This window comes from Olsenella profusa DSM 13989 (assembly GCF_030811115.1).
Taxonomy (GTDB): Bacteria; Actinomycetota; Coriobacteriia; order Coriobacteriales; family Atopobiaceae; genus Olsenella_F; species Olsenella_F profusa.
Map to the genome: position 1 here is coordinate 1,891,085 of NZ_JAUSQK010000001.1, position 114,429 is coordinate 2,005,513.

Annotated in this window: 105 protein-coding genes, 3 tRNA genes and 2 pseudogenes (2 of these 110 only partly in view); 80 read left to right on the forward strand and 30 right to left on the reverse strand. The window is 63.9% G+C overall.

The window, feature by feature from the left end; genetic code table 11:
* Together trpA and J2S71_RS12340 are read left to right on the forward strand one after the other, a co-directional pair.
* Positions 1–760, forward strand: partial view of a tryptophan synthase subunit alpha gene (trpA, locus tag J2S71_RS08730; RefSeq protein WP_307390914.1) — the 3' portion only. Its footprint begins 38 nt before the window's first position; the window shows 760 of its 798 coding nt (coding positions 39–798); the start codon falls outside the window, past its left edge; its stop codon occupies positions 758–760.
* Between the two features lie 510 nt (positions 761–1,270).
* Positions 1,271–1,534: a winged helix-turn-helix domain-containing protein gene (locus J2S71_RS12340; RefSeq protein ID WP_370873238.1), complete on the forward strand. Its 264-nt coding sequence runs from the start codon at positions 1,271–1,273 to the stop codon at positions 1,532–1,534.
* Positions 1,535–1,685: 151 nt separating this feature from the next.
* Here J2S71_RS12340 and J2S71_RS08735 read toward each other — a convergent pair.
* The 3 genes from J2S71_RS08735 to J2S71_RS08745 form a co-directional block, all read right to left on the reverse strand.
* Positions 1,686–1,762 (reverse strand) — tRNA-Glu (locus tag J2S71_RS08735).
* A 10-nt stretch (positions 1,763–1,772) separates the two neighbouring features.
* Positions 1,773–1,849, reverse strand: a tRNA-Glu gene (locus J2S71_RS08740).
* Positions 1,850–1,873: 24 nt separating this feature from the next.
* Positions 1,874–1,947: transfer RNA gene (locus tag J2S71_RS08745), tRNA-Gln, on the reverse strand.
* Positions 1,948–2,156: 209 nt separating this feature from the next.
* On the opposite strand from J2S71_RS08745, the gene J2S71_RS08750 reads away from it, so the two are divergent.
* The gene (locus J2S71_RS08750; protein ID WP_307390916.1) at positions 2,157–3,479 is read left to right on the forward strand and encodes a lysylphosphatidylglycerol synthase transmembrane domain-containing protein; all 1,323 of its coding nucleotides are present in this window, start codon (positions 2,157–2,159) and stop codon (positions 3,477–3,479) included.
* 256 nt (positions 3,480–3,735) lie between these two features.
* On the opposite strand, the gene gltX is transcribed toward J2S71_RS08750, so the two are convergent.
* Positions 3,736–5,226: a glutamate--tRNA ligase gene (gltX, locus tag J2S71_RS08755; protein ID WP_021725900.1), complete on the reverse strand. Its 1,491-nt coding sequence runs from the start codon at positions 5,224–5,226 to the stop codon at positions 3,736–3,738.
* Positions 5,227–5,430: 204 nt separating this feature from the next.
* Here gltX and J2S71_RS08760 point away from each other — a divergent pair, with 204 nt between their 5' ends.
* From J2S71_RS08760 to metK, 4 genes are all read left to right on the forward strand, one after another.
* Positions 5,431–6,174, forward strand: a complete 744-nt coding sequence (locus tag J2S71_RS08760; protein ID WP_307390920.1) for a P-loop NTPase family protein — start codon at positions 5,431–5,433, stop codon at positions 6,172–6,174.
* A 1-nt stretch (position 6,175) separates the two neighbouring features.
* Positions 6,176–9,064, forward strand: a complete 2,889-nt coding sequence (locus tag J2S71_RS08765) for a YhgE/Pip domain-containing protein (RefSeq protein ID WP_307390923.1) — start codon at positions 6,176–6,178, stop codon at positions 9,062–9,064.
* Between the two features lie 30 nt (positions 9,065–9,094).
* On the forward strand, positions 9,095–9,832 hold the full coding sequence (locus tag J2S71_RS08770; protein ID WP_307390926.1) for a TetR/AcrR family transcriptional regulator: 738 nt from the start codon (positions 9,095–9,097) through the stop codon (positions 9,830–9,832).
* Positions 9,833–10,151: 319 nt separating this feature from the next.
* Positions 10,152–11,402, forward strand: coding sequence for a methionine adenosyltransferase (metK, locus tag J2S71_RS08775; protein ID WP_021725927.1), 1,251 nt, complete (start codon positions 10,152–10,154; stop codon positions 11,400–11,402).
* A 101-nt stretch (positions 11,403–11,503) separates the two neighbouring features.
* Here the strand turns inward: metK and J2S71_RS08780 are convergent, their stop codons facing one another.
* Entirely contained in the window at positions 11,504–12,790 is a 1,287-nt protein-coding gene (locus tag J2S71_RS08780) for an alpha-amylase family glycosyl hydrolase (protein ID WP_307390930.1), read from the reverse strand.
* Between the two features lie 353 nt (positions 12,791–13,143).
* Here J2S71_RS08780 and J2S71_RS08785 point away from each other — a divergent pair, with 353 nt between their 5' ends.
* From J2S71_RS08785 to J2S71_RS08835, 11 genes are all read left to right on the forward strand, one after another.
* Positions 13,144–14,175, forward strand: coding sequence for a LacI family DNA-binding transcriptional regulator (locus J2S71_RS08785; protein ID WP_307390933.1), 1,032 nt, complete (start codon positions 13,144–13,146; stop codon positions 14,173–14,175).
* A gap of 52 nt (positions 14,176–14,227) precedes the next feature.
* Entirely contained in the window at positions 14,228–15,556 is a 1,329-nt protein-coding gene (locus tag J2S71_RS08790; RefSeq protein ID WP_307390937.1) for an ABC transporter substrate-binding protein, read from the forward strand.
* A gap of 98 nt (positions 15,557–15,654) precedes the next feature.
* On the forward strand, positions 15,655–16,530 hold the full coding sequence (locus J2S71_RS08795; RefSeq protein WP_307390940.1) for a carbohydrate ABC transporter permease: 876 nt from the start codon (positions 15,655–15,657) through the stop codon (positions 16,528–16,530).
* Positions 16,530–17,396, forward strand: coding sequence for a carbohydrate ABC transporter permease (locus J2S71_RS08800; RefSeq protein WP_021725769.1), 867 nt, complete (start codon positions 16,530–16,532; stop codon positions 17,394–17,396). Before J2S71_RS08795 ends, J2S71_RS08800 begins: the two co-directional genes overlap by 1 nt.
* 3 nt (positions 17,397–17,399) lie before the next feature.
* The gene (gene malQ, locus J2S71_RS08805; RefSeq protein WP_307390943.1) at positions 17,400–18,902 is read left to right on the forward strand and encodes a 4-alpha-glucanotransferase; all 1,503 of its coding nucleotides are present in this window, start codon (positions 17,400–17,402) and stop codon (positions 18,900–18,902) included.
* The gene (locus J2S71_RS08810; RefSeq protein WP_307390946.1) at positions 18,890–20,080 is read left to right on the forward strand and encodes an ABC transporter ATP-binding protein; all 1,191 of its coding nucleotides are present in this window, start codon (positions 18,890–18,892) and stop codon (positions 20,078–20,080) included. Before malQ ends, J2S71_RS08810 begins: the two co-directional genes overlap by 13 nt.
* A 122-nt stretch (positions 20,081–20,202) precedes the next feature.
* Complete coding sequence (locus tag J2S71_RS08815) at positions 20,203–21,651, forward strand: glycoside hydrolase family 32 protein (RefSeq protein WP_307390950.1); 1,449 nt, start codon at positions 20,203–20,205, stop codon at positions 21,649–21,651.
* Positions 21,648–23,981: a replication restart helicase PriA gene (priA, locus tag J2S71_RS08820; protein WP_307390952.1), complete on the forward strand. Its 2,334-nt coding sequence runs from the start codon at positions 21,648–21,650 to the stop codon at positions 23,979–23,981. Before J2S71_RS08815 ends, priA begins: the two co-directional genes overlap by 4 nt.
* Before the next feature lie 376 nt (positions 23,982–24,357).
* Complete coding sequence (def, locus tag J2S71_RS08825; RefSeq protein WP_021725923.1) at positions 24,358–24,906, forward strand: peptide deformylase; 549 nt, start codon at positions 24,358–24,360, stop codon at positions 24,904–24,906.
* Between the two features lie 11 nt (positions 24,907–24,917).
* Positions 24,918–25,829 carry a methionyl-tRNA formyltransferase gene (gene fmt, locus J2S71_RS08830; protein WP_307390955.1) on the forward strand — a complete coding sequence of 304 codons (912 nt, stop codon included), beginning with the start codon at positions 24,918–24,920 and terminating at the stop codon, positions 25,827–25,829.
* A gap of 121 nt (positions 25,830–25,950) precedes the next feature.
* Positions 25,951–26,160: a hypothetical protein gene (locus tag J2S71_RS08835; protein ID WP_307390958.1), complete on the forward strand. Its 210-nt coding sequence runs from the start codon at positions 25,951–25,953 to the stop codon at positions 26,158–26,160.
* A 53-nt stretch (positions 26,161–26,213) separates the two neighbouring features.
* On the opposite strand, the gene J2S71_RS08840 is transcribed toward J2S71_RS08835, so the two are convergent.
* The 4 genes from J2S71_RS08840 to J2S71_RS08855 all read right to left on the reverse strand — a co-directional run bounded on the left by J2S71_RS08840 (position 26,214) and on the right by J2S71_RS08855 (position 31,031).
* The gene (locus J2S71_RS08840) at positions 26,214–27,146 is read right to left on the reverse strand and encodes a LysR family transcriptional regulator (protein WP_307390960.1); all 933 of its coding nucleotides are present in this window, start codon (positions 27,144–27,146) and stop codon (positions 26,214–26,216) included.
* Between the two features lie 238 nt (positions 27,147–27,384).
* The gene (locus J2S71_RS08845) at positions 27,385–29,016 is read right to left on the reverse strand and encodes an NAD-dependent malic enzyme (protein WP_307390963.1); all 1,632 of its coding nucleotides are present in this window, start codon (positions 29,014–29,016) and stop codon (positions 27,385–27,387) included.
* 79 nt (positions 29,017–29,095) lie between these two features.
* On the reverse strand, positions 29,096–30,541 hold the full coding sequence (locus tag J2S71_RS08850; protein WP_307390965.1) for a DASS family sodium-coupled anion symporter: 1,446 nt from the start codon (positions 30,539–30,541) through the stop codon (positions 29,096–29,098).
* A gap of 307 nt (positions 30,542–30,848) precedes the next feature.
* Positions 30,849–31,031, reverse strand: coding sequence for an FmdB family zinc ribbon protein (locus J2S71_RS08855; RefSeq protein WP_021725897.1), 183 nt, complete (start codon positions 31,029–31,031; stop codon positions 30,849–30,851).
* A gap of 144 nt (positions 31,032–31,175) precedes the next feature.
* Here J2S71_RS08855 and J2S71_RS08860 point away from each other — a divergent pair, with 144 nt between their 5' ends.
* The gene (locus J2S71_RS08860; protein ID WP_307390968.1) at positions 31,176–32,528 is read left to right on the forward strand and encodes a thiamine diphosphokinase; all 1,353 of its coding nucleotides are present in this window, start codon (positions 31,176–31,178) and stop codon (positions 32,526–32,528) included.
* Positions 32,529–32,674: 146 nt separating this feature from the next.
* On the opposite strand, the gene rpmB is transcribed toward J2S71_RS08860, so the two are convergent.
* Entirely contained in the window at positions 32,675–32,875 is a 201-nt protein-coding gene (rpmB, locus tag J2S71_RS08865) for a 50S ribosomal protein L28 (RefSeq protein WP_307390971.1), read from the reverse strand.
* Positions 32,876–33,137: 262 nt separating this feature from the next.
* Here rpmB and J2S71_RS08870 point away from each other — a divergent pair, with 262 nt between their 5' ends.
* The 5 genes from J2S71_RS08870 (at position 33,138) to coaD (ending at position 38,487) form a co-directional block, all read left to right on the forward strand.
* Positions 33,138–33,485, forward strand: a complete 348-nt coding sequence (locus tag J2S71_RS08870) for an Asp23/Gls24 family envelope stress response protein (protein WP_307390974.1) — start codon at positions 33,138–33,140, stop codon at positions 33,483–33,485.
* A 77-nt stretch (positions 33,486–33,562) separates the two neighbouring features.
* Positions 33,563–35,224, forward strand: coding sequence for a DAK2 domain-containing protein (locus J2S71_RS08875; protein ID WP_307390977.1), 1,662 nt, complete (start codon positions 33,563–33,565; stop codon positions 35,222–35,224).
* A gap of 17 nt (positions 35,225–35,241) precedes the next feature.
* Complete coding sequence (gene recG / locus J2S71_RS08880) at positions 35,242–37,401, forward strand: ATP-dependent DNA helicase RecG (RefSeq protein WP_307390980.1); 2,160 nt, start codon at positions 35,242–35,244, stop codon at positions 37,399–37,401.
* A 5-nt stretch (positions 37,402–37,406) separates the two neighbouring features.
* Positions 37,407–37,982, forward strand: coding sequence for a 16S rRNA (guanine(966)-N(2))-methyltransferase RsmD (rsmD, locus tag J2S71_RS08885; protein ID WP_307392455.1), 576 nt, complete (start codon positions 37,407–37,409; stop codon positions 37,980–37,982).
* A complete protein-coding gene (coaD, locus tag J2S71_RS08890) occupies positions 37,975–38,487 on the forward strand; it encodes a pantetheine-phosphate adenylyltransferase (RefSeq protein ID WP_307390983.1) in 513 nt (170 codons plus the stop codon). The genes rsmD and coaD overlap by 8 nt, the downstream gene beginning before the upstream one ends.
* Positions 38,488–38,537: 50 nt before the next feature.
* Here the strand turns inward: coaD and J2S71_RS08895 are convergent, their stop codons facing one another.
* Together J2S71_RS08895 and J2S71_RS08900 are read right to left on the reverse strand one after the other, a co-directional pair.
* Positions 38,538–39,527, reverse strand: coding sequence for an inorganic phosphate transporter (locus tag J2S71_RS08895; protein WP_021725795.1), 990 nt, complete (start codon positions 39,525–39,527; stop codon positions 38,538–38,540).
* The gene (locus J2S71_RS08900) at positions 39,520–40,146 is read right to left on the reverse strand and encodes a DUF47 domain-containing protein (protein WP_021725843.1); all 627 of its coding nucleotides are present in this window, start codon (positions 40,144–40,146) and stop codon (positions 39,520–39,522) included. Before J2S71_RS08900 ends, J2S71_RS08895 begins: the two co-directional genes overlap by 8 nt.
* A 241-nt stretch (positions 40,147–40,387) precedes the next feature.
* Here J2S71_RS08900 and J2S71_RS08905 point away from each other — a divergent pair, with 241 nt between their 5' ends.
* The 9 genes from J2S71_RS08905 (at position 40,388) to ffh (ending at position 49,801) form a co-directional block, all read left to right on the forward strand.
* Positions 40,388–40,885, forward strand: a complete 498-nt coding sequence (locus J2S71_RS08905; protein ID WP_021725781.1) for a hypothetical protein — start codon at positions 40,388–40,390, stop codon at positions 40,883–40,885.
* A 5-nt stretch (positions 40,886–40,890) separates the two neighbouring features.
* Positions 40,891–41,466, forward strand: coding sequence for a YceD family protein (locus J2S71_RS08910; RefSeq protein WP_307390990.1), 576 nt, complete (start codon positions 40,891–40,893; stop codon positions 41,464–41,466).
* Between the two features lie 158 nt (positions 41,467–41,624).
* Positions 41,625–41,804 carry a 50S ribosomal protein L32 gene (gene rpmF / locus J2S71_RS08915; RefSeq protein WP_021725761.1) on the forward strand — a complete coding sequence of 60 codons (180 nt, stop codon included), beginning with the start codon at positions 41,625–41,627 and terminating at the stop codon, positions 41,802–41,804.
* 103 nt (positions 41,805–41,907) lie between these two features.
* Positions 41,908–42,906 (forward strand): phosphate acyltransferase PlsX, encoded by a 999-nt coding sequence (gene plsX / locus J2S71_RS08920; RefSeq protein WP_307390997.1) that lies wholly within the window; start codon positions 41,908–41,910, stop codon positions 42,904–42,906.
* Positions 42,907–42,971: 65 nt separating this feature from the next.
* Entirely contained in the window at positions 42,972–43,211 is a 240-nt protein-coding gene (locus J2S71_RS08925; RefSeq protein WP_307390999.1) for an acyl carrier protein, read from the forward strand.
* Between the two features lie 7 nt (positions 43,212–43,218).
* Positions 43,219–43,989: a ribonuclease III gene (gene rnc, locus J2S71_RS08930; RefSeq protein ID WP_307391003.1), complete on the forward strand. Its 771-nt coding sequence runs from the start codon at positions 43,219–43,221 to the stop codon at positions 43,987–43,989.
* Positions 43,971–47,501 (forward strand): chromosome segregation protein SMC, encoded by a 3,531-nt coding sequence (gene smc, locus J2S71_RS08935; protein ID WP_307391006.1) that lies wholly within the window; start codon positions 43,971–43,973, stop codon positions 47,499–47,501. The genes rnc and smc overlap by 19 nt, the downstream gene beginning before the upstream one ends.
* Entirely contained in the window at positions 47,501–48,406 is a 906-nt protein-coding gene (gene ftsY, locus J2S71_RS08940; protein WP_021725804.1) for a signal recognition particle-docking protein FtsY, read from the forward strand. Before smc ends, ftsY begins: the two co-directional genes overlap by 1 nt.
* 3 nt (positions 48,407–48,409) lie before the next feature.
* Positions 48,410–49,801: a signal recognition particle protein gene (ffh, locus tag J2S71_RS08945; RefSeq protein WP_307391009.1), complete on the forward strand. Its 1,392-nt coding sequence runs from the start codon at positions 48,410–48,412 to the stop codon at positions 49,799–49,801.
* 77 nt (positions 49,802–49,878) lie between these two features.
* On the opposite strand, the gene J2S71_RS08950 is transcribed toward ffh, so the two are convergent.
* A complete protein-coding gene (locus J2S71_RS08950) occupies positions 49,879–51,435 on the reverse strand; it encodes a L,D-transpeptidase family protein (RefSeq protein ID WP_307391012.1) in 1,557 nt (518 codons plus the stop codon).
* A gap of 101 nt (positions 51,436–51,536) precedes the next feature.
* Between J2S71_RS08950 and J2S71_RS08955 the strand changes: the two genes are divergently transcribed.
* Positions 51,537–52,367 (forward strand): TrmH family RNA methyltransferase, encoded by an 831-nt coding sequence (locus J2S71_RS08955; RefSeq protein WP_307391017.1) that lies wholly within the window; start codon positions 51,537–51,539, stop codon positions 52,365–52,367.
* 65 nt (positions 52,368–52,432) lie between these two features.
* Here J2S71_RS08955 and ftsH read toward each other — a convergent pair whose 3' ends face one another.
* Positions 52,433–54,331 carry an ATP-dependent zinc metalloprotease FtsH gene (ftsH, locus tag J2S71_RS08960; RefSeq protein WP_307391020.1) on the reverse strand — a complete coding sequence of 633 codons (1,899 nt, stop codon included), beginning with the start codon at positions 54,329–54,331 and terminating at the stop codon, positions 52,433–52,435.
* 207 nt (positions 54,332–54,538) lie between these two features.
* On the opposite strand from ftsH, the gene J2S71_RS08965 reads away from it, so the two are divergent.
* The 7 genes from J2S71_RS08965 (at position 54,539) to J2S71_RS08995 (ending at position 64,718) form a co-directional block, all read left to right on the forward strand.
* On the forward strand, positions 54,539–55,615 hold the full coding sequence (locus tag J2S71_RS08965) for a hypothetical protein (protein WP_156901005.1): 1,077 nt from the start codon (positions 54,539–54,541) through the stop codon (positions 55,613–55,615).
* A 403-nt stretch (positions 55,616–56,018) separates the two neighbouring features.
* Positions 56,019–58,826 carry an isoleucine--tRNA ligase gene (gene ileS, locus J2S71_RS08970; protein ID WP_307391023.1) on the forward strand — a complete coding sequence of 936 codons (2,808 nt, stop codon included), beginning with the start codon at positions 56,019–56,021 and terminating at the stop codon, positions 58,824–58,826.
* Positions 58,827–58,951: 125 nt separating this feature from the next.
* Positions 58,952–59,443 carry a signal peptidase II gene (lspA, locus tag J2S71_RS08975; RefSeq protein ID WP_040651464.1) on the forward strand — a complete coding sequence of 164 codons (492 nt, stop codon included), beginning with the start codon at positions 58,952–58,954 and terminating at the stop codon, positions 59,441–59,443.
* Complete coding sequence (locus J2S71_RS08980) at positions 59,437–60,471, forward strand: RluA family pseudouridine synthase (RefSeq protein ID WP_307392458.1); 1,035 nt, start codon at positions 59,437–59,439, stop codon at positions 60,469–60,471. The genes lspA and J2S71_RS08980 overlap by 7 nt, the downstream gene beginning before the upstream one ends.
* A gap of 20 nt (positions 60,472–60,491) precedes the next feature.
* A complete protein-coding gene (locus J2S71_RS08985; RefSeq protein WP_307391028.1) occupies positions 60,492–61,781 on the forward strand; it encodes a glycosyltransferase family 2 protein in 1,290 nt (429 codons plus the stop codon).
* A gap of 160 nt (positions 61,782–61,941) precedes the next feature.
* Positions 61,942–63,456 carry an IMP dehydrogenase gene (locus tag J2S71_RS08990; protein ID WP_307391032.1) on the forward strand — a complete coding sequence of 505 codons (1,515 nt, stop codon included), beginning with the start codon at positions 61,942–61,944 and terminating at the stop codon, positions 63,454–63,456.
* Between the two features lie 170 nt (positions 63,457–63,626).
* A complete protein-coding gene (locus J2S71_RS08995; RefSeq protein ID WP_307391035.1) occupies positions 63,627–64,718 on the forward strand; it encodes a hypothetical protein in 1,092 nt (363 codons plus the stop codon).
* A gap of 19 nt (positions 64,719–64,737) precedes the next feature.
* Here J2S71_RS08995 and J2S71_RS09000 read toward each other — a convergent pair whose 3' ends face one another.
* The 4 genes from J2S71_RS09000 to J2S71_RS09015 form a co-directional block, all read right to left on the reverse strand.
* Positions 64,738–65,892: a toxic anion resistance protein gene (locus J2S71_RS09000; protein WP_307391037.1), complete on the reverse strand. Its 1,155-nt coding sequence runs from the start codon at positions 65,890–65,892 to the stop codon at positions 64,738–64,740.
* 64 nt (positions 65,893–65,956) lie between these two features.
* On the reverse strand, positions 65,957–66,871 hold the full coding sequence (locus J2S71_RS09005) for an FAD:protein FMN transferase (protein WP_307392461.1): 915 nt from the start codon (positions 66,869–66,871) through the stop codon (positions 65,957–65,959).
* Positions 66,872–66,995: 124 nt separating this feature from the next.
* Entirely contained in the window at positions 66,996–68,216 is a 1,221-nt protein-coding gene (locus J2S71_RS09010) for a Gx transporter family protein (RefSeq protein ID WP_307391040.1), read from the reverse strand.
* Position 68,217: 1 nt separating this feature from the next.
* Complete coding sequence (locus J2S71_RS09015) at positions 68,218–68,682, reverse strand: NusG domain II-containing protein (protein WP_307391043.1); 465 nt, start codon at positions 68,680–68,682, stop codon at positions 68,218–68,220.
* A gap of 331 nt (positions 68,683–69,013) precedes the next feature.
* Here J2S71_RS09015 and J2S71_RS09020 point away from each other — a divergent pair, with 331 nt between their 5' ends.
* From J2S71_RS09020 to yedF, 9 genes are all read left to right on the forward strand, one after another.
* Positions 69,014–70,795 carry an IS1634 family transposase gene (locus J2S71_RS09020; protein ID WP_307391045.1) on the forward strand — a complete coding sequence of 594 codons (1,782 nt, stop codon included), beginning with the start codon at positions 69,014–69,016 and terminating at the stop codon, positions 70,793–70,795.
* A 37-nt stretch (positions 70,796–70,832) separates the two neighbouring features.
* On the forward strand, positions 70,833–72,158 hold the full coding sequence (gene rsxC, locus J2S71_RS09025) for an electron transport complex subunit RsxC (RefSeq protein ID WP_307391048.1): 1,326 nt from the start codon (positions 70,833–70,835) through the stop codon (positions 72,156–72,158).
* A 1-nt stretch (position 72,159) separates the two neighbouring features.
* Complete coding sequence (locus J2S71_RS09030) at positions 72,160–73,143, forward strand: RnfABCDGE type electron transport complex subunit D (RefSeq protein WP_307391051.1); 984 nt, start codon at positions 72,160–72,162, stop codon at positions 73,141–73,143.
* On the forward strand, positions 73,136–73,699 hold the full coding sequence (locus J2S71_RS09035; protein ID WP_307391054.1) for an RnfABCDGE type electron transport complex subunit G: 564 nt from the start codon (positions 73,136–73,138) through the stop codon (positions 73,697–73,699). Before J2S71_RS09030 ends, J2S71_RS09035 begins: the two co-directional genes overlap by 8 nt.
* Positions 73,696–74,496 (forward strand): electron transport complex subunit RsxE, encoded by an 801-nt coding sequence (rsxE, locus tag J2S71_RS09040; protein WP_307391057.1) that lies wholly within the window; start codon positions 73,696–73,698, stop codon positions 74,494–74,496. Before J2S71_RS09035 ends, rsxE begins: the two co-directional genes overlap by 4 nt.
* A complete protein-coding gene (locus J2S71_RS09045) occupies positions 74,496–74,987 on the forward strand; it encodes an electron transport complex protein RnfA (RefSeq protein WP_307391060.1) in 492 nt (163 codons plus the stop codon). Before rsxE ends, J2S71_RS09045 begins: the two co-directional genes overlap by 1 nt.
* Positions 74,965–75,087 carry a hypothetical protein gene (locus tag J2S71_RS09050; protein ID WP_307391063.1) on the forward strand — a complete coding sequence of 41 codons (123 nt, stop codon included), beginning with the start codon at positions 74,965–74,967 and terminating at the stop codon, positions 75,085–75,087. Before J2S71_RS09045 ends, J2S71_RS09050 begins: the two co-directional genes overlap by 23 nt.
* Before the next feature lie 9 nt (positions 75,088–75,096).
* Positions 75,097–75,927 (forward strand): 4Fe-4S binding protein, encoded by an 831-nt coding sequence (locus tag J2S71_RS09055; protein WP_307391066.1) that lies wholly within the window; start codon positions 75,097–75,099, stop codon positions 75,925–75,927.
* 161 nt (positions 75,928–76,088) lie between these two features.
* On the forward strand, positions 76,089–76,694 hold the full coding sequence (yedF, locus tag J2S71_RS09060; protein ID WP_307391069.1) for a sulfurtransferase-like selenium metabolism protein YedF: 606 nt from the start codon (positions 76,089–76,091) through the stop codon (positions 76,692–76,694).
* A gap of 156 nt (positions 76,695–76,850) precedes the next feature.
* Here yedF and J2S71_RS09065 read toward each other — a convergent pair whose 3' ends face one another.
* The 7 genes from J2S71_RS09065 to J2S71_RS09095 all read right to left on the reverse strand — a co-directional run bounded on the left by J2S71_RS09065 (position 76,851) and on the right by J2S71_RS09095 (position 80,888).
* Positions 76,851–77,255, reverse strand: a complete 405-nt coding sequence (locus J2S71_RS09065; RefSeq protein WP_307391072.1) for a hypothetical protein — start codon at positions 77,253–77,255, stop codon at positions 76,851–76,853.
* Positions 77,248–77,517 (reverse strand): hypothetical protein, encoded by a 270-nt coding sequence (locus tag J2S71_RS09070; protein WP_307391075.1) that lies wholly within the window; start codon positions 77,515–77,517, stop codon positions 77,248–77,250. Before J2S71_RS09070 ends, J2S71_RS09065 begins: the two co-directional genes overlap by 8 nt.
* 164 nt (positions 77,518–77,681) lie before the next feature.
* Positions 77,682–78,401: a hypothetical protein gene (locus J2S71_RS09075; protein WP_307391077.1), complete on the reverse strand. Its 720-nt coding sequence runs from the start codon at positions 78,399–78,401 to the stop codon at positions 77,682–77,684.
* Entirely contained in the window at positions 78,385–79,287 is a 903-nt protein-coding gene (locus tag J2S71_RS09080) for a radical SAM protein (RefSeq protein ID WP_307391079.1), read from the reverse strand. The genes J2S71_RS09075 and J2S71_RS09080 overlap by 17 nt, the downstream gene beginning before the upstream one ends.
* Before the next feature lie 10 nt (positions 79,288–79,297).
* Positions 79,298–80,023, reverse strand: a complete 726-nt coding sequence (locus tag J2S71_RS09085; RefSeq protein ID WP_307391083.1) for a hypothetical protein — start codon at positions 80,021–80,023, stop codon at positions 79,298–79,300.
* On the reverse strand, positions 80,017–80,658 hold the full coding sequence (locus J2S71_RS09090) for an energy-coupling factor ABC transporter ATP-binding protein (RefSeq protein WP_021726351.1): 642 nt from the start codon (positions 80,656–80,658) through the stop codon (positions 80,017–80,019). The genes J2S71_RS09085 and J2S71_RS09090 overlap by 7 nt, the downstream gene beginning before the upstream one ends.
* 68 nt (positions 80,659–80,726) lie before the next feature.
* Positions 80,727–80,888 (reverse strand): hypothetical protein, encoded by a 162-nt coding sequence (locus tag J2S71_RS09095; protein ID WP_021726346.1) that lies wholly within the window; start codon positions 80,886–80,888, stop codon positions 80,727–80,729.
* 186 nt (positions 80,889–81,074) lie between these two features.
* On the opposite strand from J2S71_RS09095, the gene J2S71_RS09100 reads away from it, so the two are divergent.
* From J2S71_RS09100 to J2S71_RS09135, 8 genes and pseudogenes are all read left to right on the forward strand, one after another.
* A complete protein-coding gene (locus J2S71_RS09100; protein WP_307391087.1) occupies positions 81,075–81,803 on the forward strand; it encodes a response regulator transcription factor in 729 nt (242 codons plus the stop codon).
* On the forward strand, positions 81,800–82,711 hold the full coding sequence (locus J2S71_RS09105; RefSeq protein ID WP_021726343.1) for an ATP-binding cassette domain-containing protein: 912 nt from the start codon (positions 81,800–81,802) through the stop codon (positions 82,709–82,711). The genes J2S71_RS09100 and J2S71_RS09105 overlap by 4 nt, the downstream gene beginning before the upstream one ends.
* Positions 82,708–83,604 carry an ABC transporter permease gene (locus tag J2S71_RS09110; RefSeq protein ID WP_307391092.1) on the forward strand — a complete coding sequence of 299 codons (897 nt, stop codon included), beginning with the start codon at positions 82,708–82,710 and terminating at the stop codon, positions 83,602–83,604. The genes J2S71_RS09105 and J2S71_RS09110 overlap by 4 nt, the downstream gene beginning before the upstream one ends.
* Entirely contained in the window at positions 83,601–84,503 is a 903-nt protein-coding gene (locus J2S71_RS09115; protein WP_307391094.1) for a sensor histidine kinase, read from the forward strand. The genes J2S71_RS09110 and J2S71_RS09115 overlap by 4 nt, the downstream gene beginning before the upstream one ends.
* A 41-nt stretch (positions 84,504–84,544) precedes the next feature.
* On the forward strand, positions 84,545–87,109 hold the full coding sequence (leuS, locus tag J2S71_RS09120) for a leucine--tRNA ligase (RefSeq protein WP_307391097.1): 2,565 nt from the start codon (positions 84,545–84,547) through the stop codon (positions 87,107–87,109).
* Between the two features lie 9 nt (positions 87,110–87,118).
* The gene (locus tag J2S71_RS09125; protein WP_021726354.1) at positions 87,119–87,307 is read left to right on the forward strand and encodes an ATP-binding protein; all 189 of its coding nucleotides are present in this window, start codon (positions 87,119–87,121) and stop codon (positions 87,305–87,307) included.
* A 375-nt stretch (positions 87,308–87,682) separates the two neighbouring features.
* Positions 87,683–88,963 carry a double-cubane-cluster-containing anaerobic reductase gene (locus tag J2S71_RS09130; RefSeq protein WP_021726353.1) on the forward strand — a complete coding sequence of 427 codons (1,281 nt, stop codon included), beginning with the start codon at positions 87,683–87,685 and terminating at the stop codon, positions 88,961–88,963.
* Positions 88,964–89,224: 261 nt separating this feature from the next.
* Positions 89,225–89,380: pseudogene (locus J2S71_RS09135) on the forward strand (hypothetical protein); the annotation flags it as partial.
* Here J2S71_RS09135 and J2S71_RS09140 read toward each other — a convergent pair.
* The 3 genes and pseudogenes from J2S71_RS09140 to J2S71_RS09145 form a co-directional block, all read right to left on the reverse strand.
* Positions 89,364–89,765 (reverse strand): hypothetical protein, encoded by a 402-nt coding sequence (locus J2S71_RS09140; protein ID WP_040651813.1) that lies wholly within the window; start codon positions 89,763–89,765, stop codon positions 89,364–89,366. The pseudogene J2S71_RS09135 and the gene J2S71_RS09140 sit on opposite strands and share 17 nt — an antisense overlap.
* A gap of 111 nt (positions 89,766–89,876) precedes the next feature.
* Positions 89,877–90,173: pseudogene (locus J2S71_RS12345) on the reverse strand (transposase); the annotation flags it as partial.
* A gap of 394 nt (positions 90,174–90,567) precedes the next feature.
* Positions 90,568–91,497: a radical SAM protein gene (locus tag J2S71_RS09145; RefSeq protein WP_307391104.1), complete on the reverse strand. Its 930-nt coding sequence runs from the start codon at positions 91,495–91,497 to the stop codon at positions 90,568–90,570.
* A 353-nt stretch (positions 91,498–91,850) separates the two neighbouring features.
* Here J2S71_RS09145 and J2S71_RS09150 point away from each other — a divergent pair, with 353 nt between their 5' ends.
* The 13 genes from J2S71_RS09150 to J2S71_RS09205 all read left to right on the forward strand — a co-directional run bounded on the left by J2S71_RS09150 (position 91,851) and on the right by J2S71_RS09205 (position 102,935).
* The gene (locus J2S71_RS09150) at positions 91,851–92,855 is read left to right on the forward strand and encodes an ABC transporter permease (protein ID WP_307391106.1); all 1,005 of its coding nucleotides are present in this window, start codon (positions 91,851–91,853) and stop codon (positions 92,853–92,855) included.
* On the forward strand, positions 92,852–93,610 hold the full coding sequence (locus J2S71_RS09155) for an ABC transporter ATP-binding protein (protein ID WP_307391109.1): 759 nt from the start codon (positions 92,852–92,854) through the stop codon (positions 93,608–93,610). The genes J2S71_RS09150 and J2S71_RS09155 overlap by 4 nt, the downstream gene beginning before the upstream one ends.
* Positions 93,611–93,682: 72 nt before the next feature.
* A complete protein-coding gene (locus J2S71_RS09160; RefSeq protein WP_307391112.1) occupies positions 93,683–94,762 on the forward strand; it encodes an ABC transporter substrate-binding protein in 1,080 nt (359 codons plus the stop codon).
* A gap of 321 nt (positions 94,763–95,083) precedes the next feature.
* The gene (locus J2S71_RS09165) at positions 95,084–95,338 is read left to right on the forward strand and encodes a hypothetical protein (protein WP_307391114.1); all 255 of its coding nucleotides are present in this window, start codon (positions 95,084–95,086) and stop codon (positions 95,336–95,338) included.
* A 46-nt stretch (positions 95,339–95,384) separates the two neighbouring features.
* Complete coding sequence (gene moaC / locus J2S71_RS09170; protein ID WP_307392464.1) at positions 95,385–95,939, forward strand: cyclic pyranopterin monophosphate synthase MoaC; 555 nt, start codon at positions 95,385–95,387, stop codon at positions 95,937–95,939.
* A 134-nt stretch (positions 95,940–96,073) separates the two neighbouring features.
* Positions 96,074–97,231: a double-cubane-cluster-containing anaerobic reductase gene (locus tag J2S71_RS09175; protein WP_307391117.1), complete on the forward strand. Its 1,158-nt coding sequence runs from the start codon at positions 96,074–96,076 to the stop codon at positions 97,229–97,231.
* A 132-nt stretch (positions 97,232–97,363) separates the two neighbouring features.
* Positions 97,364–98,146 (forward strand): ABC transporter ATP-binding protein, encoded by a 783-nt coding sequence (locus J2S71_RS09180; protein ID WP_307391120.1) that lies wholly within the window; start codon positions 97,364–97,366, stop codon positions 98,144–98,146.
* 81 nt (positions 98,147–98,227) lie between these two features.
* Positions 98,228–99,334, forward strand: coding sequence for an ABC transporter substrate-binding protein (locus tag J2S71_RS09185; protein WP_307391122.1), 1,107 nt, complete (start codon positions 98,228–98,230; stop codon positions 99,332–99,334).
* Between the two features lie 36 nt (positions 99,335–99,370).
* The gene (locus J2S71_RS09190; protein ID WP_307391125.1) at positions 99,371–100,132 is read left to right on the forward strand and encodes an ABC transporter permease; all 762 of its coding nucleotides are present in this window, start codon (positions 99,371–99,373) and stop codon (positions 100,130–100,132) included.
* Positions 100,133–100,184: 52 nt separating this feature from the next.
* Positions 100,185–101,345 (forward strand): mandelate racemase/muconate lactonizing enzyme family protein, encoded by a 1,161-nt coding sequence (locus tag J2S71_RS09195; protein ID WP_307391127.1) that lies wholly within the window; start codon positions 100,185–100,187, stop codon positions 101,343–101,345.
* A gap of 265 nt (positions 101,346–101,610) precedes the next feature.
* On the forward strand, positions 101,611–101,736 hold the full coding sequence (locus tag J2S71_RS12350) for a hypothetical protein (RefSeq protein ID WP_370873219.1): 126 nt from the start codon (positions 101,611–101,613) through the stop codon (positions 101,734–101,736).
* Positions 101,737–101,782: 46 nt separating this feature from the next.
* Entirely contained in the window at positions 101,783–102,664 is an 882-nt protein-coding gene (locus J2S71_RS12355; RefSeq protein WP_370873220.1) for a 2Fe-2S iron-sulfur cluster-binding protein, read from the forward strand.
* Complete coding sequence (locus J2S71_RS09205; protein ID WP_307391133.1) at positions 102,546–102,935, forward strand: YdjY domain-containing protein; 390 nt, start codon at positions 102,546–102,548, stop codon at positions 102,933–102,935. The genes J2S71_RS12355 and J2S71_RS09205 overlap by 119 nt, the downstream gene beginning before the upstream one ends.
* A 155-nt stretch (positions 102,936–103,090) precedes the next feature.
* Here the strand turns inward: J2S71_RS09205 and J2S71_RS09210 are convergent, their stop codons facing one another.
* Entirely contained in the window at positions 103,091–103,873 is a 783-nt protein-coding gene (locus J2S71_RS09210) for an acyl-CoA dehydratase activase (protein WP_307391135.1), read from the reverse strand.
* Positions 103,874–104,062: 189 nt separating this feature from the next.
* Between J2S71_RS09210 and J2S71_RS09215 the strand changes: the two genes are divergently transcribed.
* Positions 104,063–104,578: a C-GCAxxG-C-C family protein gene (locus tag J2S71_RS09215; RefSeq protein ID WP_021726560.1), complete on the forward strand. Its 516-nt coding sequence runs from the start codon at positions 104,063–104,065 to the stop codon at positions 104,576–104,578.
* 76 nt (positions 104,579–104,654) lie between these two features.
* On the forward strand, positions 104,655–105,572 hold the full coding sequence (locus J2S71_RS09220; RefSeq protein ID WP_307391139.1) for a TDT family transporter: 918 nt from the start codon (positions 104,655–104,657) through the stop codon (positions 105,570–105,572).
* A 45-nt stretch (positions 105,573–105,617) separates the two neighbouring features.
* On the opposite strand, the gene J2S71_RS09225 is transcribed toward J2S71_RS09220, so the two are convergent.
* Positions 105,618–106,358 carry a DUF5714 domain-containing protein gene (locus tag J2S71_RS09225; protein WP_021726630.1) on the reverse strand — a complete coding sequence of 247 codons (741 nt, stop codon included), beginning with the start codon at positions 106,356–106,358 and terminating at the stop codon, positions 105,618–105,620.
* 436 nt (positions 106,359–106,794) lie between these two features.
* Here J2S71_RS09225 and J2S71_RS09230 point away from each other — a divergent pair, with 436 nt between their 5' ends.
* The 7 genes from J2S71_RS09230 to J2S71_RS09260 all read left to right on the forward strand — a co-directional run.
* On the forward strand, positions 106,795–108,123 hold the full coding sequence (locus J2S71_RS09230) for a glycine/sarcosine/betaine reductase component B subunit (protein ID WP_021726589.1): 1,329 nt from the start codon (positions 106,795–106,797) through the stop codon (positions 108,121–108,123).
* A 30-nt stretch (positions 108,124–108,153) separates the two neighbouring features.
* Positions 108,154–109,482, forward strand: a complete 1,329-nt coding sequence (gene grdH, locus J2S71_RS09235; RefSeq protein WP_084620915.1) for a betaine reductase selenoprotein B — start codon at positions 108,154–108,156, stop codon at positions 109,480–109,482.
* A 28-nt stretch (positions 109,483–109,510) separates the two neighbouring features.
* Positions 109,511–110,455, forward strand: coding sequence for a thioredoxin-disulfide reductase (gene trxB, locus J2S71_RS09240; protein ID WP_021726585.1), 945 nt, complete (start codon positions 109,511–109,513; stop codon positions 110,453–110,455).
* An 11-nt stretch (positions 110,456–110,466) separates the two neighbouring features.
* Entirely contained in the window at positions 110,467–110,787 is a 321-nt protein-coding gene (gene trxA, locus J2S71_RS09245; RefSeq protein WP_307391143.1) for a thioredoxin TrxA, read from the forward strand.
* A gap of 145 nt (positions 110,788–110,932) precedes the next feature.
* Positions 110,933–112,558: a BCCT family transporter gene (locus tag J2S71_RS09250; protein ID WP_307391147.1), complete on the forward strand. Its 1,626-nt coding sequence runs from the start codon at positions 110,933–110,935 to the stop codon at positions 112,556–112,558.
* A 116-nt stretch (positions 112,559–112,674) separates the two neighbouring features.
* Positions 112,675–112,986: a hypothetical protein gene (locus tag J2S71_RS09255; RefSeq protein WP_307391149.1), complete on the forward strand. Its 312-nt coding sequence runs from the start codon at positions 112,675–112,677 to the stop codon at positions 112,984–112,986.
* A 51-nt stretch (positions 112,987–113,037) separates the two neighbouring features.
* Positions 113,038–114,429: the 5' portion of a V-type ATP synthase subunit I gene (locus tag J2S71_RS09260; RefSeq protein WP_307391152.1), read on the forward strand. Its footprint extends 627 nt past the window's final position; 1,392 of the gene's 2,019 nt are visible here — the first part of the coding sequence; its start codon is at positions 113,038–113,040; its stop codon lies off the right edge, out of view.

The window sequence follows — 114,429 nt, forward strand, 5'->3', positions numbered from 1 at the left end:
CAGCCGCGCCAAGGCCTTCATACCGTTCATCACCTGCGGTGACCCCACCATCGGGGTCACCGAGGAGCTCGTGGTTGCCCTGGAGCGTGCCGGGGCCGACCTCATCGAGCTGGGCATCCCCTTCTCCGACCCCACGGCGGAGGGCTCCACCATCCAGGAGGCCAACATCCGTGCGCTCAGGGGTGCCGTGACCACCGATGACGTGTTTGAGCTGGTGGCGCGCCTGCGCGCGCGGGGCGTGCGGGTGCCCCTGGCGTTCATGACCTATGCCAACGTGCTCTTCTCCTACGGTCTCGAGCGCTTTGCCGCCCGCGCGGCCGGGGCGGGTGTGGATGGCGTCATCCTGCCCGACGTCCCCCACGAGGAGAAGCCCGAGTTCGCGGAGCCCCTAGCGGCTGCGGGCCTGGAGCTGGTCTCGCTCATCGCGCCCACCTCGCACGACCGCATCCGCGAGATCGCGGTTGATGCCCAGGGCTTCGTCTACATCGTGAGCTCGCTGGGCGTGACGGGTGTGCGCTCCCGGATCACCACGGACATCGATGCCATGGTCGCCCTCATCCGCGAGGCAAACCCGAGCGTCCCCTGCGCCGTGGGCTTTGGCATCTCGACGCCCGAGCAGGTGGCCATGATGGCCGCATCGTCGGACGGTGCCATCGTGGGCTCCGCCATCGTGCGGCTCGTCGCCGAGCACGGCGAGGGCAGCGTGCCGGTGGTGGAGGAGTACGTGCGACGGATGGCCGAGGCCACCCATCAGGCATAGCGGGGGCACTTGCGGTGCCGTGTGCCGGCCCGTGGTGCCCGCTGGCGCAGGCTGCCTTGTGGCGGGCACCCGTGCCAGGGCGGGGACCCTGCCGGAACCGTCCCTCCGCCAGCGCCCCGCTGCCATCGGATACGCCTGTGGAACCCGTTCGTCCGACCCGATGGCACGCTTAGGCCCCAAGTGCGTGCTGGGTCGGACGGTCTCCCGTCCTTCGACCCGTGTTCCTCCCGTAAAAGAGGCGTCTTATCCCCTCCGCGGGCACGCTATGGTGCCATACGAGGCGACCCAGAGCTACCCATCCGGACGGCGCCGTGCAGAGCATCGCGCACTTGGGGCCTAAGCGTGCACCTCCGCGCGATTTCCGGTGCCACAAGGATCAGTGCGAGGCAAATTATTCGTTCCGGCGAATATGCGTTTCCGTCTCAAGGAGAGGGTGCTGTACAATCGTCACGCCCATCAGCGGTGAGAGCGGAAGAAGCGGTTGTCATGGCGCTACCAACCCAGACGGACATGTTCGGCATTGTCCTCAAATATATGGGGAACGGAGAGAAGCGCAGTCGCAAGCAGGTAAGGAACCTAGCGGCGGAAAGGTTAGGCCTCACCTCAGACGAGCTTGCGGAGGCCACGTCGAGCGGCGTACCTGTCTACGAAAGCCGCGTTGGCTGGGCAATCTCCTATCTCAACCGCGCGAAGCTTTTGGATCGTGTGTCCCGCGGGGTCTATCGCATATGTGGGCGTCTCGACCGAGTTTTCCTTCGAGGTCAAGCGCCTTGACATTGACTACTTTGAGAATGAATGGCTAAATTTGGCTGTTACGCTATAGATATCAGAATTGCTGCCTTGTTCGTAACTGACAGAGATCGGAGGATGACGGCCACTGCAAAAAGGCAGGCTATCGGGCTGTGCCGATAGCCTGCCTACCTTGTGGTAGCCCGTACCAGATTCGAACTGGTGATCTCCGCCTTGAGAGGGCGGCGTCCTAAACCGCTAGACGAACGGGCCGAGCAACAGATGGTAGCCCGTACCAGATTCGAACTGGTGATCTCCGCCTTGAGAGGGCGGCGTCCTAAACCGCTAGACGAACGGGCCATATCTGCCTGTCACAGGAGCACATGGCTGAGCCGGAGAGAGTCGAACTCCCACTGACGGAACCAGAATCCGCTGTCCTACCATTAGACGACGGCTCAATGCTGTGTCCAGGCGCGTGAGCGCAAGATGGAACTATACGGGAAACGTGCCTTGTACGCAAGAGTTGTGGGTGAATATCTTTTGTCCATAACTCCTGCGTGACTCTTGCCGCCCGGTCGCCCCAGGCACCGCGAGAGGGTACACTTCTACTGTCAATTCATTGCAACTCTTGCGCCGCTCTGCCGGCAGATTGGGGACGCTGGGACGCATGTCCACGGAAACGCCCAAAGCACAGGACGTCAAGGCTGCCGTCTCAGAGAACCCCACGGCAAGGCCCCAGATGAAGGCGGCGCATCCCAAGGTCGCCGTCAAGGTCGCGGCACCGCATGTCGCCCCCGAGAACATTCCCGAGGGGGTCTCTGACGATCGCGAGCGTGACGCCAAGGCGCGCAAGGGGGCGCTCTTCCTCGCGGTCGTCGTGGGCATCTACATCGTCTACCTCATCTTCTCCGGCCAGATGGCCACCTTCTTGGACGCGCTCTCATCGGTTGCCCTGCCGTGGGTCGTCGCCGCATGCGGGTGCTACCTGCTCTACTTCATCTTCGGCGTGCTCGCCTATGTGATCGCCGTCTACCTCGACCACGATTCGCCGGTGGGCGTGCGCGACCTCATGAGCGTCGAGAGCTCGGGCGTGTTCTTTGGCAACCTGACGCCCATGATGGCCGGCGCCGTGCCGTCACAGATCTATCGCCTCACGCGCACGGGGCTCGATGTGGGCGAGGCCGGTGCCACGGAGTTCACGCGCTTCATCATGTTCCAGTTTGGCGTGGTGCTCTTTGCCGCCATCATGCTCGTCGCCAAGCTCGAGTACTTCTTCGAGACGTTCGGGGACATCATCATCCTCAACCTCGTGGTGTTTGGCGTGCACTTCGTCGAGCTGGCGGGCCTCTTCGTGATATGCCTGTGTCCCCGCTTCGTCATGCGCGTGGGCAACGCCCTGCTGCGCGTCGCCACCCGTCATAGGTGGCTCAAGGACCCCGAGCACTGGAACGACATGGTCAACGTGCAGGTGCGGGAGTTCTCCGAGACCTTCCGCCACGCCGCGCGCGACCTTCCCAACATGGGGCTGACCCTTGTGGTGACCATGCTGCAGCTGGCGTGCCTCTACATGATCCCCTGGTTCGTGCTGCGTGCGTTTGACGTTGAGGCGGACTTCCTGGACTGCCTGGCGGCAGGCTCCATGGTGCAGATGGTGGCGTCCGCCGTGCCGCTGCCCGGTGGCACGGGTGGTGCCGAGGGCGGCTTCCTCATGTTCTTTGGTGGCCTGTTCGGGGAGGCGGCATCCGCGGGCTTCCTCGTATGGCGCATCGTCACGTTCTTTGGCCCCACGCTTCTGGCCGCCCCCATCCTGGGCCTGCGCTCCACTGGGGGGGAGAGCATCTACCATCGCGTGCGCAAGCTGCGCATGCGTCTGCGCGCCCGTCGTCGTGGCAGGAGTAGGCCCGGTAGGCCCTCGGGCGGCTCTGCCTCCGGAGGCGTCACGCTGAGCGGGGCCGCCGTGCGCAAGCGCATCTCCCGACACCGTCCCTAGCCTCATCGAGTCGTTCGCAAAAGTACCCCACCCGTTTGGGAGTCGTTCGCAGACTATCACTCGGTATCTGCAGATAATGATGTGACCACACTACGGCTACCTGGCCTTTAACATCCTGAGAGCCATCAGCATTGCGAACGACTCAGGCGATGGGGGCGAGAGACTGCATACGACTCGTCAGGCACGCCTGGTGCAGAGAGAACAGTGGGCCTAGGCCGCTCGCCAGTCGGCGCCCGTCCGCCGCATCCACCGCTCCCTAGCGTGCGAGCGGCAGCGCCTTCTCCAGGCGCGCGAGCGCAAGGCCGCGGCCCAAAAGCTCCAGCGACTCGCCAAGGGGCGGCGACACCTGGTTGCCGCAGACGGCGACGCGCACGGCCCCGTAGAACTTACGCTTGGTGGTGCCCAGGCGCTCGGGCAGCGGCTCCAGGGCGGCGTCGATGGCGGCGGCGTGCCAGCCGTCCGCCGCAACGTCAAGGAGCGCCTCACGCGCGGCCTCGAGGGCGGCGTGCGCTCCGTCCCTGGAGAGGTTCCTGCTCACGGACTTCTCGTCGAACGTCACGTCCTCGCCCTCGTAGAGGAAGCGGGACTTCTCCACCACGTCGGGCGCGAGGGTGGTGCGGGGCTTGAGGATGCTGGCGAGCAGCAGGTACCAGGCCTTGGGATGCGCCGGATCCGCCTCGCGCTCCAGGCCGGCCCCCACGAGCTCGGGCATGAGCAGCTGGAACACGAACTCCTCGTCGCTCATGGCCTGCACGTACTGCTGCTGGATCCAGTCGAGCTTCTTGAAGTCGAAGGTGGCGGGGTTCTTGGACACATGCTCCAGGGAGAACTCGCGGGCGAGCATGTCGCGCGGCACGATGGTGGTCTCGCCGTCGGGCGCCCATCCCAGAAGGGCCAGGTAGTTCACCAGCGCGTCGGCATCATAGCCGCGGTCGCGGTACTCCTCCACGGAGGTGGCCCCATGGCGCTTGGAGAGCTTCTTGCCATCAGGCCCCAGGATCATGGAGATGTGTGCGAACGCGGGCGTGGGGGCTCCGAGCGCCTCATAGACCATCACCTGGCGCGGCGTGTTGGAGAGGTGGTCATCGCCGCGGATGACGTGGGTGATCCTCATCAGGGTGTCATCGACCACGGTCGTGAAGTTGTAGGTGGGAGTGCCGTCGGTGCGCACGATGATGAAGTCGTCCAGCTCACGGGCATTGAAGGTCACGGTGCCGTGCACGGCGTCATGGATGGCCACGTCACCACGATCCTCGGGCACCTTGATGCGGATGGTGTGTGGCTCACCGGCATCCACGCGACGCCGTGCCTCGACGGGATCGATGGAGCGACAGGTGCGCTGGTACCCCTGGAAGGGATCATGGCGCTCTTCGGCCGTCTTCCGGTCCGCGGCGAGCCTCTCGGGCGTGCAGAAGCAGTAATAGGCCCTGTCTTTTGCCACCAGACGCTCGGCTGCCTCGTGATAGAGGGCGAGGCGCTGCGTCTGCCAGTAGGGGCCATAGTCGCCTCCTACCGCGGGCCCCTCGTCCCAGTCCAGCCCCAGCCAGCGCATGGCGCGCAAGATCACCTGCGTGTTCTCCTCGGTGGAGCGGGTGGGGTCGGTATCGTCGATACGCAGGATGAAGGTACCGTGGTTGGCACGGGCGAAGGCCCAGTTGTATATGGCCGTCCGTGCGCCGCCTACGTGCAGCTTGCCGGTGGGGGAGGGTGCGAAGCGCACGCGCACGGGAGTGTTCTGGTCGCTCAAGACAATGCCTCTCGCCGAGATTGCAAATCACTTGAGTATAGCTTGCTCCCTTGACGAGAGGGCACGAGCCGCGTTGGGGATTGTCGCGTGTTCCCCTCTGTCTTTTTTTGAATCGACGTTGAAAAATTTTCGACTTCGATTTAAAATTCTTGGGCATTCGTCACGATACCGTTGCGGAGCCCCTGTGAAGGCGGAGGGGCTCGCATGTACGAGGAGGAGAACGTGGAAGCCAGCAGACCACAAGGGGCTTTGGCTGCAAGGCCCTTCATTCGGGCACGGGGGCTGTCGCAGCTGAGTGCGCGCGTGAAGTCGTACGAGAACGTTGACATCGACGTTGCCGCCGGTACGGCACATGCCGTGTGCGCCGCCGACAACAGCGGCAAGACCGAGCTTCTGCTCACGCTCGCAGGGCGCATGCGACCCACTCGCGGCACGCTCACGGTGGGTGGCGTCACGGCGGACACGCTCGTCGGGCTGTCGCACGTGCGACCCTTTGCAAGCCTGGGCTTCTTCGAGAACGTCAACGACGTGGAGATGGTTCTGCGCGTGCATGTGGTGGCCTCTGCGGAGCTGGGGCTTGCGGGCAAGCGCTCCGGTCACGCGGCGACGCAGGCGTTCCTGGAGGCCTGGGACCTCGCCGACGTGGCCGACACCAGCATCGAGGAGCTCGATCGCTACACCTTCGACCGGCTGGGCATCGCGCTGGGCATGGCCCACGACCCGCGTCTCCTGGTGGTCGATGACATCGAATCCTCGCTCACGGAGCACCAGTCGCACAAGCTCATCGGCGAGCTGCGCGGCATTGCCCACACGATGGGTACCACCATCTGCTGCGGTGTGACCGATTACGACCTCGCCGTCCTCTTCGACGGCGCGACGTGCATCAACGACGATGCCCGCGCCCAGGCGGCCGCCTGGGCGCGCAAGCACGACAAGGAGGTTGCCTAACATGGAAAACCCATTCAGGGGACTGCGCTTCTCCCTCCTCGACTTCCACTCCGCCCGCGCCAACGTTGGCATGAAGCTGGCCATGGCTGCCATCGCCATCATCCCGCTGGTCTATGGCGTGCTCTATCTCATGGCGTTCTACGATCCCTATGGCAAGCTCGACACGCTGCCCGTGGCTGTCGTCAACGAGGACCAAGGCGCCACGCTCTCGGATGGCAGCACCATCCATGCAGGGGAGGACCTGGTGGCCCGCCTGCGTGACAGCAAGTCGCTCGACTACAGCTTCGTGGATGACGGCACGGCACAGCGCGGCATCGAGGATGGCACCTACTACCTCAAGGTGGTCATCCCCCAGGACTTCTCGCAGAACATCGCCTCGGCGGACGGCAGCGAGCCCACGCAGGCCAAGCTCGTGTTCGTGGCGAACGAAGCCAACAACTACCTCTCGTCCATCCTGGGCAAGTCGGTGTTTCGCGAGGTGACGGCCCAGACCAACTATGCCGTGGGTGACAACTACTACGTGCAGATATTCGACAAGATCAACGCGTCGGGTCGCGATATCCGTCGTGCGGCGGATGGGGCCTTCGACCTCGAGGACGGGCTGGGCCAAATCTCTGATGGTGCCGCCACGCTCGCCCAGGGCGCGGGCACGGCACGGGACGGTGCGAGTGCGCTTGCCGCCGGCGTGGGCTCCGCCCAGGCCGGCTCCCAGAGGATAACGACCAACTTGAACACCGCCGCCCAAGGCGCCCGTGCCCTTGCGGACGGTACGGATGCCGCGGCCGCCGGCGCGCAGACGCTTGCCAGCGGCACTGCAGCGGCAGCGAATGGCGCCACCCAGCTCTCCGGTGGCATGACCACGCTCATGGACGGCCTGGGTCGCGAATTTCAGGGCTCCAAGGAGCTTGCGAGCAAGCTGAGCCTGCTGCAGAGACAGGGCACCGGACAGGTGGCTCAGGGCGCCCAGGCGCTGCAGGCGCAGCTCATGGCCCAGCGCGACACCATCTCCAAGCTTGGGCCCGGTGCCCAGCAGGTGTCTGATGGCGTGAGCGAGCTCTCGGACACCCTCGGTGGCCTCCAGGATCAGGTCAGCAGCCTCGACAGTACCACCACCGACCTGCAGCATCAGATGGGGGAGCTCGAGGAGGGGCCGGGGAAGTCCCTCACGCAATCGGGGAAGTCCCTCCAGAGCCATGCGCAGGCGGCCCACGACGATGCCGCCGCGCTCACCAAGGGCATGGCTGGTGCCTCGAGCGACCTGAGCAGCGCGGGCACGCAGGCCGGAGATGCCGCGAAGTCCGCCGGCGCGGCCGCCCAGGCCCTGTCGCAGATCTCACCTCAGCAGAGCAAGGACGGCACGAACACCTACACCATCACCGCCACGGAGTATCAGGCGCTCCAGAGTGCCCAGAAGAGTGCCGCCAGCGCGTCGGACAGTGCAAAGAGGTCCGCGGCGTCCGTGCGGTCCGCGGGGGACAAGATGAAGGCGTTGAGTTCATCCTCCCTGAGCCAAGATCTCGAAAGCCTCAAGAAGGACCTCGAAGGCATCCAGCAGAGCTCCACGTCGCTGGTTGACGGTGCGAGCAAGCTGCTCAAAAGCTCGAAGCAGGCCATTTCCGGTGCGCAGAAGCTCGTCAGTGGCCTTTCGGACAAGAAGGACGACCTCAAGAAGCTGACCGATGGCGCACAGGAGGTGGCCAAGGGTGCCACCACGGTGACCCAGCAGCTTACCCAGGCCACCGACGGCACGGGCGCACCCACCATCTACGGTGGCATCGTACGTCTCTCGCAGGGGGCCACGCAGGTGGACAACAACATGAGGGCCGCCGTGGGTGGGGCGGAGGAGCTCTCGATGGGCGCGCGCCAGCTCTCCGATGGCGCGCAGTCCGCGAAAGGGGGCGCGACCACCCTCGCCGAGGCATTGGGCCTGCTGAACAGGGGCTCGAACACGCTCGCCGCGGGCCTGGGCTCCGTTCGCCCGGGCGCCCACACCCTCGCCGACGGCCTTGGCCTGCTGTCCCGGGGCTCCGCCACGCTCACGAGTGGGCTGGGCACGGCGGCGGATGGCGCTACCTCTCTCGCGAAGGGTGCCGCGGCACTCTCCGATGGCGCAACCACGCTCGCAGGGGCGACCGACACGGCATATGACGGATCCAAGACCCTTGCCGACGGCCTGGAGAGTGGTGCGGCCACGGTGGCCGACCAGACGGCCCACGCTGACGAGCGGGCCAGCATGATGAGCCAGCCGGTGGCCCTTGCCACCGACAACTACACCACGGTCGCCAACTACGGCACGGGCTTCGCCCCCTACTTCATTGCCTTGGGGCTCTGGGTCGGCGCCCTCGTGATGACGTTCATCCTGAAGCCGCTCAATCGCAGGCTCATCTGCTCGGGCGCCAACCCCGTCGTCGCCGCGTTCTCGGGCCTCGTGCCCTGGCTCATCGTGGGCATCATCCAATCCATCATCCTCGGTCTCGTCGTTCAGTTCCCGCTCCAGCTTGACATCATCCACGTCGCCGCCTTCTACCTGCTCATCATCCTTGCGAGCGCCGTGTTCTGCGCGATGATTCAGATGATCACGGCCGTTCTGGGCTTCCCCGGAAAGTTCGTCGCCGTCATCCTGCTCATGCTGCAGCTTACGAGCGCGGCAGGAACGTTCCCCATCCAGACGGAGCCCTCCGTCTTCCAGGCGATCAGTCCCTACATGCCCATGACATACGTCGTTCACGCGCTCAGAATCGCTACTCGCGGCATTGACCTCTCCCTTGTGACGGGGGATGTGGCTATCCTGTTACTGTTTGGTGGCATATCGTTCCTCATCACCTGCCTTGCGGCGCGCCGTCGCCGTCTCGTGACCATGAACGACCTGCACCCGCTGGTTGATCTGTAGGACGACGAGGCTACGCGAGGGGGTTGCGGTATGAGTTCCCTGTCACAGAACCTCCTCTTGGACGCCACCGGTGGCACCCTGCTCGATGGGGTGCACGACGTCCGAGAGGCCACGCACCAGGCAATCGAGAGGCACATCGAGAGTATCGGCAAGCACCATAGCCCGCGCTTTTCGTCAAAGACCAAGAAGAGCGCCGCCACGCGCGAGCGCATCATCAAGGCCGCCTCGAAGCTGATCATGCGGCGGGTGGGCACCAACTTCCAGATGAGCGAGATCTCCGAGATGTGCCACATGTCCAAGGGTGCCCTGTACTATTACTTCCGCAACAGGGATGACCTCGTGGAGGCCGTGTTCTCGCAGGCGCTCGAGGACTTCTCGCAGCGTCTGCGCGAGGTGGGGGATGGCGCAGAAAGTGCGTGCGATGCCCTCTGCGACATGTGCGATGCGTTCGAGCAGTCCCTCATCGGGGAGGGCACGCTCGTGCTCGCGGTCATCCGCGAGCTGCTGCAGGCGCGTGACAACATGCTGCCTCAGATCGAGGAGCGCTTCGGGGGCCTGACGTCCATCATCTGCGACCAGGTCGAGCGTGGCAAGCGCGAGGGTCTCATCAGCGAGAGCGTGGACAGCGAGCTTGCTGCCAGCATGCTCTGCGGATGCATGAGCTTCGCGACCATCAGTGTCTCGTTGCGGGAGGGCCGTGCTGCGGGCTCCGAGAGCCTGGGAACGACGCTCTTTCGGCAGCTCATGGAAGGCATCGGCGTCAGATAGGCAGCCCTGTCCTGGGCGGCGCGTGCGACTTCCTGCCTTTGACCAAGGTTCGAAATTCTTGCCCCTGCCTATTTACAAGGACAGGCAGGTTGCCGTAGGCTTAGCCCTGCTCGTCGAGAGGCGCATGCCCTGGTGCAGCGCATAGAGCCGAGGGACCGAGCCCGTTGACGCTCCGACAACCAGCATCCGCATGGTGCCACATCTCGGCAGCGCACGGGCGTGCGCTGGAAGACGGGGGAGCGGTGCCAGTGACACGGTATCCCCTCATATAGGTGGGGCTCTGCCCCCAAGAGGCGCGTCGCGCCGGAAGGGAACGTTCATGGCACACCAGAACTACCTCTTTACCTCGGAATCCGTTACCGAGGGCCATCCCGACAAGATCTGCGACCAGATATCGGATGCCGTGCTCGATGCCATCCTCGAGAAGGAGGCGCGGCTGGAGAAGAGGGGGTACGTCTCCCCCACGGGCATTCCCGCTCGCCTCGATGACGTGCGCTGCGCCGTGGAGACCTTCACGACCACGGGCACCATCGCCGTGATGGGCGAGGTGCGTACCCAGGCCTACGTGGACGTGCAGCAGGTCGTCCGCGAGACGCTGCGCCGCATTGGCTACGACCGCGCCAAGTACGGCTTCGACTGCGACACCTGCGGCGTCATCAACATGATCCACGAGCAGTCTCCCGACATCGCGCAGGGCGTGGACGGCACGTTCGCGCGTGCGGACGACGAGGACGCCATCGACAGGATCGGTGCCGGGGATCAGGGGATGATGTTCGGCTATGCCACCGACGAGACCGACGTGCTCATGCCCATGCCCATCTACCTCGCGCAGCGCCTGGCCCAGCGCCTGGCCGAGGTGCGCAAGAACGGCTCGCTCTCCTACCTGCGCCCCGACGGCAAGACCCAGGTGACGGTGCGCTACGAGCACGACCGTCCCAAGGAGGTCATGGCCATCGTGGTCTCCACGCAGCATGCCGCCGATGTGGAGCTGGGCCAGATCCGCGAGGACATCATCGCGCATGTCATCCGGCCCATCTTGGATGGGGTCGGCATCGCCTGGGAGGACGCCGCCATCTACGTGAACCCCACCGGGCGCTTCGTCGTCGGCGGTCCCATGGGTGACACCGGTCTCACCGGCCGCAAGATCGTCGTCGACACCTACGGTGGCATGGGCCGTCACGGCGGCGGTGCCTTCTCGGGCAAGGATCCCACCAAGGTCGACCGCTCCGCCGCCTATGCGGCCCGTTGGGTTGCCAAGAACATCGTCGCCGCAGGCCTTGCCCGCAAGTGCGAGGTGGAGCTCGCCTATGCCATCGGCATCAGCCAGCCGCTCTCCATCATGGTGGACAGCCTCGGCACCGCGACGGTCGATGACTCCGTGCTCGACAGAGCCGTGAGCGAGGTCTTCGACCTGCGTCCCGGCGCCATCATCCGCGACCTCAGGCTGTGCCGCCCCATCTATGGGAAGACGGCTGCCTATGGCCACTTCGGCCGCACCGATCCCGACTTCACCTGGGAGGCCGTCAACCGAACGGACGAGCTCAAGGCTGCGGTGGCCGCGCTCTCGTAGCATGGCTCGTGGCATGCGGGGTGCTTGGCGCGCGGGTTCCGCCATGCACCCACGGCATGAACGGCATCCCGTGGGACGGGACGTGGGTCGTTGCGCCTTCCTCAGGGTGCATGGAGAACCAGGGGGTCGCCCGTGCAGGCGAGCGAGCCGTCGGCAACGGTGACGATGCCGCCGTCGATGAGGTTGCGGTAGCGTCCGTCGGGCATGTCCACCTCGACCTTGGCCGCCTCCCCCTTGAGCGAGCAGATGCCCACGAGCCGCCCGTCCTCGCTGCGATGATCCACGATCGCCATGTCATGCGCGTCATCCGCGCGATAGCACACCTGGTCCTGTGCGCCCAGGTATCCATGCTTGATGTCCGCGAGGGCACGCATGAGGCCTGACAGATCGCTGCCAGCCGTCCAGTCCACGGGGTCTCGGTCGAAGAGGCTGGGCAGATGCGAGAGGGCACGTTCCTGTCCGGCATAGACGAGGGTCGTTCCCTTGGTCAGGTAGAGCAGGGTCGTGAGGTTGCGGAGCGCGCGTGGGTCAGGAACCCGCGCCGCGATGCGCTCCACATCATGGTTCTCCAGGAAGCGCAGCTTGTCATAGGTACGTGGGTAGGCGTTCTCCTGGAAGTCCAACAGGTCGAGGTAGCAGCTCAGGGGTATCGCCCCCGCAAGGTGGCGCTCGAAGGCCTCCTGCACGTCATAGGCATACTCCATGTCGAAGGCCCCGAAGGCCTCGCCATCCGTGGCGCAGTACCTGCCTGCCCTGCGACAGGCCGAGCCAAACGAGCGGTGCACCGTCTCTGCCAACCACACGAGTCCCGGATGCACGCGCTCCACGGCCCTGCGGGCGCGCTCCCAGAACGCCATGGGCACGAAGGAGGCAACGTCGCAGCGGAAGCCATCCACCAGCCGCGCCCACTGGCAGAGGGTCTCGATCTGGTAGTCCCAGAGATCCTCATGGGCATAGTCGAGATCGATGACGTCCGACCAGTCCCCCACGCGGTTTGCCGGCCTGCCGTTCGCGCGATGATAGAACCACTCCGGATGCGCGGCGAAGAGCACGGAGTCGGGCGAGGTGTGGTTGTAGACCACGTCGATCATGACCTTCATCCCCCGGGCATGGATGGCGCCCACGAGCGCCTCGAAGTCCCCAAGCGTGCCATGTTCCGGGTTGATGGCGCGATAGTTCCTGATGGCATAGGGGCTGCCGAGGGAGCCCTTGCGCGCCCGCCTGCCGATGGGATGGATGGGCAGCAGCCAGATGAAGTCGCACCCCAGCGCGCGGATGCGGGGAAGGTCGTCGATGACGGCCGCAAAGGTGCCCTCGGTCGTGTGGTTGCGCACGAAGAGGGAATAGATGACCTGCCTCTGGAGGATGGGGTCGGTGTCACAGGCCATGGGCGTCCGTTTCGTGGGGGTTGGGAACGTAGGTGCCCACGAGCTTACTCCGGTCTTGCCCCAGATGGCCCTCACGAGCGCGTCATCCGCTCCCGTCACTACCGTCTGACGGCGAAATCGTGACGCTCGACGGAGCGAGCGCTCATCCTGGCGTGACACCGAAGTGAACTCCGTAAAATGCGAACTACGGACTGGAAACGTTACCAGTAACGTTTCCAGGAGACGTTGGGGGATGGCCCGTGTTGGCCGCGTCGTCGCGCCATGCGGCTCCATGCCCTATGATAGGGATGTGCCCTATGTGCGTGTCCGCATACGGCCCCGCGCATGGCGTCGAGGCGAAAGGGGTGACAGGCATGGTGACCATCAGGGATGTCGCGCAGCAGTGCGGCGTGTCCGTGAGCACGGTGTCACGTGTCATCAACGATCACCCCGACGTGAGCGAGCGGGTGCGCAGGAGGGTGCATGTTGCCATCGATGAACTCAGCTACGTGCCCAACAAGGCCGCCCAGGATCTCGTGCACCCTCAGGGGGATTCCATCGGCGTCATCGTCCGCGGTGCCGACAACCCCTTCTACGTGCCTATCGTTCGTGCCATCGAGGAGGTGTGCGAGCTCGCCGGCTATGCGATGGTCATGTGCCAGCTGTCCGACGACGCCGACGAGGTGGGGCAGGCAGCTGCGCTCGTCAAGTCAAAGCGTCTCAAGGGCGTCATCCTGCTGGGCGGCCACTTCGACTACGACGCGTCGACGGGGGCCGTCATCGGCGTGCCCTTTGCCTGCTGCACCTTCACCAACTGTTTCGGGAGTCTCGACCGCGGCACCTACTCGTCCGTATCCATCGATGACGTGGCGGAGGCCGAGCGCGCCACGCAGCTGCTGCTGGATACGGGTCATCGTACGATAGCCCTGCTGACGCCGGCCACGGACGACCAGTCCATCAGCGAGTTGCGCTACAAGGGCTTCAGGAGCGCCTTGGGGAAGGCCAAGGTCCCACTGGACGAGGGACTCGTGCTCGAGACGGGGAGCTTCTCCATGGCCTCCGCCTACGAGGCGACGGCCGGCCTCGTGGGCCGTCGCCGCGATGTGACGGCCATCTTTGCCATATCCGACGCCATGGCCCTGGCCGCGATGAAGGCCCTGGCCGAGGCTGGGCGCCGCGTTCCCGAAGACGTGTCGCTCGTGGCCATCGATGGCCTCGAGGTCTCGCTCTACAGCGTCCCGACGCTCACCACGCTCGTGCAGCCCACCCAGACGATGGGCGAGCGCGCGGCACAGATCCTCATCGACCAGATCGAGGGACGCGGCCAGGCGCGGCACGTGCGCCTGGCCACCGACCTTCGCACGGGGGGCACCCTCGTGCGCCCCCCTGGCACATCCACGCCCTGATGGCGTGTGTATGCGAGCAGAAAGACATAAGGAACCGTGGAAGGAGAAGGACATGGACATCAGCGCAGGGCGGGTAACGAGGAGGACGTTTCTGGGCGGTGCCGGCTTGGTGGCCGCGGCGGGCCTGGCGGCGTGCGGCAATGGGGGCGGTGGCGGCTCGTCCTCTGACGACTCCAATCGTTCGGGCAACGTGTACTGGCTCAACTTCAAGCCCGAGATGGACGGGGCAATCCAGGACCTGGCGAAGAAGTACATGGACAAGTACCCCAACGTCAAGGTGAAGATCACCACGGCGGCCTCGGGCACCTACGAGCAGACGCTCACCTCCGAGATGGACAAGTCCGACGCTCCGACGCTCTTCGTCATCGGCAACACCGCCGGCGTCAGGGAGTGGGGCGACTACGCGATGGACCTCAAGGACACCGACATCGCCAAGCTGCTGTCCACCGAGGACTACAACCTCAGCGACGATTCCGGCAAGCTCGTCTCCATCCCGTACTGCTACGAGTGCTTCGGCATCGTCGTCAATCCCGACCTCGTCAAGAAGGCCGGACACTCGGTGGACGAGATCAAGGACTTCGCGTCCCTGAAGGCGGTCGTCGAGGACATGCACAAGAAGGCCGCGGCCAACGGCTTCGACGCCTTCGTCGCCACCGACATGGACTCCTCCTCGAGCTGGCGCATCACCGGCCACCTCACGAACCTCGCCCTGTTCTACGAGGCGCGGGATGACGGTGGCTGGAAGGAGGCTCCGTCCACCATCAAGGGAACCTATCTTCCCAACTACAAGAACCTCTACGACCTTGCCATCAACAACAGCACCGTCGAGCCCAGCTCGCTCGCGACGGGCGGCCACGACCCGCTGACCCAGTTCACCGACGGCAAGGCCGCGTTCTTCTTCACGGGAACCTTCGGCTATGCCGACATCAAGGACAAGGTCCCCAACGCCGTCTGCATCCCGTACTACGGTGGCGTCGAAGGTGAGGAGAAGGCGGCGCTCAACTGCGGCACCGAGAACTGCTGGGCCATCAGTGACAATGCGTCCGACGAGGACAAGAAGGCTACGATGGACTTCATGTGCTGGCTCGTCTCCGACTCCGAGGCCGCACAGACCCTGGTCGATCAGCTTGGCGTCCTGCCCTACAAGGACGCCCCCGAGTCCGCCGACCCCTTCTATGCCCAGGAGCAGACGTACGAGGACAGGGGCAACTACATCATGACCTGGAACTTCAGCTACACGCCCAATGTGGACGAGTTCCGCTCGAATCTGGTCTCCGCCCTCAACGCATACAACGACAGCCCCTCCGACTCCACGTGGGAGGGCGTCAGGACCGCGTTCGTCGATGGCTGGGCCGAGCAGTACAAGAAGGCCAACGGCTAGCCCCCGGCTCCCGTGACCGTCCTGTGTCGTGAGCGATTCGATGGGAGGTTGGGTGCCGGCGGCATCCCAGCCTCCCTCTCTCAAGGGGAAGCGATGCCATGAACATCAAACCACAGCGAGGTACTTCCCAGATGCGTGCGACCAAGCGCTGGAGCTGGCTCTTCATGGGGCCCGTGACCATCGCCTTCGTCATCGGATTCGTCTGGCCCTTCATCCAGGGAATCTACCTCTCGTTCTGCAACTTCAAGACCACGAGCCATGCGACGTTCGTGGGCCTCTCCAACTACGTCGCGGCCTTTGCGGACTCCAGCTTCCAGTACTCGTTCTGGTACACGGCCGCGACGGCCATCATCAGCCTCGTGGTCATCAACGTGATCGCCTTCGCGGTGGCCTACACCCTCACCCAGAACATCAAGGGGTCCAACCTTTTCCGCACGGTCTTCTTCATGCCCAACCTCATCGGTGGCATCGTGCTGGGCTACATCTGGTCGATGATCTTCGATGGCATCCTGCAGGCCTATGGCACGTCGATCCTGCTGGACACGACCTATGGCTTCTGGGGACTCATCATCCTCATGTGCTGGCAGCAGATCGGCTACATGATGATCATCTACATCGCCGGGCTCCAGGCGGTGCCCGAGGACATGATCGAGGCCGCCAAGATCGATGGCGCCACCAAGATGCAGACGCTCTTCAAGGTCATCATTCCCAACGTGATGCCTTCGATCACCATCTGCACCTTCCTGTCGCTCACCAACGGCTTCAAGCTCTTTGACCAGAACCTCGCGCTCACGGGTGGCCAGCCCTTCAGGTCGACCGAGATGCTGGCCCTCAACATCTACAACACGTTCTACACCTCGGGCGCGACGACCCGTGGCGTGGCCCAGGCGAAGGCCGTCGCCTTCTTCGTCCTGGTGGCTGCCATGGGCCTGGCGCAGCTCGCCTACACCCGCAAGAGGGAGGTGCAGCAGTAATGGCTACCACGTCCTCGACGGCCGTGGGGGGCGAACGGCGCACGCAGACCATCCTGTCGGTGATCCTTGCCGTCGTATGCGTCATCTGGGTGCTGCCCGTCGTCTCCGTCATCATCAACTCGTTCAAGCTCAACACCTACGTCAAGACCGACACCTTTGCACTGCCCACGGAGGAGAGCTTCGCGGGCCTCTCCAACTTTGTCAATGGCATGACCTTTGGCAACTATCCCTTCCTGATGTGCATCTTCTACAGCGCGCTCATCACCATCGTGTCCACCTTCCTCATCCTGCTCTTCTGCTCGATGGCCGCCTGGTACGTCGCGCGCGTCAACTCCAAGTTCTGCAAGGTCATCTACTACCTGTGCATCTTCTCGATGGTCGTGCCGTTCCAGATGGTCATGTTCACGCTCTCCAAGACCGCGGACACCCTGAAGCTCAACACCCCCTACACCATCCCCATCGTCTACCTCGGCTTTGGTGCGGGCCTGGCCATCTTCATGTTCGTCGGCGCCATGAAGACCATCCCCATCGAGATCGAGGAGGCGGCCGCCATCGATGGGTGTGGACCTCTGCGCACGTTCTTCTCCGTGGTTCTGCCCATACTCAGGCCAACGCTCATCTCCGTGGGCATCCTGGAGATCATGTGGGTGTGGAACGACTATCTCCTGCCCTACCTGGTGCTCGACATCAATACGTACCGGACCATCCCCATCCACATCCAGTATCTCAAGGGTAGCTATGGCACGGTCGACCTCGGCGCCACGATGGCCCTCGTCCTTCTGGCAATCGTCCCGGTCATCGTCTTCTACCTGTGTGCCCAGAAGTACATCATCAAGGGCGTCGCGGCCGGCGCCGTGAAGGGATAGGCCATGGGACGCTCGTGTGGTGTCATTGCGGCCATCTCGTCGCTGCCATCGCCGTACGGCATCGGCACGATCGGTGCGGCGGCCCGCTCGTTCGTGAACTTTCTCGCGCAGGCGGGACAGTCGTGGTGGCAGGTGCTGCCGGTTGGCCCCACCAGCTATGGCGACTCGCCCTACCAGAGCCCCTCCAGCTTTGCGGGCAACCCCTACCTCATCGACCTTGACCAGCTCATCGAGGAGGGCCTGCTCGACAAGGAGGAAGTCACGGCCATCGGGTGGGGAAGCGACCCCGAGCGCGTGGACTATGGCGTGCTCTTTCGGGAGCGCCTCCCGCTTCTGCGCAGGGCCTATCGGCGCGGATGGAGGCGCGACCAGACCGAGGTGGCCGCCTTTGCCCAGGAGCACGCCTCCTGGCTTGATGACTACGCGCTCTTCATGGCGCTCAAGCAGCACTTCGGCATGACCGCCTGGACGCAGTGGCCCGACGAGGAGGCGCGTCTGCGCACGTCCGAGGCGTTCACGCGCTATCGCGTGGAGCTGGCGGACGACATACGGTGCCATACCTACCTACAGTACCTGTTCTTCAAACAGTGGGACGCCCTGCGTGCCCATGCCCATGGGCGGGGGGTGCGCATCATCGGTGACATGCCCATCTATGTGGCGCTCGACTCGGCGGACGCCTGGGCGGACCCCCAGTGGTTTCAGCTGGACGAGGACAACCTGCCGACGCGGGTGGCGGGAGTGCCCCCCGACTACTTCAATGCGGATGGGCAGCTGTGGGGTAACCCGCTCTACGACTACGATGCCATGCGCTCCGATGGCTTCGGCTGGTGGGTGCGCAGGATGGGTGGCATAGCCTCGCTCTATGACATGGTGCGCCTCGACCACTTCCGCGGATTCGAGAGCTACTGGTCTGTCCCTGCCGGCGAGCGGACGGCCAAGCATGGCAGATGGGTCAAGGGTCCCGGCATGGAGCTCGTGGGGGCGCTGCTCGGCAGCTTCCCGCAGCTGTCATTCATCGCGGAGGACCTGGGCTATGTGACCCCCGAGGTCGCGCGCCTGCTCGAGGACTCGGGACTACCCGGCATGAAGGTACTTGAGCTGGCCTTTGATTCCCGCGAGGCCACGAGCTACCTTCCGCACCTCTATGACCGGCATTGCGTGTGCTACACCGGCACGCACGATAACGCGCCCATCATGGGATGGCGCGATGAGGCGGCCCCAGCCGATGTCCAGACGGCCATAGACTACCTGGGCCTCAATAGTGATGAGGGCTTCAACTGGGGCGTCATACGTGGCGGCATGGCGAGCGTCGCGGATCTCTTCATGGCACAGATACAGGACTACCTGGGACTCGGCAGCGCGTCACGCATGAACACGCCGGGGTACGTGGGTGGAAACTGGCAATGGCGCCTCACGGAGGGGCAACTCACGGACCAGCTGGCCATGCGCATGGCCAAGATGGTCCGACTGTACGGACGAAAGGAAGGAAGCTCATGGCAGAGGTAAACCTGAAGCATATCAGGAAGGTCTATCCCACGACCGAGAGACAGCGTCGCCATAGAAAGGGGGAGGCCGAGCGCAAGAGCAACCTGAAGGTGACCGACGAGGGCGTCGTTGCGGTGGACGACTTCAACCTCGATGTGGCCGATCGTGAGTTTGTGGTGCTCGTGGGACCATCGGGATGTGGCAAGTCGACGACGCTGCGCATGGTTGCCGGTCTCGAGGAGATCTCGGGGGGCGACCTGTGCATCGACGGCAAGCGCATGAACGATGTGGCTCCCAAGGATCGCGACATCGCCATGGTCTTCCAAAGCTATGCGCTCTATCCGCACATGACGGTCTACGATAACCTGGCCTTTCCCCTCAAGCTGCGCAAGACGCCCGCTGACGAGGCTGACGGGAAGGTGCGCGAGGCGGCACAGATCCTGGGCATCACCGAGTATCTCGACCGTAAGCCCAAGGCGCTTTCGGGTGGTCAGCGCCAGCGCGTGGCCATCGGCCGCGCCATCGTGCGCAACCCCAAGGTGCTCCTCATGGACGAGCCCCTCTCGAACCTGGATGCCAAGCTGCGCAACCAGATGCGTGCCGAGATCATCAAACTGCGCCAGCGCATCGACACGACGTTCATGTACGTCACGCACGACCAGACCGAAGCCATGACCCTCGGCGATCGCATCGTGGTCATGAAGGATGGCGTGGTGCAGCAGGTGGGCACCCCGCAGGAGGTCTTCGACCATCCTGCCAACCTCTTCGTGGCCGGCTTCATCGGCGTCCCACAGATGAACTTCTTCGACGCCCGCCTCATGCGCACAGGCAAGGAGTACCACCTGGAGACGGTCTCCCTTTCCATCGCGCTCTCTGCGGAGACGAGCGCCAAGCTCGCCCAGATGCAGGACGTCTCCGATGCGACGAGCGTGGTGGCGGGCGTGCGCCCCGAGCAGCTCCTGCTCGCTGACGTCGGCGTGCCCGATGCCATGAGCGGCACCGTTGAGGTGACGGAACTCATGGGCTCTACCGTCCATGTGCACGTGAGCACGGACGATGGTCAGTTCGTGCTCATCGTTCCCTCGGTTGACCTGGGTGGTAGGAGCTATGACCCAGGTGACGCGATCGGCTTCACGTTTGCCCCCAACGCGCTGCACCTGTTTGACAAGGGCTCAGGCGCAAGCCTGCTGTCCTCATAGCGGGATGTGGCATCCGCGTCCGCCCCAGCATGCACTACTATCATCATAGGACGTGAGAGCGATGTGCCGTCTGCCGCCCATCCTGCCCAGCGGGGTGGGCGGTGGCGAAGGGGGAGGGCATCATGGGAAATCCACTGAGCTCAGACTTGAATGCGCTTCGGCAGGCCATGGAGCGCCTTGCCACGCCGGGGCACTATGCCCAATCCTTCCACCTGGTTCCGCCTGTGGGCTGGCTCAATGACCCCAATGGCCTCTGCCAGATGGGAGACACCTACCATGCCTACTTCCAGTACTCGCCCTTCAATCCCGAGGGTGGCGTCAAGATGTGGGGCCACAGCACGAGCAAGGACCTCGTGCGCTGGTCCTATGAGGGCACGGCCATCTACCCTGACCAGCCCTTTGACGTCTCCGGTGTGTACTCGGGCTGCGCCTATGTCGAGAACGACCTGATGCACATCTTCTATACGGGCAACGTCAAGCGCGAGGACGAGGATCACTACGACTACGTGACCAGCGGGCGTGAGGCCAACACCATCTATGTGACGAGTCGCGACGGTCGTACCTTTGGGCCCAAGCGCCTCATCATGACCAACGCGGACTATCCCGCGGATGACACCGAGCACGTGCGCGATCCCAAGGTATGGCGCCAGGATGGAACGTACCTCATGGTCCAAGGGGCTCGACGCACGGACGACAAGGGCGAGGTGCTGGTGTTTCGCTCCGACGACCTCAGGCACTGGAGCCTTGCCAACCGCGTGAGCACGGAGTATCCCTTTGGCTACATGTGGGAGTGCCCCGACTACTTCGAGCTTGCCGATGATGGCGACCTCACCGCAAGCGAGCATGTCAAGGTGCTGAGCATCTCGCCACAGGGGCTCAGGGGCAGCGACTGGGAGCATCGCAACGTATATCAGAGCGGCTACTTCGTGATGCGCGGCGACCTTCTGGGCGAGAACTACCTGTCGCCCTTCGCCCTGTGGGACGCGGGATTTGACTTCTATGCGCCCCAGACCTTCCAAGCCTCCGACGGCCGCAGGATCCTCATCGGCTGGATGGGCATGCCCGACACCAAGGAGTACACCAACCTCACCCTGCGGGATGGCTGGCAGCACTGCTTCACCATCGCGCGCGAGGTGACGGCCTTCGATGGCCGCGTCCTGCAGAGGCCGGTCAGCGAGCTGGACGCCCTGCGCACCAACGAGCGCAGCGCAAAGGACGAGCTCGATGTTGATGGATGCAAGGAGTTCGACCTCACCGTCGAGGGCCTCACCGGCAGGATCGATGTCATGCGCGCCCATGTGGGACGGGAGCTCATGCTCAGCTGGGGCAGCGGGATCTTCGAGATGCGCTTCCTCGACGAGTCGATGGAATCCGTGGGCGCGGGCCGCAAGGTGCGCTTCGAGCGTCTGGACGAGCTGCGCAACGTTCGCATCGTCGGTGACGTCTCCTCGGTGGAGGTCTTCGTGAACGATGGCGAGCTCACGTTCTCCACGCGCTACTACCCAACTGCATACGGCGTCGACGTGGAGGCGCCCGGCACGCGCATCACGCTCTGGGACCTGCTGGCATGACGGAGGCTGGCCGTACGCCGGATGCGCCCGCGCGCTTCGCTGCGGTCGTCCCCGACGTTCCCACGCGCGCCCTCGACGGCACCTATGACTACGTCATCCCGCCCGAGCTCTCGGGCGAGGTGACGGTGGGCGTCACCGTGCTCGTGTCGTTTGGCCATCGCGATGTGGTGGGCTACGTGCTGGACGTGGGCCCTGTGCCCGAGCCGGGGGTCGACGTCTCCCGATTGCTCCCCATCGAGCGCGTGCTGGCGGAGCCTGCCTTTGACGAGGGCGCCGCCCACGTCATCCGCTGGATGGCCCGCGAGTATGCCTGTACGCTGCCCGAGGCCGTGAGGCCCTTCCTTGCGCCAGGACAGACGATGCGTGTGGAGCGTGCGGACGAGGGGAGCTGGACGCTCGTGTGCGAGCGTTCCGGTCCCGTGGACGAGCATTGGGTCTTTCGCGTGCCCGCGGCGGAGGGCTTCGAGCCCCGCAAGAATGCGAGTCGCCAGCGCCAGGTGCTCGAGGCGCTGACGCACGGTCCCATTCGCATGGCGGAGCTCTCGGCTACCATGCCTGGGGCCGGGGCCGCCGTCTCAGCGCTGGAAGGGCACGGCGTGGTGGCGGTAGAGTCGCGCCGACGCGTGCGCGGGGGCGCGGGCACCTCGCTCTCGTCCGCCCAGGCCGCGCGACCCCAGGAGCTCACCGTGGGCCAACGGGAGGCGCTCGCCGCCATTGATGAGGCGCGTGGGGCCGCCTCCGGTGACGTGGTGCTCGTGGATGGCGTGACGGGGTCGGGCAAGACCGAGGTCTACCTCGGTGCCATCGAGCATGCGCGCGCTGCAGGCACGAACGCCATCGTGCTCGTGCCGGAGATCTCCCTCACGGCACAGACGGTGGGACGCTTCCGCTCGCGCTTTGGCGGTGACGTGGCCATCCTGCACTCGCGCCTTTCCGTCGGTGAACGCTTCGACCAGTGGGATCTCGTGCGCCGTGGCGAGGTGCATGTGGTGGTGGGAGCGCGTTCGGCGCTGTTCGCGCCGTTCTCGCGGGTGGGGCTCATCGTGATCGACGAGGAGCACGAGGCCTCCTACAAGCAGGACTCCGCGCCGCGTTACCATGCGCGCGAGGTGGCCTGCCGGCTTGCGCGGGAGCGCGGCTGTGCGCTCGTGCTGGGCTCTGCGACCCCCTCGCTGGAGAGCCTTGCCCGCTGTGAGGAAGGGCGTGCGCTCGGCGTGCGCTGGACACGGGTCTCCATGTCGGAGCGTCCGGGACGCGCAGCCCTTCCCACGGTGCGTGTCGTGGACATGACGCGACAGTTTGCCCAAGGGAGCCGCTCGATCTTCTCTGCGCCTCTCGTCGATGCCCTGTTGAGAGTCAGGGACGAGCACCGTAAGGCAGTGCTTCTGCTCAACCGGCGTGGCTTTGCGAACTTCCTCATGTGCCGCGAGTGTGGTGCGGTGCCCGAGTGTCCCCACTGCTCGTGTGCCCTCACCTACCACGAGCGCGGCCACATGTTGGTATGCCACAGCTGTGGACGCAACTGGCCCGTGAGGGCCTACCCCGACCCGTCCACGCGCTGTCCCAACTGTGGGAGCCGCTACCTGGGCGCCTTTGGCGTAGGCACGCAGCGTGTGGAGGACGAGCTGAGGATGCTGCTGGGTGAGGACGTCGAGGTCATCCGCATGGATGCGGACACCACCAAAGGCAAGGGCGCCCACCAGCGCCTGCTCGAGCAGTTTGACGCCGCTCGGTGCGCAGTGCTCGTGGGCACGCAGATGATTGCCAAGGGACTCGACTTTCCCGAGGTCACGCTCGTGGGCATCGTGAATGCCGATACCACGCTCAAGCTTCCCGACTTTCGTGCGGCAGAGCGCACCTACGACTTGCTGGAGCAGGTCGCAGGCCGTGCCGGACGCGGAGACGTGTCTGGTGAGGTCATCATTCAGACCTACTGGGCCTCGCATCCGGCCATCCAGGCCGTGCTGCTCCATGACCGTTCCGTGTTCCTCGCCTCCGAGCTGGCGGATCGCCAGGAGGGTGGCTACCCGCCGTTCTCCCGGCTCTCCAATGTGACCTTCTGGGGCATCGATGTCCAGGCAGTGCGACAGGTGGGTGACGAGCTGGCACGGGCCGTGCGCGCGCGCATCGGCGAGGAGCCTGGTTGGGAGGTGCTGGGCCCCACCGACTGTCTCAAGGGACGCGTGAAGGATCGCGTGCGACGTCACCTCATGGTGAAGTCGCCGCTTGGCAGCGGCCCCGGTGAGCTGCTCATGGCGTGCGTGCGCACCCTCAGGGTGCCGCGGGGCGTGAGCATGGCGATCGACGTGGATGCCTACGACACGATGTAGCGCTGCGTGGGCGATGAGCGCAGCCCACGTGACGGTCTGGGTGGCGCATCTGGAATGAAGACTCGCACACCGAGGCATTCTGCCACGGGCGGACACTCCGTTGCATGAGGTTTCGCATGTCCGGCGGGCAAATGACAAGGATTGTGTCACCCCACCGCAAACATGGCGTTGTGCGGCACGTCAGCGCACGGGATCTCATTCCGCATTGGCCTGCCGCAGGGTGTCGAAGCCCTCCGCATGTGCGGTCTGGCACACCCTTCCATGAATCGTCGTCTTGCGATGCGGTGGAAGGATCCCGCCCTTGTTGGGTAGTATGGGAAAGGTTGTCCAAGCCATGGCGTGACGGCGTGCCCATCTCGCCTGAAAGGAACTTTCCATGTCTGGAATGAAGGATATCGTCTGTGCGCCGGATGATCGGCTCATGACCGAGTGCGCTCCCATCGAGAGGGTGGATGGCAGTGTGAAGGCCCTGGCTAAGCGCATGCTCAAGGACATGTATGCCTCCGACGGCTGCGGCCTTGCCGCACCGCAGGTGGGTGCACTGGTGCAGCTGGTGGTCATCGACGTGGACCATGCTGATGGCGAGGGTTCCAAGAACCCCTATGTGCTCGTCAATCCCAAGGTGGTCGTGGCGGATGGTCCCGAACGCACCACGAGTGAGGGCTGTCTGTCGTTCCCCGGCATCAGTGTGGAGGTGAGCCGTCCCAGCCACGTGGTGGTGGAGGCGCGCAACCTCGATGGCGACCTCATGCGCTATGAGGCCCAGGACAACCTCCTTGCCGTGTGCCTGCAGCATGAGATCGACCACCTGCATGGTATCACGATGGTCGACCATCTGTCTCCCGCCAAGCGCATCGCCGCCCTGCGTGACTATCAGGAGGCGGTCGCTGCAGGCGCGCTTCCAGGCGAGACGTCGACAGAATAGGGGGGAACGTCATGCGCATCGTCTTCATGGGAACTCCCGACTTCGCCGTGCCATCCCTGCGCGAGCTCGCGTGCACCAACGAGGTCACCCTGGTGCTGACCAGGCCGGATGCCGTGCGAGGACGCGGTAGGAAGCTCGTGGCCTCCCCCGTCAAGGCGGCGGCGCTCGAACTTGGCCTTCCCGTGGTGGAGACCAAGCGCATCACGTCAGAGCTGCTCGCCCGGATCCGCGCCGCCCAGCCCGATGCCCTTGCCGTTGCGGCCTTCGGTTGCATCCTGCCGGACGAGCTGCTCGACATGGCCCCCCTGGGCTGTGTGAATGTGCACGGGTCACTCCTGCCGCGCTGGCGTGGCGCCGCGCCCATCCTGCGTGCCGTGCTGGCGGGGGATGAGCGGGTGGGCGTCTCCATCATGCGCATCGTCCACGAGTTGGACGCCGGCGCGTATTGCCGTCAGGCGTCCGTTGCGCTCACGGATCAGACGTGCCCCCAGCTCATGGACGAACTGGCGCGGCTGGGAGCCCATGAGCTGGCGGGCGCACTCAGCGAGATCGCGGCAGGCACCGCCGTGTGGGTGGAGCAGGATCCCCTGCGAGTTACCTATGCGCCCAAGATCGAGAAGGTGGAGATGCACCTGGATCCCGCGGCACGCGCATGGGAGAATCGTCGGCGCGTCCAGGCATCGCTTGACGAGGCCCCGGCGCGTCTTTCGGTTGGCGGCAGGGGACTGCGCGCACTCGATGCGCGTGTCGCGGACGCGTCCGTTGCCGAGGGCCGTGTGCTCGTGCGCGGGGGACATGTGTACCTGGGCTGCGTGGACGGTGCGTTGGAGCTCACGCGCGTGAAGCCCGACGGCAAGCGCGAGATGGCCGCCTCCGCCTGGGCATCCGGTCTGAGGGGCGCCATGTCCTGGGATACCCTCTAGCATGGCCGGCACGGGCAGGGCGGCAGGCCCGCACAGGGAGGGTGGCGCGAGGACGGGCGCTCGATGCGCCTCGCGGGTCGCCCTCGGGCTCCTGACAGAGCAGCGGCGCCATGCGGCGCGTATGTGCGATCTGCTGTGTGCGTCCCCTTCTCTGGGGACGGAGGCATTCCTCGCGAGCGCTGCCGGCAGGGGCTTCGAGAGGAAGCCCCTGCCCCGTCTCGGCACCGTGGTGGACGAGGACGCCGCCTCCACCGAAGGCTCGCTCTGCCTTGCCCAGCGGCGTGGAGGCCCCGACGCGCACTACCTTTCCCTGCTCGTGCGCACGGCCTAGCCCCGAGCCCCTGTAGCGTCGGGTATCCGTACCGTGTCGCACGACTGTCCGCGCTACTCCACCCTGGGTAACGGTTCCCTCAGCAACTCCCTGATGGCGTTGATGCATGCGTCGTCGCGGTAGTAGGGGCGCGTCAGGTCCTGGAAGGCGTAGACGTTGAAGGAGGGGGCGCCCGTTCCCACGATGGGTGTCATGGTCACCTCGTGGTCGTTGTCGCCCAGCGAGACGGTGGACATGAAGCCGATGCCCACTTCGGCGGCGACAAGTGCCTTGAGCAGCGGCAGCTGGTCTATCTCGGCGATGATTCTGATGTCGCGCCCATACGCGTCGAAGAGGCGTTCGAGCGTCGTGCGCTGGAGGTAGTCACTGGTGAAGGTGACCAGGGGAAACTGGGGCAACCACTCGAGGGCCGCGGGCTCTATCGGCCTGCCGGTGAGGAATGGGTGTCCCGCTGGCGTCACGAAGCAGAAGGGAAACGAACCCACCTTGCGGGCCCTGACGTTGGGAATCGTGGGAAACGAGCCGGTGCAGGCCACGACGCCGGCATCGAGCGCGTGACGCGAGATCTCGTGCAGCGTGCGGGAGGAGCCAAGGGACTGCACGACGAACTTGTTCTTGTGGTAGGTCCTCTGCAGCGTGACGATGGCACCCTTGTAGAAGCGAGACAGGAGAATGGGCGGTATGCCCAGATAGATGGTGCGACGCCCCTCCAGGTCATCGATCGTTCTGCGGGCCTCGCGGAGCTCTTCCACGATCCTCTCCGCATGCGCCTCGAAGATGTGGCCCGATCTTGTCAGCCTGATGCCGCCTGTCCCAAACGACTGCCGTTCGAAGAGCACGGTGCCCAGCGTCCGCTCCAGGCGCTTGACGGCGTGCGAGATGGTCGGTTGAGAGATACCAAGGGCCCGTGCCGCCTCGGTGAAGCTCCCCGTGCGCACTGCCTCCAAGAAGATCTCGATGTCGTGCAGGTTGTCGATTTCCAGCATGGCTTCTCACCAGCTCCCTGCCTGCATGGCCCAACGGTAGACCCTCGTCACTTAATGAGCGTTCATGAATCGGGGAGATGCACCGCACGTTCGCCCATCGGTCATCATGTCGTGCCGCCCATGGTCGCGAGATGCCCTGCGGGTCGTCCGTGATGCCTCGGGAGGCATGCCGTCACGCTTCCACGTGGCGGCATGGGGCATGGGGCGGGTGACGTGGGTGGCTCGAGGCTGTCCGGGGCTAGTATCTTGGGTCCCAGGCGGCGTCAGCAATGGCCTGCTCGACGTCAGCCACCTCGATGCGGTTGAGTCCCTCCTCGATGGACTCGAGTGCGACGGCGCGTGCGACGGTGCGCGTGATCTTGGGAAGCTCGGCCATGGAAGGCAGTATTGCCGCGCCAGGGGTGTCGAGGTCGACCATGTCGGCGAGGGCCGACGCGCCGGCGAGGAGCATGCCGTCGCTCACGATCCTGGACCGGGGAATCAGGGCACCCAGGCAGAGCCCGGGATACATGAGGGCGTTGTTGCCCTGGCCGATGTGGTAGGTCTGCCCACCGTACTCGAAGGATGCCGAGGGCGTGCCCGTCACGACGAGGGCCCTGCCCGCGGTCCAGGTGACGACGTCCTTGGCGGTCGCCTCGGCGAGCTTGGTGGGGTTGGAGATGGGCGCGATGAGGGGACGGTCACACTGCGCCGCCATGTTCTTGCAGACCCCCTCGGTGAAGGCGCCATGGACCGTGGAGGTTCCGATGAGCGCGGTGGGCGCGATGGCGTTCACGATGGCGGCGAGGTCATGGGTGTCCAGCCCCTGCGGGAACTCGGACGCCCCGTGCGCATAGAGCCGCTGTCCATCGGTGAGGCCGTCCATGCCCTTGAGGATGAGCCCCTGGCGGTCGACCAGGTAGATGCGGCTGCGGGCCTCCTCGAGGCTCAGGCCGCCGAGATGCACGAGCCCATCGACGATCTGGTCGTCGATGCCGATGCCGGCGGTGCCCGCCCCGAAGGTGACGACCTTGGTGTCGGCAAGCTCCCGCGCGGCCACCTTCGTCGCGGCGATGAGCGCGCCGAGCACCGTGACGCCCGTCCCCTGGATGTCGTCGTTGATGGTCAGGATCTTGTCGCGGTACCGCTCGAGGATGGGTGCCGCGCAGGGGCGGCCGAAGTCCTCCCAGTGCATGAGGGCATCGGGGTAGAGCCCGAGGGAGACGTCCACGAACCGCTGGATGAAGTCGTCGTAGCGCCGTCCCCGCACGCGCTCGAACCGGTTGCCCAGGTAGCGTGGGTCATCGAGCAGCTCCCTGCGGTTGGTGCCCACGTCCACCATGACCGGCAGGATCTGGGCCGGGTCTATGGAGGCGGCTGCCGTGTAGACGGCAAGCTTTCCCGTCAGGATCTCCGCGCCATTGGCACCCCAGTCGCCGATGCCCAGGATACCCTCGGCATCGGTGGCGACCACCAGACGGATGTCGGTGCGCTCTCCTGCGAAGGCCCTCAGGGACCGCTCGATCTCCTCGGGATGGTCGATGGAGATGTAGGCGACCTTCGAGCCGAAGTAGTGGTCGCTGTAGCCCTCGATGGACTGTGCCACCGTGGGCGCATAGACGATGGGCATGTACTCGGTGAGGTGCTTGGACATGCTGTAGAAGAACAGGCGGGCGTTGTCGTCGCGGACGCTCATGAGGTACATGCGCCGTGCGAGGTCGGTGGGCTGCGCGAGGAAGCGCTCGTACACCATGGCCTCCTGCTGGTCGATGGTCAGCACGGCCGCGGGCAGAAGCCCCGTGAGGCCAAGCTCCTCACGCTCATCGGGCGTGAAGGCGCATCCCTTGTTGAGCAGCGAATCGTTGAGTACCGCAAAGCCTTGCTTGGTCATGACATGCTCCTATCCCCTAGGTGTTGCCGCTGAGAGCCGAACGTCGTGGTGCTTGGGCAGCGCCCTCCCGTCGGGACGATTACCAGATGCCAATGATATGCCACCAGCCGAGACCCACGGTGAGCCATGTCGCAAGCATGACCACGCCGCAGACGGCGCCGATCCTGAAGTACTCGGGGGTGGTGAGATAGCCTGCGCCAAAGATGAGCGCCGCGGGTCCGGAGGCGTAGTGGGTCATCGCACCCATGAGCGCCGAGGCGGCACCGAGCATGAGGGCGGCCAGCAGGGAAGGGACGCCCGCCGCGATGGCCACGGTCAGGAAGAGCGTGTAGAGGGCGCTGATCTGGGAGAGCTCGGATGCGAACAGGTAGTGGAGCACGAAGTAGAAGATGGTGAGCAGGACGAGAACGACGGGCCACGACATCCCCTCGATGCCGCCTGCCAGAAAGCCACCGATCCAACTGATGACACCGAGCGTGTTGAGCTGCGATGCCATCCCAATCAGGATGCCGAAGAAGATCAGCGTCTGCCAGGCGGACTTGTTGGCGGCCATGTCCTTCCAGTCGATGACGTGGGTCACGAGCAGGATTGAGACCCCGAGGAACGCGACGGTGACGGCAGCCATGTCGAGCGTGGAGCCCAGGCACCAGAGCACGAGCATAGCCAGGAAGGTCATTCCCATGATGCGCTCCTGGACACTCATCCTGCCCATGCTCCTCTGCTCCTGGATGGCGTTCTGCCGTGCCTCGGGTGTGTCCTTGAGGGTGGGCGGGAAGATCGCGTGCACGACGCGGGGGAGGAGGGCAAGGGCGACGAGGCCGGGGACGATCCCGCCGAGCGCCCAGGTGACCCAGTCCAGCGTGATGCCCTGCTCGGCCGCCAGGCCCATGCAGATGGGGCCGCCGGCCATGGCCGTGAGGAACATCGCGGAGGTCACGGCGTTGACGTTGTTGGCGGTCGCGCACAGATAGGCACCGATGCGCTTGCGCGACGCATCGCCGCCCTCGGGTGTGGAGTCCTGCAGCTTGCCGATGGAGGTGATGATGGGGAAGAGCACACCCCCCAGGCGTGCCGTGTTCGAGGGCATGGCGGGCGAGAGGATGAGGTCGGTGACGGCCAGGCCATAGGCCGTGCCCAGTGACGATCCCCCGAGCTTGGAGAGGAACCAGATCGCGATGCGCCGACCCAGTCCCGTCTTGACGAAGCCCTGGGCGATGAAGTATGCGGCGACGATGAGCCACACCGACCCGCTGCCGAGACCGGAGAAGGCCTCCTTGGTGCTCATCGATCCGGTCGCCATAGCCAGCGCGAGTCCTATGATCGCGACGGCGGACGTGGGCAACGGCTGCAGGATGAGCGCCAGTATCGTCCCGATGAAGATGCCGAGCATGTGCATGCCACGCGGGTCGACCCCAGCGGGAACGGGGAGGAAGAAGAGGATGAGACCAAGGGCGACGCACACGATGCCCTTGATGAGGCCCGTGCGTCCCGTGCCCGTCGACCATCTGCCTGCCGTACCAGTCATATGCACCCCTTTCCGAGGGAGGCGGCTGCCGTGTGCCGCCCGATTGCCTATGACTATCAGCCTGGTCGATCGATCCCACAAATATTGATTCATTATGCCCCCATAAAGATGCCTGCGACCGTCCTGTGGCTCGGCGCGAGCGGTAGGGTGGGGCAGAGGATTTCCCGTGAAAGGGAACGATGGGCTGGCGAGCGGTCATGTCCGGCGCAACGCCGTCGGGGACTCGGCCCGACGTCCTCGGGCTCCCGGGGATGCGATCGTGGCCGTGCCTTGCCGAGGCTCTGCCGGTGCGGCTGCGCGCAGCCTGTCACTTGCTCTTCTGGTCGGTGTTGTAGAAGCCAGGGCCCGAGAGCACGATGTCGGAGGGCACGATCGTGAGCTCGGCCTCGTTCCCGCAGTCGGGACAGGTCGCCGTGGGATGTATGCCCATGGGCCTCTCGACCTCGAACCGCTTGCCGCACGTCGTGCACCGGTAGTCGTACAGAGCCATCGAACCAGTCTCCCTTGCCTGTCGCATCCGCCTGTTCCGTAGCCACTGTACCCGTTGTGCCTCGTGGGTGGGTGGTCGATGGCGCCCACCATGCTGCTATCATATTCGGCGTCCGAGAGATGACGAGGTCAAGGTGGTACTGCCGTGCGCATAGAGGGTGCGATATTCGATCTGGACGGGACCATCGTCGACTCCATGGGCGTGTGGCATGACGTCACCGTCGAACTGCTGCGGCAGGAGGGCGTCCCCGACGAGGAGGCCGTCTTTGACAGGACGGAGCCCGAGCCAGTGGAGATCATGTGCCGTCACTTCCACGACGTGTACGGGGCGCCCGATTCCGCCGAGGTGATGCAGGAGAGGCTGCTCGCCTGCGTGCGCGATGCCTACCGCACCTCCGTACACCTGTATCCGGAGTGCGAGCGCTTCCTGCGGGAGCTCGAGGCGGCGGGCGTGAGGCTCTGCGTCGCATCCGCCACAAGCGTCCCTGAGGTGACGGCTGCCCTTGTGGCCCAGGGCATCGATGACCTCTTTGAGTTCGTCATCAGTGCCGATGAGGTGGGGGTGGGCAAGGAGGAGCCGGACATCTACCTCGAGGCCTGCCGTCGCCTGGGGACGCCCCTGGGGGCGAGTTGGGTCTTTGAGGACTCGCCGGTCGGCCTTGCGTCCGCCCATGCGGCGGGCCTTCCCACGGTCTGCGTCTTCGACGACGGCGGCACCCGTAGCCTGGTGGCATCGTCCGCCCCTGCGGACATCCTCGTGCATGGGTATGGCGAGCTGTCACTGTCGCTGCTCGAGGACTACGAGAGGCCCGCTGCCAGGCCAAGGGGCGTCACGCGTGTGCTGGTGGTGGATGGGTCACCCCAGCCCAGCAGCCCCGAGCTCGTGCGGCGCCTGGCGGGGGAGAGCGACTACGTCATCGCCGTCGATCGCGGCGCGCAGACGCTGCGGGCGGCGGGGGGGACGCCCGATGCGTTCTGTGGCGATGCCGACTCCGTGGCGCCCGAGACGGGTGCGTGGGCGCGGAACGCCGCACGGCGCATCATCGAGTTTCCCAGGGACAAGTACGCGACCGACCTCGCCCTGTCCCTGGACTGCGCACGTCACGAGGCCGCACGACGGGGTACGGCGCTCATGCTCACGCTCACCTGTGCCTCGGGGGGTCGGCCCGACCACGCCCTGGCCGTGCTGGGGCAGCTTGCCTGCCTGGCGCGCGAGAGACATGCGTCCGTGAGGCTTGTGGAGGATGGCTTCGAGTGCCGCGTGCTGCGTGCGGGGGGATGCGACCGCTGGCGGCTGGATGCGACTGCGCGGGGCAGGACGCTCTCTGCCATTGCCCTGGAACCGGACAGCATGCTCTCGGAGCGGGGGCTCAAGTGGGAGCTTGACCAGCGGGAGCTGCCGCCTTTGGGCGATGAGGGCGTCTCGAACGTCGTGACCTCCGCTGCGGCCGAGGTCGTGTGCCATGCGGGCACGTTGGCGGTGTTCCTGCTCGCATAGCGGCATACGGATGCGGGAGAGCCGTGGACGCTCATGGAACCCGCAGGCTCTCCCCCGGTTCGCGTCCCTGCGAGCTGATGAGGTCTGCCAGACCCACCAAAAGGGGAGCCCGAAGGCTCCCCCGATCGAGCTATGGGGGAAGACGCCTACGCCTGCTGGGCGCTGCGGGCGACGGTGCCCTTCTTGAGGCAGCGGGTGCAGACGTTCCTCTTGACGGCGCGACCGTTCTCATACACGGTGACGCGCTGGATGTTAGGCTTGAACGTACGGTTGACGGTGCGGTGGGAGTGACTCACGGAACGACCGGCAACGGCGTGCTTGCCGCAGATATCACAGACCTTCGACATGTTACGACCTCCAAAGGGCGACGCGCGGGGCGCCCGCAATTTCCAAAGCTGCGCAACTATAGCACAGCCAGGGGGATCCTCGAATGCGCAACGCGAGTTGGTGTGTTGGTTTTGTAGGTAGGACGGCGGGCGGCGTGGCCTGCGGGGCGTCCGAGAGGGGCAAAGTCGACCTCTTCTCGCCGTGCCCTGCACATTGGTGGGCTATGATACATGGCGTATGTACCGGCTGAGCACGCTGTCAGCCCGGCGAGAGGAGAACTGTATGGCTCAGGACATTCCCGGAAGCCTCAAGGTATCCAACGACGTCATTGCCGATCTCGTGGGGTTCGCCGCCCTTGAATGCTATGGCGTCGTGGGCATGACGTTGGGAGACCAGGTGGAGGGCGCCTATCGCCTGCTTCCCACCTATCGCCTGCGCAAGGGCATCGACGTCTCCACGCAGGAGGGCAGGGTCGTGGTCGACCTGCATGTCATCGTGGTCTCTGGCGTCAACATAACCTCCGTGGCGGATAACCTCGTGAGCGCGGTGCAGTTTGTGCTTGCACGAATTGCCGAGCTCACGGATGTCGATGTGCGTGTCCATATCGAGGGCATGCGTTCCGTTAGCTAGCCGACGGGCTCTGCAGGGGCACAGAGCGTCCCTTGTCCGAGCAACACCACCCCAAGGAACCGAGGATCTCACCCATCATGATTGCTAACTCCATTCGCGCGTGCTTCCCCGCGGCGGCGCAGGTCGTGGCCGATAAGGCAGACGAGATCAACAAGCTCAACGTCTTTCCCGTGCCCGATGGCGACACGGGCACCAACATGTCACTCACGCTGGGCACCGTGGTGAAGGAGATTCAGTCCCTTCCCGAGGGCGCATCCATGGCCGCTGTGGCCAAGGCCATCACGCATGGGTCGCTCATGGGGGCGCGTGGCAACTCCGGCGTCATCACGAGCCAGATCCTGCGGGGCATCGCCGAGGGGCTCGTAGGCGCAAAGGGTCCCGATGCGACGGCGGCGGACATCGCCGCTGCGCTGCGCACGGGGGTGAAGGTCGCCTTCAAGGCCGTGCGCAAGCCGGTCGAGGGTACCATCCTCACCGTGCTCAAGGATGTCTCCGCCCGTGCCGATCAGATGGAGAAGGCCAAGGCGACGCCCGCCGAGGCGCTCGACGCCATCGTGACGGAGGCCTACGAGTCCGTCGCACGCACGCCCGACCTGCTGCCCGTCCTCAAGGAGAATGGCGTGGTGGACTCCGGCGCCTATGGCCTGGCGGTCTTCATCGAGGCCTTCGTGAACGCCTTCGAGGGCAAGTCCGGCGAGCTCACCGACTTCAAGACCACCGTAGAGGCGGGTGGCGCCAAGGCGCATGTGGCCGATGTGGTGGACATAGAGATCAATGACGATTGGGAGGGTTCGGAGTATCGCTACTGCACCGAGTTCCTCTTCCGTGCGGACAGCCCCCAGTTTGACGAGGAGGCTTGCCTCAAGTTCTTCACGACCATGGGCGACTGCGAGCTCTTGGTGGGCACCAATCCCGATTACAAGTGCCACGTGCACACCAACCGCCCCGACCGCGTGCTGCGCCACATGCTGCATCACGGCCAGGTCTACAACGTGTTCGTGCACAACATGGACATCGAGGCGCAGGAGCGCACGGAGTCCATCCGCGAGGACAAGGCATCCGATGGGCCCCAGAAGGAGCTGGGCTTCGTGGCCGTCGCCGCTGGTTCCGGCGAGGCGGACATCCTCACGTCGCTTGGTGTCGACGTCATCGTCTCCGGTGGCCAGACCATGAACCCCTCCACGGCGGACATCGTGGACGCCGTTCACAGGGCACATGCCAGGGCCGTCATCGTGTTGCCTGACAACGGCAACATCCGCATGGCGGCAGAGGCCGCCGTCTCCGCATGTGATGACGTTCGGGTGGGTGTGGTCCCCACCAAGACGGTGCCCCAGGGCTTTGCCGCCATGTTTGCGGCGGACGTGGAGGCGAGCCTGGAGGACAACATCGAGGCCATGGGCGAGGCCATCAAGGAGGTACGCGATGGCGAGGTGACCACGGCCGTGCGTGATTCCTCGGCGGTCGACGGCAGTCCCATCCACGTCGGTGATGTCATGGGCATCGAGGGTGGTGCCATCCAGGTCGTCGGCTCCGACGTGCAGCAGGTGACGCTCGACCTCATCAATCGCATGCAGGATGACGAGGAGGGTGACACCCTCACCATCCTCGCGGGCGCCGACATGGGCGACGAGGCCTTCTCCGTTCTGTTGGCCGCCATCGAGCAGGCGCAGCCCGACCTCGAGATCGACTCCCACCGTGGCGAGCAACCGCTGTACCCGGTGGTCTTCTCGATCGAGTAGGTCTGCGGGCACGTCCCGTGAGGCAGGGGCCAACCATATCCGAGGTCGCCGAGCGCCTGCATCGGACGACCTCGCTTGCACAGAGCTCGTCGATGCTCCGCTACGTGCGCGGCGCGCGCGCGGAGGCGCTTGGGCGCATGGGGCTCACGCGCGTGCGCGACGTGCTGCTCAATGTGCCCCATCGCTACCTGGACTTCTCCAGCGTCGTGGACATCGCCCATGCCGACGTGGGATCAAAGGCAACCATCGTCGCCACGGTCGATCGGGTCAAGCTCAAGCGTCCGCGGCCCCGCATGCAGGTCGTGGAGGTCTTCGTGCTTGACCAGACGGGGGTCATGCAGGTGACCTTCTTCCGTCAGCCGTGGATTGCCGACCAGCTCAAGCGGGGGGATCTCATCGCGCTCTCGGGCAAGGTCACGTTCTCCTATGGCTTCAAGGAGATGAGGGCGCCGTTCATGGAGTGTCTGGGTGGGGAGGACGATTCCTCCTCCTATGCGCGCATCCTCCCGGTGCATCCTACGACCGAGGGCGTGAGCGCCGCGTGGATGCGACGTATCGTCTCGGCGGCTGTCGCCGAGCACGCGGACGTGTGCGATGTCCTGCCCGCGCGCCTTGTGGCGCGCCGCCGCCTCATGACGCTCGCACGCGCCCTGCGCGAGGTGCATTTTCCCAGGACCATGGCCCTTAAGGACGAGGCCCGCCGTCGCCTCGCCTATGATGAGCTCGTCTGCCTGCAGCTGGCGCTCATGACGCGCCAGAGTCTGGAGCAGCGTGGCATCACGCCGACGAGCCATGTGACGGATGGCGCTCATGTGCGGGCGTTGCGCGCCGCCCTGCCCTTCGCGCTCACGGACGAGCAGCGCCAGGCGGAAGACGAGATCCTGGCGGACATGGCGGCCCCCCACCCCATGAACCGGCTCCTTTTGGGGGACGTGGGCACGGGCAAGACGGCCGTGGCCGCCGTGGCGCTCGCCGCCGCGGCCGACACCGGCTCCCAAGCTGCCATGATGGCTCCCACCTCGGTGCTGGCGGCACAGTATGCCGAACGTCTCGGCCCCCTGCTGGATGCGGCAGGCGTCACCTGGGCACTCGTGACGGGCTCGACGCCCGAGGGGAAGCGGGCGCGGATCGAGGTGGACATTGCCGCCGGGAGGACGAGCGTCGTCTTCGGCACCACGGCGATCCTCTCGGATGCGCTCGCGTTTGCGCGCCTGAGCCTCGTCGTCATCGACGAGCAGCATCGCTTTGGCGTTGACCAGCGAGCGGCCCTCAGGCACAAGGGCGCTGGCGCGGACCTTTTGGCCATGACGGCCACGCCCATCCCGCGCACGATGGCCCTCACGTTCTATGGCGACATGAGCTGCTCGCGCATCGTGCACCGACCCAACCCCGGCGCAGGCGTGAGCACCACCTGCATTGCCCCCGAGAACCTCGACCTTGCCTACGGCGCCATCCGCGAGGCGCACGAGCAGGGAAGACAGGCCTATGTGATCTGCCCCCTCGTCGATGACGACGATGACGGAACGGGGCTCGACGACGTCCCCACTGCGTCGCTCTCCCATGCGCGCACCCTTCACTCCGCCGTTGCCACCCAGCGGCAACTGAGACGTACGCTTGCGGGCCTGTGCGTGGGGCTGCTGCACGGACGGCTCCCCGCTGCGGACAAGGACGCCATCATGTGCGACTTCCGTGCGGGAGCGATAGACGTGCTGGTCTGCACGACCGTCGTCGAAGTGGGTGTGGACGTGCCCAATGCCACCGTCATGCTCGTGTTCGACGCCGATCGCTTTGGCCTGGCCACCCTGCACCAGCTGCGCGGCCGCGTGGGCAGGGGGAACCGGGCGGGGCGGGTGTTCCTCTCCTGTGCAGCCAGGCGGGACACGCCCGCCCGCAGGCGCCTTGCGGCACTCGAGGCGACGAGCGATGGCTTCGAGCTTGCGGAGCTCGACCTCAAGATCCGTCACGAGGGGGAGGTGCTGGGGTATCGCCAAAGTGGCGGCGTCTCGCTGCGTATCGCCGACCTTGCCGAGGATGGCGACCTCATCGCCTGGGCACACGAGGATGCCGCCGCCATCGTGGAGCATGACCCCACCCTGCGCGAGGATGAGCATGTGGCCCTCTCCCTTGAGGTGCAGGATCGCTTTGGCGCCTACTTCGAGGAGGTCGAGCGGACGTGATCAGGATGCGCATCGTGGGGGGCGCATGGCGTGGTCGGGCCATCGCGGCCCCCGAGGGCAGGCATACGCGCCCCACCACGGAGCGCATGCGCGAGTCGCTCGCCTCCATGGTACTCTCGGCCTGTGGACTCGACCTCTCGGGCCTGCGTGTCCTGGACGCCTTTGCGGGCTCGGGCGCCGTAGGCCTCGAGCTGCTCTCGCGCGGGGCCGCACGCTGCACCTTTGTGGAGCGCGATCGCAGGGCGGCCAACGTCGTGCGCTCGAACGCGCGCTCCCTCGGTGCGCTCGACGTCGCCACGATCGTCTGTGCGGACGTCACACGACTGGCGTCGGGGCCCATCGAGGGCGGTCCCTTTGCGCTTGTGGTGCTCGATCCGCCCTATGCCGTGGATGCGGATGTGGTCTCGCGGCTCGTGGGGGACCTCGTGCGGGCGGGCGCACTCACGGGGCGTGCCCTCGTGGCCTATGAGCACGAGGGCACGCGCCCGGGCCTCAGTCTGCCGGGGTTCTCGGTGCTGAGGGAACGGACGCATGGCATCACCGCCGTCACGCTGTTTCACAGGAAGGAAGCGCATGAGTGAGGAACTGATCGGTCATGTGGTGGTTCCGGGCACGTTTGATCCCGTGACGCTGGGGCACCTCGATGTCATCGCGCGCTCGAGGCGCATGTTTCCCAAGGTGACGGTTGCCGTTGCGGAATCGGTCGCCAAGCATGGCACGGGTACGGCCTTCTCGCTCGACGAGCGGGTGGGGCTCGTGCGTCGCTCCGTGCGCGAGGTGGGCATCGAGAGCGGCGTCCAGGTGATTCCCTTTGGTGGCCTGCTCGTGGACCTGTGCCGCACGCTCGATGTGGGCGGCGTGGTCAAGGGCCTGCGCGCCATGACCGACTTCGAGTACGAGCTTCAGCAGGCCGACCTCAACTATCACCTGGCGCCCGACATCGAGTCCATCTTCGTGATGAGCAACCCGAGATATGGGTATGTCTCGTCCTCCATCGTGCGCGAGCTGGCGTCCATGGGTGGCGACGTGTCCTTCCTCGTCACGGACTGCGTCCGCGAGACGCTCATGGCACACTATGGCAGATAGTGCAGGACCTAGGATGGACGAACGTGGTGGGCCCATCCATCGTGTCTGTCCTAGGCATGCAGGACGATGAATGCCACCGCGGCGCCGAGCAGCATGGTGGCGGGAAGCGTCACGAACCACGCCCGTACGATGCTCTTGGCGAGGCCCCAGTGGACCTTCTTGAAGCCCTTCGCCGCACCCGAGCCCATGACGGCCGTGGTCACCACCTGCGTGGTGGAGACAGGCGCGGCCAGCGCCGTCATGACCTGGATGGCGATGGCGCTCGACGTCTGAGAGACAAAGCCCATGACGGGCTCCAGCCTGGTGACGCCGCTGCCCACGGTCTTCATGATGCGCCGCCCACCGATGGCTGTGCCCAGGGCCATCGTAGTCGCGCAGAACACCTTTGCCCACAGGGGCACACCGGCTCCCCCGGGCAGCATGCCCACGCCGATGAGCGCCATCGTGATGATGCCCATCGTCTTCTGGGCGTCGTTGGAACCATGGCTGAAGGCCATGAACAGGCTCGAGACGATCTGCAGCTGGTGGAAGAGCGTGGTCGTATGGTGGCAGGTCCAGTTGGCGAAGAGCTCGAAGACGACCTTCATGAGGAAGAATCCCAGCACCAGACCGATAAGGGGCGAGGTGAAGAGGGGGATGACGACCTTCTCGAGGACGCCGTCCCACATCACGTGCTCCGTGGTGCCCGTGTAGATGATGGTCGCGCCGATGAGCGAGCCGATGAGGGCATGGCTCGAGCTTGAGGGGATGGAGAGCCACCAGGTGAGGAGATCCCACATGATGGCGCCGATGAGGGCGGCAAGAATGACCGAGAGGTCGAGGCTCACGTTCACCAGGCCATGTGCGATCGTCATGGCCACGCCCTCGTGCGTGAGGGCGCCCAGGAAGTTCATGGCGGCGCTCGCGAGGATGGCGACGCGGGGCGTGAGGGCCCTGGTGTAGACGGTGGTCGCGATGGCATTGGCCGTGTCGTGGAAGCCGTTGATGAACTCGAAGACGAGCGCCGTCAGCACGACACCGATAAGCAGTGCGTTAGGCATTTTTCAGCACCACATCGCTCACGATGGTGGACACGAGCTTGATGGCGTCTATGGTGTCCTCCATGTGGTTGAATATGGTGTTCCACTTGAGCAGGTGGGTGGCGGGGGCGTCATTCTCGTTGTACAGGCGGGCGATGGCATCGTGGTAGACATCGTCGGCCTGGTCCTCGATCTCGTGAATCCTGTGGGTCTGCTCCATCACGACGGGATCCCTCTTGAAGTTGGAGAGGTGCGCGAACATCTTTCGGAGCTCTGTGGTGCCCTGGTCGGTGAGGCGTGCGAGCTCGACGGCCTCAGGGCGCATGGACCCGACGTGGAAGATCTCGAGGCGGCGGGAGATGTTCTCCATGCCGTCCACCACGTCATCCATCTTGAGTGCGAGCTCGTTGATGTCCTCTCGGTCGAACGGGGTGATGAATGACTCATAGAGCCTGGTGAGCAGGTTGTGCACCTTGTCGTCACACTCGGTCTCGATGTCCTTCATGGCACGGATCCTCTCGACGCCATCGGGGTAGGATTCGAATATGTCAAGGTATGCCTTGCCGGATCGGTCGAGCTCGGCGCAGAGGTCCTCGAGCAGGGAGTAGAAGAGGTCTTCCTTCTTGCGTACGCGACTCATGGCAGTCCCTTCGTGTTGGGAACCTTGCTATCCGATGGCCCTTTGTTGCAACACGCATATAGTACGTCAAGGAAGATGATGGAAAGGCCAAATCGAGTCAGGAAGGTATCCAGTTGCGCTTTTTGGGTGCTCTTGGTGGGAGAGGGGCTCTCAACGCTATTCTGCTAGAATGCAGTGAAATGAGCACCGCCGTGCCGCGTGGCACGACTCTTGGGTCTTTGGAAGACGAAAGGAGCCCTGCATGCAGCCGGGTGAGGAAATCGAGAGCTTGCTCGATGAGCTCGAACAGGTCGTGAGTGAAGGCAAGACCCCCCTGACCGGCGGTGGCCAGAAGCGGATCGTCGATGCCCAGGAGATCTATGAGATCCTCGATGAGGTGCGCAGTCGCTTCCCCCAGGAGTTCGCCGATGCCCGTCGCATCGTCAAGGAGGAGGGCGAGACCCTCGAGCGTGCCCAGCAGCAGGCAGACTCCATCATTGCCGACGCCCAGCAGCAGGCCATGATTCTCGCCGGCGATCAGGAGGTCGTGCGCCTCGCCCAGCAGAAGGCGGATGACGTGCGCGACCAGGCTCAGCAGTATGAGCGTGACACCCGCTATAACGCGGAGGAATATGCCGACACCGTGCTCGCTCACCTGGAGGACAATCTCAAGTCGCTCACCAACTCCGTCACGCGCGTGCGCCAGACGCTCGACGAGAACGCTGGCTCCCGCAACGATTCCAACAACGTCCCCTGGTAGCAGGCGTGCGGCAGGTTCTCACGATCATAGATGACCGTCTCGCCGACGCAGGTGGCTGTGTGCCCCTTAAGGGGCACGGTGACGAGCACGCCTATGTGTTGGGTGAGAAGGAGTTCTCGCTTCCCGACGGATTCGACTTCGACCTCATGCTCACCAATGCGGGCGATGGCATCCTGGCGACGGGCATCGTGTGCGCCCATGTGCTGAGCACCTGTGACCGCTGCCTGGACGAGGCGTCATTCGACATCGCGGGCGAGGTGGACGAGTACTATCTCTTCAAGGCGCCCGATGATGGTGTCGAGCTGGGCGATGACGAGGATGAGGTGGACTTCTCCCTGGTGGGGGATGACCATACCATCGACCTCACGGATGCCCTCGCCTCCGCCATCCTCATGGAGACGCCCTTTGTGGTGCTGTGTCATGAGGGCTGCAAGGGGCTGTGTCCCATCTGTGGAGCCAACCTCAACCACACCGATTGTGGCCACGCTGCCCAGGTGGAGGCACGGCGCGAACGGGAGCGGATGGAATCGAGCCCCTTTGCGGCGCTCAGGGACCTCAGGCTGGAGGGGGAGGATACGTAGTGCCTGCCGCCCGTACGTGTTCCCTTCTCGTGTATTTGCGTGAAGATTGGGGTCTCGATGGCCCGACCCAGGACGCGTGGTATAGTTATCGCCTGTGTGTTTGATGGAATGATCGCCCGTATCCGCAGGGGCGTGCATGAGGGTAAGAGAGGTACAAGATGGCAGTTCCCAAGCAGAAGAAGGGCCGCGGCGCCACGCACACGCGCCGCTCCGCCAACGGCACGCTCGCCGCATCGGCACGCTCCGTGTGCCCTCGGTGCGGAGCACCCAAGCTTCCGCACCATGTGTGCCCCAGCTGCGGCTATTACAAGGATCGTGAGGTCGTTGTCACCGAGTAGCCCCAACAGCGTATGAGGCCTGGGGGACCGGCTCCGTTGGGGGTCGGTCTCCCTTTGTGTTTGGACGACCCGGGCTCGAGCCAGAAGGGTGGGGATGATCCGCATGAGTTGCATTTGTGTCGATGCCATGGGCGGCGACGAGAGGCCCGAGGTGGTGCTCGCCGGCATCGAGGCCGCCCTTGCCGAAAGCGACGATCTGAGCGTTCTGGTGGTGGGCGACGAGGACGTGGTCGTACCCTTCTGTGCCCACCACGAGCGGACCCGTGCGCTGGTGAGCACCGAGGTCATCGCCATGGACGAGCATCCCACCAACGCCGTGCGCTCCAAGAGGGACTCCAGCATCGTGCGGGGCCTGGCGGCCGTGCACACGGGCGAGGCGGACGGCTTCTTCTCCGCTGGCTCGACGGGTGCCATCTTTGCTGCGGCCAGTCTGGGTGTCGGTCGCACCAAGGGCGTCAAGCGTGCGTGCATCGCCACGGCCGTGCCGGGCATCATGGGCAGGAGCACCGTGTTTCTGGACATGGGCGCCAACGCTGACGTGCGCCCGGACATGATGGTGCAGTTTGCCCATATGGGACGTGCCTATGCGCGCACCGTTTTGGGTGTGGGCGACCCCACGGTTGCCCTGCTCTCCAATGGTGCAGAGGAGACCAAGGGCTCCCAGGCCGCCCTTGCCGAGCACGAGGCGCTCGCCGCCGCCTCCGGCGACGCCGGCTGGTTCGTTGGCAACTGCGAGGGCACGGACCTGCTTGCCGGCCGCTTTGACGTCATCGTGACGGACGGCTTCTCGGGCAACATCGCCCTCAAGTCCGTGGAGGGCTGTGCCAAGTTCATCGTGAGTCAGCTCAGGGAGATCGCCGCATCCTCCCCGCGCTACGCCACAGGCGCCTGGCTGCTCAAGCCCGGCCTCAAGGGGCTCGTCTCCAAGCTCTCGGGTGACCAGTATGGTGGGGCCATGCTGTTGGGCCTCAAGGCGCCCGTGCTCATTGGCCATGGCGCCACGTCCCCCAAGGCCGTCAAGAACGGCGTCCTGGCCACCCAGAGGGCCTGCGCCGCCAAGCTCGTGGAGCGTCTCGCCGCCGAGGTGCAGGCGGAGCCGTAACGCGTCAATTGCTACAATCAGAGGGATGGGATTTGTCCTGGAGGACGAGATGGGAGATGGTGTGCATGTCCCATGAGGAGCTGCTCGACAGGGTGCTCGACCTGGTGGCAGACGAGCTGGAGTGCGATCGCTCGGAGCTTACGACCGCGACCGAGTTCAAGGAGCTGGGCGCCGACTCCTTCGACCTGCTTGAGCTGGTGACCACCTTCGAGGAGGAGTTTGGCACACGGCTGGGCGACGGGGATCTCACAGGCATCGCCACCATCGGGGATGCGGTCGTGGCCATCGAGCGTTCACAGGGGTAGGGCATACATGAAGATAGCCGCGCACATCACGGCCGTAGAGAAGATCGTGGGCCATACGTTCTCCAATCGCGAGCTCCTGGAGCACGCCCTCACCCACCCCTCCGCCGTGGAGGGCCGGTCCGTCTCGGCCTCCTACGAGCGCCTCGAGTTCCTCGGTGACTCCATCCTCGGTGCCATCATCGCCACCGAGGTGTTCGAGCGCTTCCCCACCATGGACGAGGGCGAGCTCACGCGTCTCAAGATCTCGCTCGTGTCGGGCAAGACCCTGAGCGAGGTCGCCCAGGACCTCGGCATAGGCGAGCACATCATCCTGGGTGAGTCGGAGCGGGGCACGGGTGCCCGTGGGATGCACTCCGCGCTCGAGAACGTCTACGAGTCCATCGTGGGGGCGCTCTACCTCGACGGGGGCTATGAGGCGGCGCACAGGTTCGTCATGCGCACGCTCGCAGCGCGCATCACCCCCACGCTGGCCAGGCGCCCCGTCTCGCCCAAGTCGCGCCTGCAGGAGGTCACGCAGCGCGACGCCCACTGCGCTCCCGAGTATCGCCTGGTGGGCGAGGAGGGTCCGGCGCACAGCCCCACGTTCACGTCCGTGGTGCTCGTGGATGGGAGGCGCATGGGCAGGGGCTCCGGGTCCTCCAAGAAGGAGGCCGAGACCGAGGCCGCGTGCGACGCGCTCGAGCGCCTCGCTGCCGAGGGGCCCTTGGCAGCCACGGACGCTGACGCGGACGCGTCTCGGGCTAGGATGCGGGGGATGCGTTGTATCTCAAGTCGCTGACGCTCAAGGGCTTCAAGTCGTTTGCCGATCGCACGGTCATGTCATTCGATTCCGGTCTCAACGTGGTGGTGGGTCCCAACGGCTCGGGCAAGTCCAACATCTCCGATGCCATCCTGTGGGTCCTGGGGGAGCAGAGCGCCAAGATGCTGCGCGGACAGGCCATGGAGGACGTCATCTTCTCGGGCTCCTCGGGCCGCTCTGCCGTCGCCCTCGCCGAGGTCACGCTCACGCTCGACAACGCCGACCACATCATTCCCATCGACTTCGCCGAGATCGCCATCACGCGCAGGATGTATCGCTCGGGCGAGTCCGAGTACCTCATCAACGGCTCGCCGAGCCGCCTGCGTGACATCACGGACATCCTGCACGACTCCGGTCTCGGCAAGGACACCCACTCCATCATCAGCCAGGGCAAGCTCGACTCCATCCTGGCCAGCCGCCCCGAGGAGCGCCGGGAGCTCATCGAGGAGGCGGCCGGCATCTCCAAGCACCGCCGCCGCAAGGAGCGCTCCGAGCGCAAGCTCAAGGCCATGCATGACAACCTCCTGCGCGCCAAGGACATCGAGCGTGAGATACACCGCCAGCTGAGGCCCCTGGAGCGCCAGGTGGACAAGGCCAAGCGCCAGCGTGCCGTCTCCGACGAGCTCGATCGGCTCGCACGCATCCTTGCGGTGGACGACCTGCGTCGCCTCCAGGAGCACTACGGCGTGCTGGAGGAGCGCGCACGCGAGGCCGACGCCGCCATAGAGCTCGCGCAGTTCCGCCTGGACGAGAGGACGGCGGACCTCAACAGGTATCAGGCCCTCCTCGAGGAGAAGGGCATCTTCGTGGGGGATCTCGGCGAGCAGCGCCGTCGCCTCTCCGACCAGCTGGGCCGCATGGACTCGGACATGCGCCTCTTGGAGGAGAAGGGCAAGAACATGCTCTCCCGCCTCTCGGACCTCAGGATGAGCCTCTCCAACATGGAGCGCACGCGTCGCGCCACACGGCAGGAGCACGAACGCGTGGGTACGGAGCTTGAGGAGGCCAAGGGCGAGGACGGGGAGCTGCGCCGACAGGTCGAGGAGCTGGAGCCCAAGGTCCGTGCGGCAACGGAGCGCCGCCGTACGCTGGGGGGCCACCTCTCGCGCCTGACGGACGAGCAGCGCAGGCTGCAGCGCACGGCCGACCAGGAGACCCTGGCCTATGCCAAGCTCCAGGACCAGATCTCCAATGCCGAGGTCGAGGACCGCATGTTCGAGAGCCGTCTCGCCCAGATAGAGGACGGCGAGCGCACGACCCGAGAGGCGCTCGAGGCCCGCGCGGCCGATCGCGAGCGCCTGGGGCGCGAGCTTGAGGTCGCACGGACGTCAGCGGAACGTGCGCACGAGGGCATACGACGCCTGCAGGGGAAGCTGACGGGATGTCGCGCACGGCAGGATGCGGCACGCGAGTCGCTCGCGCGTGCCCGGGCGACGCTCTTGGCCCTCAAGGCCATGGACGAGCAGGCAGAGGGTGCCAACAGGCTGGCGGCGCGCCTCGCCAAGGATAGCCCCGAGCTGGTCTCGGCACGCGTCGCGGACCTGATCGACGTACCAGAGGGGCTGGATGCCACCGTCGAGGCGCTTCTTGGCTCCGATGTGGGCGCGCTCGTGTCTCCCACTGCGAAGGGCGTCCATGCGCTCGTTCACGCCGCGCTGTCCTCACACGAGCGCGGCCGTGCGACCGTCGTCTCCCAGGAGGTTATGGGGGCGGCTGGGTCCAAGGGTGCGGGGGAGTCGCTCGTGGGGCTCCTGGGCGCCCGTGAGGGCGATGACAGCCTCGTCTCCTCGCTCTTCGCGGGGGTGCGCCTGGTGGGCACCGTGGGCGAGGCCCTTGCGGCACATGCCCGTGAGCCTCAGGCCACCTACGCCACCCGCGATGGCGTGGTGGTGTGGCCGGACGGCCGTACGAGCGTGGGCTTCGCAAGCGGCGTTGAGCAGGGCATGCTCGAGCGGAAGCGTCGCATCCGCCGCATGACCAAGGGCATGGCCGCGCTTGAGGCGGCGCTCAGGGCGGCCAGCGAGGAGCTTGCTCGCAGCGAGCGCGAGCTCTCCGAGGCGCGCGACGCACACGCTGGGGCGCAGGGGGAGGTGGCACGCCTCACGGGCGAGGTCTCCTCGGCGACGTCCGAGGTCACGCGCCTGAGGGCCCAGATAGACCAGGCGGCGTTCGAGCGTGCCCAGGTGGAGGGCAGCCGCGTTGCCGCAGGGGAGCGGATGGCGCAGGCCCGCCATGACATTGCGGGGCACAAGGCTGCGGCCGACGAGGCGGCGCACAGGGCGGAGGCGTTGTCGGACGAGCTGGAGCGTGTCTCCCGCGAGCGCTCTGAGGCGTCACGGGAGGAGGGCTCCCTCGAGTCCAAGCTCTCGGACGCCAAGCTCAAGCTAGCCACCGTGTCGGAGCGCAGGAGTCACCTCGTCCGGCGCGAGGAGGAGCTCGCACGCCAGCTCGAGCAGGCCGACCGTCGCATCGACGAGGCCGTGAGCTCCGCCGGTGCCCTGGACGTGCTGCGCCTGCGCATCGATCCGCTGCATAGGCGCTACGAGGGCGTGCGCGAGCGGGCACTGGCATGGGCGGCGCGCCTCAAGGACCGTGCGTCGCTCGCCGAGGCGGACTCCGATTCCCTCAAGAGGACCATCGGCGACGCCCGTGCGGCGGTCGATGCCGCCTCCCAGGAGCTGGAGCGTGCGCGTGGCCAGGCGAGCGAGGTCAAGGTGGCCAAGGGACGCCTTGAGGTGCAGGTTGAGAACGCCATCACCAAGATCACCGACACGGGTGCCATCCTCGAGGAGGCCCTTGGGCTCCCCGCCCCCGATGACCGTGACGCCATGGTGCGCGACGTGGAGCGCCTGGAGGCGGAGCTCGCCGACATCGGCCCCGTCAACGAGGTGGCCATGAGCGAGTACGACCGGCTCAGGCGACGCGCCGACTTCATCGGCGGGCAAGTGGAGGACCTCGAGCGTGCCCGCGCCTCCCTCAAAAGGATCATCACGGCCATCGAGCGCAAGATGCGCAGGCGGTTCGTGGTGGTGTTCGACAAGGTCAACGCCAACTTCTCGGAGATATTCTCGCTCCTGTTCCCCGGTGGTACCGCCCGTCTCGAGCTCCTTGACCCCGACCACCTCGACGAGACGGGCATCGAGATCCAGGCGCAGCCACGCGGCAAGCGGATCCAGAAGATGACGCTCATGAGCGGTGGCGAGAAGTCGCTGACGGCGCTTGCCCTGCTCTTTGCCGTGTATCGGACACGTACGGTGCCGTTCTACGTGTTCGATGAGGTGGAGGCGGCGCTCGACGACTCCAACCTCTCCAAGCTCCTCGATGCCATCGAGGAGCTCAAGAAGACGACGCAGCTCGTCGTGATCTCCCACCAGAGGCGCACGATGGAGCAGGCCGATGTCCTGTATGGTGTGTCCATGCAGGCGGATGGCGTAAGCCACGTGGTGAGCCAGCGGCTCGATCACGCGACGGGAAGGGTGGTTGATGCCTGATGGGTCTTGGTGACAGGCTGCGGGCGGGTCTCTCCCGCTCGCGCGAGGCGCTCTCGGAGATCTTCTATATGGGTGGCGAGGTCGACGAGGACTTCTGGGAGGACCTCGAGGATCGTCTGGTGATGGGTGACATGGGCGCGGAGGTTGCCTTCCAGGTGGGCAACGACCTGCGCGAGCAGGCCGCCCGCGAGAGCCTGCGCACGGCACCACAGCTCAAGCGCGCCCTGGCGCAGCGCCTGGCACAGGTCTTTCCCGCCTGCGAGCGGGACCCCTTCGAGGACACGCCCTCCTGCGTGCTCTTCGTGGGCATCAATGGTGCCGGCAAGACGACGACGGTGGGCAAGCTTGCCCATGTCGCGCGTGGCGAGGGCAAGCGCTGCCTCATCGGGGGTGCGGACACCTTCCGCGCTGCGGCGATCGAGCAGCTCGAGGTATGGGGGGAGCGCTCCGGCGTGCCCGTCGTCACCCGTGAGCGCGGGGCCGACCCCGCGAGCGTGTGCTATGACGCCTGCGAGCGCGCGGAGCGCGAGGGTGCGGACCTCGTGCTCGTGGATACAGCGGGGCGCCTGCATACGAGTCCCGAGCTCATGCGCGAGCTTGCCAAGGTGGTCGGCGTCACGCGCAGGCGCTCCACCATGCCGGTCTCGGTGGTGCTGGTCATCGATGCCAATACGGGGCAGAATGGCCTTGCTCAGGCCAAGGAGTTCAACGGGGCCCTCGATGTGGATGGCCTCATCGTGACCAAGCTCGACGGTACCGCCAAGGGGGGCATCGTGGTCGCCATCGCACACAACATGGGCCTGCCCATCTACCGCATTGGCGTGGGTGAGGGCCTGGAGGACCTCCAGTCCTTCGATGCGCGCGCCTTCTGCGGTGCGCTCGTGGGCGTGGACGAAGGGAAGTAGCGCATGTTCGACAGTCTCTCAGACCGCCTCCAAGCGACGTTCGACTCCCTCAGGGGCAAGGGGCGCCTCACGGAGGACGACATCAACCATGCCATGCGTGAGATCCGCCTGGCCCTGCTTGAGGCGGACGTCAACTACCGTGTGGTCAAGGCGTTCGTGGCCACCTGCAAGGAGCGGTGCATGACCGCCGAGGTCCTGGACTCCCTCTCTCCGGCACAGAACGTGGTCGCCATCGTGCTCGACCAGCTGACGGAGCTCCTCGGCACGAGCGATTCCGGCCTCGTCCTCGCACAGAACCGCATCCCCAACGTCATCATGCTCGTGGGCCTGCAGGGCTCGGGCAAGACGACGGCGGCGGCCAAGCTTGCCTACCTGCTCAAGAAGCAGGGAAGGAGCCCGCTTCTGGCCGCCTGCGACACGCATCGTCCCGCCGCCGCCGACCAGCTCGCCACGCTTGGCGGCGAGATCGGCGTTGCCGTCTATCGTGGCGACGGCACGGATTCCGTCAAGGTTGCGCAGGGCGCCATACAGGAGGCCGTCGATCACCTCAACGACATCGTGATCGTGGACACGGCCGGCCGCCTTCAGGTGGATGAGGAGATGATGCGGGAGGCCGTCGACATCAAGCAGGCGGTCAAGCCCGATCAGATCCTCATGGTCGTGGATGCGATGGGCGGCCAGGACGTGGTCAACGTGGTCACGGAGTTCGCCAGGCGGGTGGACTTCGACGGCGTCGTCATGTCCAAGCTCGACGGCGACGCGCGGGGTGGCGGCGCGCTTTCCGTACGCAAGGTCACCGGCAAGCCCATCAAGTTCGTCTCGATGGGCGAGAAGCCCGACTCGCTGGAGCCCTTCCATCCCGACCGTATGGCCAAGCGCATCCTGGGTATGGGTGATGTCTATGGCATCATCGAGCAGGCCCAGAAGATGGCGGCCGACGAGAGGCAGGCCGCCGACGCCGAGCGCATGCTGCGCGAGGGATTCGACATGAACGACTACCTCTCCCAGCTCCAGCAGGTGCGCAAGATGGGTGGCGTCAAGAAGATGGTCGGCATGCTGCCTGGTGGCGATCGCATCATGCGCCAGGCCGGCGGCACCATGGACGAGTCCCAGCTCGGCCGCATCGAGGCCATCATCCGCTCCATGACGGCGGAGGAGCGCCTCAGGCCCAAGCTGATCAATGGCCAGCGCCGTCGCCGCATCGCGGCGGGCTCCGGTCGCACCGTGCAGGAGGTCAACCTGCTCCTCAAGCAGTGGGGCGAGATGAACAAGATGATGGGCAAGATGCGACAGATGATGGGCTCGCCCTCCAAGCAGTCCATGCGTCAGATGCGCACCATGATGCGCAACCTCGGCATGGGCGGGGGCATGTCAGGCGGAAGGATGCCCTTCTAGCAACTGCGTGCAGGCGGGATGCGGTCAGAGGGTCCTGCGAGGCGCTGTCTCGCAGGACCCTTCCCGTGCCCCTCGTGCTACTTGTGCACCACCACGACATCACCCACCTGCGCGAGGCCGTAGAGGGCTTTGGCCTTCTCGGAGGGAAGGTTGATGCAGCCGTGGCTTCCGTTGGACTGATAGATGGAGCCGCCGAACCTGCCGCGCCACCACGCGTCGTGGAAGGCCACCAGGTTGTCCACGAAGGGCAGCCAATAGGTGACGGGGGTCTTGTAATCCGGGTCGCCATCGTGATTCTCATCCAGGCCGATGAGCGTCTGGTTCATGGCCTTGTTGTTGATGAAGTAGACGCCCTCGGGGGTCCCATGGCCCCTGGTGGAGTTGCCCGAGACGATGTCCGTCTCCCACACGAGGCTGCCCGACTCGTCGTACATGCGGGCGTGCTGCTCGGCGAGGTCGACGTCGATATAGCGCTTGCCCCAGTCGGCGCCGCCGGGGTTGACCGTGGACGCCGTCTGTTTCCAGGGGATGTCTATCGATGCCGCCGTGCCCGCCTTGATGTTGGCGGAGATGCTCGAGGCCAGTTCGTTGCCGTTGACGTTCCAGCCATAGGTGCCACCGCTGACCGAGACCTGCTTGCCATAGGGGGTGGTGTACGTACGACTTGCGCCCACGCTGTCCTCCTTCTTGGAGAAGTCGTTCTGTGCCCAGTTGGCAACCTTGGTGTCATTGAGGGAGGGGGTCATGTCGTTGGCAAAGTCGATCCACTGGGAGATGAGGTCGGGGCCAACGGTATCGACCGTCGATCCGTTGGTGGTGAGGGTCTGGGTGGCTGCGAGCATGCCGTTCGCCGTCTGCTGGGCATTCGTGAGGACCTCGTCACCCGAGACGATGGCGGGCTTGACAAGGGACTCCTGACCCAGCTCGAGCGTCTCGGCATAGCCGGACAGGGCAGAGGAGATCTCAGCGAAGACGGCATCGGGGTCAACGGCGGTCCCATACTGCTCCACCTGGATCTGGTAGGTCTGCGAGCCGGAATCATAGGCGAGCGTTGCACTCTTGGGCTGGGTGGCATTGGCGTTGACGCCCGCCACCGCCGAGGCGATGGCGCTCTTGAGCATGTCCGCATCAAAGGTGGGCGCGTAGTCTGCCTCGAGGTCCTCGGGCTGAAAGATGCTCACGGGCCACGCCCAGGCGGAGCGTTGGGCGAGTGCCGCCTCGAGCGAATCGTCATAGCTATAGACGAGGTTGATGTCCGCCCTCTTGATGCTCATGGCAACGCCATCCCCCGAGACGGTGAGGGTATAGCCTGCGCTGCTGGTGTTGTACTCCTGCGAGACGGCGGCAGGCGTCCTGAGGGACACGTCGCGGCCGTTTATGGTGGTTCCAGGCAGATAGATGTTCGACCATACCGCAACACCCACAAGATAGAGGGCGGCGATGATGCCGAGCGCGATGGCCCACCCCTTGGCGGTGCGATGGCGCTTCTCCCCCTTGCCCTCCGGATCGATGGGAGGCGTCTCTGCGGACTCGGTGGGGGTACGGAAATGTGCAGCACCATGCCTGACAGTCTCGGTCCGTCCGATGACATCGAATGGCTGCTGCAGGTCGTCGTGTTGTGGTGTGTCAGCCAAGGGTCTGTCCCCATTCACTCTCAAGCTTTTGTTATGCCCTGTTTCAGTAGCTTATTATTTTAGCCAGTAAGCCGTCTGTGACGGTGTCGAGGGGGTGTTTTATGGCAATTTCACGTATCGAACGTGCAAGCGACGAGCGCGTTGCCCATTACGATGCCTTCAGCGATCGCAAGCTGCGCTGCTTGGGCGATCCCCCTGCCGCGACCATGATCCTTGAGAGCCTCAATGTCATAGAGGCCGCGGTGGGACAGGGCGTCGTCCTGCGCTCCGTGTTGGTGGACGAGCGCCACCTCGAGACGCTGCTCGAGCGTATCCCCGTGCTTGCCACGGACGAGACGCCCGTCTATGTGGCCAACCGTGCGACGCTGAGCGCCATCTCGGGCTTCCGTGTGTCCCGCGGGTACTTTGCCGAGGCCCAGCGCTCCCGTCCGCATGACTTCTGGCAGCTTGCCCCTGGCGCGCGCCGTCTCGTGGTGCTTGAGGCGCTCACGGACGTCACCAACGTTGGGGCCCTGTTCCGCTCCGCGTCCGCCCTGGGTGCCGATGGCGTGGTGCTGGCACCGATGTGCGCGGACCCCCTCAATCGCAGGTCCATCCGCGTTTCCATGGGAACGGTCTTTCAGGTTCCATGGTGTGTTGCGCCGACGCCATGGCCCGCGGTCGCACTGAACGCCCTCGGGCAGTGGGGTTACCTGCGTGCTGGCATGGCCCTCGTGGACGGGGCGCTCAGGCTCGATGACCCCACGCTCAAGAGGCATGAGCGGCTTGCGCTGCTTTTCGGTGGCGAGGGGTGGGGCCTCTCGGCGAAGGCTCTGGCCGCCTGCGACTGCCCTGTGGCGATACCCATGGCGCATGGCGTGGACTCCCTCAACGTCGCTGCCTCGTCCGCCGTGGCACTGTGGGAGCTCTTCGCGCGCGGGGATGTCCGGTGAGTGAGCACAGGGGGCCACAGCCATGATGCTGCGCCGGTGCCCGTGCCGGGTCATGGGCACCGGCGCTAGGTGGCGGGTGCGGGGATGACGGGCGCAAATCCATCGTCGCGCTTGAGGATGCGCATGAACTCCTCGCCCGTTATGGTCTCCTTCTTCTGGAGGTAGTGGGCGATCTCGTGCAGCTTGAAGCGGTTGTCGCGCAGCGTCCTGAGGGCCGTCTCATGGCCCTCCTCCACAAGCGCCTTGACTTCCTCGTCCACATCGCGCGCGGTGCCCTCGGAGCAGGTGAGCTCGGTGTCGCCGCCCAGGTAGCGGTTGCGCTGCTCGCCCAGCGCCATCATGCCGTACTTCTCGGACATGCCCAGCTGGGTGACCATGGCATGGGCGATCTTGGTCGCCTTCTCGATGTCGTTGGCGGCGCCGGAGGTTATCTGGCCGAATATGAGCTCCTCTGCCGCCCGTCCGCCGCAGAGCACCGCAATCTGCTGCTTGTACTCCTCGCGCGTGGTGAGGTAGCGCTCGCTCTCCTCGGTCTGCATGGTGAAGCCCAAGGCTCCCGAGGTACGCGGCACGATCGTGATCTTGGAGACGGGCATGTGGCCGTCCTGCACGGCGGCGACGATGGCGTGGCCGGTCTCGTGGTAGGCCACGACCTCCTTCTCGTGCTCGGAGAGCACGGTGGACTTCTTCTTTTCGCCGGCGATGACCACATCCACGGACTCCTCGATGTCCGTTTGGGTCACACAGGCACGCCCCATGCGCACGGCGCGTAGGGCCGCCTCGTTTATCATGTTGGCGAGGTCGGCGCCTGAGGCACCAGGGGTCTGGCGGGCGACGACGCCAAAGTCCACGCCGGGCTCCATCCTCACATCGTTCGCGTGCAGCTTGAGAATGGCCTCACGACCTGCGAGGTCGGGAAGCTCCACGGGGATGCGACGGTCGAAGCGGCCGGGACGCAGGAGTGCCGGGTCGAGGGAGTCGGGCCGGTTCGTGGCGGCCAAAACCACGATGCCCTTGTGGTTGTCAAAGCCGTCCATCTCGGCGAGCAGCTGGTTTAAGGTCTGCTCGCGCTCGTCGTTGGTGTTGAGGCCCGTGTCGCGCCTCTTGCCGACGGTGTCTATCTCGTCGATGAACACGATGCAGGGGGCCTTCTCCTTGGCCTGCTTGAAGAGGTCGCGCACCTTGGCGGCACCACGGCCCACGAACATCTCCACGAACTCGGAGCCCGAGATGGAGAAGAAGGGGACCTTGGCCTCGCCGGCGACGGCCTTGGCCATGAGGGTCTTGCCCGTGCCCGGGGGACCTACGAGCAGGGCTCCCCTGGGACAGCGGGCGCCGATGGCATTGTACTTGTCGGGATGCTCGAGGAAGCTCACGATCTCCTCGAGCGACTCCTTGGCCTCATCCTGGCCCGCCACATCACTGAACGTGATGCCGGTCTCCTCGCCCTTGACCTCCTTGGCGCCGGAGCGTCCCAGGCCGCCCGAGCCGAAGCCCAGGCCACCCCCAAAGTTCATGGAGGGGGTGTCATCGCCCATGGCCTTCTTGAGCCTGCGATTGAGCAGCCAGCCGCCACCGAAGATGAGGATGAGGGGCAGGAGGTTGATGAGCAGGTAGAGCCACAGGTTGGAGCTCTGATCGGGAATCTCGGCGTTCATCTCGACGTTGTGGGCCTCGAGCCTCCTCACCAGGTCGGTATCGTTGGGCCAGGCGGTGGTGCGGAACTCCTGCGAATCCGCCCCCTCTCCCGTGGTGTAGGTGAGCTGGCTGTTGCTGGTGTCCAGGTGCACCTGCTTGACCTTGTTGTTGTTGATGTCGTCCACCAGCTGGCTGTAGCTCACGTCCTTGATCTGCGTTGCCATGATGCTTGGGTAGGCATAGGCACGCAGGGCGATGAGAGTGACGATGGCAATGATGACGTACATGATCATCGATTGGTGCTTCTTGCGGTTATCCATCTCCATGACGGAGGCTCCTCTTCTGTCGACGTGACGACACCCGCCACGCTGCAATGCCACTAAGATACCCCACCTAGAACGATTCTTTACATGATGAATCGGAGTCACGCGTCTTCTATCATCACCGTCCACCACGTTTTCCACAGGGTGCCTCATTTGTATTAGAATGTGGACACGTCCCAATATTCTTGTTACCCAACGCAAGGAGGATTCATGGCAGACGAGACCCCTCAGACCCCAGGAGCACCTGGCGGCGTATCCCAGCCCCAGCAGCGCCAACCTCAACCACCCCAGGCCCCACGGGGCGTCCCCCAGGCGGGGGCGCCCGTGCCGCCGGGAGCGCCCCAGCAGCCGGCGGCGCAGGGCCCGACGGCAGCGCCGGGGCAGCCGTCGACGGCGGTGCCCGCCGGGGCGCAGGGAGGCGCTGCAGCCCCTGCGCCGTACCCGCCGACCGCAGGCGCACAGCCTGGTGCGGCCCCAGGTGGCCCCGTGGGGCCGACGGAGGCGGCCACGCCCAAGAAACCGCTTTCCAAGCAGACCATCCTCATCATCGTGGCTGTCGTCGTCGCCATCGTCTGCCTGGTCGTGGGAGGCTACGTGGGCGCCTCGAGGGAGAACGGTCGCATCCGCAACCTGAGCGATAGCGACCTCAAGAGCGAGTTTGGCTATGTGCGCCAGGAGAACATCCCCTCCAGCGACAGCTCGACCAAGGGCAAGACGAACTCGAAGAGGAACTCCGACAGCGGCTCCACGGGCACCGAGCTCACGGGCGAGGTGTCCTCCGATTGGCAGGACTGCGAATTCTCCATCGACGACCACAAGTTCAGGCTCGGCGAGTCCACGCTGGGCGATCTCATGAGCCAGGCGGGCTGGGAGTTCGAGAACGCCAGCTATGACGACGGCTATGTCGTCAACCCCGACCAGACGCTGACGGGTATCACCCTCAAGCACGACGACTACGGCTACCTCTACATCGGAATCGCCGTCACGAACGACAGCGAGGACCAGATGGACATCAAGGACTGCAAGCTCTCGGCCTTCAGCGTGACGTACAGCGCCAGCGCGAAGAAGGCGCCGACGGTCATCATCGCGGGCGGCGTCACCCTGGGGCAGACGGGCTACGACGATGCCAAGGCGGCCATCTCGGATGCCCCCTCGAACGAGTCCAACAGCGGTAACTACCAGACCATGACCTTTGACTCCCGCGACCACACCACGAGCCTCAACCTTGGCTTCTATGACAGCAACAGCTATGCCCTCTCGAGCATTACGATGACCAAGCGCATCTAGTCGTCCTTGTCCGCTGCCACACGACGGTGCCACGGCCCCCACGGAGCGTCCTCCGTGGGGGCCGTGTGTGAACAATTGGGGGCACGCGCACCGGGCCTCGACGCGCGTGCTATGATGCCAACTCGAAGCGAGGAAGGGGAGAGTACCTCGGGGAGCACGCCTCACAGAGAGCGGGAAGGCTGAGAGACCGCAGGCGCGTCCGGGCGAAGATCACCCCAGAGCCGCGACCCCAAAGCGCCTCGCGCGCAAGTAGGCGTCGCCGGAGTGGCCGCCGAGACAGGCCAGCCGAGTTGCGGCCTTGGCCGCGTGCTGGGTGGTCACAAGCGAAGCATGCAACCGTGCGCTTCGTCCCAGCAGAGAGGGACGGGCGCATGTTTTTGTGCCCATGAAAGGACGGGAACGCGTGGCGAACAGGTATAAGGATACGACGAATCTCCCCAGGACGAAGTTCCCCATGCGGGCGAACCTTGCGGCCAACGAGCCCAAGCGCCTCGCCCAGTGGGAGGAGAACCACGTCTACGAGCAGATGCTCGCCAAGAACGAGGGGCACGAGAAGTTCGTGCTGCACGACGGCCCCCCGTACGCCAATGGCCCCATCCATCTGGGGCATGCTCAGAACAAGATCTCCAAGGACATCATCAACCGCTACTGGTCCATGCGTGGCTTCCAGACGCCCTACGTGCCCGGCTGGGACTGCCATGGCCAGCCCATCGAGCACAAGGTGGAGGAGGATCTGGGCACCGAGAGGTTCAATCAGCTCCCCACCGTCAAGATTCGCGAGATCTGCAACAGGGTGGCCGTCGAGCAGGTGGACACGCAGCGCTCGGGCTTCAAGCGCCTGGGCGTGCTGGGCGAGTGGGACAATCCCTACCTCACCTACACGCACGACTACGACGCCACCGACATCGAGATCTTCAAGGCCATCTTCGACAGGGGCGCCATCTACCGCGGTCGCAAGCCCGTGCACTGGTGCAGCCACTGCCATACGGCGCTCTCCGAGGCGGAGATCGAGTACGCCGACGAGGTCAGCCCCGCCATCTTCGTCCGCTTCGAGATGGCCACCGTACCCGAGGGCCTCGAGGCCTTCAAGGGTAGGCTCTGGGTGGACATCTGGACCACCACGCCGTGGACCCTGCCCGCCGACGATGCCGTCATCCTGCATCCCGAGGCGGACTATGTGGCCGTCGTCGTCGACGGCCGTGCGGAGATCATGGCCGAGGCGCTTGTGGAGACGTGCTGTGCCAAGTTTGGCTACGAGCGCTACGAGCTGGCCCGAGACGCCAGCGGTGCCATCTGGCGCACGAGCGGCGCCGAGCTGGCGCACAATCGCTACCGGCAGCCCATCTTCGGCGATGCGGGCGAGACGGGCGAGTTCATCTATGCGGACTACGTCACGCTCGACGATGGCACCGGCATCGTGCACAGCGCCCCTGGCCACGGCGTGGATGACTACATCGCCGGCATGAGGTTCGACATCCCCGTGATCATGCCCGTGGACGATGACGGCCGCTTCTACCGGGGCGAGGGCATCGGCACAGGTGGTCCCTGGGGTGGCATGGAGGTCAGCGAGGCCAACCCCGAGATCATCGAGTGGCTCCGGGAGCGCGGCACGCTCATCCTGTACGAGGACATCACGCACAGCTATCCGCACTGCTGGCGGTGCAAGAACCCCGTCATCTTCCGCGCCACGAACCAGTGGTTCGTCTCCATGGACAGGACGGGGCTCAGGCGGCAGGCGCTCGAGGCCCTCGCGCACGTGGACTTCTATCCCGCCCACGCCATCAAGCGCATCGGCTCCATGGTCGAGCAGCGCCCTGACTGGTGCATCTCGCGCCAGCGCAACTGGGGCGTGCCCATCCCGGCCTACACCTGCCAGGACTGCGGTGAGACGGTCATGAGCGACGAGACGCTCGACAAGGTCATCGAGCTCTTCCGGCAGAAGGGTTCCGATGCGTGGTTCACGGACGATCCCGCCAGCTACCTGGGCGACGCCTGTGTGTGCCCCTCCTGCGGCAGCCACAACCTCAAGGCCAACGGTGACATCCTGGACGTGTGGTGGGACTCCGGCGTCTCACATACCGCCGTGTGCAGGCATCGCGACTACCTCAAGTTCCCAGCTGACATGTACCTTGAGGGGTCCGACCAGCACCGCGGCTGGTTCATGAGCGCCCTCATGACGTCCGTGGGCGCCTATGGCGTCGCCCCCTACAGGTCCGTGGTGTCCCAGGGCTTCACGCTCGACGGCAAGGGTCGCAAGATGTCCAAGTCGCTCGGCAACGTCATCGATCCCAACGAGGTCTGTGCCGAACGCGGTGCCGACATCCTGCGCCTGTGGGTGGCCTCGGTGGACACCTCCACTGACGTCCCCTGTGACGAGGACATCCTCGCCCATGTGGGCGATGCCTATCGCAAGATCCGCAACACCTTCCGCTTCCTCTTGGGTGAACTGGAGGGCGAGTTCGACCTCGCCACCGATGGCCTGCCCGCAGGCGAGCTCGAGCCACTCGACCGGCTGGCCGTGGCCCGCATGAGCCAGGTGCACGACGAGGTGAGCCGTGCCTATGAGGGTTACCGCTTCAACGTGGTGTACCGCACGCTGTACGACTACATCATCACCGAGCTCTCCAACGACTACCTCAATGCCACCAAGGACCGTGCCTACTGCGAGGGCAAGGGCTCCACGGCGCGCAGGAGCGTGCAGACCGCCTGGTCTTACATCCTCAAGATGCTGGTGCACGACTTCCAGCCCATCTTGGCCTACACCTGCGACGAGGTCATGGCCTACCTGCCACAGTCCCTGCGAGACGGCCAGACCCATGCGGCCCTGCTCGACTGGTTCGAGGCACCCTTGGCTCCCGAGGGATACGAGCCGCTTCTGGCTACCTACAGGGCGCTTGACGAGGCGCGCTCCGCCTTCACCAAGGCCTACGATGCGGCCCTCGCGAACGGTGTGGTCACGGAGAAGACCACCCAGGCGACGCACGCGGAGCTGACGCTGCCGCATGGGGCGTTTGCGCTGCTGACCGGCGGGGGGGCGCCCGACCTGGCGGAGGCCTTCGTGTGTTCCGACGTCTACGCGCACGAGGGCGACGAGCTTGCCTGTGAGGTGCTGCCCGCCGAGGGCGGCAAGTGCCCACGCTGCTGGAACTGGCGCAAGCTGGGCGCAGATGGCCTGTGTGCGCGCTGCCACGATGTGGTGGAGAGCCTGTAGGGAACGTCCGTCTGTAGTAGCCTGGTACCTGCGAGCTATGGGAACCGTCCCGCCTGCGCGGGACGGTTCCCCTCCGTGAGGGAGGCGAGTTGGGAACGAGCAGAGGTACTATGGCGTCGCGGCCCATGCGCATGCGTGGCTTCGGGCTCGCTGCCGTCCTGGCGGTGGCGCTCGACCAGCTCTCAAAGGCCTGGGTGCGCGACAACCTGCCGCTCGGACGTCACACGGGCCTCATACCGCATCTGCTTGGCCTCGTCCACGTGCGCAACACCGGGGCGGCCTTCAGCATGGGGGAGGGCGCCGGCCTGGTGTTCGTGGCGGTGGCGCTGGTGGTCACTATCATCTGTACCGTCATCGTGTGGCGCCGCTGGCTGCCGCTCACGCTCGTCGTGCCCTTGGGCTGCATCGTGGGCGGGGGCATCGGCAACATGATCGACCGCCTCGGCCAGGGGTTCGTGACGGACTTCCTGTCCCTCGACTTCGTCAGCTTTCCCATCTTCAATGTGGCCGACTGCTTCGTGACCGTGGGCATCGTCGTGGCCTTCGTTGTCTGGCTCATGTGGGATGCCCGCCATCAGCTCAAGGGGGCGCCCACCCGGAGGGGCACGGCATCGTGACGCGTATCCTTGAGCTTCTTGTGGGACCCGAGGGGGAGGGGTCGCGCCTCGACGCCTTCCTTGCCGTCCAGGAGGGCATGCCCTCGCGCTCTGCCTGTGCCCGGCTGGTGGAGGCGGGTGCCGTCACCATCAACGGCACGGACGCCACGTCAAAGTCCGAGCGCGTCGTTCTCGGCGATCGCATACGTGCGAGCATCGAGGAGCCAGAGCCTGCGGCACCTGGCGCCCTCGTCCCCAACCATGCGATCCCCCTGGACATCCGCTATGAGGACGATCGCCTCATCGTGCTTTCCAAGCAGGCGGGGCTCGTGTGCCATCCCAGCCCCGGCCATGTGGATGACACGCTGGCCAACGCCCTCGTCGCGCACTGTGGCTACGACCATCTGGGCACCCTCCAGGGAGACGACCGACCGGGCATCGTGCATCGGCTCGACCGGGACACCTCGGGCCTCATGGTGGCAGCCAAGGACGACGAGATGCAGCGCGCGCTGCAGGACCTCATCCGCCTGCGCGTGCTCGACCGGCGCTACGTGGTGCTGGTGCATGGCTATGTGGCACCGGACCAGGGGACCATCACCACGGGCATCGCCCGCTCCCCGCGCGACCGCCTGCGCATGACCGTCTCCGACGACCCCTTGGCGCGCGAGGCCATCACCACGTTCACCACGCTGGAGCGCTTTGAGGCGGGCCGCTATGATGAGGGGTACAGCCTGCTCGAATGCCACCTCTACACCGGACGCACGCACCAGATTCGCGTGCACATGCGCCACATCGGCCACCAGGTGGTGGGCGACCAGCCCTATGGGCGCGGGGACGCCCGGCGCAACCGTGGGCTCGTCCGACAGTTCCTGCACTCGTGGCGCATCGCCTTCGACCATCCCGCCACCGGCGAGCCGATCGTGCGGGCTGACGTGCTCCCCCCTGACCTACTCGATATACTGAAGGGGCTTGGAGACAGCTCCATGGGACGTACCGAGGCGGGCGTACGCATCTGTCCACAGCTTGGCGTCGATGGCCCCACGGCGTAGTCGGCAGGGAAGGAGTCCTCGTGGACTTGCAAAGGCTCGGCATCACACCCATCGTCATCTTCAATGGCATCGTGTGGCTCTTCTTCACCCTGGCCTACTTCTACCAGCTCGTCTACATCATCCGCGTGTCGGTGCGCGGTACGGTCGTGCTGCCCAAGGCGAAGAGGGATCACAGCTATGCCTTCGTGATCGCCGCGCACAACGAGGAGCCCGTCATTGGCAACCTCGTTCGTTCCATTCTCACGCAAAAGTACGACGGCCTCGCCGACTGCTTCGTGGTGGCGGATGCCTGCACCGACGCAACGGCCGAGGAGGCACGCAAGGCGGGGGCCATCACCTGGGAACGCAACGACCTCGCCCGCAAGGGCAAGAGCTGGGTCTTGGACTATGCCTTCGACCGTATCCTCAACGAGTACGGCGACCGCTACGAGGCGTTCTTCGTCATGGACGCTGACAACATCATCGCGCCCAACTACGTGGAGATCATGAACCGGGCCTTCGATGCCGGCTATCTGGTGTGCACGAGCTACCGCAACTCCAAGAACTTCGACTCCAGCTGGATCAGCTCCGCCTATGCGACATGGTTCCTGCGCGAGGCCAAGTTCCTCAACAACGCCCGCATGATGCTTGGTACGAGCTGTGCCATCTCCGGCTCGGGATGGCTCGTGTCGGCGAGCATCATCCGCGGCATGCACGGATGGCGATTCCATACCCTCACGGAGGACATCCAGTTCTCCACGTTCTGCTGCTCGCACGGCATCCAGATCGGCTACGCCCCGGCGGAGTTCTTCGACGAGCAGCCCGTCACCTTCAAGGCGTCCTGGACGCAGCGCATGCGCTGGACCAAGGGTTTCTACCAGGTGTTCTTCTCATACAACCACAATCTGCTCCACGGCATCCGCAAGGGGAGCTTCTCCTCGTACGACATGCTCATGACGGTGGCGCCCGGCATGATCCTCACGCTGCTCTCGTTCTTCGTCAACGCCGCCTACCTCATCATCGGCTCGCTCAGCCATGGCTTCATCGCCACCAATGCCGAGCTCGCCATGTGCATCGGGTCGCTGCTCATGACGTTTGGCTCCATATACGTCGTGTTCCTCATCCTGGCGGTCATCACCACCGTGAGCGAGCGGAAGCACATCCACGCCAAGAGGCGCTGGCGCATCGTCACCAACCTCTTCACGTTCCCGATCTTCATGATGACCTACATCCCCATCACGGTCGCGGCCCTGTTCAAGAAGGTCGAGTGGGTGCCCACGAAGCATGACATCGCCGTCAACTTCGATGACGTCATGAGCGAGGACGTCTGACGTCGGCGCCCCCTCGAGGCCGTCGGTGCGGCCTCGCCTCGTGGGCGGCGGCAGGGCTTCAGGGGGAGGAGACGGCGGCTTCCCGTGGCATGCCCCAGTGATGCTACAATCGCCTACAGTTTATGGCTGCGGGTATCAGCGTCTACAGAGGGAGCGTTCCATGGCACATTTCTTCGAGGGAGAGTCCCACACCTTTTCCGAGTATCTGTTGGTGCCGGGCTATTCCTCACATGAGAACGTGCCTCAGGGCGTCTCGCTCAAGACGCCGCTCGTCAAGTTCAGGCGTGGCGAGCACTCTGCCCTCACCATGAACATCCCTCTGACATCCGCCGTCATGCAGGCGGTCTCCGGTCCGCGCCTTGCCATCGCACTTGCGCAGGAGGGCGGCATCTCCTTCATCTACCAGTCCCAGGCCCCCGAACAGGAGGCCAAGATGGTGCGCGAGGTCAAGTCGTACAAGGCGGGCTTCGTGGTCTCCGACTCCACCCTGACGCCGAGCATGACCCTGGCCGACGTGCTCGAGCTGCGCAACCGCACGGGCCATTCCACGATGCCCGTCACGGAGGACGGCAGTGCGCATGGCCTGTTCTGCGGCATCGTCACGAGTCGTGACTATCGCGTCTCCCGCGACGACCCCAGCAAGAGGGTCTGCGAGTTCATGACCCCTGCCCAGCAGTGCATCACGGCGCAGGAGGGCACCACCCTCAAGGCCGCCAACGACATCATCTGGGACCACAAGCTCAACCAGCTGCCCATCGTCGATGGGGAAGGCAGGCTCGTGTCACTCGTGTTCCGCAAGGACTACGACTCGCACAAGAGCCTGCCGAACGAGCTGCTCGACGAGCACAAGAGCTACATCGTCGGCGCGGGCATCAACACGCGCGACTATGCCGAGCGCGTGCCCCTGCTCGTCGAGGCTGGTGCGGACGTGCTCTGCATCGACTCCTCCGAGGGCTTCAGCGAATGGGAGAAGCTCACGCTCGACTGGATTCGTGAGCACTATGGCAATACCGTCAAGGTGGGCGCGGGCAACATCGTGGATGCCGAGGGCTTCCGCTACCTGGCGGAGGCGGGTGCCGACTTCGTGAAGGTGGGCATCGGCGGTGGTTCCATCTGCATCACGCGCGAGCAGAAGGGCATCGGCCGCGGTCAGGCCTCGGCGCTCATCGACGTGTGCCGTGCTCGCGACGAGTACTTCGAGGAGGCGGGCGTCTACGTGCCCGTGTGCTCCGATGGCGGCATCGTGTACGACTACCACATGATGCTCGCCTTGGCCATGGGTGCCGACTTCCTCATGCTGGGCCGCTACTTCGCCCGCTTCGACGAGAGCCCGACGCGCCGCCTCAACGTCAATGGCTCCTACGTGAAGGAGTACTGGGGCGAGGGCTCGGCGCGCGCGCGCAACTGGGCCCGCTACGACCTCGGCGGTGACAAGAGGCTCTCCTTCGTGGAGGGCGTGGACTCCTACGTGCCCTACGCCGGCCCACTCAAGGAGAACGTGGAGGGGTCACTCACCAAGGTGCGCTCCACGATGTGCAACTGCGGCGCGCTTGACCTCTGCGAGCTGCGTGAGAAGGCCAAGATCACGCTCGTCTCCGCCACCTCGCTCGTGGAGGGTGGCGCGCACGACGTCATCCTCAAGGAATCCGACTCCAGCACCAACTTCAGGTCGTAGGGAGCTGATCGCATCCATCGTGCGCCCGTGCCCCGCCCCGAAAGGCAAGGTGGGCGGCACGTCCTGGCGAGGCGCTCCCATGGGGTGTGGGGGAAGGCCCCTGCCCTGCGCTACTGCTAGAATCAGATGCCAGGCGAGGGGACGTGCACGGACTCTTCCAGGGAGTGACGATGGGCGACAAGGACATGCGCGATCTACAGCAGCAGGGCAGCGAGCTCGTGCGGCAGGTGAGCCAGGCGGTCTCGAAGATAGACTTCGAGGGCACCGCCCATTCGCTGGGCCAGGCGGCTCGTGGGGTTGCCCGGCAGCTGGGGCTCATGGGACCTGCGCCCTCGCCCTACATCGTCTGCGACAGGAGCACCGGTGCCGTCGTGAGGATGGTCACGGGCGTCCTGCTGCTGTCCACATTGGTTCCCGCTCTGGGGATTTTCGCCATCGTCCTTCTGGCTCTTGGCCGTGCGGTGCTGTCGATCGTGTTCGGGCTCGTCAGCATCGTCCTTGCCATCGGCGCCGTGATGCTCATATGCCAGGGGGTGCAGCGTCGCCGCATGACGAAGGCCCTCTCGCGTGCGGCTGATGCCCTGGGCGAGCGCCAGATGGTCACCCTCACGGATCTCGCCGCTCTCACATCCACGCCCGTCGAGCGCCTGAGACCCCTTGTCCGTGGGGCCATCGAGCGGGGGCTCATTCCGCGCGGCCACCTTGACACCCCCTTGGGTACCGAGACGCTCTATCTGACAGATGCCCCGTGGGAGGCGGATTGTGCGGCTCGCGATGCCTCCCTGCGTCAGGCTGCCGAACGCGCCTCATGGGAACAGACGCTCTCAACGGAGGCCCACGAGGTGATGGATGCCTGCTCAGCCTTCGTCTCGCGCGTGCATGCGGCCGTGCCCAGGCTGGGCGAGGGGCAGGTCTACCTCCTGCTCGACAGTGTCGCCACCAAGGTCTCGAACCTTTCCGACTTCGTCGCGCGCCACCCTGAGGTGGCCCCGCAGCTGCGCCATGCCGTCACATACTATCTGCCTACCGCCACGCAGCTGGTGGATGCCTACGTGGAGATCGAGGGACGCGAGCCGAGTCCCCAGTCCGAGGCCACCAAGGCTGAGCTGCGACAGGCGTTCACCCAGTTCGATGTGGCCCTTGGCAAGCTCTCGGAGGAGCTCATCCGAGAGCAGGCGTGGGATCTCAGGGGCGACCTGAAGGTCATGAGCACCATGCTCGCGCAGGACGGCCTGACCGAGGACGGGGGCATACAGGCGTAGGGTGCCTGGCCGCGGCGGGCTAGGAGGCTTGCGACGCCTCCAGCAGCTTCGCCTTGAGCTCGCCCTCGATCTTGGTGAGCTCGGCCTCGGCCTGGCGACGCCTCTCGCGGCCCTCGGACTGCACGCGTGCGACCTCGTCGAGCGTGGAGATGAGCTGCTCGTTGGTGTGGCGGAGCGTCTCGATGTCCACCACGCCGCGCTCGGCCTCGCGGGCAGACTCCACTGTCGCCACCTTGAGCTGGTCGGCGTTCCTCTTGAGGAGCTGGTTGGTCATGTCCGCCACCTCGCGCTGCGCGCGGGCCGCTTGCGTCGCATGCTCGATGCCCAGGGCGATGACCATCTGGTTCTTCCAGAGCGGGATGGTGTTGACCACGGTGGACTGGATCTTCTCGGCCATCACGGCGTCTGAGCTCTGGACCAGGCGAATCTGCGGGGCCGTCTGCAGGGCCACCTGGCGGGTGAGCTCCAGGTCGAAGATGCGCTTCTCGAAGCGGTCGCACTTCTGGGCGAGATCGCGGGCGGCCTGTGCGTCCTCGGCGAGCCCCGACTCCCGGGCCTTGGCCTGCAGGGCGGCAAGCTCGCCCGTGCGCACCTGCTCCAGCTTCTCCTTGCCGGCCACCACATACATGGTGAGCTCCTTGAAGTAGGCCTCGTTGAGGGCGTAGAGCTGGTCGAGCAGGGCTATGTCCTTGATGAGGGTGCGTTGGTGCCCCTCGAGAACCTCGGCGATGGCGCGCACGTTCTTCTCCACCTCGCTGTAGCGGGCCTTGAGCGCGTCCAGGCTGCCCTTGGCCTTGCGGAAGAGGCTGCGGATGCCCTTGGCCTCCTCCTGGTCGGGACTGAAGTTCTTGAGCGTGACGATGAGGGAGGTGACGTCGTCGCCCACCTCGCCGAGGTCGCGTCCCCGTACTCCGGAGAGGGCGCGCTCGGAGAACTCGGAGACCTTGCGCTGCGACCCCACGCCGTAGGCGAGGACGCCCGCGGTGTCGCTCACGTCGATCTTCTCGACGAAGGCGGAGACCTGCTCGCGCTCCTGGGGCGTGAGCGTCGCAGCCGCGTCGGTGGGGGCGGGCTCGGTGATGGGGGAGGGCTCGGGTGCCTGGGGGGCAAGATCCCCAAACTCGAGCTGTGGTTCGGGCGCTTCCATCCCAAGGTCCTGCATGCCGTCTGCCATGGTTCCTCCCACCGTGGTCGGGTGCACATACAAGGGAATTCTAGCGCAGGTTCGCGACTGGTCATCACTCGTTCCGCGTGCGGCTGCCCACCAGCCCGAAGTCGCTCGCCCCGGTCGTGCGGATGTCGCCCCCGCCGGTGACGAGGAGCCCCTGGACACCGTGGTACTCGAGGTAGGCGAGGGCATCGGGTACGGGGAGCATGAAGAGGGGCTTGGTGAGCCCGTCGCCATCGAGGGAGCGCTCGGAGAGGATGGTCGCCCCCACCACGTCACCGCGTACGGGGTAGCCCGTCCTGGGGTCGAGGATGTGCCAGTAGGTGATGCCGGCCCGCTCGAAGCAACGCTCGTAGAGGCCGCTCGTGACCACGGACGCATCGCTGCGGGAGACCTCGGCGACGATCCCCTCGCCGGCGTCTGTCGCAGGGTCCTGGACGCCAATCGTCCAGGGACTGCCGTCGGGCCTGCCACCCATGACCATGACGTTACCGCCCAGGTTCACGAAGGCGCTCGTGACGCCTGCCTCACGCAGCTGTGCGATGAGGGCATCGGCGATGTAGCCCTTGGCGATGCCGCCGAGATCCAACCTGGCGTCGGCATCGAGGAGGGTCACCAGGTTCCCCTCCACCTGGACCTTGGTGTAGTCCACGTGGGGGAGCGCCGCCTCTATCTGGGCGGGGTCCGGCACGATGCCCCCCTTGAAGTCCCAAAGCTCGCTCACGCTGCCGATCGTGATGTCAAAGAGTCCGTCCGACTCCCGGCAGTAGCCCAGCGCCAGGCGGATGAGCTCCGCCGTCCTGGGATCGACCTCCACGGAGGTGCCGGCTGTGGCGTTGATGCGCCCCACGTCACTCCCGTCTATGGTACGCGAGAGGAGCCGCTCGAAGGTCCGGCAGAGCTCGACCACCCCGTCGAGCACGTCCTGGGTCATCACGCCACGCAGGGTGCAGGCCGTATCGAAGCAGAAGGTCGTGGTCTGCAGCTCCTAGGGCGCGCCCGGGGTGGCCAGGCCCCCCGCGCAAGCGGGGAGGCTGGCCGCGAGGGGGAGTAGGGCCAGGGACCGCAGGAACGCACGCCGGGAGCAGACGCGCGGGGCACGCTCGCCGTCATGGCCGGTCATCCGGGGCACCTCCATCCGTCCGCGAGGCCGTCAGCGGCGGCGCGCCGCTGGCATGCAGGTAGGCGCGGGCGACGCGGGGGGCGACCTCCCACCGCCAGAACGTGCGCGTCAGCATGCGCGCCCCCCGGTCGGCACAGCAGGAGACCAAATCATCGGCGAGCAGGGGGGCGAGGCCCGTGGCGATGGAGAGCGCCAGGAGCGGCCCCTCGAGATCGAAGCCCAACCTGTCGAGGGGTGAGAGGGCCCGCCGCACGGTGGGGACGAGATCCTCCAGGCCAACATGCGAGGCGAATGCGACGTTCGCGAGCGTGATGGCAAGGACGCGCAGCGTCATGGCAGCGGCCTGCGCCAGGCCATCGCTCGTGACGAGGACGGGCCCCAGGGAGGCCAGCACCAGGCCGGAGCTCACCGTGGCAACCTGCAGGGCAGAGGTGAGCAACGCCAGGAGGAGCAGGGGGACGAGGCCTCGCGCCGCCAGGCGCGGCCGTACGCGGGCGACCAGGCAGGCCACGAGGGTGGCGCCGGTGGCCGCAAGGAGCAGGGGGAGTGACCCGAGGCGCACGAGAGCGACAGCGTAGGCGACAAGCAGGGCGAGGCGTGCGCCCGCATGCCGGGCGGGTGCGGCGCCCGTCGCCAGGGCGACATGGCGCTCGGGGGGCCGCAAGGCCGAGGACGCCGGTCTGGCACCAGGCTCCGTCATGTCCCCGAGTGCCTCGAGGACCCAACCGGCCAGGATGCCCGTCAGCCCCCCGGTGAGCGCACCCACCACCAACAGCGGCGGTGCACCATACCACACGAGGGACGTCCCCAGCAGCCACCAGGCCACGCAGAGCTGTCCCAGCTCGTGGAGGATGCCACCGACGACCGAGGTCATGGCGGGATGCAGCGTCCGCAGGCGGGAGAGCGGGGCCATGCCTCCCAGGGCGAGGAGCGACCCCAGGGCGGAGTAGGCAATCATGAGAGGGCTGCCAAAGAGGAGTCCCACGGCAAGCACCTTCACCACGCACACGCACAGGGTCGCCCGCGCCCCCAACTCATAGAGGGCCACGAGGATGGCGATGTTGGCGAGGCCCAGCTTGACACCGGGGATGGGCGCAGGGACGAAGGACTCGAGGTACCCCAGGACGAGCGCGAGGGCGACGAGGGCACCCACGCGCTCCCAGGGAAGCGTATGGTCTGCGACCCTCCTCTGTCGGCGCCTTCCCATGTCAGCGGGCCGTCACATCCACGTCGAAGGCCTGTCTCTCGTCCTTCCAGCCCACGGCGTCGACGTCGGCCTGCGTGCCGTCCTGTGCCGTGTCCTCGCCTCGCGCGGGCACGACCTCGACCCACAGCTGGTGGGGAAGGCAGATGAGCTGCTGGCCGGTCTCGCTGATGGGGGTCTGTCGCAGGCACGAGCCGTGGGGGCAGTCCGCGTCCGTCATGCGTGCGGCACCGTCTGCGACCATGATGGTATTGGATCCGAGGGACGAGGTGACCTCCAGCGTGGTGGGCGTGTCCAAGGGGAGCCGCCAGATGTGCCCGTCCGCATCGTGCACGACGGCGACGGGAGTGCCCTCCGTGGGGAGGCGTGTCTGGCCCCCCGCGACGAAGGAGCCCACGAGCAGGGCCATCACGGCGATGCCGACCACGAACGTGGCCCGATAGGTCCTCACGACGTGGACTGCCCTCACGATGGATGCCCCCCGTGGTGGGATGGCGCGCTCATCGGTCGCATCCCCGGCGACGCGCAATGGACTATGACATACCGCTTGGCGGCTGGGACAGGGCCGTTCGAGCCCGCGGTTGTGTAACATGCGAAAAAAGTTGAGAAACTCACCCATTCTTATAGCACCCGTTTTTAGCGTTTAGCACCACGACCCTTTGGGATTCCAGGCACATGTTTCCACCCTGAAAACCAGCCCCGAGCTGGTATTTTTCTGCCCTTTCCCTTGACTTGACAGGCTGCCTCCTGGTAGAATTCCTATATGGTGCTATGGTGTTATCACTTGACAGGGGGACGGGATGGCCTACTTCCTCAAGAGGACCAGGAACAAGAAGGGCCTCTACCTGCAGATCTACGAGAGCCACTGGGACCCGGAGCGCCGCCACACGGTCAACAGGTCGGTGAGGGCCGTGGGCTACGAGCACGAGCTCAGGGAGTCCGGGATCGAGGACCCCATCTCGCACTTCAGGGCGGAGGTCGCCTCGATGAACGCCGAGCGCAAGGCGGCCAGGGAGGCGGAGAGGGCGCGCGAGATCGGCCCCGAGCCGGCGGAGCGGCACCTGGGCCACTTCGCGATCAAGGCGATCGACGACGCCCTGGGCGCCGCCGCCGACCTCGCCTGGCTGCAGGTCCCCTCCGGCTTCCGCTTCCCGCTGGCGGGCCTGCTGTCCTCGCTCGTCTGCGCGCGCGCCGTGGCGCCGCGCTCGAAGTCCGGGACCTTCCACGACGTGCTGCCGCTGATGGAGGGCGTGAGCGCGCGGTTCTCGCTCGACCAGCTCTACGACGGCCTCGCCTACCTGGGCGAGGAGTACGAGAAGGTCGTGGAGATCTACAACGACCGGGCCTCCCGCCTCTTCCCCAGGGACACCTCCGCCTCCTACTTCGACTGCACCAACTTCTACTTCGAGATAGGCCGCGAGGACGGCTTCCGCAGGAAGGGGCCCTCCAAGGAGCACGGGCCCGAGCCGATCGTCGGGATGGGGCTGCTGCTCGACGCCGACTGCGTGCCGATGGGCATGAGCGTCTACCCGGGCAACGAGAGCGAGAGGCCGCAGCTCAGGCATGTGGTGGCGCAGCTCAAGGAGCGCAACGCGATAGCCGGCCGCACGGTGAGGGTGGCCGACAAGGGCCTCAACTGCGCCGACAACGTCGCCGACGCCGTGCTCGCCGGCGACGGATACATCTTCTCGAAGTCGGTCAGGGCGCTGCCGGCGGCCGAGCGCGCCTGGGCGCTGTCCGAGGGCGGCTGGACCGACGTCGTCGACGGGCGCGGGAACGTCGTCTGGAGCTACAAGGAGGCCACGGGCGACTTCGGGTACAGGGTGACCGGCGGGGGCGGGCGGAGGAGGGACGTGAGCCTCCCCGAGAAGAGGGTGGTCACCTACAGCCCGAAGCTCGCGAGAAAGCAGACGTACGAGATAAACAGGCAGGTCGAGAAGGCGAGGGCGCTCAGGCTCGCCGCCGCCAGGAGGTCCGAGTACGGCGGCAGCGCCAGGTACGTCACCTTCACCCCCGTCGACGGCGACGGCGAGGTCAGGGACGGCGCGAGGGTGGTCGCCACGCTCAACCGCGAGGCGATAGGGAAGGCCAGGTCGGTTGCCGGGTACAACATGATCGTCACCTCGGAGGTCGGCATGTCCGCCCGGGAGGCGTGCGACACCTACCACAGACTGTGGCGGGTCGAGGAGAGCTTCAGGGTGATGAAGTCGGAGCTCGACGCCAGGCCCGTCTACCTGCAGAGGCAGAGCACCATCACCGGGCACTTCCTCGTCTGCTACCTCGCGGTGCTGCTGGTGAGGCTGCTTCAGGTCAAGGTGCTGGGCGACGAGTTCCGCTCGGAGGAGGTCATGGGGCTCTGCCGCGGGCTCAACGTCTGCCAGGCGTCGGAGAGGAGGTACGTGAACGTCTCGAGACGCACCCCCATCATCGAGGAGCTCGCCTCGAGGACGGGGCTTCCGCTGCTGCACTTCAACCTGACGGGGGGCGACGTCCGCGCGATCTCGAGCTGCACGCTCGACATGCTGAGGGGCAACGGGAAGGCCCCCTCCGCCGGCAAAAGGGTGGCGGAGGGGGCCTCATAGCACCATAAATGAGGTTCAAATACCAAAGTCAGGTTCGGTGGCTCCGCTGCTGCGTTCCGTGAGGAAGCTGCGTGGCGCGGCGATTCCGCACAACAAGTACACGCGCGACCTCATGACGACGGTCATGCCGCTGCCCACGAGGGTCGTGCTCCCCATGCAGCAGCATGTGGGCTCCCAGTGCGAGCCTCTCGTCAAGCGCAGGGCGCACGTCGACGTGGGCACCCGCGTCGGCCACTCCCAGGCGCGCACCACGGCCGACATCTTCTCGCCGGTCTCCGGCACCGTGATGGAGGTCCGCGACGCCTTCTACGCCAACGGCAGGGCGGACAAGGTGGTGGTGATCGAGCCGGACGGCGGGCAGACCGTCGATGCGTCCGTGCGCAGGCCCCAGGTGACGGACTATGCCAGCCTCGTCGAGGCGCTCAAGCACAGCGGCATCGTCGGCCTGGGCGGTGCGGGGTTCCCCACCGCCCTCAAGATGGACGCCGACTTCGCCAACATCGACCTCTGGCTCGTCAACGCCGCCGAGTGCGAGCCCTTCATCTCGAGCGACTTTCGCGAGATGCTCGAGCACCCCCACGACATCCTCCTGGGCATCCAGACCTGTCTCGACCTCTCGGGCGTTCCCCGCGCGCTCATCTGCATCGAGGACGACAAGCCCGAGGCCATCGAGCTCCTGCGGCGGCTCTGCGCGGACAGGCCCCAGATCGACGTCCACGTGCTGCCCTCCCGCTACCCACAGGGGGCCAGTCGCGTGCTGGTGCGCACGGTCACGGGCCGTGCCGTGCCGCGCGGTGGCCATCTCACCGACGTGGGCGTCATGCTCTTCAACGTGACGACCATGTCGGCCATCGGCGGGTTCCTCCAGACGGGCATGCCCCTCATACGGAGGCGCATCACGGTGACGGGCGATGCCGTCGCGCGTCCCCAGAACCTCGAGGTGTGCATCGGTGCGCCCATCCGCGAGGTGCTCGCGCACTGTGGCATCGCACGCGAGCCCACGAAGGTCATCATCGGTGGACCCATGATGGGCAAGGCCCAGGTGAACCTCGATGCCCCCATCGTGCGCCAGGAGAGTGGCCTTCTGGCCTTTGGGGACCACACGCCCACGAGCGCCCGTACGGCCGCCTGCATCCGCTGCGGGACCTGCACCAACTCGTGTCCCATGATGCTCTCGCCCATGGAGATACAACGAGCCTATCGGCGCAGGGACGTGGCCGCCCTCGACGCGCTCATGGTGGACCTCTGCGTGGAGTGCGGCACCTGCTCCTATGTGTGCCCCTCCCACCAGCCGCTCATCCCCTCCGTGGGGCTCGCCCGCAGGATGCTCAAGGCGGAGCGTCGCAGGGAAGGGAGGGGCTGACATGTCGAGGGAACCCAACGTAACGCTCTCGCTGGGGCCGGCACCCCAGCTCGTGACGCCCGTCACCACGCGCACCATCATGCGGAACGTCCTCATCGCCCTGGCACCCTGCCTCGTGGCGTCCCTCGTCCTCTTCGGCCTCGATGCCCTGCGCGTCACGGCGACCTCCGTCGTCGCGTGCGTGCTCCTCGAGTGGCTGTGGTGCCGTCTCAGGAAGGTCCCGAGCACCGTGGGCGACCTCTCGGCCGCGGTCACGGGTGTCCTTCTGGCCTTCAACATACCAGCGGGCATGCCCACCTACATGGTCGTGGTCGGTGCCTTCGTGGCCATCATCCTCATCAAGGAGCTCTTCGGAGGCATCGGCTGCAACTTCGCCAACCCAGCCATCATGGGGCGCATCGTGCTGTCCATAGCCTTCCCCGCGGCCATGACCACCTGGGTGGTCCCGCGCGTCACGCTCTCCTCCGTCGACGCGGTGAGCTCGGCCACCATGCTCGCCCCCTCGGCGACCAGGATCCCCCTCTGGGACATGTTCGTGGGTACCGAGATGGGCACCCTCGGAGAGACGAGCGCCCTGGCCATCCTGGTGGGACTCGCCTACCTCCTGGCCACCCACACCATCACCTGGCATATCCCCGTCGTCTACGTGGGCCTCGTCTTCGTCCTCTCGGCCCTCATGGGGTTGGACGCCCCGGCCCAGGTGCTCTCGGGCGGCCTCATGCTGGGCGCCGTCTTCATGGCGCCGGACTATCCCACTGCCACGATCACGCCCCAGGGCAAGGTGGCCTATGCCATCGGCCTCGCCCTCATCACCTGCCTCATCCGCTTCTGGGGCAACATGAACGAGGGCTGCGCCTACGCGATCCTCTTCATGAACCTCCTCGCCCCCTACATCAACGAGCTCACGGTGGACACGCCCCTCGGCGGCACCAGGCCCAGCCTGCGCGTGCGGCTGCGGGACCGGGGAGGTGAGACCCATGAGTAGGCCACGGGAGGGGGCGATCCTCCCCCTCGTCCTCAAGGCGGGCCGGCCTGTCTTCGTGCTCGTTGCCATCTGTCTCGTGGCGAGCGCGCCGCTCGCCCTCGTCAATGCCCTGACGGCTCCTGTCATCGCCGATGCGGCGCGGGAGCGCGCCCAGGCCACCTACCGCTCCCTCATGCCCGACGCTGCGCGCTTCGAGGAGGTCCCCTGCGAGGTCGAGGGCGTCACCACGGCGCTGCGCGCGCTCGATGCGACGGGCGCGCCCATCGGCTATGTGGTGGTGGCCGAGGCTCAGGGCTATGGTGGGGAGCTTCCCATCGCCGTCTCCTTCTTCCTCGATGGCAGCGTCGGGAGTATCGTTGCCATGGACAACGAGGAGACGCCGGGCTTGGGCAAGCGGGTCGCAGAGCCCGACTTCTCTGACCAGTTCGTGGGACGTCCCGCCGAGGAGGTCGCCCTCGCGGACGTTGACACCATCAGTGGGGCGACTATCTCCTCGAAGGCATACGTCCTGGCGTTCAACCGGGCGATCGAGGCATACCAGGAGGTGCAGGGATGAGCGAGAGGAACGAGGGGGCCAAAGACGGGCGGACACCGGCCCTGTCAGGGGTGTTCTCCCAGGGGATCCTCAAGGACAACCCCGTCCTGCGCCAGATGCTCGGGCTCTGTTCGACGCTGGCCATCACCACGGCGGTCACGAACGGCATCGGCATGGGGGCGGCCACCACCTTCGTGCTCGTGTGCTCCGGGGTCGTGGTGTCGCTCCTCAGGCGGGTGATCCCCACCACGGTGCGCCTGCCGGCCTACATCACCATCGTCGCGAGCTTCGTCACCCTCGTGCAGATGCTTGTCAGGGCCCATGCGCCCGCCCTCGACGAGAGCCTGGGCATCTACCTGCCGCTCATCGTCGTCAACTGCATCGTCCTCGGGCGTGCCGAGGCCTTCGCCTCCAAGGGCACGCCCGTGAGGGCGGCAGCGGACGGCCTGGGCATGGGGGTGGGCTACACGCTTGCCCTGGTGCTCGTCTCGGCCATCCGCGAGCTTCTGGGCGCGGGCACCCTCCTGGGGGTGCGTCTGCTGCCTCCCACCGTGGAGCCCCTGCTCATCATGGTCACGCCGGCGGGGGGCTTCGCCACCCTCTCCGTCGTGATGGCGGCCTCCATCTGGCTGGAGCAGGCCCGGCAGCGCCGGGCGGGCCTGGCCGCCCGTCCGTCCCGCACGGCGGAGGAGGTCTGCGCGTCATGCGACCTGGGCTGCATGACGGCTGGCAGCGAGTGCGTCGGGCCTGACGTGGGGGTCTCCCTCGTGCGGACCGAGGGAGCGCTCGCCGGAAGTGGGGAGGGGGGCGAGGCCTGATGGCGACCTACGCGGCGATTCTCTTCGGCATGATCCTCTCGGACAACCTCGTGCTCGCGAAGTTCATGGGCATGTGCCCCTTCCTGGGCGTCTCGAAGCGGCTTGACTCCGCCGTGGGCATGGGGGCGGCCGTCACGCTGGTGATGGTCGTCGCCATGTCGGTCACCTGGCCCATCCAGCAGCTCCTGGACCTCTGGGGCATCGGCTACCTGCAGACCGTCGCCTTCATCCTCGTCATCGCCATCCTCGTGCAGCTGCTGGAGATGGCCATCCGCAAGCAGTTCCCGCCGCTCTACACGTCGCTCGGTGTGTACCTGCCGCTCATCACCACCAACTGCGCCGTCTTGGGCGTCACCATCCTTGCCATCGAGGACGGCTACACCTACCTGGAGTCGCTCGTGGCGGCGCTCGGCGGGGGGGCTGGGGTTCCTCTTTGCCATGATCCTCTTCTGTGGCGTGCGGCGGCGGGTGGAGGAGGCCGACCCTCCTGAGGCCTTCAAGGGCATGCCCATCACACTCATGGCCGCCGCCATCGTGGCGATGGCCTTCATGGGCTTCGCGGGCGTCATCGAGAACCTCTTCGGCGTCTAGGGGGAGGGCATGCAGACGATAATCCACTCCGTCCTCCTCATCGTCGTCATCGGTCTCGTGGGCGGCGTCATCCTCGTGATAGGGTCCAGGCTCTTCTCCGTGGAGGTGGACTCGCGGCTGTGGCACGTCATAGACATGCTGCCCGGCCTCAACTGTGGCTCGTGCGGCAACCCGGGCTGTGCGGGCTACGCCAGCGCCATCCTCGCGGGCGCCCCCTGCGACCTCTGCGGGCCGGGAGGGGAGGCCACGGCCAACGCCATCGCGCTCTACCTCGGCAGGGATCCCGGTCACACCACGGTAAGGAAGGCCGTCGTCACCTGCAACGGCGCCGCCGACCGCCTGCGCTCCGTGGAGGCCTACGAGGGCGACCCCAGCTGCCGCGTCTTCGACCTCATGGGGTACATGACGGAGTCGTGCACCTATGGCTGCCTGGGGCTCGGCGACTGTGTGGCGTCGTGTCCCTTCGACGCCATCCGCATCAACGGGAACCATGTCGCCGCGATCGACGTCGGGCGCTGCATGGCCTGTGGAATCTGCGTGGACGTATGCCCGCGCCATGTCATCGCCATTCACGAGCGCTCGCAGACGGACAGTCCCTCCGTCGTCCTGTGCTGCAACACCATGATGGGCAAGCGCGCCCAGGAGGCCTGTGCCAACGCCTGCATCGGCTGCGGACGCTGCGTGGGGGCCTGCCCCGAGGGATGCATCACGGTCATGGACCACGTCGCCCGGATCAACGACGCATGCTGCACGGGCTGTGGCAGCTGCATCGAGGTGTGCCCCGCGAAGGCCATCCGTCCCATCGACCTCTCGCGCCGGGAGAAGGGGGCTCTCGTCTAGGTCCCGCGTGCCCCGCAGCTCCGCTGGCCGACCGCAAACAGCGAAAACGGGGCCGTTCGTAAGTGTTAACAATGGCTGTGCCGCATCTGCACTAAGGTACAAGTCACATGTGAATGTCAGAGGAGGGGAACGGCAACATCCAAGCCGGAGATGGAGGAGCCATGCAAGTCGATGCACGCGATCTTTTCAACCCCAAGCCGGTCATCATGGCACTCGAGGCGCTGTCGGAGCTCAGGGAGGGCGAGACGCTCGCCGTCTCCGTCAATGACGGCATGGCGGTTGAGAGCCTGGTGAGGCTTGCCGACGAGCAGCACTGCAAGTTTATGCGCGAAGACGAGGGCGACTACACGGTGATCACGCTTGCCCCCACGGAGCCCATCGTCACGAACAAGCCCATCGAGCGGGCCGTTGCCCTCATGGATGTGATCGATCAGCAGCCGACGGTCATCATTGGGTCGGAGGCCGTCGGTTGTGGCGACAAGGAGCTCGGCCGCATTCTCATGGGCGAGATCATCTACGACATGGCCTTGCAGGAGGTGGCACCACGGGAGCTCGTCTTCGTCAACAGCGGTGTCAAGCTCACCACTACGGGTAGCAACATCATCGACCAGCTCAAGATGATCGAGGCACTGGGGGCGGACATCCACTCCGAGGCCGTGAGCCTTGACGGATATGGCCTGACGGAGCAGGTGGAGGTCGGTGACATCATCCAGCCGTACAACATCGCGCAGATCCTCGTGAGCCGCACCAACGTCGTCATGCTGTAGGGCCGGTACCATCGTATCGGTTGTTCACGAGACGGCGGTCTCCCCTACCTTGGTCGGGCGTGCGTATGACAAAAGCGTGCGTCTCAGTGCCAGTTCTGTCGCTGAGACGCACGCTTGGCTAAGGGGTGGCGTCGTGGGATGTGATATAGCTGGGGGTTAGCGCGGGGTGTCCTCGCCCTCTTCCTGTGCAGCGAGGGTGATTCTACTAGCCTGGTAGGCTCCCTGCTCATCCTTATATCTGAAGAAATCAATCGCGATTGTGTCGCCGACTACCACGTCATCCAGCTGATCCTCTATCCCCCAGGCAGCCACGTCGAAGAGTACGGTGTCACCCACCCCGAAGTCTTCCTCGGAACTCATACTCGTCTCTTCCACGTGCACTGTGACGAGACCCCTCTCCTGATCGATCGAGAGGACTGTCCCCCTGCACTCGTAGAGCACCCACACGTTGCCTCCCACCAACCCTTTGTCGGGGGGCTGCTCATAGAGGGTGTAGGCTACCAGCCCCAGAGCGGCGAGGGCAACCGATAGCAACACGATCCACTTGAGTGCGCTACGCATAGACAAAAGCTCCGTAGGTCGTACTGTAGTCCGATGGAACGTATGAGAGGTACATCACTGAATCATACCATCCATCAGCGACTACAAGGGTATTGATGGCTTGGCCGGTTGCCTTCTTGGTGGCGATTGCATAGCCTTGTGCACACATCGAGTGTCCTATGGGGCTTCCGTAGAAAATGGCTGATACTATGCTGTTCCGGCCTGCAGCAACCTGTTGCTTGAAGTCTTCGAAGGATGGCTTGGACACGGTCTGCCCTGTCACAAGTGTGCCCTTGTTTTGGGCATATAGCTGAAAACCAGGGGCGATGTGTCGTCTGATGACACATCGAGCTGAATTCCTAGTCCAAAATGCCATCAGATGTACACTCGTATACCCGTACGTTAGGTCGTTGATCAAGATGAATGTAACTTATCTAGCATGCGGTTCTATCCGATAAGGAACCTTAGGACTACACAGGAGATCAACAAGATCGCCAAGCCTCGGATGCAATCTTCAAGGATTCTCCTTGGAGTTTCCTGACAGAGATTGTAGCGTTTGGTTGCTGCAGCTATTGCATAGTAACCGTCGCTCTTCATGATTGGTGCAAGATTCGTAATCATCGTGAGCAAAACAAAATCTGATGCGCCCCCAAGTCTGAGCTTTCCCAAGCAAACTATGAGCAAGAGTGCTGCATTAGCAGCATTGCCAGCGAGATATACGGCCATACGTTTGTAGGTAGGTAGTAAATAGCTATCTGATGTGTCTACATAGAATGTGGGAAAAATAAAAGTGAACTTGAATCCAATGCCTATCTTGGCCGCAGAATAGAAAAAATGCAGCACTAATGCATGAGCTAGCTCATGCATCGCTACATTTCCTACAATAAATATGATTGACAGTGGTAGGGGACATAGACTTGCATGTGGAGAAGATAGCAGAGAAAGCAAAAGTCCAGCAAATATGAGGGCGATTTCAATGCATAGAGGGAGAGCATCATCCGAAATCACTAGCTTGCCCCAAAGTATGTCATTGTCTCGAATCTGCTCATATGTTTTTGTGTCTGGATGGTAATACTTACCATCCACCCTTATTAATTGCAGCTTTGACGGCGAATCTTCAATATAGAGAGCTCTTCGCCCCCTAATGATTTTAGTTGAGGACTTCATTGCGGAACTGGTTGAAAAATCGAGTGTCACGGAATAGATATTCACATGCTTCGCATGGGGTTGAAAACTCACTTGGACAGTCAGCCTCATCTGAGATGACATCTAGGAATGGAGTCAGCCCTTTTGTGAACAATGAGACAAGCAGTTTATTGTGTTTCGTCCGACTGATAACCTTAGAGAGAGGCTCTACTGTCAAATCTCCGATTCTCAGAATCGTACCTTCAACCACTTGTGAACAGCATGGATAGACTTGAAGTGCGGTGTTGATGAGCAGCGTATGCTTGAGGGCCACTGAACAAGGCAGCTTCTCTTTTCCAAATCGATAAGGGCGAATGAAGCGTTCTTCATCGAAATTAGTTGCCAGACCCGTTCTCATAACGGGCTGATAAAGGAAATTACAACGATAGGCATATTCGCCAAGCATATCTAAGACGGTTCCCGCACTCATGGAGTCTTTCAGGAAGCATCCTACGATATCTGTGGGTATTCCTTTGTTCCAAGCGAGATCGATGAGCGTTTTGATGCTATTTAGGTCGACGTATTTGCAATGGAATTCGTCATAGCTAAACGATATATATTTGATTCGCTGACTATTCCTGGTAAGAAACGAGCTTGCTTTTTTTGGGTCTCTTCCCCAAAAGCCATTTGTTTTGAGTGATATTCTCATAGGGCGGCCGAAGTCGTAGTCACACACAGCTTGTACGAGATCTGGATGCATCATTGGCTCACCACCTGTGATACCAACATATGTGATCGACCTTACCTCTTTTATCTGACTGAGCACTGCCGTGAGTTCTTGATGCGTAAGAGTGTGATGTTGCTCCTGAAGCTCCGGCTTACCAGCGCAACACATCTTGCATCGTGCGTTGCAGTCATCGGTTAGCACGAGTCCCACGCTATCGAATACCATTTTCAAGCCACCTCTTTTTCAATAAGAGAATTACAAGAATGTTGAGTACTGCGATCCCAAGGGCATAGGCAAGACAGAGGGGGATATGAGGCATCTCGTTTGCCGTGAAGGTCGAGAGATCGGTGATGTTCCTTTCAAGATCCTTGTAGACGAAGCCATTTTGCTCAAAGAACTGTAGGAACCTCAGGGATTCGTTTGAGAGGGCGACATAGAGTGCAACGAGCGAGTAGATGAAACTGACAAAGTACGACCTGATGAAGGTTCCAAGGATACAAGCAAGCATCGTATAGAAGGAAAAGTATGTGACTATGACTGCTACAAAGTGCAGCAACATGCTGAGGAAAGGTCGGAAATCGCCAAAGTGAAGGCAGGTAACGGACAGCCCGATGGTAGCTCCTAGCGTGAAGAACAGTATGAGACATAGGTCCTTCGCAACGAAGTAGCGGACCGAGCCCATTCCTAGGTCTCGATAGAAGAGGATGGATTTCTCGCTGAAGTCGAGACAGACGTAGGACGCCGCCAAGGCAGGAAGTATGAAGACACCCAGTTGTGTAAGAACGACGTAGGTCCCGAGCAACGTCCCCTCAAGGTCGACTCCGTCAGGATAGGCGGGAATCTGCATGACATACCCAAGAGCGAACAGGCCCATGGACAGCGCGACCGTGATGGGGAGATACACGCCATGAGAGAAGCGTCGAAGTTCGACTAGCATGGAACGCCACCTCCTATATAGCGCCTTACTATGGTTTTCGTCGGAAGGTCCTTCTCTATGTGCCCATCCTCAAGGAGATAGTTGGCTCCTGGCATTTCTGTGAGATCAGACAGATCATGGGTAATGTTGATAGAGGTTATTTCCGGGCGATTAAGGTACTTGTTAAAGAACGACCGTATCGTTCGCGTGCTTGTCTGATCGAGTGCGGAAGTGCATTCGTCGAGCACGATGACTTTTGGGTTCTTGGAGAGAAAGAAGAGAATCTTGAGTTTCTGCCTCTGGCCGTCGCTGAGTCTCCTAAGCCTTAGACCTTCCTGGATTGAGGCTATGTTCAGGCCCTGATACAGCCTACGGCAGGCATTGCCATCAGAGTGTGCTTCTGCGGCTCTGATGACATCAGATACGTGGAGATCGAGTGGCAGACCGCTGTAGCTTCCGATTACGCTCACTTCTCCACCTTGGGTGGACACGATCCCCCCGTGTGGTATGAGCCCCGCGAGCGACTTGGCGAAGGTAGACTTGCCACTGCCGTTTTTGCCTAGAAGATGGTTGATACGACCTGCGGGAAACGAGACATCCGCATGACTCAGTACCGTTCTGTTTCTAAATCCGACCGAGTAATCAATTAGCTTCATGATGATTGTCCAAAATGGTACACGGAAAGGCCCGTGGACTCCATGGAGGCCACGGGCCCCTCGTTGGTCTACCAGCCAATGAAAGTGGCGTTTACGTTCTGGAAGAGATATACAGGGCTAAGGACATCCTCGAGCCTGCATGTCTCAAGTTCCTTCTCGAGTTCTTTCTGTTCCATGGGGTTTTCGACAATGAAATCATCTATGGTCTGGCGCGGATCTTGGTTATCCATGGCAATCCTCAACTCTTCCTCTCGTTCTGAATGCGATTGCATGCTGGTCGACCATGCTTTGCATTGTGCTCGATCAGTCTTAAGGTCAAATAAAGCAGATACTAAGAAAGTCATAAGATGCGCCATGGAAAAATAACGTATGAGCTGAATGGCTATAATCCAAATTGTGGCAGGATGTCCCGGGAGATGTCGGTTCTCATGCACGAAAAGGTATTGGTGGTAGAGGACGACCGGGACATTTCGACCATCGTGATGGACTGCTTGAGTGCCGAGGGATATGAGTGCCATGCAAGCTATGCTGGCAACGATGCACTGAGAGAGTTTGGGGCCCAGCCCTATGATCTGGTCATCTGCGACCTCATGTTGCCGGGGTGTCCGGGAGAGCGGGTCGTGAGTGCCATAAGGTCAAGAGATAGCACTATACCCATACTCATTATATCTGCCCGTGGAAGTACTTCGGACAAGGTAGATCTCTTGTCGCTTGGCGCAGATGACTATCTGGCCAAGCCCTTTGACATAGCGGAGCTGATAGCACGCGTCGGCGTCCAACTGCGTCACACGAGACATGAGGATTCCGAGAAGATCGGCCGTAGTTGGGTCTCAGTGGGTAGGTGGGTGCTGGACCGGGATTGCAGGACGCTTGAGATCGACAAGGTTTCGTTGTCTCTGACATGCATAGAGTTCAATCTCGTCGAGGCGCTCGTCAGCCATCCCAAAAGGGTTTTTACGCGTCCAGAGCTATTCGAAATTGCCTGGGGCGAACGTTTTTCCAATGATGCAGGGACGGTGAATGTCCATATATCGAACATTCGAACAAAGCTGAGGCCGACGGGGACCGATTCCTACATTGATACCGTTTGGGGTGTAGGATTCAGGCTCGTTGTTCCACAAGATGATGGGGAAATCCCCGCGTGAACGCCCTCGAGACAGCATCCTTAACGAAGGTGTGGGGTAGGGTGAAGGCCGTCAATGCGGTGTCGATGCATGTAGAGAATGGCGCGATCTATGGGCTTGTCGGTGATGCGGGGTCTGGAAAAACAACGCTGCTGAGCCTAGCTTCTGGGCTGATGGCTGCTGATACGGGTGAAGTCATCTTGTTCGGTAACCGTTCGACGCGATATTCCCGAACTCGTGTTGGGGCGATGCTTGGGCCACAATCCACCATTGGATATCTCACTGCGCTTGATAATCTCATGATCAAGGCCTTGGCCAGTGGATTGGTTGACGCCCGAGCTCGCTGTATTGAGGTTCTGGATACCCTTGGTGTGAACGATATTAAGGTTCGTGTTAGATATTCTTCAGTCGACCAGCGTGTACGCATCAGAATCGCGCTCGCCCTTGTCAATAGGCCCGATTTGCTCTTATTGGATGAGCCATTTGTGGGGCTTGACTCTCGTTCGTCCCTTGAACTTAGCTCAACCCTTCTTACACTTAACGAGGAAACGGGGATTACCATCGTCATGGCCTCGCGACGAATAGGCTGGCTCCAGTCAATGGCGACACATTATGGTGTCCTGAAACAGGGGCGCTTACAGCGTGAGGTTTCCACGACACGCCTGCTGGTCGAATGCGATGGCTCAATTAGGCTTCGCACTGTTGATTTGCCGAGGGTTATGGTTCTACTTGAGGAATCCTTGGGACCCGACTGCATCGAATCGTGTCGCGATATGATGACAGGAGAGGACTATCTTTGCATAAGGGATACCGATGAGTACCTGCTGTCTGGGTTGCTGCACGATATGGACGCAGAGGTACTTGAGATGTACAGGTCAAGGAGGAGTCCTGAAGAGGTGCTTTTGGATGGTGCAAGGGACTCATCATGACAAATCTGTTATTATCAGATTTTTATCGCATATCGCGGACTAGGCCGTGTTGGATTCTGGCTGTCATCGTTGTTGCCTTAGGTGCTTGGTCAGCACTCGTTGTGTCGGAGTCGGGCTTGGGTCTTGGTGTATCTGCATCACTCGTCTTTGGCGTGCATGGGTGGTATGGCGCAAGTGTGCCCGCATCCGAAAGCGCAAAGTTTCTGACGCAAGCGTGGGGGCAGGCCTTTCTTGCGGGTGGCTCATTGACGCTTGTTATCTCGCTTTTTGGTGCGGGCCTCATGTCATCCGACTTCGTATGGGGCTATGAGTGCAATCTACTGGGAACGGGCTGCTCCAGGCGCCTCTATCTCCTTGAAAAGGTCGTCCTTTGCACAATGGCATCTGCCTTGGTGTTGCTGCTTTCTGCGGGCGCATCTCGGTTGACGCTTATCGCGAGAGGATTCTCGTTCTCTTTTTCGGAAGAGGCTTGGATGCTTACCGGGTGGCTTGTACTTGCATGGCTGCATCTCACCGCTTATGCTGCGCTTTCGTTGCTGTTGACTGCCGTTCTCAAAAGTCGAACGAAGGGAATGGTGGTCGGTGCAGCAATGGGATCGGGGATTATTGGCATGGCCGTATGGGCGTCTTTCATGATGGCTGCGCGGCAATGGCCCGCTCTTTCGCGGATTGCAACATTGCTTCCCTATTGCAATGGCCAGCTGTTGGGACAAGGTTCTCAGATTTTCTTTGACATATATGGGAGTACCGAATCGGACGTTGCCAACAGGGTGCTTACGATCTTGGGGAATGCGGGAATCGATCCGCTGTGGCACATCTTGCTTGTGGACGTTGCCGTCCTTCTGCTGGTGTTGGTAGGCATATGTGCGCTTGGACGCTGGAGCAGACATTGATTGGCCTGATAGTTGGAGTGGCACTCGGCTTTCTTTTTGCGAGCCTTATCTATGAGGGTGAGATTCGTCGACAGGGACGAATATTCGAGGACAAGACCTCTTTGGGAAGCATTCACATGGGGGCAATGCTTGCTAGCCGAGGATGGAGAAGATTTGCCCGGATAGTGAATGCCCACCTCGCTCTCATGCAGCAGCAATTGAGTGCAAGCCTTGCGGAGCAGAGATCCTTCAGGCGGGGCTTGTCTGCTCTTGGTCATGATATGCGTACCCCTCTTACCGGTGTGAAGGGATACGTGCAGCTTGCAAGAAGGACAGTAGACGATCCTGGGATACAAGCGCGCCTTGATGCCGCAGTCGAAAGAATAGATGCGGCTGAGGGCATGCTTGACAGGCTGCAGGTATACGCGCGGGCGAATGATCCCGATCGCAGCTACATATATGAGCAGGTGGGAGTGCTGACATTACTGATTGAAGTTCTTGACGATCATGAGATCGAGTTTCGCCAACGGGGATGGGAGCCGCGTGTCAGCTTCGAAAACGAAGCGCTTCGAGTTGTTGCCGATCGAGAGGCCCTTCGGAGAGTCCTTGACAATCTCGTTGTTAATGCCTTGCGTCATGGGGTGTCCCCGCCCTCCCTTTTCCAGCAGGGCGATGCAAACCAATGGAGCCTTAGCATTACAAACGACTTGAAGGAGGGGGAAGCGGTGGATATGACTCATCTCTTCGATCGCTTTTGGAAGGCAGATGCCTCGCGCCGTGCGTCTGGCATGGGCTTGGGTCTTTCTATTGCACACTCCCTTGCGCGTGATATGGGGATGTCTCTGCGAGCCACGACTGGCGATGGCGCCATTAGCTTCATCTTGTCCCCGTTGTGCCGGGACAAGTCGAATACCTGCTAGAATCGTTCATCGTATGTCCGCATGCAGGAAAGGTCTTCCCCATGAGCGAGAGCGCAAGCGAAAACACGAGTTACCCGTCGTATGACGCCCAGACCATAGAGACCAAGTGGCAGCAGAGGTGGGAGGACGAGGGCCTCTACAGGACCGACGAGGACCCCGCCAAGCCCAAGCGGTATGTGCTCGAGATGTTCCCGTACCCCTCCGGCGACCTGCACATGGGTCATGCGCGCAACTACACCATCGGCGACGCCATGGCCCGCCAGGCGCACATGCGCGGCTTTGACGTGCTGCACCCCATGGGCTTCGACGCCTTCGGCCTGCCGGCGGAGAACGCCGCCATCAAGCACCACACGCAGGCGGCCAAGTGGACCTACCAGAACATCGACCGGGCCGTGCGCACCATGAGGCGCATGGGCTTCTCCTTTGACTACGACCGCATGTTCAACACCTGCGACCCCGAGTATTACCGCTGGGGCCAGTGGATGTTCATCCAGATGTGGAAGAGGGGCCTGGCCTACCGCGCCACCTCGCCGGTCAACTGGTGCCCCGGCTGCAAGACGGTGCTCGCCAACGAGCAGATCGTGGACGGCCGCTGCTGGAGGTGCGGCTCCATCCCCGAGAGGCGCAACCTCTCGCAGTGGTACCTCAAGATCACCGACTACGCCCAGGAGCTCCTGGACGACCTCGACACGCTCACGGGCTGGCCCGAGAACGTGAAGGCCCAGCAGCGCAACTGGATCGGCCGCTCCGAGGGTGCCGAGATCGACTTCAGGCTGGCGGACGAGGACGGTGTGACGCCCACGGATCGCACCATTACCGTGTTCACGACGCGCGCGGACACGCTCTTCGGCACCACCTTCATGGTGCTGCCGCCCGAGAGCGAGCTTGCCGAGGAGTTGGTCGTGGGCACCGAGCACGAGGCCGCCTATCGCGAGCTGCGCGCTGCCACCGAGAGGGTCTCCAGCGTGGAGCGTCAGGGCTCCGATCGCGAGAAGCACGGCGTGCCCACCGGCCGCTTCGTCATCAATCCCATCACGGGCGAGCCGTTTCCCATCTGGGTGGCGGACTACGTGCTCATGGACTATGGCACCGGCGCCGTCATGGGCGTGCCCTGCGGCGACCAGCGCGACTTCGAGTTCGCCAAGAAGTATGGCCTGGACATCGTCCCCATCATCTGCGAGAAGGATGGTCCGCTGTACGAGCGCCTCAAGGATCAGAGGGACATCGTGGTTCGCGACGTCGACTGGGACGGCGCCATGGCCATCGAGGGATATCTCGTGCAGTCCGGTGCGTTCACGGGCCTCAAGGGCGGCAAGCACTCGGAGGGCGTCGCGGCCATCCTCGGCTGGCTCGAGGAGCATGGCTGCGGTCGCGCGAAGGTGCAGTTCCGCCTGCGCGACTGGCTCATCAGCCGCCAGCGCTACTGGGGCAACCCCATCCCCATGATCCACTGCGACGACTGCGGCGACGTCCCCGTGCCCGAGGACCAGCTGCCGGTGCGCCTGCCCGAGGGGCTCGACCTCGGTGCGGGCGAGACGCTTGCCGAGTACGCACCCTTCTTTGAGACCACCTGCCCGAAGTGCGGCAAGCCGGCCCGCCGCATCACCGACACCATGGATACCTTCACCTGCTCCAGCTGGTACTACCTGCGCTACTGCGACCCGCACAACGATGCGTCACCGTTCTCGCGCGAGGCCGTGGACCGCTGGATGCCCGTCGACAACTACATCGGTGGCATCGAGCACGCCATCCTGCACCTGCTCTACTCGCGCTTCTGGACCAAGGTCATGCGCGACCTCGGCCTCGTGGGCACGGACGAACCCTTCACCAACCTGCTCTGCCAGGGCATGGTCAAGGATGCCAACGGCGACACCATGAGCAAGTCCAAGGGCAACGTGGTGCCGCCCTCGAGCGTCATCGGGCCGTATGGCGCGGATACGATGCGCCTGGCCATCCTCTTCATTGCCCCGCCCGAGAAGGACTTCGACTGGGACGAGGATGCCGTCGCGGGCGCGAACCGCTTCATCAGGCGCGCGTGGCGCGTGGTGTGGGAGCTTGCCAACGCCGGTGACGCTGCGGCGCCGCTTGACGTGACGACGCTGGACGCCAGGGCCAAGGAGCTCAACCGCACCCTGCACGAGCTCGGCCTGCGCTGCACGGCCGACTTCGACCGCGGGCAGTTCAACACGGCCATCTCCGCATGCATGGAGCTCACGAACGCCGCGAGCAAGTACCTGCTGGAGACCGCCGAGGGCGAGCGCGCCGCCTCCGTGTGCTGGCGCGTGGCACACGACCTGGTGGCCATGCTGGCGCCCATCTGCCCGCACTGGGCCGAGGAGCTCTTCCATGAGGCGCTGGGCCAGACAGGCTCCGTCTACGACGAGCCCTGGCCCGCGTTCGACGCCGAGCAGGCCAAGAGCGACATGGTCGAGATCGTGGTGCAGGTCAAGGGTAAGAACCGTGCCCACATCGAGGTGGCGGTGGACGCGCCGAAGGACGAGCTCGAGACGGCGGCCCGCGAGGCCGTGGCCGAGCAGATTGCCGGCAGGGACGTGAGGAAGGTCATCGTCGTGCCCGGGCGCCTCGTGAACATCGTAGCGGTGTAGGGGCTCGTCATGGCGAGCTATCCCTTCAGCGCCCTCGTCGGCCAGGACGACCTGCGGCGCGCCCTCGTCCTCAACCTGGTCGACCCCACCATCGGCGGCGTCCTCATCCAGGGGGAGAAGGGCACGGGCAAGACGACGGCCGTCCGCGCGCTGCCCGCACTCATGGGTGGCGACCTGCGCGTGGTGGAGCTGCCGTGACCCTGCCCGTCTGATGGGCGCGGACTATCGCCAGCTCGACGAGTCGCGCGTCGGGGATCCCCGCAGCATCATCGAGGAGGTACTCGCCCACTAGGAGCCAGGCCAAGTGTGCGTTGGATTCACGTTGAAAATTCCCAACTGGGCAAACGCGAGGTGACCTCGGTTCAACGCGCGCTTTCTCGATGTCCCTCGCCTTTGCCGTAGCGACTGCCACCGCTTACGTGATTGCGCCTCCAGTGGGGTAGCCTCGGGCAGAAAATATGATCAAATTCATGAAATACTGGGTTCATGCATACGGACTGCACGAGGGGGAGCAAGGCCCGGGATTGCCAAGGGAGGGGCGTGGCCCAAGGCCACCAAAGGAGAGGAGAGGCTATGGCAGAGGTCGACTATCATCCCATGTGGGAGAGCCTAGGCATGGACGTCGAGGCCCATGATGGGCTACTGGCAGCGGTGGGGCAGATGTTCCAGGACTCGTTCCTTGTGCAGGAGAACCGCCCGGCGAGCACCGACTACCTCGACAGCGTGGTCGCCAACATCCACTCCGGGCGCATCCAGGAGATGCTCGACCAGAAGGAGGCCGGTACCGCCACAAAGATCGTGGGTTCGTTCTGCCTCTACGTGCCCGAGGAAGTCATCATGGCCGCCCGAGGCATCTCTGTGGGACTCTGCTCCGGCGCCGACTGGGCCACGGACAAGGTGGAGAAGCACATCCCCCACAACACCTGTCCGCTCATCAAGAGCTTCAACGGCTTCAAGCTGGGGCGCGTCTGCCCCTACATCGAGTCGAGCGACCTGGTGGTGGGCGAGAACACCTGCGACGGCAAGAAGAAGGCCTACGAGTTCTTCGGCACGCAGAAGCCCATGCACATCATGGATGTTCCCAACGTCAAGACCGATACCGCCCTTGCCTCCTATAGGGAGCAGGTACGTCTCCTGGCCCAGCGCGTGGAACAGGAGACTGGGGTCAAGATCACGGAAGAGGGCCTGAGGGCGGCCATCAGGCTCGTCAACGAGAAGCGCCGCGCGCTCCAGCGCCTGTCCGCAACGCGGGCGGCGGACCCCGCCCCCATCTCTGGGCTGGACTGCCTCCTCACCGTGCAGGCCGCCTTCATGGACGACCCGGTGCGCCTGACGGCAGCCATCAACGCCATGGCCGACGAGTGCGAGCGGCGCGTGAGGGACGGCGTAGGCGTGGCCCCCAAGGGCACCAAGCGCGTCCTATATACCGGAACGCCCATGCCCGTCCCGTTCTGGAAGCTCTTTACCCTCATCGAGCAGGCCGGCGCCGTCGTGGTGGGCGAGGAGTGCTGCACGGGCTCGCGCTACTACAAGGATCTCGTCGATGAGTCCGGCGAGACGGTCGACGAGATGCTCGACCGGATAGCGGAGCGCTACTACGACATCAACTGCGCCATCTTCACGCCCAACGAGGGCCGCATGAAGGACGTCATCGGCATGGCCAAGAACCTGCATGCCGACGGCATCGTCGACTGCTCGCTCCAGTTCTGCACGCTCTACGACATGGAGTCGTTCACGATGCGGAAGGCGGCCGAAGAGGCGGGCATCCCCTACATGCACATCTCGACCGACTACTCCAACGAGGACACGGGCCAGCTGACGACCCGCATCCAGGCCTTCATCGAGATGATCTAGGCCTGGCACGGAACCATGCATGAGGCGGGCCGCGCAGCGACTCGCGCGCCGGGTGCGACAGGGAGGAGGTTCATGAGGGAGATGCTCACGCGTTGCACGCTCATCAAGGTGACCGTTGGGGTCGGGACGGTCTTCGTCCTTGCCCCGCCGGCAGCAACCACGACACCCCCATCGACGAGCCCGTCGCCTCCAAGGGCACCGGCAAGGGGATGAACCCGGTCGAGCTGCTGCTCTGCTCTCTCGGACTACCACGGCTTCAAGGAGATTCGCATAACCCTCCACTTCCAGATGGAGTCGTCGCAGGAGAGTTGCGATGCCCTCGTGAAGGACGTGGAAGCAAGCTGCCCCGTGAGCAACACGCTGAGTGGTGGCGCCCTCAAGGTGGTCGCCAACTCGGCCATCATTGAGCCCATGTAGGGAGCCACTGGCAGAGGATGGGCCCCCGAGCCGACGGCTCCCCTCTCCCCACTTGCACGCGGTAGTCGGCCTTGAGCTGACCGTTTCCCATGTGGTCATCCTCCGCGCGCATGAAGGTGGCATCGCGGTCGGTCTTGGAGAGGAAGCCACGGCCTGCGAGGTCGGTGGCGTTTCTCTCGTTGTGTACCATCTTCTCTCTCCACTCGCCCTCGAGCATGCGCTCGACGCGGCGAAGCGCCTTGCCTGCGTCGTCTTTGAGACACTTGCCCACGCCTTTCTCCCTGATACGCTTGTTGATGTGCCGTGCGGCCTCGGCGATGGTCTCGGAGTCGACGTCGCTGGGTCCCTCGGCCGCGAGCCTCTCCTCCTCTGAGCCTGTTCGCATTCGCCTCGATCTTGGTGCCGTCAAGGGTGACGAGGCCCATGTCGGCCAAGAGGGACATGAACCTGAGAACACCTCTTCGGAGACGGGGCAGATGTGCTCGGAACGGAAACGGTTGACGGTGCTGTGGTCGAGGGGCTGCATGACACAGATCCAAAGGAATTCAACGTTCTCACACGTCGCCTGGGCGATCCTGTGGGAGGAGCAGATGCCTTGGGCGTAGGCCAGCAGCACCACTTTGAGCATAACCTGTGGGTCGTGGGCGGGACATCCTCCTCCGGGATAGAGCGCCGTGAGGATGGATCTGTCGATGGACTCCACGACCATATCCACCACGCGGGGAAGGGAGTTCTCGGGAACAAGGTCGCCGATGTCGGGACAATGATACCAAATGCCAACGTTTCCACTGATGAATGGCTATACTTTGCAACTGCAGAGCCGCCGTTGCCAGTCCTTTTCCGTCAAAGGAGAGCGGAGTCTGCTTTGGGTCCCGCTCTAAAGGGAGGTGCCTTTGATACAGCCCCATGGTTCTTGAGGGAGCGAAACGGCCCCAAGTGCGTGCTGGCATCGAGGCCCAAAGGGGGCTCGCGTGGTCAACCGGAGCAATCCCAGCCTCTCACGAACAGAAATCCTGGGCGTTTGCCGGCAGTGGACGCCGCCGACGCGCCGCAAGCACACGGCCGGGCACGCACTTGGGGCCGTTTCGCTCCCATGAGGCCATCGTTGCGAGGAAGGGGGTGCCGCAGCTGCTGCGATACCCCGCGCCGCGTGTGGCAGGCGCGATGGAGCCCCGCCACGCGGGCGCCTACGAGGCCACGCGGGTCTCCTCGGGATCCTCCTCGTCCTTGGGCTCCCTCTGCCTGGCGATGGACCCCACCATCGAGAAGAGGGGCTCCTCCACCTCGAACTCCTTGATGGCGGCGTCCAGCTGGCGCAGCATCCGCTCGCGATCCTCGGGCAGGCTGCCGTGCACGCGCAGCTCCACGTAGTCATGGAAGCCGTCGAAGTCGACCGGTCCCTCCAGGAGGGAGACCAGCTCGCGGTCCTCGTGCAGGTTCTCCTGCTCGCTGGCGGGCACGAAGCTGTCACGCTCCACCTCCCGGCCCAGCTCCACGTCCCGATGCAGGAAGAGGCTGAAGTTGCAGATGTAGAGGGGCTTGGTTCCGTTGAGGAAGGCCGCCGTCGCCCGGGCGTTCTCGATGCCGCGCCCGTGGCCGGCGATGCCCGTCATGATGTGGGCTCCGTACTCCATGCCAGCGGCGTGCAGGCGGGCGATCTGCCTGCGGGCGGTCGTGTTGTCGTGCTCCTTGTGCATGAAGGCGAGCACGTCGTCCAGGCCGCTCTCGATGCCGATGTAGAGGGTGCGCAGGCCACCTGTGGCGATCTTGGCGAGCTCCTCGTTGCTCTTGGCGGCGATGCTCGAGATGGTGGCATCGGCGCTCACGCTGGCGCAGCCGGGAAGCTGCCGGTGTATGAGCTCGAGGACGGCGAGCAGATCCTCCGTCCTCACGCCAAAGGCGTTGCCGTCTCCCAGCATGACGCCGCGCGGGGACCTCCCGGTGGCCGCGATGCGCCCCACCTCGGCCTTCACCTGCTCGAAGGGCAGGGTGCGGTAGCTGAGGTGCTTGAAGAGGTCGCAGAACTTGCAGCGGTTGTAGGGGCATCCGACGCTGATGGGCAGCATGAATGATGCGCGCTCACGTGGCGTGCGACAGATCTGGCCTTCGTACCGCATGGTATCGCCTCCCTGGGCGTCCGGGGCACCCCTGCTCCAGCGATGAGATACACCCATTGTAGAATGCCCGTACGGGGAAGTGCGAGGCGCAGGGTCCGTCCCCCCCTCTGTGTGGGACGTGTTTCCGCCAGCGGTCGTGCTGTCGTGCGAACGGGGGAGCTACGGCCGCGGGCGGGATCCATGGCCTGCCTTCGTCCACGCCCGCCCGTCTCGGGACGCCCTCGTCTGCCGCCGCTGGCGGATGCCCAGTGAAAGCCTACGTTTTATTGACCATGATAATTCTATAATGGGTCCTCATATGAGCGGGAGACATGAGAACCTGGCTATGGCGGAGGCCTATGGAGACTGGAAACTTGAGCAGGGAGGAACTGCTCGACCTCGAGAACGCTCGCAAGACGCCCCGGGAGAGAGCGGTCGACCATGCCGTCTGCCTGCTTCCCGTGCTGGTGGGGATGGGCGGCATCCTCGAGTACCTCTACGTTCCCAACAGGCCCGGCTACCGCACCACCTTCGTGTACGTGTGGTTCCTGAGCGCGCTCGTGGCCCTCTCGCTGGCGGGCGCCCTCCTGACCTTCTGCTCCGGGCGCACCATGCGGCACATACGCCACAAGGCGCCCTTCCACGTCCTCATCTACCTGCTCTTCATTGGCTATGACCTGCTCACCGACAAGTCAGCCAGCCTCATGATGCCCTTCTTCCCCTCGGTCGACCAGGTGCTGAACGCCATCCTCTCCGATGGGGCATACCTCTTCGACTGTACCTGGCACTCCCTCATCCTCCTGTTCACGGGCTATGCGATCGGCCTGGTGGTGGGGCTTGCGACGGGCATCGCCTGCGGCTACAGCAGGCGCATCAACTACTGGATCTCTCCCTTCACACGGTTGCTGGGTGCGATCCCGTCAACGACGTGGATTCCCGTCGTCATGGTGCTGGCCATGTCGCTCTTCCAGGGGGCGGTGTTCATCATCGCCCTGGGCGTGTGGTTCGCCATCACGGTCTCCACCATCACGGGGATCCGCACCATCGACAGGTCGTACTACGAGGCGGCGCGCATCCTGGGCGCGAGCTCCCGCCAGCTGGTGACGCACGTCTCCATCCCCTCGGCCCTGCCGAGCATCTTCCAGGGCATGACGCAGGCCATGAGCTCCGCCTGCACCGCGCTCATCGTGGCGGAGATGATAGGCGTGCAGTCCGGGCTGGGCTGGTACATCACCTGGCAGAAGAACTGGGCGGAGTACGACAAGATGTACGGGGCGATCATCGTCATATGCCTCATCTTCGTGGCCGTCAACTTCCTGCTTGAGAGGATCAGGCGCCGGGTGCTCGTCTGGCAGGAGGGGATGGTGGAGGAGCGATGAGGCTCGAGGTCAACCACGTGAGCAAGAGCTTCGCGGGGGTGGGACCCCACGACGTGGTCGACGTGCTCGACGACGTGAGCCTTATAGCGTCCGCCGGCGAGTTCGTGTGCATCGTAGGGCCGTCTGGCTGCGGCAAGTCCACGCTCCTGCGCCTCGTCGCCGGCCTCGAGGTGCCCACCAAGGGATCCGTCCTGCTGGACGGCACCAAGGTGGAGGGCCCCAGCCCGCGTCGCGGCATGGTCTTCCAGAGGCCCACGCTCTTCCCGTGGCTGACGGTGCGCAAGAACATCGCCTTTGGCCCGCGCATGTGCGGAGAGGACGGCGACCTCGAACGACGCGTCGACCGGATGCTTGAGCTCGCGGGCCTCAGAGACTTCGCGGACGTCTATCCCCATCAGCTGTCAGGGGGCATGGCGCAGCGCATCGCCCTCGTTCGCGCCATCATCAACGATCCAGAGGTCATGCTCCTCGACGAGCCGCTGGGGGCGCTCGACGCCTTCACCCGCATGGGGATGCAGGATACGATCCTCGCCATGTGGCAGGACAAGAACGACGTGATCCTCATGGTGACCCATGACGTTGATGAGGCCATCTACATGGGTACGCATGTCATCGTGATGTCTCCCGCCCCAACCCATGTGGCGAAGGCCATCAGGATCGACCTCGACTATCCGCGCAACAGGGCGGGTGGGGAGTTTACGGCATATCGCAACCAGATTCTGTCACTTTTGAACTTCGGGAGGGTCTCCTCGTAGCGTCGGCACGCCCGTCGGCGTGCGAGCGCCTGGCGAGCAGGATCGGTCATGGTCATGAGAGGGGAGAGCAAGATGAGCAGCATGGTGACGCGCAGGGGGTTCGTGGGCGGGGCGGCCTTGGTGGGGCTTGCCCTTGTCGGATGCGGCAACACGCAGGTCGGTGCCAACGAGAACGACACGTCTGCCGCAGACGCCACCAAGGCCGTCTACGAGATGTCGAGGGAGGAGGAAGAGGAGGCCATCAAGAAGGAGCCCTTCTATGGCAAGAAGCTCACCGTGGGCTACGGTGGAGGCCTCTGCCTGGGTGCCTTTGGCATCACCGAGGACCAAGGCTACAGCGCAGACGAGGGCCTCGACTGCGAGCTCATGAACGTCCAATCCAAGATCGATGCGGTCGGGTCGGGGCAGGTGCAGGTCGTGGGCACCCACATCGCCTCGCTCCTGGTGCCCGCCTACAATGGCATCGGCATGACCTTCACGCTGGGCATCCACTCGGGGTGCAAGTCGCTCTACGTTCTGACGGACGGGAGCGTGCGGTCGACCCAGGACCTTAAGGGCCAGACCATCGGCGTTCCCGAGGGCATGGGCAGCGCGGACCAGAACATCGCCATGCGCTTCCTGGGCCGCGACGAGGTGGATCCCAAGACCGACGTCGAGTGGAAGCAGGTCGCCAAGGAGGCCTGCATACAGGGGATGCAGAATGGCGAGATAGCGGCGGCGGTCCTCGAGGACCAGTACGCCATGCCCTTCGTCAGCGATGGGACCATCACCTACATCCGGTCGCTCACCTACGATGACGACTTCAAGGTCGAACCCTGCTGCATCCTCGCATTCAACAGCGACTTCGCGAAGGAGAACCCCGTGCACGTCAAGCGCTACACGCGCGCCTTCCAGAAGGCCGGCGTGTTCATCGAGCAGAACACGGAGCAGGCGCTCGACATCCTCCTGCAGAACTCCTGGGCCTCCGGGGACCGCGATGACGACCTCGCCCTCATGCAGGCGTTCGACTACACGATCACGGAGCAGCGCACCAAGGACTCCCTGCTCGACATCATTGCCGACTACCAGAAGTACGGCGTCATCGATAGCGAGCAGAGTGCGGATGAGGTTCTGGCGAAGGTCTGGGCACCCGTCCTGGATGACGTCCAGTAGCCGTATGTCCCACCCGCGTCATTCCGTGCGCCTTCGACCGGAAGCTCGATCGGTTCGTCTTCCGGTCGATTTTCGTACAGCAATCAACTTATAATGCAGAGGAATATATGACGTGGGTAATCGCGGCGTCGGCCATCACCCCTGCCGATAGGATGCGATCATGTTCGACTTTGACTACTTCGTGCGGGTCATCCCCAAGGTCATGGGTGGCCTGTCGGTAACCTTGCAGCTCACCGTGGTCTCGACCGTCTTCGCCCTCCTGATCGGCATCCCCGATATCATGGGGCAGGCGAAGTCGAACCATCCCGGAGGGTCTCTCATGTGGGCTACCGTGCCCACCAGTTCCGTCCCGTGTGGGGGCCTCGCCAGGAGAACTGTCTGCGCCTTCGGCTCGTCGCACGCACCCAGCTCCAATTTGAGCGAAACTACTACCTGCTGCCGGAGCTGGAGGCACCCGCGCGCGACCAGAGGATCACCTGGCTCGTGCAGCGCTCCGGCTGGTCGGACCTCGATGCTCGGGGCCTGCCGGACTACCTGCGGTTCGACGAGGATGACCTCCTCCTCCTGGAGGGGTAGTCACTCACCTGGCCCCAGGGACCAGCGATCGAGGAGGTTTTGATGGATCGGCACGAGGAGGGGGCGCACGACGCTCCCCAGGAGTTCATGCACTTTCGATGCCAGGGGCAACGCCCGCATGGTGGACGTCTCCGAGAAGGCGTTCACCTCCCGCATGGCGCTCGCCACAGGGATCATCGAGGTCTCTCCGGAGGTGTTCGACGCCATCGAGGGCAGGCAGGTGCGCAAGGGCGACGTGCTGGACATGGTCCAGATGGCCGGCATCGTGGGCTGCAAGCGCACCTCGGAGCTCATTCCCCTCTGCCACCTGCTCAGCCTCACCAACGCCACCCTCTCCTTCGAGCTGTGTCCCGAGCATCACAGCATCAGGGCATGCTGTCGCGTGCGGACGAGCGACAAGACGGACGTGGAGATGGAGGCGCTCACGGGAGTCTCTGTGGCACTGCTCATCGTCTACGACATATGCAAGGCCATTGACGAGCGCATGGTGGTCCGCGACGTCCACCTGGTGGAGAAGACGGGCGGCACGAGCGAGAGTTTCCAGTTCTGGAAACCGTGCAGTGGTCCACTATTCATCCGTGAGATCAGTTTCATGAAATAACGACAAATACGTACGGTAGAATCGTGTAAATTAATCGCGATTAGTATTATACTATTGTCCAAATAGACAGATGCACGGGATCGTGCCACACCCCAGCTTGTACGAGGTACGGTGCGGGAGAGGAAGCGCAGGCCATGCCGGATACCGTCACGCTGCCCAAGACCTTCGATGAGTACAACGACACGCGCAAGGCAAACTTCATGCGCGTGAAGGAGTTCAAGGAGGGTGGTGGTCGCCTCGCGGGCTACCTCTGCTCCTACGCACCACTCGAGGTGCTGGACGCGGCGGGCGTCTCCAGCGTGGGACTCTGTGGCACCAGTGACGAGACGGTGGAGGCCGCCGAGACGGTGCTCCCGCGTGGCCTCTGCCCGCTCATCAAGTCCACCTACGGCTTCGCCCTCACGGACAAGTGCCCCTACACCTACTTCTCCGACCTCATCATTGGCGAGACCACCTGCGACGGCAAGAAGAAGATGTACGAGCTTCTGGATGACATCAAGCACACCTACGTGCTGCGCCTGCCCAATGGTCACGACCGTGCCTACGAGTTCGACGCATGGTACGACGAGGTCAAGCTCTTCAAGGAGCACATCGAGGAGCTGTTGGGCGTGGAGGTGACGGAGGAGAAGCTGCGCGACGCCGCCCGCAAGCGCAACCGCCTGCGGCAGGCCGTCATCGATCAAGCGGAGCTTCAGGTGAGCGAGCCTCCGATGACCTGGGGCTGCGAGATCATGAGCTCCGCCCTTGCTGGCACCTTCTACTTTGACTGCGGGGAGTACGCCGCGAGCCTTGAGCGCAGCGTGGCCGAGCACAAGGCCGCCTATGAGGCGGGCGAGCGCCCCGTGCCCTCTACCGCCAAGCGCATCATGATCACGGGCTGCCCCACCGGTGGCGTCATCAAGAAGATTGGCGAGGTCATCGAGAAGAGCGGTGGCGTCATCGTCTGCAACGACTCCTGCAACGGCGAGCGCACGAGTCGCATGATGATTGATCCGGAGGCGCCGGACATCCTGCGGGCCCTGTCTGATCGCTACCTCAAGATCAACTGCGCCGTGATGACCCCCAACGAGGGGCGTCTGGATTCGGTGAGGGACCTCTGCGAGAAGTACCGCGTTGCCGGCGTGATCGACAACGTGCTCACAGGCTGCCACCCCTTCAACGTGGAGGGTTCGCTCGTCGAGCGCCTCTGCGATGGGATGGGCATGCCCTACATGAAGCTCGAGACCGACTACTCCGATGGCGACTCGGGCCAGCTCTCCACGCGTATCGCCGCCTTCATCGAGATGCTATAGCACGGGCTTATTTGCTCGACGCTCTCACTGTTGAGGGTGCCTCTTTATAGTTGAGCCTCATTTGTCAGATGAACTGTCCTCTATGTAGTGGGGTGCGGGAATCTTTGCAGCAGTCAAGGTCGAGGGGAAGTCATGGGAGTCCACATCAAGGACCTGTCGTTTGCGTACAAGGGTACTGACCGACTAATCCTCGAGCATCTTGATCTGGATGTTCAAGACGGTGAGTTCGTTTGTCTTTTGGGGCAGTCCGGTTGTGGAAAGTCTACACTCCTCAGGCTCATTGCTGGCTTGGAGACGCCAAGCACAGGTGAGATTCTCTCCGGCGGCCAGCCGATTTCGGAAGCGAGCCTAAGCAGGGGAATCGTCTTTCAGGACTATGGTCTCTTTCCTTGGATGAGCGCAGGGGAGAACATCTCTTTAGGTCTTCATCAAGAGTTTCCAGAGATAGGCAAGGCCGCACTTAGGGAGCGCGTGGAACAGCTGCTCATAGAGGTGGGACTGGATCCTTCCATCTATCGGAAGCTCCCGAGGGAGTTATCTGGTGGCATGAAGCAGCGTTGTGCGATAGCTCGCGCCTTTGGCATTGATCCCCCGACACTTCTTATGGACGAGCCATTTGGTGCGCTTGATGCCGTCACACGGGTCCGTCTGCAAGATCTTGTCATGGATCTCTGGCAGAAGGAGGAGGAGAAAAAGACTGTTTTCTTTGTGACCCATGACGTCGATGAGGCCCTGCTACTTGCCACGCGCATCTGCATGCTGGGGCAATCTCCGAGCCAAGTCATCCTCGATGTTTCGATTCCATCGGAGCATCGTCCGGCTCGCGAGACGCAGTTCGATGATCCGTGGATCCTCAGCCTCAGGAACGACCTCGTGAAGCGCATGAACATGGATATCACCGCTCACGTCGAATGAGGTGGGGTTGTCCAATCACGCTCCCGTGGTCCTCTATGGCCTGCAATGGATTACGCGACCAGTACGAAGAAAGGAAAGAGCATGCCGCACGATCTCTCTGGAAGCCTTACTCGTAGGTCCTTCTTTGGCGACCTCGCCGCCGTTGGAGCTGGTCTGGCTCTCGGTGCCTGCAACAACTCCGAGGCCAATGCGCCAACTCCTGCGAACTCGGCTGCGCACGACCTTGAAGTGGATACTATTCACTGGGGCCGCGCCAACTCTGGCAACATCTTCGTGACCCTTGCCCAGCAGAAGGGGTACTTCGCTGACGAGGGCTTGACCGTCGTTGAAGATCCCGTGCAGAACGATACCGATGCCATGACCGCTTTGGGTTCCGGTGCCATTGATATTACGTCGAACCAGGGTACCTCCGGCCCCTTGAAGCAGATGGTGACTGGCCAGGACTTCACTTTCGTGGGCGGCTACATGTTGCAGGGCATGTACCTCATTGCCAAGAAGGGTACCACGTGGAACGGAATCGATGACCTCGTGGGCAAGCGCGTTGCTCACAAAGCCCCCCAGATTCCTGTCTGCTACGCCCTAATCCAGGCTGGCTACGATCCCAACGAGGTGGTTACCTGGGTAAGTACCAACACCTCTGCTGATCGCTTGGCTGCCGTCGTTGCGGGTGAGGCCGACTATGGCTATATGTCGGGCGATATGCTCTACACCGTTAACAATTCTGATGACGTGGACATCGTCGTGTATGCGGATGAACTCATGTCCGAGTACGGTTGCTGCCGTATGGATATGCGTACCGACTTCGTCAAGAGCAATCCCAAGACCATGCGCGCTCTCATGCGCGCCATGGTACGTGCCAATGCCTACTTCCAGGCCAATATTGACGAGTGTGTCACCATTCTTGCCAAGGAGCTCAACACCAACGAGGAGTATGTGGCTGCCTATCTCAAGAACGAGCACTACAGACCCGATACCGATCCAGTCAAGCACAAGATTGAGGATACCTACGAGGTCATGCAGAAGATTGACCTTGTCAGTGACGAGGAAGCGGCCAACTTCAAACTTGAGGATCATATCGACACGAGCTTCTATGAGAACGCCCTTAAGGAGATCTCCGAGGAGCATGCGGATGAGTATCCCGAGTGGTGGGCGAGCCGCAAGGAGTTCTTTGAGAATCAAAACAAGTAGAACACTGGCGACGGAAGAGGACAGAGAGGGCGTAGCATGGACAGGGTCGGCGCTTTCATCAAGAAATATTGGATTACCTTTTTGATCTTTGCTGGGCTCGTCGCCCTGTATGTCTTCATAGCAAACAACAAGCTCATCAATGCCTTCCTTTTCCCGCCTGCGGGGCAGGTTGCGGAGGCGTTCAAAGAATATAGCCAAACGATGGTCATCAACATGTTCTCCTCGTTTGGCCTTCTCGTTCCGGCCCTAGTCATCGCTAGCACCATCGCCTTGACAGTTGGGTCGATTCTAGGTATGAACAGACGCGCCCGCGAGGTGCTTCATCCGGTTATCTACACTATCAGCGTGGTTCCCTCGATTCTGCTCTCTCCCTTTGCCCTGTTGCTAGCCCCTAACTTTTGGAGTGCGTCGCTCTTCTTAATTATTTATCAGACCATATGGGCGACGCTCTTTGCAACCATCACAGGTATCCAGACCATCAACAAGACCTATCTCGATAATGCTGCTGCCCTCGAGTTGCGGGGAGTCAAGAAATTCTTCAAGGTGATTCTCCCAGCAGCCAGTCCTTCCATTCTCTCTGGCTTCGTCACCTCTCTGCGTGGCTCGTTTGTCATGCTTGTTTATGCAGAGATGTACGGTGCAAAGTACGGTATGGGTTTCTTTGTCAAGAAGTATGCGGACTACGGCCTCTACCCCGAAACGTGGGCCGGCTTCATTTTCCTGGTTGTTGTTCTCGTGATCGTCATGCAGATTTTCGAGCATCTCAAGAATCGTGCGCTCGAGTGGTCCATGGACTAGGTGGAACTCTGAGCTCATTGGAGGCGTTATGCGAATCACCAAGATAGACATCATGCATTTGCAGGAGAGGCCCACCGACAACCCCGCATGGTCTCCGGTGCTGTGCCGCATCCACACTGATGCGGGCATCTTTGGGGACGGCGAGTGTGGCATGGCCTACGGCTGTCCCTCCACCGCGGCTCGCGCGGCCCTCGAGGAGTTCTCCCGCCTCATCATCGGCCGTGATCCGCTCCAGAGCCAGCTCATCTGGCAGGACCTCTATCGCACCACCTTCTGGGGGCAGAACGGTGGGCCCGTCATCTTCGCGGCCATGTCGGCCATCGACGTGGCCCTCTGGGACATCAAGGGCAAGCACTTTGGCGTCCCCGTCCACCAGCTATTGGGTGGCAAGATGCGCAACCAGCTGCGCTGCTATGCGAGCCAGCTGCAGTTCGGCTGGGATGACAGGAAGACGCCTGCCGTCTCCCTTGAGGACTACCGCCGCAACGCCCGTAAGGCGGTCGACGAGGGTTACGACGCCATCAAGATCGACTTCCTCACCTTCGATGAGGTGGACGGGCACCGCTTCGGCTACGAGGACACCACGCGCCTTTTGAGCCCGCGCCTCGTGAACCTCGTGCGCGACCGCGTTGCCGCCGTGCGCGAGGAGGTGGGTCCGGACGTGGACATCATCATGGAGAACCACTCCAACGTCGATGCGCAGTCCGCCGTCCAGCTAGGTGAGGCGGTGAAGCCCTACGGCATCTACTACTTCGAGGAGCCCTGCACGCCAACGCCCAAGGTGACCAAGCTCATCGGCGGCAAGCTCAACATTCCCATCGCCCAGGGCGAGCGCGTGTACACCCGCTGGCAGTACGCACCGTACTTCGAGGATGGCTCTGTGCAGCTCATCCAGCCGGACCTGGGCAACTGCGGTGGCATCACCGAAGTCAGGAAGGTCGCGGACATGGCCGAGGCCTACGATGTGGGCGTTCAGGTGCACGTGTGCTCCAGCCCCCTGCTCACCGCCGCGGCGCTGCAGCTAGAGTGCACGCTGCCCAACTTCACCATCCACGAGCACCACGTGTACAACCGTTACGACTACAACCGTCGCCTGTGCGTCCACGACTACCAGCCTGAGGACGGCTACTTCTCGATTCCGGACCTGCCGGGTCTGGGCAACGAGCTCAGCCCCTATGTGTTCGAACATGCGGAAGTGACTACGGTCGGATAGCAAGTCAACCAACGTATGCTTTGCTGTTGGCAGCCGCCGGGACTCCCCGGCGTCTGTCTTGTGTGAGAGGGAACTCCTCCCATGGACCCACTACCGCTTGGCTGCGTGGCTGTTGCCGCTCATCACAGGATTGAAAGTCCGGACTCTGCCTATCCACTACGCTGCCGGTGCCCTCGCCGCTGTCCTGGCGACTGTGACCTTTGTCGTCTCTGCGGCGGGGGAGGGCTCAGTCACTAGTCAACCCACAATCAGTACTGTTGTGGGTGTGTCTGTCGGTATCGCAGCAAACTGCTCCGCCAACCCCGCCGACGTCCTCAAGGGCGGCTGGTTCTACGATCCCGAGCATTTCTCCTCTACCATGATCTTTTCTTCCGACGAGCGCTGCTCGTAGCCTCGTCGAATGGTAGGGTGGCTCCGCATGCCGAGAAAGGGGAGAGATGGCGCGCGTACGTCTGGTTCGCGAGAACAGGGTGCTCGAGTGCGCAGAGGGGGAGAACCTCTACGAGCTGCTCTCCGGGCATGGGCTCATGGATGCGCCCTGCCGGGGCCGAGGCGTCTGCGGCAAGTGTACGGTCACCGTCGCGGCGCAGGGGACGAGCCTGGCGGACGAAGCGGGGCAGGACGTGCTCGCCTGCCAACAGGAGGTCGCTGATGACATCGAGGTCCTGACGCATCTCGTCGAGCGCCCCAAGGGCGTCGACCTCCAGCTTAGCGACGTCGAACACGACCCTGCCCCGGCGCGCACGTACGGGTTTGCCTTCGCCCTGGGTGCCGAGGAGCTGCTCTGTGCCCTCGTCGATCTTGCGCACGGGCACGCCCTGCATGTGGCGGCATTGCCTAACCCGCTGCTTGCCTATGGTGGTGGGCCCGAGGAGCGTCTCGTCTGCCCGCCCGAGGGCCTAGCGCCCAGGCGGACCCTCCTGCGTCGTCTGCTCGTGGATGCGCTGGACCTCTGCGTGCCTTCCCTAACCTATCGCCTGCACGTGGCTCCCGGGAGGGTTCGGGCCATGGTCGTCTCTGCGGACGATGTGACCCTCGGCCTGCTCCTGCAGGGGGACTCGGGAGTTCCTGAGACTGCGGCGGAACTCGGCCTCTCACATGCGGGGAAGGCGCGGTTGAGCCTACTGCCTGCACAGGGAGGGAAGGATCGCCTCGAGTCTGCCATTCGCTGCCTCTGTCTGGCGAGCGAGCGCTCGCTCCTTGCGCTTCATAACCGAGGCGACGCCCACACAGGTGCACGACGCCCTCGAACAGATCGGGGCCACGCCTGGCAACAACATCAAGCTCGAGGACGAGACGGGCACCATCGAGGGGTCTGACCTCAAGGTGGTCATCAGGCTCGACGGCAATGACTACGACCCCATGGACTTCATCTCCGCCTCCGACACGCGTCCGCTCCAGGTCCGCTTCGGTGGCAACAAGAAGGCCAACGAGAAGGCCGGTACGGGCTGCATCTTCTGCCTTGAGAGCTGCCCGCTCGGCATCATCAGCAATGCCTCCTACGCCTTCCAGGAGCCCATCAAGTTCGAGGCCAACTCCCAGCTTCCCGTCGCTGGCACCACCGTGCAGTTCGTGATCTCCCTGGCCTAGCGCAGAGGCCCTCGGCATGCGTCCGGTGGCGAGGGCCTCGGAGCAAGGGGAGGGGCATGCGAGCTCGACTCGCGCACCCCTCCCCCTATTCGTTGCGTCTTGGGCCCCGTTGTGGTCAGGGCCGCCCTGCAAGCGACGGCATTCGGACCCTCGCGCTACGCGCTCACGGCGGCGCGGCGCTCCGCCTCCAGGGCCGCGCCCAGCGCACCGGCGTAGCGCGCCTCGGGGCAGCTGGAGACGGGGGAGTCCAGCTTGTGCGAGAGGACCTCGATGATATATGCGTTCTCGCACAGGCCGCCCGTGAGGAAGTAGGGGGCACCCTGGCCCTGCGCCGCCAGCGTGGCGATGCGACCCACCACGGAGTCGATGACGCCACGGGCGATGTTCTCGCGCGGCTCGCCACGTCCCACCAGGGAGATGACCTCGGACTCCGCAAAGACGGTGCACATGCTGCTGATCTTCGTGTCACGCCCCGTACGTGCCATGTCGGACATCTCCTGCTGCGTGACGCCCAGGCGGTTGGCCATCACCTCGAGGAAGCGCCCCGTTCCCGCGGCGCACTTGTCGTTCATGGCAAACTTCGTCACGCGCCCATGCTTGAGGCAGATGACCTTGGTGTCCTGGCCGCCTACGTCGATGACGGTGCCCTCCTCGCCAAAGAGGGTTGCCGCTCCACGGCCATGACAGGTGATCTCCGTCACTGCCGTCTCCGCATAGGGGACGGCAATGCGCCCATAGCCGGTTGCCACGGTGATGACGTCCGGGGACTCAACGTCGATGCGCGCCTCACGGAGCTGCCTCTGTACGGTTTCGGCCGTCTCCCTGCTGCTGTAGCCAGTGGGCATGAGCAGGAGCTTATGGGTGTCCAGTGCCTCATCCAGTACCGCCACCTTGGTGGCCGTCGAGCCGATGTCCACGCCTACGAACCATTGGGCCATGTCTCGCTGCCTTTCTCGTGGTGCCCCCGTTCGTGCACGGGAACAACTCCTCGATTATTTTATTTCCAATTTCAGATAAAATCTGATAGCATAATACACGTATTATGCGGGTTTTTTTGACCTGCTGGCAACCCTGTTCACAGGAGTCCACGAGGGGGACAGGGCTCATCCGAGAGGAGAGGGAGAGAGATGGCACTCGAGAGCAACGTGAAGGTGACCAAGAACGAGATCAGCCCATCCGCGATCGGCAAGGCTGCCGAGGAGCTCTACGCCGGTGGCTTCTACTGCTGCGAGGCTGTCATGTCCGCCATACGCGACGGCTTTGGCCTGGATCTGCCCGATTCCATCATCGAGATGTCCTCCGGCATGGCCGTGGGCGTCGGCCGCTCGGGCTGCATGTGCGGGGCTGCCAACGGCGGCGTCATGGCTCTGGGCATGTTCTTCGGTCGCCACGAGCAGAACGGTCCCAAGGATCCGCGCTCCGTCAAGGTCATGGAGCTCACCCATGAGCTGCACGACTGGTTCCGTGACAACAACGGCAAGCATGCTCTGTGCTGCCGCGTCCTCACCCGTGGCATGGACATGGCCTCCGGCGAGCACAAGGCCCAGTGCATCCACTTCACCGGCCTCTGCGCCAGGAAGACGGCCGAGATCATCTGCCGTGAGATGGAGCTCACCAACCTCGACGAGCAGGCTGCCGCCTAGCACCTCATAGCGTCCCTGCGGGGCCACCACGCGCTAAGGTGTGGTGGCCCTTTTCACGACGAAAGGATAGGCCTCCATGAGCCTGCTCAAGCGTGTCTCCATCCCCTTCGCGGGCGTGGCCCTGGGCTTTGCTGCCCTCGGCAACCTGCTTCAGAGCTACTCCGAGGTGCTACGCGGCATCTGCGGCGTGCTCTCCCTCGTCTTCATCGTGCTGCTCGTCGGCAAGCTCGTCGTCGATGCCGCCGGCGTGCGCAAGGCGCTCGACAACCCCATCCAGGCCAGCGTCGCGGGCACCTTCCCCATGGCCCTCATGCTCCTGAGCACCTACATCGCCCCTGCCGTCCACGGCTTCGCCTTCGCGCTGTGGGTCTGTGCCGTGGCCCTGCACCTGGTGCTCATCGTGTGGTTCAGCCTCAAGTTCCTCCGCAGGCTGGAGCTCAAGACCGTCTTTGCGAGCTACTACATCGTCTACGTGGGCATCGTGGTGGCCTCGGTGACGGCCCCCGCCTTCGGCATGGAGGCCTTCGGTAACATCGCCTTCTGGTTCGGCCTGGTGTGCCTCGTCGCCCTGCTCGTGCTGGTGACGGTGCGCTACGTGCGCCTGCCCGAGGTGCCCGAGCCCGCCCGTCCGGTGTTCTGCATCTATGCGGCCCCCACGAGCCTCTGCGTGGCCGGCTACATCCAGTCCGGCCAGCCCAAGTCCCTGCCCTTCGCCCTGGTGCTGCTCGCCATCGCGACCGTCATCTACGTCATTGCGCTCGTGAGGGCCATCCCGCTGCTGGGTGCCAAGTTCTTCCCCAGTTGGGCGTCCTTCACCTTCCCCTTTGTCATCAGCGCCATCGCCTCCAAGCAGGTCATGACCATGGCGGCCAAGATGGGTGCGCCCCTGCCATGGCTGGGGCCCGTGGTGCTCGTCGAGACGGTCATCGCCGTGGTGCTCTGCGTGTACGTGTGTGTCCGCTTCTGCGCATCGCTCGCCCAGAAGGAGGCCTAGGCCCCGCCTGGGCTCTGTCTCACAGAACGCAGCCCCCGGCCGGCGTCATCCCTGAAGGGTGGCGCCGGCCTCCTTCTGGGCGTGGAGAGGGCTGAAGGGGCAGTCGAGTCCCGTGCACAGGCGGTTTTGGGCGGCCCGGGTGCACACGGGGCGCGAGGGGGTGAGCGTCACGCCCAGCTCCTCGCGCACGATGCGCGCGGCAACGAGCAGACAGAGGTAGGACTCCCGCTTGCAGCAGCGCGGGCCTCCGACCTTGGCCACGGCGGCGAGGGCCTCCGAGGTCATGTGGTTGCACAGGCCAAAGGTCCGCTCCGAGAAGGGGTTGGTGCCGGTGACGATGGACATGAAGATGCCACAGCTCACCGCAGCCCCGCAGCAGCCCCACATGCCACAGATCCCACCCGGCACCTGCTTGCCACGGGAGAGCATCTCCTTGAGCGCCTCCCCGAGGTCCAGCTCACCGCCGGCGTTATGGTAGGCGGTAAGGAGTGCCGCCCCCACCATCGTGTGGTGCTCGGGACCGTTCATGTGACAGAAGGGCTGGCCCATGAGGTCCTCCATGATGGCGATGGGATCGCTTGTGGTCTCGGCCCTGCACACGCCCACGATGGCGTCCAGGCCCCGACGGTGGCAGTCGTCGCATACGAAGTGCCCATGGACGCAACGGGTGTTGCTGGGGAAGGTGCGGTGGCAGATCGCGCACTCCATGGCTTCCTCGTGCTCGAGGTACTCGAGCTCCGCATGGCAGATCAGGCACTCGTCGACGTCATGCCCGCGCCTTCCCATGGAGCATCACCCTTTCGTTCGCTAGGAATTACTACCGTTGACCGTTTGCTATTGAATTTGACTTACTGCGATTACTATTATATATAGAGCCAGTCCTAGCGAAGCCATTTCCAGCCGGAAGGGAGGTGCGGCCCTACTCCATGTCTTACGATTCCTCTTTTGCGGTTCGTTTTACCTGTGCACCAAACGCTTGATGGTCCTGCCTGCTTGGCCGTGAGCCGAGTGTGGCCGCGCCCGTTGGGAGCCGAGAGGCTACCCTTCACCGACGGCCATGACCCAGCTTTGGACTGGCCTCTGGTCATTAGGATACATAATCGCGATTATGTATCCTAAACCTTGGCCACAGCGGGCTGTGTGCGTCCACAGCCTGTCGGCGCTCTACGGTAAGGCATCTGTAGGAAGAACAGCAAAGGAAGAAGAAAGGAGCAAGAGCCGTATGAAACTGGAGATTGGAAACGTCAACGTCAAGGACGTGCTTCTCGGCAGCGAGAACTCGTTCAAGGACGGCATCCTGACGATCGACAAGCAGGGCGCGATCGATTACCTCAAGGGCGAGGACGATCACATCACCGAGCTTGACATCGTCATCGCGCATCCTGGCGACGACACCCGCATCGTCCCCGTCATCGAGACGATCGAGCCGCGTGTCCGCATGGATGGCCGCTGCGTGTTCCCCGGTGTGACCGACGAGGTCGTGCCGGCCGGTGATGGCGAGCTCAAGGCCGCGAAGGGCACGTGCGTCACGGTCGTTGGCAAGGAGTGGGGGTCGTTCGGCGACGGCGTCATCGACATGGGTGGCGAGGGAGCCAAGCACACCTATTGGTCAAAGCTCATCAACATCTGCCTCGTAGGCGATACCGACGAGGAGTTCGAGCGTCACGAGCAGCAGAAGTGCAACCACGCCCTTCGCTGGGCTGGACACCGCCTGGCCGAGTACGTGGGCAAGATCATCAAGGACGTCGACGCAGACGAAACCGAGACCTACGTGTTCGACCCCGTGCTGAAGCGCGACGAGGCTCGCAAGGACCTCCCGAACGTCGCCATCGTCCTGCAGCCCCAGTCCCAGATGGAGGCCATGGGCTACAACGACCTGCTGTATGGCTGGGACATGAACCACTTCCTGCCGACCTTCTTGAGCCCCACCGAGGTGTTTGATGGGTGCATCATCTCTGGCTCGTTCATGCCCGCCTCCTCCAAGTGGTCGACGTACGAGTTCCAGAACTTCCCGCTTATCAAGGAGCTCTTCAAGCACGACGGGATCGACTACAACTTCGTGGGCGTCATCATGTCCAACCTGAACGTCGCCCTCAACCAGAAGGAGCGCTCGGCGGTCATGGTGCGCAACATCGCCCTCAACCTGGGCGTTGACTACGCGCTCGTCACCGAGGAGGGCTACGGCAACCCCGACACCGACTACGTGCGCTGCCAGGTCATCCTGGAGGATGCCGGCATCCCCGTCGTGGGCGTCTCCAACGAGTCCGATGGCCGCGATGGCGAGGGCCAGCCGCTCGTCGTGCTCAACGAGAAGCTTACCGCCCTGGTCTCTACGGGCAACGTGGGCGAGCTTACCGAGCTTCCCGCCTGCAAGACCGTCATCGGCAACCTTGAGGCCATGAATCGCGATGGCATGTCCGGTTCCTGGGGCTACGATGAGATCCTGGGCAAGTCCGCCCGTGACGATGGCTCCATCATCATGGAGGACAACAACTGGTTCTGCGGGGACCACATCTCTGGATTCTCCGTCAAGACCATGGCAGAAGTGTAGGCATTCGATACAGGTAAAGGAGGTAAGCAAATGAAGAAAGTCATCTACTACGTCAACCAGTTCTTCGGCGGCATCGGCGGCGAGGACAAGGCCGACTTCGAGCCCGAGATTCGCGAGGGCGTCGTCGGTCCGGCCATGGCCGCCAACCAGCAGCTGGTTGATGCCGAGGTCACGCACACCATCATCTGCGGCGACAACTTCATGGGTTCCAACACCGATGAGGCGATCTCCCGGATTCTGGGCTTCCTCGATGGCCTCGAGTTTGACATGCTCATCGCCGGCCCCGCCTTCCAGGCCGGCCGCTATGGCGTCGCCTGTGGCAACGTCTGCAAGGCCGTGCATGAGAAGTTCGGGGTTCCCACGATCACGTCCATGAACGTGGAGAACCCGGGCGTCGACATGTTCAAGAAGGACTGCTACATCATGAGCGGTGCCAACGCGGCCGCCAAGATGCGCAAGGACCTCAAGAAGATGATCGGCTTTGCCAACAAGGTCCTGTCCGGTGCGCCCCTCATGGGTGCCGTGGCCGAGGGGTATTTCCCCCGTGGCATCCGTCACGAGATCTTCCTTGAGGACAAGTACGAGAACACTGCGGCCTTCCGCGGCGTGGACATGCTCATCAAGAAGATCAAGGGTCAGCCCTATCAGACGGAGCTGGTCATCCCCAAGAAGGACGTCGTGCCCATCGCCGATCCCATCGTCGACCTCTCCAAGGCCAACATCGCCCTGGTGACCAGCGGCGGCATCGTGCCCGTGGACAACCCCGACCGCATCCAGTCCGCCTCCGCGACGCGCTGGGGTCGCTACGACATCTCGAGCTTGGATGCCCTTCCCAACCGTGCGTCCAATGGCTACAAGACCATCCACGCCGGCTACGACCCTGCCGCCGCCGATGCAGACCCCAACGTCTGCGTCCCCGTGGACGCCATGCGCGCCTATGAGAAGGAAGGCAAGATCGGCAAGCTCCACCCGTACTTCTACTCCACCGTCGGCACCGGTACCACCGAGTCCGAGGCTGCCCGCATGGCGTCCGAGATGATCCCCTTCCTCAAGGAGGATGGCGTCAACGGCATCATCGTCGGCAGCACTTGAGGCACCTGCACTCGTTGCGGTGCAACGATGGTAAAGGTCTTCGAGCGCGCTGGTTTCCCTGTCGTGCACATGTGCAACCTCGTCCCCGTCTCCACGACGGTGGGCGCCAATCGCATCGTGCCGACCATCTCCATTCCGTATCCTCTCGGCGATCCCTCTACGCCGAAGGAAGAGCAGTGGAAGCTCCGGTATCACCGAGTCGGCGTAGCGCTTGATGCCTTGGCGACTCCGATTACCGAGCAGACCGTGTTCAAGGTAAAGATCTAAGGGCAAAGGATCGGAGGACTTGGCAGTTATGGACAAGGTATACGACGTAATCATTCTTGGCGCTGGCCCTGCGGGCCTGGCAGCGGGTCTGTATTCCGGCCGTGCGCGCCTCTCTACGCTCATCATCGAGAAAGCGCAGGATGGTGGCCAGATTGCCATCACGGATGAGATTGAGAACTATCCTGGGCAGCAGCTCGAGGGAGAGAGTGGCCCGTCCCTGGTTGCTCGTATGACCAAGCAGGCGGAGAAGTTTGGCTGCGAACGCGTGAGCGATCTTGTGAAGAGCGTCGAGCTGGAGGGTCAGCCCAAGAAGGTCGTCTGTGCCAACGGCGAGTATCACGCAAAGGTCGTCATTCTGGCGACCGGTGCCAACCATCGTCCCATCGGCTGCAAGAACGAGGAGAGGTTCGTGGGCAGGGGCATCTCCTTCTGCGCCACCTGCGACGCCGACTTCTTCGAGGACCTTCCCGTGTATGTGGTCGGCGGCGGTGACGCGGCTGTCGAGGAGGCCATGTACCTCACGAAGTTCGCTCGTAGCGTCACGCTTATCCACCGTCGCAACGAGCTCCGTGCTGTCAAGTCCATCCAGGAGCGTGCCTTCAGGTGCAAGGGCCTCGACTTCATGTGGGATAGCGTCGTCGACGAGGTCGATGGCGACGACATCCTTCAGAAGATGGTCGTCCGCAACGTCAAGACCGGTGAGCTCACCACCGTTGAGGCTGATCCCGACGATGGTATCTTCGGCCTGTTCGGATTCATCGGCATGATTCCGACGACAGATCTCTTTGCTGGTCAGGTGGACATGGATGAGCGTGGCTACATCGTGACCGATGATGACATGCACACCAACATCGAGGGCGTCTATGCCGCCGGTGACCTCCGCCACAAGAGTTTGAAACAGGTAGTTACGGCCTGCGCGGACGGTGCTATCGCTGCCATGCAGGCCAACGGTTACATCAGTGAGATGAAGTGAGGAGAGCGACAATGCTGGAGCTGGACAAGAAGACGTTTGATGACGAGGTTCTCAAGGCCGATGGCAAGGTGTTCGTCGACTTCTATGGTGACGGCTGCGTGCCGTGCGCCGCGCTGAAGCCGCATGTGGAGGAGTACGCCGAGCAGTACGGCGACAAGCTGAAGTTCTGCGCGCTCAACACCACCAAGGCCCGTCGCCTGGCTATCGCACAGAAGATACTCGGCCTTCCCGTCATGCGCATCTACGAGAACGGCGAGATCATCGATGAGGTCGTCAAGGATGACGCCACCGTCGAGAGCATCGAGGCCATGATCAAGAAGGCCATCGCCTAGCTTCTGGATCCCTTGTTCCAAACGCAATGCCTGGTGCTGTGTCCTTGATGCGGCTCTATCTGGGGCGTGTCGCCGCGTACTCGCGCGGCACGCCCTTCTGGCTACATATACAACGTGTGTTTTCGTGAAAAGAAAGGAGAGAAGCATGGCTGATTCGAGTGCGTCCGAAAAGCAGAGCAGTTGGCAAATGGTCGACAAGCAGGTCTTTGTCATCGCCGGCGTCGTCTGCCTTCTCGTCATCATTTCGACGCTTCTTTTCCCTGCCCAGGCCGCCGACGTCATCGCCGGCCTGTTCTCAGGCATGACGACGAACTTTGGCTGGTTCTATATGCTGCTCATGGCGATATTCGTGGCGTTTGCGCTGTTCCTTGCCTTCAGTCGCTATGGCAACGTCAAGCTGGGCAAGGATGACGACAAGCCCGAGTTCTCCTTCACCTCGTGGTTCTTCATGCTCTTCTCTGCGGGCATGGGCATCGGTCTGGTCTTCTACTCCGTTGCCGCCCCCATGAGCTTCTTCATTCAGCCGCCCACCGCCGAGCCGGGCACCATCCAGGCGGCACAGGACGCCATGCACTATACGTTCCTGCACTGGGGCCTCCACCCGTGGGCGGCGTACGTGGTGATTGGTGCGGGGCTTGGCTACTTCCAGCATCGCATGGGCAAGCCGGCCCTGCTGAGCTCCGTGTTCGTCCCACTCTTTGGCGAGAAGGCCTGCAACGGCCTGTTTGGAAAGATCGTCGACGCCCTCGCGGTCATCGTGACGGTGTTTGGCGTGACGACCTCACTGGGCATGGGCGCCATTCAGATCTCCGGTGGCCTGGGCTATGAGTTTGGCCTGCCTTCGGGCATCCCCACGATGCTCGCCGTGGTCGTCATCGCGACCATCATCTATACCGTCGCCTCCGTCTCCGGCGTCGACAAGGGCATCAGCCTCTGCGCCAACGTCAACCTGTGGATCATGATCGGCGTCATGGTGTTCCTGTTCATTGCGGGCAACACCACGTTCCTCATGGACTACTTCACCGAGAGCCTGGGCAACTACCTCACCAACATCGTGAAGGACAGCTTCTGGGTCGACGCGTTCTCCCAGACCAATGGCTGGATTGACGGGTGGACCATCTTCTTCTGGGCCTGGTGGATTGCGTGGGCACCCTTCGTGGGCGGCTTCATTGCGCGCATCTCCAAGGGTCGCACCATCCGCGAGTTCGTCATCGGTGCCCTGATCTTCCCCAGCATTCTGTCGTTCTTCTTCATGACCGTCCTGGGTGGCAACGCCATCGACCTGACGCTCAACGGTGGGGTCACGGCAATCTCCGAGGCGATCACGAAGGACGTCTCCCTGGGCCTCTTCGCGATGCTCAACCAGATGCCGCTCTCCGGTCTGCTGTCCGTGCTCTGCATGGTGCTGCTGCTCGTCTTCTTCATCACCTCGGCCAATGGAGCCACGCTCGTATGCTCGATGATGACCTCTCGTGGTGTGCAGAACCCTCCCAAGCGCATCATCGTCTTCTGGTCCCTCGTCCTCGGTGCGACTGCCGTGGGCCTGCTGCTTGCCGGTGGCCTCTCCTCGGTCCAGACCATCTCCGTCATTGGCGCCTTCCCCTTCGGCTTCATCTGCCTGGGTGTTATCGTGGCGGTGGTGAAGGCCCTCAAGAACGAGTTCGACCCAGAGTCGGGCGCGCGGCGTTCGCTCGAGGAGACGATCGCTGCCGACCAGACCTGGTACGATGATCGTCCTATCGAGACACGGCCCGCGAAGGAGGTCGCATAGGTCCGCTCTTCTTCTGACGGCTTGACAGGTTGGTTCTGGGGTGCCACCGCCCAGGCCATGGACGATGGCACCCTTCCCACCATGGGGACGCACCTGAGGACTCGGGGGGTGATGGGATGATTGAGGAAAGCATAGGCGTGGTGCAGGAGGCCGAGGCGCGTGCCGCGACCGTTGTCGCCGAGGCACAGGAGCGTGCGAAGCGGATCAGGCACGAGGCCGAGCTGCAGGCGCAGGACATCAAGGCGCAGGCGCACGACGAGGCTCGCTCCCTGCGCGCCGCGGCCGAGCTGCAGTGGCGCCGCGACGAGGCGGAGGCGCTCAGCGCCGCACGGGACACCTCGCTCGAGGATGCGGATGGAACCGGCAAGCCCTCCGATGAGCGCGTGTCAGCTGCGGTCGCTGCGGCCAAGGAGCTTGCGCTGTCCTAGGAGCGACATCGTAGGACATCATAGGTTGCGAAGAGAGAGGGGAGTGGTCACATGGCGGTGGTAAAGATGCAGAAGCTTGGCATCTGTGCCATGACCAGCCGTCGTGGCGACATACTGGGCACCCTGCAGTCCATGGGCGTCATGCAGATGGAGCAGGGCTTTGATGCCCACGGCATGGCGTGCCCCGACACCCACGACACCGCCGTGCAGTTCAATCGCTATGCGGCGCAGCTCGACAGCGCCGTCAAGGTGCTCTCGCTGTACGCTCCCGAGGGGCGCCGCGGGCTCTCGCTGTTCGAGGGCAAGCAGAGCGTCACGCGCACGGAGTTCGACAGGAGCAAGGCCGAGGCGGACGAGCTTCTGGACGCCGGACGTGACATCGTCGACCGGGAGCACGACATCCGTGAGGCCCAGAACGCCATCGGCAGGGACGAGGTGGCGCAGGCGGCCCTCAGGCCCTGGATGGACCTCGACGTCCCCTTCGACTACACGGGAACCCGCGACATGGCATTCGTCGCCGGCACCTTCCAGGGTGACGCCACGGCCGAGGAGATTGCGCAGGAACTGGCGGACGGTCTGGGGGACAACCCCCCCGTCGAGGTACGGGTCCTCACGTGCGAGGCGGGCCTCACCTATGCGTGCGTGCTGTACCTGCGCGACGTCTCCGAGAAGGTCGAGGAGAACCTGCGCAGGTTGGGCTTTGCACGACCGTCCTCGTCGCTTGACGGCACCCCCGCCGAGCTCATGGCGGGCCATGCATCGGACATAGAACGCCAGCACGATCGGATCGACGAGGCGGAGCGCAAGATCGTCTCCTATGCCCCCCTGCGTGCGCGTCTCGAGACCTGTGCCGACTACTTCCGCGATCGGGCCGCACGTTACGAGCTCCTGGCCTCCGTGCCCGAGACGAAGAGCGTCTTCTTTCTCGAGGGCTGGGTGACGGCCCAGCAGGCCCCGGCGGTCAAGAAGCTGCTTGAGGAGCGCTATGAGGCTTGCGTGGAGTTCGAGGAGGCGCGCGAGGGCGAACAGGAGCCCACGCTGCTCCACAACAACCGCTTCTCTGCCGCCGTCGAGCCCGTCCTCGAGTCCTATGGCCTGCCACGTCACGGCAAGGTGGACCCCTCGTTCATCATGTCCATCTTCTACGTGATCTTCTTCGGCATGATGCTCTCCGATGCGGGCTATGGCATCGTCGTGGCCCTGGGTTGCGGCATCGTCCTGGCGCGTCACCACGACATGAGCGAGGGGACTAACCGCATGCTGCGCCTCTTCTTCTGGTGCGGCTTGTCGACCACCTTCTGGGGGCTGATGTATGGCGGCATCTTCGGCAATGCCATAGACACCATCGCGACCACGTTCTTTGGCTATGAGGGCCCCCAGATCGTCAGGCCCCTCTGGTTCGAGCCCATGGCCAACCCCATGGCGCTGCTCATGTGGTGCCTG

What these genes read in the sequence shown, in the direction of transcription:
- J2S71_RS08800 (WP_021725769.1), top strand. Translation starts at nt 16,530, where the DNA reads ATGGCTACCACGTCCTCGACGGCCGTGGGGGGCGAACGGCGCACGCAG.
- J2S71_RS09225 (WP_021726630.1), bottom strand. Translation starts at nt 106,358, where the DNA reads ATGGGAAGGCGCGGGCATGACGTCGACGAGTGCCTGATCTGCCATGCG.
- J2S71_RS09065 (WP_307391072.1), bottom strand. Translation starts at nt 77,255, where the DNA reads ATGCGTAGCGCACTCAAGTGGATCGTGTTGCTATCGGTTGCCCTCGCC.
- J2S71_RS08780 (WP_307390930.1), bottom strand. Translation starts at nt 12,790, where the DNA reads ATGGCCTGTGACACCGACCCCATCCTCCAGAGGCAGGTCATCTATTCC.
- metK (WP_021725927.1), top strand. Translation starts at nt 10,152, where the DNA reads ATGGCACACCAGAACTACCTCTTTACCTCGGAATCCGTTACCGAGGGC.
- J2S71_RS08850 (WP_307390965.1), bottom strand. Translation starts at nt 30,541, where the DNA reads ATGACTGGTACGGCAGGCAGATGGTCGACGGGCACGGGACGCACGGGC.
- J2S71_RS09210 (WP_307391135.1), bottom strand. Translation starts at nt 103,873, where the DNA reads ATGGCCCAATGGTTCGTAGGCGTGGACATCGGCTCGACGGCCACCAAG.
- ffh (WP_307391009.1), top strand. Translation starts at nt 48,410, where the DNA reads ATGTTCGACAGTCTCTCAGACCGCCTCCAAGCGACGTTCGACTCCCTC.
- J2S71_RS08835 (WP_307390958.1), top strand. Translation starts at nt 25,951, where the DNA reads ATGTGCGATCTGCTGTGTGCGTCCCCTTCTCTGGGGACGGAGGCATTC.
- malQ (WP_307390943.1), top strand. Translation starts at nt 17,400, where the DNA reads ATGGGACGCTCGTGTGGTGTCATTGCGGCCATCTCGTCGCTGCCATCG.
- J2S71_RS09155 (WP_307391109.1), top strand. Translation starts at nt 92,852, where the DNA reads ATGAGGCTCGAGGTCAACCACGTGAGCAAGAGCTTCGCGGGGGTGGGA.
- lspA (WP_040651464.1), top strand. Translation starts at nt 58,952, where the DNA reads ATGCGCATGCGTGGCTTCGGGCTCGCTGCCGTCCTGGCGGTGGCGCTC.
- J2S71_RS09255 (WP_307391149.1), top strand. Translation starts at nt 112,675, where the DNA reads ATGATTGAGGAAAGCATAGGCGTGGTGCAGGAGGCCGAGGCGCGTGCC.
- J2S71_RS08840 (WP_307390960.1), bottom strand. Translation starts at nt 27,146, where the DNA reads ATGCTGGAAATCGACAACCTGCACGACATCGAGATCTTCTTGGAGGCA.
- J2S71_RS08785 (WP_307390933.1), top strand. Translation starts at nt 13,144, where the DNA reads ATGGTGACCATCAGGGATGTCGCGCAGCAGTGCGGCGTGTCCGTGAGC.
- J2S71_RS08895 (WP_021725795.1), bottom strand. Translation starts at nt 39,527, where the DNA reads ATGCCTAACGCACTGCTTATCGGTGTCGTGCTGACGGCGCTCGTCTTC.
- rpmB (WP_307390971.1), bottom strand. Translation starts at nt 32,875, where the DNA reads ATGTCGAAGGTCTGTGATATCTGCGGCAAGCACGCCGTTGCCGGTCGT.
- J2S71_RS09130 (WP_021726353.1), top strand. Translation starts at nt 87,683, where the DNA reads ATGGCAGAGGTCGACTATCATCCCATGTGGGAGAGCCTAGGCATGGAC.
- J2S71_RS09095 (WP_021726346.1), bottom strand. Translation starts at nt 80,888, where the DNA reads ATGGATAACCAAGATCCGCGCCAGACCATAGATGATTTCATTGTCGAA.
- J2S71_RS08870 (WP_307390974.1), top strand. Translation starts at nt 33,138, where the DNA reads ATGGCTCAGGACATTCCCGGAAGCCTCAAGGTATCCAACGACGTCATT.
- J2S71_RS08925 (WP_307390999.1), top strand. Translation starts at nt 42,972, where the DNA reads ATGTCCCATGAGGAGCTGCTCGACAGGGTGCTCGACCTGGTGGCAGAC.
- priA (WP_307390952.1), top strand. Translation starts at nt 21,648, where the DNA reads ATGACGGAGGCTGGCCGTACGCCGGATGCGCCCGCGCGCTTCGCTGCG.
- J2S71_RS08845 (WP_307390963.1), bottom strand. Translation starts at nt 29,016, where the DNA reads ATGACCAAGCAAGGCTTTGCGGTACTCAACGATTCGCTGCTCAACAAG.
- trxA (WP_307391143.1), top strand. Translation starts at nt 110,467, where the DNA reads ATGCTGGAGCTGGACAAGAAGACGTTTGATGACGAGGTTCTCAAGGCC.
- J2S71_RS09190 (WP_307391125.1), top strand. Translation starts at nt 99,371, where the DNA reads ATGGACAGGGTCGGCGCTTTCATCAAGAAATATTGGATTACCTTTTTG.
- J2S71_RS08795 (WP_307390940.1), top strand. Translation starts at nt 15,655, where the DNA reads ATGAACATCAAACCACAGCGAGGTACTTCCCAGATGCGTGCGACCAAG.
- J2S71_RS08790 (WP_307390937.1), top strand. Translation starts at nt 14,228, where the DNA reads ATGGACATCAGCGCAGGGCGGGTAACGAGGAGGACGTTTCTGGGCGGT.
- leuS (WP_307391097.1), top strand. Translation starts at nt 84,545, where the DNA reads ATGAGCGAGAGCGCAAGCGAAAACACGAGTTACCCGTCGTATGACGCC.
- J2S71_RS09175 (WP_307391117.1), top strand. Translation starts at nt 96,074, where the DNA reads ATGCCGGATACCGTCACGCTGCCCAAGACCTTCGATGAGTACAACGAC.
- J2S71_RS09180 (WP_307391120.1), top strand. Translation starts at nt 97,364, where the DNA reads ATGGGAGTCCACATCAAGGACCTGTCGTTTGCGTACAAGGGTACTGAC.
- ftsH (WP_307391020.1), bottom strand. Translation starts at nt 54,331, where the DNA reads ATGGAGATGGATAACCGCAAGAAGCACCAATCGATGATCATGTACGTC.
- J2S71_RS08765 (WP_307390923.1), top strand. Translation starts at nt 6,176, where the DNA reads ATGGAAAACCCATTCAGGGGACTGCGCTTCTCCCTCCTCGACTTCCAC.
- J2S71_RS08750 (WP_307390916.1), top strand. Translation starts at nt 2,157, where the DNA reads ATGTCCACGGAAACGCCCAAAGCACAGGACGTCAAGGCTGCCGTCTCA.
- def (WP_021725923.1), top strand. Translation starts at nt 24,358, where the DNA reads ATGTCTGGAATGAAGGATATCGTCTGTGCGCCGGATGATCGGCTCATG.
- J2S71_RS09000 (WP_307391037.1), bottom strand. Translation starts at nt 65,892, where the DNA reads ATGGCAGACGGCATGCAGGACCTTGGGATGGAAGCGCCCGAACCACAG.
- J2S71_RS09035 (WP_307391054.1), top strand. Translation starts at nt 73,136, where the DNA reads ATGAGTAGGCCACGGGAGGGGGCGATCCTCCCCCTCGTCCTCAAGGCG.
- J2S71_RS09020 (WP_307391045.1), top strand. Translation starts at nt 69,014, where the DNA reads ATGGCCTACTTCCTCAAGAGGACCAGGAACAAGAAGGGCCTCTACCTG.
- J2S71_RS12340 (WP_370873238.1), top strand. Translation starts at nt 1,271, where the DNA reads ATGTTCGGCATTGTCCTCAAATATATGGGGAACGGAGAGAAGCGCAGT.
- J2S71_RS08770 (WP_307390926.1), top strand. Translation starts at nt 9,095, where the DNA reads ATGAGTTCCCTGTCACAGAACCTCCTCTTGGACGCCACCGGTGGCACC.
- coaD (WP_307390983.1), top strand. Translation starts at nt 37,975, where the DNA reads ATGAGTGAGGAACTGATCGGTCATGTGGTGGTTCCGGGCACGTTTGAT.
- J2S71_RS09195 (WP_307391127.1), top strand. Translation starts at nt 100,185, where the DNA reads ATGCATTTGCAGGAGAGGCCCACCGACAACCCCGCATGGTCTCCGGTG.
- J2S71_RS08965 (WP_156901005.1), top strand. Translation starts at nt 54,539, where the DNA reads ATGGCAGACGAGACCCCTCAGACCCCAGGAGCACCTGGCGGCGTATCC.
- J2S71_RS09010 (WP_307391040.1), bottom strand. Translation starts at nt 68,216, where the DNA reads ATGGGAAGGCGCCGACAGAGGAGGGTCGCAGACCATACGCTTCCCTGG.
- J2S71_RS12355 (WP_370873220.1), top strand. Translation starts at nt 101,783, where the DNA reads ATGGCGCGCGTACGTCTGGTTCGCGAGAACAGGGTGCTCGAGTGCGCA.
- J2S71_RS09215 (WP_021726560.1), top strand. Translation starts at nt 104,063, where the DNA reads ATGGCACTCGAGAGCAACGTGAAGGTGACCAAGAACGAGATCAGCCCA.
- J2S71_RS09220 (WP_307391139.1), top strand. Translation starts at nt 104,655, where the DNA reads ATGAGCCTGCTCAAGCGTGTCTCCATCCCCTTCGCGGGCGTGGCCCTG.
- rnc (WP_307391003.1), top strand. Translation starts at nt 43,219, where the DNA reads ATGAAGATAGCCGCGCACATCACGGCCGTAGAGAAGATCGTGGGCCAT.
- J2S71_RS08955 (WP_307391017.1), top strand. Translation starts at nt 51,537, where the DNA reads ATGGCAATTTCACGTATCGAACGTGCAAGCGACGAGCGCGTTGCCCAT.
- J2S71_RS09030 (WP_307391051.1), top strand. Translation starts at nt 72,160, where the DNA reads ATGTCGAGGGAACCCAACGTAACGCTCTCGCTGGGGCCGGCACCCCAG.
- yedF (WP_307391069.1), top strand. Translation starts at nt 76,089, where the DNA reads ATGCAAGTCGATGCACGCGATCTTTTCAACCCCAAGCCGGTCATCATG.
- J2S71_RS09185 (WP_307391122.1), top strand. Translation starts at nt 98,228, where the DNA reads ATGCCGCACGATCTCTCTGGAAGCCTTACTCGTAGGTCCTTCTTTGGC.
- J2S71_RS09250 (WP_307391147.1), top strand. Translation starts at nt 110,933, where the DNA reads ATGGCTGATTCGAGTGCGTCCGAAAAGCAGAGCAGTTGGCAAATGGTC.
- J2S71_RS08995 (WP_307391035.1), top strand. Translation starts at nt 63,627, where the DNA reads ATGGGCGACAAGGACATGCGCGATCTACAGCAGCAGGGCAGCGAGCTC.
- J2S71_RS09125 (WP_021726354.1), top strand. Translation starts at nt 87,119, where the DNA reads ATGGCGAGCTATCCCTTCAGCGCCCTCGTCGGCCAGGACGACCTGCGG.
- J2S71_RS08875 (WP_307390977.1), top strand. Translation starts at nt 33,563, where the DNA reads ATGATTGCTAACTCCATTCGCGCGTGCTTCCCCGCGGCGGCGCAGGTC.
- trxB (WP_021726585.1), top strand. Translation starts at nt 109,511, where the DNA reads ATGGACAAGGTATACGACGTAATCATTCTTGGCGCTGGCCCTGCGGGC.
- J2S71_RS09160 (WP_307391112.1), top strand. Translation starts at nt 93,683, where the DNA reads ATGAGCAGCATGGTGACGCGCAGGGGGTTCGTGGGCGGGGCGGCCTTG.
- J2S71_RS08815 (WP_307390950.1), top strand. Translation starts at nt 20,203, where the DNA reads ATGGGAAATCCACTGAGCTCAGACTTGAATGCGCTTCGGCAGGCCATG.
- J2S71_RS08900 (WP_021725843.1), bottom strand. Translation starts at nt 40,146, where the DNA reads ATGAGTCGCGTACGCAAGAAGGAAGACCTCTTCTACTCCCTGCTCGAG.
- plsX (WP_307390997.1), top strand. Translation starts at nt 41,908, where the DNA reads ATGAGTTGCATTTGTGTCGATGCCATGGGCGGCGACGAGAGGCCCGAG.
- J2S71_RS09090 (WP_021726351.1), bottom strand. Translation starts at nt 80,658, where the DNA reads ATGAAGCTAATTGATTACTCGGTCGGATTTAGAAACAGAACGGTACTG.
- J2S71_RS09145 (WP_307391104.1), bottom strand. Translation starts at nt 91,497, where the DNA reads ATGCGGTACGAAGGCCAGATCTGTCGCACGCCACGTGAGCGCGCATCA.
- J2S71_RS08905 (WP_021725781.1), top strand. Translation starts at nt 40,388, where the DNA reads ATGCAGCCGGGTGAGGAAATCGAGAGCTTGCTCGATGAGCTCGAACAG.
- rsmD (WP_307392455.1), top strand. Translation starts at nt 37,407, where the DNA reads ATGCGCATCGTGGGGGGCGCATGGCGTGGTCGGGCCATCGCGGCCCCC.
- J2S71_RS09045 (WP_307391060.1), top strand. Translation starts at nt 74,496, where the DNA reads ATGGCGACCTACGCGGCGATTCTCTTCGGCATGATCCTCTCGGACAAC.
- J2S71_RS09055 (WP_307391066.1), top strand. Translation starts at nt 75,097, where the DNA reads ATGCAGACGATAATCCACTCCGTCCTCCTCATCGTCGTCATCGGTCTC.
- J2S71_RS09140 (WP_040651813.1), bottom strand. Translation starts at nt 89,765, where the DNA reads ATGCGAACAGGCTCAGAGGAGGAGAGGCTCGCGGCCGAGGGACCCAGC.
- J2S71_RS09110 (WP_307391092.1), top strand. Translation starts at nt 82,708, where the DNA reads ATGACAAATCTGTTATTATCAGATTTTTATCGCATATCGCGGACTAGG.
- J2S71_RS09230 (WP_021726589.1), top strand. Translation starts at nt 106,795, where the DNA reads ATGAAACTGGAGATTGGAAACGTCAACGTCAAGGACGTGCTTCTCGGC.
- rpmF (WP_021725761.1), top strand. Translation starts at nt 41,625, where the DNA reads ATGGCAGTTCCCAAGCAGAAGAAGGGCCGCGGCGCCACGCACACGCGC.
- J2S71_RS08990 (WP_307391032.1), top strand. Translation starts at nt 61,942, where the DNA reads ATGGCACATTTCTTCGAGGGAGAGTCCCACACCTTTTCCGAGTATCTG.
- rsxE (WP_307391057.1), top strand. Translation starts at nt 73,696, where the DNA reads ATGAGCGAGAGGAACGAGGGGGCCAAAGACGGGCGGACACCGGCCCTG.
- J2S71_RS08810 (WP_307390946.1), top strand. Translation starts at nt 18,890, where the DNA reads ATGGCAGAGGTAAACCTGAAGCATATCAGGAAGGTCTATCCCACGACC.
- J2S71_RS09075 (WP_307391077.1), bottom strand. Translation starts at nt 78,401, where the DNA reads ATGAAGTCCTCAACTAAAATCATTAGGGGGCGAAGAGCTCTCTATATT.
- J2S71_RS08855 (WP_021725897.1), bottom strand. Translation starts at nt 31,031, where the DNA reads ATGGCTCTGTACGACTACCGGTGCACGACGTGCGGCAAGCGGTTCGAG.
- ftsY (WP_021725804.1), top strand. Translation starts at nt 47,501, where the DNA reads ATGGGTCTTGGTGACAGGCTGCGGGCGGGTCTCTCCCGCTCGCGCGAG.
- J2S71_RS09100 (WP_307391087.1), top strand. Translation starts at nt 81,075, where the DNA reads ATGTCGGTTCTCATGCACGAAAAGGTATTGGTGGTAGAGGACGACCGG.
- fmt (WP_307390955.1), top strand. Translation starts at nt 24,918, where the DNA reads ATGCGCATCGTCTTCATGGGAACTCCCGACTTCGCCGTGCCATCCCTG.
- J2S71_RS09085 (WP_307391083.1), bottom strand. Translation starts at nt 80,023, where the DNA reads ATGCTAGTCGAACTTCGACGCTTCTCTCATGGCGTGTATCTCCCCATC.
- J2S71_RS08760 (WP_307390920.1), top strand. Translation starts at nt 5,431, where the DNA reads ATGTACGAGGAGGAGAACGTGGAAGCCAGCAGACCACAAGGGGCTTTG.